Source organism: Teichococcus globiformis, from assembly GCF_042646265.1.
In the GTDB taxonomy this organism is placed as follows: Bacteria; Pseudomonadota; Alphaproteobacteria; order Acetobacterales; family Acetobacteraceae; genus Pseudoroseomonas; species Pseudoroseomonas globiformis.
Map to the genome: position 1 here is coordinate 302444 of NZ_JBHRTN010000018.1, position 109633 is coordinate 412076.

The following is a 109633-nucleotide window of genomic DNA, read 5'->3' on the forward strand; positions in this document are numbered from 1 at the left end:
GAAGATGGCGCTGCCATTGCCGAATTCATGATCGTTGATCAGCTTCAGCGCGCTGTCGAAATCGGGTGCGCGGGCGATGCCGAGGACAGGACCGAAGATCTCCTCGTCATAGCATTTCATGCCCGGCTTGACCCGGTCGAGCACCGTGCCGCCGAGGAAGAACCCATCCTCGTAGCCCTGCAGCGTCAGGCCGCGGCCGTCGACCAGCAGCTCGGCGCCCTCGGCCACGCCGCCCTCGATGTATCCCACCACCTTGTCGCGATGCGCGGCGGTGACCAGAGGGCCCATTTCCGCCTCGGGATCCGTCCCGGGACCGACCTTCAGCGCGCGCACCTTGGGCAGCAGCCGCTCAATCAGCGCGCCCGCCGCGGCCTCGCCCACCGGCACGGCGACCGACACGGCCATGCAGCGCTCGCCGGCCGAGCCGAAGGCCGCGCCCATCAACGCATCCACCGCCTGATCCATGTCGGCATCGGGCATGACGATCATGTGGTTCTTGGCGCCGCCCAGCGCCTGCACGCGCTTGCCGTTCTCCGTGCCGCGACGGTGCACATACTCGGCGATCGGCGTGGAGCCGACGAAGCTCACCGCATCCACATCCGGATGATCGAGCAAAGCGTCGACGGCCGGCTTGCCGCCATGCACCACGCCGAAGACGCCATCGGGAAGCCCGGCTTCCTTGAGCAGCAGCGCGATCTCGTTGCCGAGGCTGGGGTCACGCTCCGACGGCTTCAGGATGAAGGCATTGCCGCAGGCCAGCGCCACCGGGAACATCCACATCGGCACCATGGCCGGAAAGTTGAACGGGGTGATGCCGGCGACCACGCCCAGTGGCTGCCGCATCGCCACGGAATCGATGCCGCGGCCAACACCTTCACTGAACTCGCCTTTCAGCATCTGGGGGATGCCGCAGGCAAACTCCACCACTTCCAACCCACGCTGCAACTCGCCCTTGGCATCGGACAAGACCTTGCCGTGCTCGGCGGTGATAATGGCGGCCAGGCGGTCGGTGTGGCGCTCCAGCAAGTCCCGCAGCCGGAACATCAGCCGCGCGCGGGCATGGGCCGGCGTCGCGGCCCAGGCCGGCCAGGCGCGGCGCGCGGCGCTGACGGCCAGATCGACCTCGGCCGCATCGGCCAGGCCAAGCTGCGCGGAGACCGCACCTGTCGCGGGATTGTAGACCGGCGAAAACCGGCCGGTGCGGCTCGGCACCTCGGCGCCGCCGATCATGTGGGGAATGGTCTTCATCGTGCTTGTCCTCCCTCGGCCCAGACCTGGCGGTACAGGGCGGTGATGGCCTCCGCGTCGGGCACCATCGGGTTGTTGGCAGGGGAGCCGGAAGCCAGCGCCTGCTCGGCCATCAGGGGCAGCAGCCCGTTCCATTTCGCTTCGTCGATGCCATAGGCGCGCGGACCCGGCACGGCGAGATCGCTGTTCAGAGCCCGCAACTCGTCGAGCAGCGCGGCCGTCGCGGAGGCATCGTCACGGCCTTCCTGAATCAGTCCCATGGCACGCGCGCATTCAGCATAGCGGCGCTCGGCGGCCGGCACCGAATAGGCGGTGACGACGGGCAGCAGCATGGCGTTGGACAGGCCGTGCGGCACATGGAAGTGCGCGCCGATCGGGCGACTCATGCCGTGCACCAGTGCCACGGAAGCGTTGCTGAAGGCGATGCCGGCTTCCGTCGCCCCCAGCATCATCGCTTCCCTTGCCTCCCGGTCTGCGCCATCCCGGTAAGCTCGGCGCAGATTGGCGGCGATGCGTCGCACGGCATTCAGCGCGAAGCCGTCCGAGAATGGATTGGCGCGCCGCGATACATAGGCCTCGATGGCGTGGGTCAGCGCATCGACGCCGGTATCGGCGGTCAGCCGCGCGGGACAGGTCAGCGTCAGCTCGTAATCGACAATGGCCGCGACCGGCAGGAAGGAGGCGCCGATGCAGAGCATCTTCTCATGCGTTTCGCTATCGGTGACGATGGTGAAGCGCGTTGCCTCGGACCCCGTGCCCGCCGTGGTCGGGATGGCGATCACTGGCAAGGCCGGGCCATTGTTCAGCGCCGGCGCCTTGTGGTCGCGCATCCGCCCACCCTGCTTCGCCAGCACGGCGACGGCCTTGGCGGTGTCAATGGGCGAGCCGCCGCCGAGTGCCACGATGCAGTCGCAATCCTCGCCCCGCACCGCGGCGCGGGCACGGTCCACAGCGTCGCTGTCGGGCTCGGGCACGGTATCGGAAAAGATCGCGGCGCTGCCGAGCATCCCCTGCAGGCGCTCGGCCAGGCCGATTTTCACCATCATCGGATCGGTGACGATCAGCGGCCGCGAAAGGCCGAGGCTGTCGAGCACCCCCTTGGTCTCGGCGAGTGCTCCGCCGCCGATCCGCATGATGCGGGGCAGCGCGATGGCTGCGATCATCCTGGCGTCCTCCTTCTTGTTCTGGCGCCGAGGCTAGGCGCGCACCCCCTTGCGGAAAAGGGGAAATGGCGCCGAGAACCTGTGCGGAAATGCCGAAGGATCACCATGCCCCGTCGCTTCGACTGGAACGATCTGCGCTACCTCCTGGCCGTTTCCCGCGCCGGAACCGTCTCGGAAGCCGCACGGCGTCTGGGCGCCGACCACGCCACAGTGATCCGCCGCATCGACGCCCTCGAACAGGCGCTGGACGCCAAGCTGGTGGAGCGCAACCCGCGCGGCTACCATCTGACCCAGCGCGGCGAGGCTCTGCTCGCCTCCGCCCGCCGCATCGAGGAAGAGGCCGAGCAGGCCCAACGCGCCCTGGCCGGCGGGGAAGCGCCGCTCTCAGGCCTGGTTCGCATTTCCTCCCTGGAGGGTTTCGGCAATTTCTTTCTGGCCGGGCGCCTGCCGCGGTTCGCCGCGCGCAACCCGGATGTCGCGGTGGAACTGTTGACCATCCAGCAGATCCTGGCCCTGTCTCGCCGCGAGGCCGATCTCGCCATCACCCTGGCCCCGCCCGAAAGCGAGCGCTTCCTGCGCGAGAAGCTCACCGACTATGTGCTCATGGTTTACGGCACGGAGGAGTATCTCGGCCGCGCACCGCCGCTGCGCCGGCCCGAGGAGCTCGGCGCCCACCCCTTCATCAGCTACATCGACGATCTCGTCTTCATGCGCGGGCTGGACTACCTGGACGAGATCCGCCGGGGCCTTCGCGCCCGGCTGCAAAGCTCCAGCCTTCATGCGCAGATGGAGGCGGCCTGCGCCGGGCACGGCCTCTGCGTGCTGCCCGCCTTCATGGCCCGCACCCGGCCGGAACTCCGCGCCGTGCTGCCCCGGGAGGTACGGCTGGTGCGCAGCTACTGGATGGTGTCGGACGCCGACCTGGCGGGAACCCAGCGCCTTCGCGCCATGCGGAATTTTATCCGGGAAGAAGTCGCAGAAGCCCGGGCCATGTTTCAAGGTGAGGCGGCTTGAGAGAGGGCTTCCCTTTCACGCCTGCAAGGCGGTGCCTCACGGCCATCGCAAGCCTTGGTCCCTTCGGAACACCCTTTGCAGAAGGATCCGCCTATCGCCTGAAATGCGGCGGAACCCGATGGTACGCACCCGCTGCCCGTCCAGGACCGGCACCGGGCTCCATGGAGGCACCGAAAAGCTTGATGTGGCGGAACAACTCACCCCGGGTGGGGCACCGTCGCCCCGATCAGATCCGACTCCCGCAGCAGGGCAGCCAGCCGCCCCTCGTCCCAGCCTTCCGTGCCGACGGGGCGGCGGGGCAACACCATCCAGCGGAAATCCGCTGTGGAATCGACGACCCGCACTTTCGTGGCGTCGGGGATTGCCGTGCCCCATTCCTCGCGCAGCAGCCCGCGCGGGTCGCGCACGGCGCGGGCGCGGAAGGCAGCTGATTTGTACCAGTGCGGCGGGTAGCCCAGCAGGGCCCGGGGATAACAACTGCACAGGGTGCAGACGATCAGGTGGTGCAGCCCCTCCTCGTTCGACAAGACCCCCAGTGGCGGCGCGCCTGGCAGGAAGATGCCCATTTCCTCCACTGCCCGCGTGCCGTTCTCCAGCAGCCGTGCGCGGAATGCATCATCTAGCCAGGCTCGCGCGACCACGGCGGCACCGCGCGCCGGGCTGGCCTCGGCCATCACGTCCGTGCTGTGGCGCATGGCCTCCTCGGTGACCACGCCCTTCTCCAGCAGCAATTGCCGGAACCCCGCCAGCAGGCGGTCAGGGGCGATTTGGACCAGGTTCATGCCGCCGCCTCCAGCCAATGCTCGTAGATCTCGACGAGAAACTCGTCGCCGGGCCTGTTCTCGGACCAGATGCCGTCCTGCGCGAAGCGCACATGGTAGAGCGGCACCTTCTCGGCCGGCCGCGCGAAGGCCAGGTCCTCCGGGTTGGGAAACGCCCCCAGCAGGCGCAACACCACTCCTTCCCGCCCCCGCAGGTAATGCGGCGTGCGGATATGCACGCGGCCGCGCGCTTCCGGCCAGTCATCGCGCACGCGCACAGGGTCCCCGGCGTCGAAGCGGCTCATGCGGCCAGCCTCGCGCTCAGCTCATCCTCGGTGATGACACCCTTCTCCAGCATCACCGTGACCATGGAGTAAAGCCAGCGCTGGTAGTAGGAGGAGCGGTCATAGGTTTCGGCACCCAGCCCCTCGATGCCACGCCGCATTTCATCGACGGTGAACAGCCCGGTTGCGCCCAGCACCTGGCGCAGCGCATCCACCTGTCTGTCGAAATCGGTCAGCTCATGATGCGTCTTGTCCAGCTTCTCGCAGGCAAAGCGGGACACGCCGCCCATGTCGTGATGCGCGCGGGCGGGCGCTTCTTCCGGCAACATCATCCTCTCCCCCTTGGGTCGGGATGAGCCTCGCTCCGCCCGGCCCGCCGCGTCAACCGCCATGCCACGCCTCGCGCCGCAGCCGGTAAAGCACCTGCCGGCGCAGCACGTGCCCTTCGGGCAGACGCGGGTGGTCGAACTCGCCTGCGCGGCACATTCCCAGCCGCTCCATCAACCCCCAGGAGGCCGCATTGCCGGGAGCGGTGAAGGCGACGATCTCACCAAGCCCGAGCGTGCCGAAGCCGTGACTCAGCGACAGCTCCGCTGCCTCGCGAGCCAGGCCCTTTCCGTGGAATGGCGTGGCGAGACGCCAGCCAATTTCCACCGGGGGATCGTTCGGCGCTTCCCACGGAATATTCGCCCATGGCAGGCACGCCAGCCCGCACAGCCCGATGGCACCCGGCCTGTTCCGGAGTTCCACCGCCCAGAAGCCATAGCCATGCGCCGCGAAGTGCCCGCCGATCCGATCCATGAAGCCGTCCGACTCCGCTGCGGTCAGGGGTGCGGGAAAGTGCCGCATCACGGCGGGATCGGCGTTCAGCGTGGCGAACGCGCTGCGGTCGTCCGCGCGCCAAGGCCGCAGCATCACGCGGGCACCGTGCAGGGTGGTCATCCTGTCTCTCCTTCCGGCGCAGCCGGTCCTGCCCAGGCCATCCTGAACAGGAGAAAACAAAACGGCCCGGCGCGGAATGCCTTACCCGAAGTTTTGGCCATCCCGCCCCCACGGTCTATGCTTGCCTCAACGGAGGAACCCTGAATGATCCCAGAGGCTGTTGAGGCGCTTGCCGCCCGCATCCCGGACGGCGCCCGCATTGCCCTGCCGCCGGACAACTCCCTTCCCTCCCTGGCTCTGGCCAAGGCCCTGATCCGCCGCGGCGCGCGGGGGCTGCGGCTGATCGGCGTGCCGGTTTCCGGCTTCGCTACCGACCTGCTGATCGGCGCCGGCTGCGCGGTGGAGGTCGAGACCAGCGCCGTCAGCCTCGGCGAGGCCGGCTTCGCGCCGCGCTTCTCGGCGGCGTTGAAGGAAGGCCGCCTGACCGTGCGGGACGCCACCTGCCCCGCCATGCATTCCATGCTGCAGGCCGCCGAGAAGGGTGTGCCCTTCATGCCGCTGCGGGGCCTGATCGGCAGCGACATCCTGGCCAACCGGCCCGACTGGCGCGTTGTCGATAATCCCCTGGCCGATGGCGGCGACCCGATCGTCCTGCTGCCCGCCCTGTCGCCCGATTTCGCCCTGTTCCACGCCGTGCTGGCCGACCGCGAAGGCAATGTCTGGGTTGGCCGGCGCCGCGAATGCGCGACGCTGTCCCACGCCGCAAAGCAGGCCCTGGTCACGGTGGAGCGGCTGCATCCCGGCAATCTGCTGGAGGATGAGCGCCTGGCCCCCGGCACCATCAGCGCCACCTACATCTCCGGCGTCGCCGTGGCGGAGCGCGGCGCACATCCCGTGGCGCTGCTCGACGAATACGGCGCCGACGCAGATTACGTGGCCGCCTATGCCCGCTCCGCCAAAACCGAGGCCGGCTTTCGCGACTGGCTGGAGCAGCACGTGCTGGCGCTGGAGCCGGCCCAATGATCAAGGCGGAGGAACGTCTCGCCGCCAGCCTTGCACGGCTGATCCTGGACCCGGGCGCGCCGCCCGCCCGCCATATCGCTGTCGGCGCGGCCTCGCCCATTCCCGCCGCAGCCTGCTGGCTGGTGCGGAAATCCGGGCATGACGTGCGGCTGTCCCTGCTGCACAAGCGCAGCGGCAATCCGTTTACCGAGGGGTCGCGCGAGTTGTTCGACCTCACCGGTCAGGGGCGGATAGACCTGTTCTTTCTGGGCGGCGGGCAGATCGACGGGCAGGCCAACATCAACCTGATCGGCACCGGCGACTGGCCGGGAACGGGAGTGCGCTTTCCCGGCTCCTTCGGCAGCGCCTTCATGTACATGATGACGCCGCGCACCATCCTGTTCCGCGAGGAACATTCGCCCCGCGTGCTGGTGCCGCATGTCGAACATGTTTCAGCGCCCGGCGTCTCTGCCCCCGGGGTGTTCCGGCGCGGCACGGCCCAGGCGCTCGTGACCGGCAAGGGCGTGTTCCGCTTCGACGCCGCGCGCGCCCGCTTCACCCTGGAAAGCGCCGCCCCCGGCGAGGATGCCCACAGCCTCCGCGCCGCCACCGGCTTCGATTATGACGAGCCGGCCAACCTGCCACAAACCCCGGACCCGACGCCAAAGGAACTCGCCCTGCTGCGCGGCCCGGTCTGCGACGAGATGCTGGAAACCTATCCCGATTTCTGCGCCCGCGTGTTCGAAAGGAAACAAGCCGCATGACCGACGCCATTCCTACCCTTGAAGGCGCCGGGCTGGCGCAATCCGCGGGCGCGCTGGCGGGCCTCAAGGTTATCGACCTGACGCGCGTGCTGGGCGGCCCCTACTGCACCATGATCCTGTCCGACCACGGCGCCGAGGTCATCAAGATCGAGCCGCCCCAGGGCGACGAGGTGCGCGAATGGGGCCCGCCCTTCGGCCCGGAGGAAGCCGGCGCCGCCGCCAGCTACTTCATCGGCGTGAACCGCAACAAGCAAAGCATCGCGCTCGACCTCGGCAAGCCAGAGGGGCGCGAGGTGCTGCTGCGCCTGCTGGAAGACGCCGACGTCCTGATCGAGAATTTCAAGCCAGGATCGATGGAGAAGTGGGGCCTGGGCTACACTGACGTGCTGAGCCAGCGTTTCCCGCAGCTGGTGCATTGCCGTGTGTCCGGCTTTGGCGCCACGGGTCCGCGTGGCGGGCTGCCGGGCTACGATGCCATTGTGCAGGCCATGGTCGGGCTGATGTCGATCAACGGCACCGCCGATAGCGGCCCCGTCCGCATGGCCACGCCGGTGGTGGATTTGGCGACCGGTCTTTACTCCGCCATCGGTATCCTGATGGCGCTGCAGGAGCGGGCCCGCTCCGGCCAAGGGCAATATGTGGACATGACGCTGCATGACTGCGGCATGGCGCTGCTGCACCCTCACGCCGCCAACTACCTGCTGAACGGCAAGCGGCCGAAGCCGACCGGCAACCCGCACCCGAACATCTCGCCCTATTCGGCCTTCCGCACCGCGACCTGTCAGATCTTTGTCGCCTGCGGCAACGACCCGGCCTTCCGCAAGTTCTGCACCTTTCTCGGGCTCGAAGGACTGCCGGACGATCCGCGCTTTCGCAGCAATGGCGATCGCGTGACCAACCGGGAAGCGCTGACCGCCATTCTGGAGGAACGGCTCGGTGCCGAGGACGGGCACTCGCTCTGTGACCGCATGCTGGCCGCCGGGCTGCCCGCCGGACCGGTGCTGAACGTGGACGAGGCGCTGGCCGAACCGCACACGGCGCATCGCGGGATGGTCACCGAACTCGGGGCCTTCCGCGCGCTGGGCACGCCGATCAAGCTGTCGCGCACGCCGGGCGGCACCCGCGCCGCGCCGCCGCGCTTCGGCCAGCACGGCGATGCGGTTCTCGCGCGCCATGGCTATTCGGAAGAGGAGATCGCGGCGCTGAAGCAACAGGGCATCCTGTTCGAGAAGCGGCGCTAGACCAGGGGGCACGCGCCCGGGCACCCGGCGCGGCGCAGCACCGAAAGCCATGGGCGCAGGGAGCATGCTTCCTGACCCTTGGCGTGGAGGCGGTGCCTCCCTCGCCGTGCGATTGGCGAACAAGAGACGGAGCGCTTTCCAGCCTGACAGGGGCTATGGCAGCGAGGCACGTCGAAGGACCGCCCCATGCCGAACACCTCCTTCGGGAATGGCCATCCGTGACCGCTCGCCTATGGGGCCTGATGCTGCTGCTGTCCCTGGCCTGGGGCTGCAGCTTCCTGTTCATGCACCTGTCGCTGGAGGCCTGGCCGCCGCTGACGGTGGTGCTGTCGCGGGTCGTGCTCGCCTCGTTGCTTCTGTGGCTGCTGGTGGCCGCCGAACGCAGGCGCCTGCCCCTGACGCGGCCGGTGCTGGTGGCCTGCCTCGGCATGGGGCTGCTCAACAACGTCATCCCCTTCACCCTGCTGATGTGGGGCCAGACCATGATCCCGAGCGGCCTTGCCTCGGTGGTCAATGCCGTGACGCCGGTGTTCACGGCGGTGGTGGCCCATCTGGCCACGGCGGATGAGAAGCTGACCGGCCCGCGCCTGGCCGGGGTGCTGACCGGGCTGCTCGGCGTGGGTGTGCTGGCCGGACCGGCCGCCTTCTCCGGGGGAGTTGAATTCCATGGCATCCTGCTCGGCCTCGGTGCCTGCGCCAGCTATGCGTTGGCGGCTGTATGGGGCCGGCGCTTCCGCCGCCTGAGCGTGGCGCCCGTGGCCGCGGCGGCCGGCCAGACCTCCGCCAGCACCCTGATGGTGCTGCCCCTGGTGCTGGTGTTCGACGCGACCTCCATGCTGCCGTGGCCGGCGCCCCAGGCCTTGGTCGCGATCCTCGGCCTGGGCCTGGTATCCACGGGCATTGCCTATGCGCTGTTCTTCCGGATCCTGGATGCCGGCGGCGCCACGGCATCGGCCTTGGTGACGCAGATCGCGCCTGTGTCGGCCATTCTGCTCGGCGCTGCCATCCTGGGGGAAGCCCTGTTGCCGCGGCATTTCCTGGGCATGGCGCTGATTGCCTCGGGGTTCGCCCTGCTCGACGAGCGGGTGCTCCGCAGCCTGCGCCGCCCCTGAAGACACTCGGCGGTCAGACTTCCTTTACCGCATGCCCCGATTTTTAGGTCTCCATCGCGGCAGGACGCCCGGAACGACGATCCGTGAGAGGATTGCCGCGTGGCGCTACTGGTCTCGGGCGACGTGCCCAACTCTATTCTGGAGAACAACCGTCCCGGAGACTGGGTTGCCACTCTTGCCCTGATCGGCCCGATGGTTGCCCAGGAAGCGCGTGTGACCGGTGCGGCCACGAAGTTGTTCGAAGCCTCGGTGGATCATTTCAGCGGCAAGATCACCATCCTGCCCCTCTTGTCCTTTGACCGCGAGGCTTATCCCTCCGGCGCCGACCCGGTCTTCGTTCTCGGCTTGGAGGTGATGGTTGAAGGCATCTGGCAGAAGGTAAGCCAGACTTGGTCGGTGACCCTGCAAGGGGTGGATGACTCGCCCCCGCGCGACGTGTTCTTCGCTACCGGCGGCTATGTGCTGGAGAACGATGTCGGCGGGATCATCGGCCGCATCCAGGGGCGTGATGCCGACACCCCGACCAGCAAGCTCACCTATGCCATGGCGGGCCAGTCCGACTGGTTCTTCGAGATCGTGGACGGCAACATCCTGAAGCTGCGGGATGGCGTCGACCTTCTGGGCAAGGGCGGCCAGGTCATCGAGGTGCAGGTCGAAGTGTCGGATGGCTATCGGGAAGCTAGCTTCATGCTGGCCATCCAGGTCTTCAATGTCGAGGATGCCGACGATCTTCCTGCCCCCCCACCGGTGGAGGTTCCGGTTGAGCCCCCTGGCGGGCAAGACCCCGATCCGACCGATCCGGGACCGGGCGATCCTGGCACGTCGAATCCTGGCACGTCCGACCCTGGCACGTCCGACCCTGGCACGTCCAACCCTGGCACGTCCGGCCCCGGCACGTCCGGCCCTGGCACACCGAACCCCGGCAGCGGTGACCCCGAGCCCTCCGATCCCGGCCCGGTCGCTCCCGGCCCAGGCTTACCCGGAGATGGTGGCCCGGTTCCGCCAGCACCTGAGGCAGCATCGGCTGTCTCGCTCAGGGTGGAGGCGCGGGCCAGCCTGGACACCGCCAGCGGGTTGACCATCCGCTGGCAGGCGGAACAGAAGACGCTCTGGAGCGATGGCCATAGCGAGATCCGTGTTCTGGCCGGCGAAGCGCTGTGGCGGCCACCCGACATGGTGCTGCGTGATCTCGCCGCCGGTTGGTCGGGCGCCGAGTCGCAGCCTGTTCGTACCGAATGGACCGAGCTTCTACCCCTGGCTTCCGTGCTGGGCGCTTCCGGCATCTGGACGGCGCAGGACAGCGGCGTGATCCCGTTGACCACGGTGCTGCGGGATGCTCTGGCACATGACGACCCCAGCGTCCTCGCGCTGACGGATGGGCAGCTCATGGCCATGCTGACTAGTCCGGCACAGGACAGAAGCATTGTGGCCGACAACCTGCTGTTCCACATGACGCTGGGCAGCGCCGTGCCTCCGTCGTCCCCGGCAACGGCCCGCTCCGACCTTCCACTGAGCGCCGATGCCCTGGTTTCCACCATGTACCAGGCCTTGCTGGGCCGCGCTCCGGATGGCGGGGAGCTCGCCTTTGGCCGCATGCTGCTCGGCCAGGACAGCGATGGCAGTAGCCTGGTGCAGCGCCTGTCCCAAAGTGGTGAAGCGTTTGCCCTGCAGCAAGCGCAGGATGATTCCAGCTTTGCCGCCTCGCTGCACGCGCTGTTCAGCGATGCGCCGCCGGATGCCGGCGGTCTGGCGCACTGGACCGGCCTGCTGGGCAGCGGAGCACTGAGCCGAGGAGAGCTGGCGCTGTCGGTGTTGGGACACTACGATGTCTTCGGCTTCTGAAGCATCCATTGCAAACTTGCGATTGAGAAGCAGTTTCGGCACTCTGGCCTGAGCGGCAACAGAACGAGCCCCTGCCATGGCAACTCATGGCCTGCCCAGCTGGCCCTACACCGAACTGGACGCCGAGGACCTGCCCCGCCCCGAAGGGCTGCTGCTGGAAGGCATGCGGCGATGGAATGCGGCAGCCGGCATCGGACGCCCGGCCCTGTCCAGCCTTGCGCTGCCCTTCATTGCCGAGAATGCCGTGGAGGCCGCGCTGCCTCTGGACCGGCTGATCCGCTGCGGCCAAGGCCGGTTCCGGCTGGCGCCGGTCACCGCCACGCAGACCACGTCGGATGAGGCCGCGCTGCTGCTGGCCCTGGCGCTCGCCCAGCGTGCGCCCCGGCGGGAAGCCCTGGCGGCGCTGCTGCGGATTGTGTCCGCTGCCGAGGCCCAGTCTGGCCTCGGCCACGCTTTACGCATCGGCGGCGTTTTGCGCCGCGCCGGGCTGCTGATGCGCAACCCGCTGCGCTGAAAACGCGGCCTTGGCGCCTCGCCGCGTTTCCCAGGCACTGCCCCATGGCCTGGGGTGCTATCCCCAGGTGATCCGCCCTGGTGTGCCGCAGCCGTCGCAAACTGGCTCCCACTGCCTGTGCACCTTGCCGCAATGCGCGCAGCGCCAGGAAGGTTCCGGCCGCGCCGCAGCGGCGGCACGCAGCCACTTCGCCTCGGCCTCGCGAAACACCGGCCCTTCACCATGCTCGGCCTGTTCCAGCTCAACCAGCAGCAGGTAGGCGCGGCGATCGGCACCTGCCTCGGCCAGCGCCTCCAGCTCTGCGCGCGCACGGCCGGTCAGTCCGGCGGCAAGCGCCACCCGGGCCAGCAGCAGCCGGCTTTCGGGGTGGGTGCGGTTCTCGGCCACCAGCGCTTCGGCCAGCTTCACACGACCCAACGGGTCCTGCTCGTCGGAGAGATAAGCCTCCGCGATGTCGGGATGCGGTGCCGCACGCCAGCCCTGTTCCAGCACGGTTCGCGCCTTGCGAGCCGATCCCGCAGCCCGCAGCCGGGCGGAGTGCGCCACCGCCGCCGGAGCAAAGGCCGGATCGGCCTGAAAGGCCTGCTTCTCGAAATCGGCGGCGCGGGCCGCCTCGGGTTCCTGCCCGGCGGCGGCCATCGCCAGCGGCGCGCGCGGTGTATCAGGGGCGGCCAGGGTCAGCGCCTCGCGCCAGTCCTGGGTGCGCAGTGCCAGCACGGCCCGCTCCTCGCGTAGCCAGGCGGTGCCGGGCCGTGCGGCCTCGGCCTCACGTGCCAGCTTCTGTGCCTCCGGCCAGTCCTGCCGCTGGATCGCCTGACGCAAAAGGCCGCGCAGGCCAATGAAGCGCGAATCCTCGCGCTTGGCCAGGGCCTGGAACGCCTCCGCAGCGGCGCCTTCCTGCCCGGCCATGCGCTCTGCCTCGGCGGTCAGCAGCAGAAGGTGCGGACTGTCCCCCATCAGCTTTCGGGCCCGCAGCACCTCGCCCCGCGCCGCATCCGACGCGCCGGCGGCCAGCGACACCAGCGCACGGGTCAGCGCCGCCTCGCCCTTTTCGCGGTTGCGGGCCTCGCGCCGTGCACGGGCACGGGCCGGCCAGTTTACCAGCGCGCGAAAGCCCACGATCAGCAGGTGGAGCACAAGAAAGCCAACCGCCGCCAGGATCAGCAGCACGGGTAGGGACAGGGAGATGAAGAACTCGCCAACCCTGAACTCGACAATGCCACCCAGCCGCATCAGCCCCCAGGCGATGCCGACAACAAGAAGGCAAAGAAGAAGAAGCTTGATGGCGCGGCGCATCAGCCCTGGTCTCCGTTGCGCAATGCCTCGATCGCCTCGCGCGCCGCGACCAGCCCCTTGGCCTGGTCCAACCATTCCTCCATGGGACCACGGGTTGGCTGCGGCAGGGCCTCCACCCGTCGCACAGCGCCGCGCAGATCACCGGCCTCGAGAGCCCGGCGGGCGGACTCCACCTCGCCACTGACGGCGTCGCCCCACACGACTTCGTCGCCGCGCCGCACCGTCACCAGGTTTCCAAGGCGCTGAGCCGCCGATTCCCAGACACCCTGCCCCGGGGCGGAGGGTTGCGTCTGTGCCAGCGCCGCCCGGGCCGCATCCTCAAAGGACAGGCGCAGCGACGCATCGGTCGGCGGCCGCAGCGCGGCGTAGCGGCGCAAGGCCGCGGGCGGCTCGCCCGGCAGAGAGGACAGGGCGCGGCCAAGCTCGCGGCCGGCTTGCAATGCGCCTTCGGTGGCTGTGGTGGCGATCAACAGCGACAACCGCCGCTCGGCGCTGGTCAGGCGGGTTTCACGCTGCTGGAGGTTCTCGAAGCGCGCATCCAGTTCCCGGTCACGCGCTGCCAGCCGGTCCCGCGCGGCGGCCTCGGATTCGGCGATGCGCTGCCGCATGGCGCTTTCCACCTCGACAAAGCGCGGGCCAAATGCCGCCTCCGCCGCGGCAATGCGCTGCGCAAGCTGCGCCTCGGCGGCGCTGATGCGCTGCGCCAGGCTGCGCTCGGCCTCGGCGATCCGGGTATCGGCGGCGCGCTGAACAGCTTCGCGGTCATTCGCCTGGGCGGCCACTTGCGCCGCCAGGGACTGGATCTGCTGGTTCTGCGTGGCGGTGCCGTCGCGCAGGGTGCCTTCCAGCGCGGCCAGCCGTTCGGCCGACTGGCTCACGGGTCCCTGCAGCGCCTGAAGCTGTCCGGGCAAGGGCTGCAAGGCCTGCTGACGCTGCTCCAGCGCCTCGATCCGGGAAACCTCCACACGGCCGCGATCGGCCAGCGCAAGCCCCAGCGCAGCCAGGGCGACAATGCCGCTGACCACTGCGATGGGCAGCGCCAGACGATCATGACGCTCCGGCTGCCGGGCCGGCGGCGGAGTGGGACGAGATGGCGTGGCACCGCCTTCAGGACGCGGCCTGGGCGGGATGGGCGGGGCGCCACCGCCCGAACCAGTGCCCGAAGCCGGTGCCGCAGCGGGAGTGGCCTGTGACGTGCCCGTGGATGAGCCGCCTGGCGGCGAAGCCGGAGCTTGCAACGAATTCTCCGTTCCCTGAACTGTGTTCTGGGGCTGAACGGGCGGCGGCGGGGGTGTGACAGCGGCCGGACCATCGGCTTTAGTGAGCGGCTCGGCACCGGAAGCGGAGGGCATCTGGGCTTCTGGCCGGTTCCTGCCCGCCTTTCGGCCGTTGCGACCAGGATCAGACTTCGGGCCATCTTTCGGTGTGTCGCTCATCTTCTACTCCTGCCCCTCGCTGTCCGGTCCCGGCGCCGGGCCCAACAGGGCCAGCAACGCCGCGAAGTCGGGCTTCGCCGTAGCACGGATCTCACGCCAAGGCATGCCCGCCAGCACCTTCACGATCCGGCTGGACAAGGCCAACGCCCGGATATCGCGCAAGTTTTCGGCAAGTCCCGCGTCTCGCAGCTGGCGCTGCGCCAGGCTGGCGGAACGGGGCGACAGAAACAAGGCTGCCACCACCTCGCCGCGGCGCAGCGCCTCCTGCGCCGATTCGGGAATGCCACCTGCGGCAACCGCTTCGTAGACCACGCGGCGCCGTACCCGGAAGCCGTGAGTGCGCAGCGCCGTCGCCAACTCGGCGCTGTATCCGCGCCCCACCGCCAGCAGCAACGGCCCGGCCCCAGGGTCCAACCGCAGCGCCGCCAGCACAGCCAGAGAGCTAGCGTCGCCGGCGGCCTCTGTGACATCGGAGAAGCCGGAGCGGCGGGCTTCGGCGGCCGTACCAGGGCCCACGGCCAGCACTTTCATATCCGGCGCCGCCTGCCCCGCCAGGGCGCGGGCCGCGGCGCGGCTGGGCAGGATCATCGCCTGCACCCCGCTCACCGGCTGGGAAAAACAGGACCGCAGCAACAGCGCGGGCGCCAGCACGGGCCGCCAGCCCAGCGCCGCCACAGCGGCAGCGGTTTCCGAGCAGCCAGGCTCCGGCCGGGTGATCAGCACGCCCGGCATCCCATCCCGGCGAGGGCTCAGCCGAAAATATCGGCCGGGCTGTCGGCGCGCAGGCTGTCGCCCAGCTCCATCCCCAACCGCTCCGCATCGGCGGTGTCGCCATGCAGGCTGCGCTTCAGCAGGAAGCTTCCATCGGGCCGCGCCACCAGCCCCGTCAGATGCAGCCTTCCGTCCGGCAGCAGGCGCGCATGGCCACCGATCGGCGTACGGCAGGAGCCGTCCAGCGCCGCCAGCAGCGCCCGCTCTGCGCGGGACACGGCACGCGCTTCACGGTCCTCGATGCCGCCCAGAAGCTCACGCAGCTCACCATCCGCTTCACGTACGGTGATACCGACGATGCCCTGCCCGGCAGCCGGCACCATGGTGTCGGCGTCCAGCACCACGGAGGCATGGTGCTCTAGCCCCAGGCGGCGCAGACCCGCCAAGGCCAGCAGCGTACCGTGGAAGGCGCCGCTCTCCAGCTTGCCGAGGCGCGAGCCGACATTGCCGCGGATCATCTCCACCCGCAGATCCGGGCGGGCATGCAGCAGCTGGGCTTGCCGCCTGAGGCTCGCCGTGCCGATCAGTGCCCCGGCCGGAACGGTGCCATAGGGATCACCTTCCACCAGCTCACCGGCCCCCGGGCCGAGCACCAGCGCATCCCGCGCATCCTCGCGCTTCATGGCGCAGGCCAGCACGATGCCGGGCGGCATCTCGGTTTCCAGATCCTTCAGGCTATGCACGGCGAAATCGATCCGGCCATCCAGCAAGGCCTCGTGGATCTCCTTGGCGAACAGCCCCTTGCCGCCGATATCCGCGAGGCGCTTATCCTGGATGCGGTCGCCCGAGGTGGCGATGACGTGCTCCTCGAAGGCCCGGGCGTTGCGCAGCACCGGGCAGAAATGCAGCACGCGCTCCAGAAAGGTGCGGGTCTGCCAGAGCGCGAGCGGCGAGCCGCGCGTACCGACGCGCAGCGGCAGCGTGCGATGGGCGTGGGCGCGGACCGGCTGAGCCGTGGCGGAGCCGGAGGACATCAGAAGCGGACCGTCGCGGCATTTCCCACCGGGGCAAGCGGCGGGACGGGGTGGGCAAGGGACATGGCGGCGTCATAGAACCACGCCTCGGATACGGAAAGACTGGAACGGATGCAGAGGGCGTTGATCAGGGGACCGGTGCTGGGCCTGGAGGCAAGCTGCGACGAGACCGCGACGGCCCTGCTGGCGCCTGACGGCACGATCCTGGCCGAAGCAGTGCGGAGCCAGCTCGCCGAGCACACGCCCTATGGCGGGGTGGTACCGGAAATCGCGGCACGGGCTCACCTTGCGCATCTTCCGGCCCTGGCGGATCAGGTGATGCGGGAAGCAGGCATCGGCCCTGCAGATCTTGGCGGCATCGCCGCGACAGCCGGACCGGGGCTGATCGGCGGGCTGATCGTCGGTGCCACCTTTGGCAAGGGCATGGCCATCGCGCATAACCTGCCCTTTGTGGCGGTGAACCACCTGGAAGGGCACGCATTGACAGCGCGGCTGCCCGGGCTGGTGGAAGGTGGGGTGGATTTCCCCTATCTGCTGCTGCTGCTGTCCGGCGGGCACTGCCAGTGCGTCGCGGTGGAAGGGCTTGGCCGCTACCGCCGCCTCGGCTCCACCCTGGATGACGCGGTGGGCGAGGCGTTCGACAAATCCGCCAAGCTGATGGGCCTTCCCTGGCCTGGCGGTCCGGCCCTGGAAAAGCTCGCGGCGTCTGGCGATCCTACCCGTTTTCACCTGCCCCGTCCCATGCTGGGCCGACCGGGCTGCGATTTCTCCTTCAGCGGGCTCAAGACCGCCGTGGCGCAGTCCATCCCGAAGCTGGCGACCGACCAGGACCGCGCCGACCTCGCCGCTGCTTTTCAGCGCGTGGTCGCCGCGGTCCTGGCCGACCGGGCACGCAATGCCCTGGGCATGTTACCGGGAGCCACCGCAATGGTGGTGGCCGGCGGCGTCGCGGCCAACCAGTCGGTGCGTGCGGCACTGGCCGCCGAGGCGTCACGGGCGGGGCTGCCGCTGATCGCACCCCCTATCCGCCTCTGCACCGACAATGCGGTGATGATCGCCTGGGCCGGCATCGAGCGGCTGCGCGCCGGCTGGACCGACCCGCTCGACCACGCGCCCCGCCCGCGCTGGCCCCTGGCCGAACTGGCGGCACCCTCCGCGGAACCGGAGCGGGCGGCATGAACTACCGCCACGCCTTTCATGCGGGAAACTTCGCCGATTGCATGAAGCACGCGCTGGTGGTGGCGCTGATCGGACGGCTGGCGGTGAAGAGCACGCCTTTCCGGGTCCTCGACACCCATGCCGGCATCGGCGCCTACGACCTCGATGGCGCCGAAGCGGAGCGCACCGGCGAATGGAAGCGTGGGGTCGGCCGGCTGCTGGACATCACAGATGGCCCCCTGGCGCCCTGGCTCGACCTGGTGCGCCGCGCCGGCTTTCCGCCCCGCTACCCAGGGAGCCCGGCGCTGATCCGCATGATGCTGCGCGCACGGGACCGGCTGATGTTGTGCGAGCTGCATGAGGAGGACAGCGCCACCCTCCGCACCCTGTTCCGCGGTGACCCGCAAACGGCGGTGCACAAGCGGGATGCCTGGGAAGCACTGTCCGCCCTTACCCCCTTCGCCGAGAAACGCGGGTTGGTGCTGGTGGACCCGCCCTTCGAGGTGGAGGGCGAGTTCGAGCGCCTGGCGGAGGCGGTGGCGCTGGTGGCGCATCGCTTCCGTGCCGGCGTGCAGGCTCACTGGTACCCGGTGAAGCACCGCGCGCCCGTGCGTGCCTTCCACACCGCCCTGGCCGGGAGCGGCGTGCGCGACATCCTGGCCTGCGAGCTGTGGCTGCGCGAGCCCACCGATCCGCAGCGGCTGAACGGCTGCGGGCTGGTGGTGGTCAACCCGCCCTGGAAATTCGAGGAGGAGGCACGTGCCATTCTGGCCACCCTGCTGGAGCACCTGGGTGAAGGCGCGCCTGGGCAGGGCTTCGCCATCACGCGTCTGGCCGAGGAATAGAACAATGAACAAGGTCGCGGTGATCGGCGCCGGTGCCTGGGGCACGGCGCTTGCCATCCAGGCCGCGCGGGCGGGGGCCGGACCAGTGGCGCTATGGGCGCGGGACGCCGACCGGGCCGCGGCGATGCAGCAGTCGCGGGAAAACGCCGCGCACCTCCCGGGCCGTTCTTTGCCTGAGGAGATCGAGGTCACCGCCGATGCCGAGCGTGCGCTCGACGGCGCGGGCCTCGCCCTGCTGGTGGTGCCGGCGCAGCACATGGCGGCGGTGCTGGCAGGCTTCCCGTCCCTGCCGCCCACCCTGGTGGCGGCCAAGGGCGTGACGCGGGACGGGCTGCGCCTGCCGCTGGAAACACTGGCCCTGCGACGGCCCGGCCTGCGTTCCGGCATCCTGTCGGGCCCCAACTTCGCCGTCGAGGTCGCCGACGGCCTGCCTGCCGCCGCCGTGATCGCCAGCACCGATGCTGCGCTGCGTGAAGATGCGGCAGCGCGCCTGGCCACCCCGGGGTTCCGGCTCTACGGACAGGACGACCCGGTAGGGGCGCAGGTGGGCGGCGCTGCCAAGAACGTCATCGCCATTGCCGCCGGGGCGGTGATCGGCGCCGGTCTGGGCGAGAATGCCCGCGCGGCGCTGGTGACACGCGGCTTGTCGGAAATGGCTCGGCTTGCGCAGGCGCTGGGGGGGCGGGCCGAGACGGTGAGTGGACTGTCGGGCCTGGGTGACCTGCTGCTGACCTGCACCGGCGCAGGTAGCCGCAACTTCTCGCTGGGCCTGGCGCTGGGTCGCGGGGAGGCGCTGGCCGCCATCCTGGCCGGGCGCAACAGCGTGACGGAAGGCGTCGCTACCGCTCCCGCCCTGCTGGCCCGCGCCGATGCCGCCGGGGTGGACATGCCGATCGCCGCGGCCGTCAGCGCCGTGCTGTCGGGGCAGGCGGACATGGCCGGCGCTATGGGCAACCTGCTGTCGCGGCCGCGCCGCCATGAAGGGATCTAGCGCGTTCCGCATAGGCGACCGGAGCGGAGCAGGCTATGCAGGTCCGGGCGCGGGATGATTGCCGCGTCCGTCACCGACTCCGGAAAGGCCTGGATGGACGGATCGTTCCAACGCCACCGCTGCACGGTGGTCACCCTGTTGTTCCTGTTTGGGATGGTGGTGACGCTGGCCCTTTGGGCGCTGGAAGCGAGGCTGGGCCTGTTGTCGGGCCTCGACCAGATTGCCTATCCCGCGATGGTCGCCTTGTGCGCAACAGGGCCGCTGCTGCTGCACTGGCTGCCTCACCGCCGCGCGGCGATCGAATTGGCGACCTATGGTATTCTGGGCATCTACTTCCTGAGCAAGCTGGCAGCCTCTCTCCTCGCGCCGGGGAATTTCGGCCTCTACCACGCCGCCTCACTGCTGATCTGGCTGCCCTTTCTGTATGTGGTGGCCTTTGTGCTGTTTGAGAGGCGTGTGGCGCTGATTGCGGCGGGCACGCTGTTCGGATCCTCGCTGTTGCCGCCACTGGTGGTCTGGCCGGGTGCCACCCTGCCCCCCGGCGCGGCCATGCTGCTGTTTCATGCCTATGCGGCGCACGGCCTCATTCTTGGCGCCTTGTCGCTGATCACGTTGATCAATGCCCGCTACGAACGCGCCGCGGAGATCGCCCGTGACATGGAGAGTGCGGCCCTGACCGACACCCTGACCGGCCTGCCCAACCGCCGCGGGCTGGAGCGGCTGCTGCGCAGCCTGGCGGGGCGGGGCGGACGCCGGGTCGGGCTGGCGCTGCTCGACCTGGATCACTTCAAGGCGGTGAACGACCGCTTCGGCCATCTGGTGGGCGACGACCTGTTGGCCCTGCTGGCCCGCCGCATGCGACAGGCCCTGCCGGACGGCGCCCGGCTTGGCCGCTGGGGTGGCGAGGAGTTCCTGCTGGTTGTGCTCGACGACGCCACCGGCACCGCTTCCCTCGCCGAAAGCCTGCGTCAGGCTGTGGCCGGGGAGCCGCATCCGGTGGCAGGCTGCGCCACGCTCAGCGCCGGCATCGCCATCTGGTCCACGGGCCGCCCGATCGCGGCCGCGTTGCGGCGGGCCGATGCGGCGTTGTACCGCGCCAAGGCGCAGGGACGCGACCGCGTGGTGACCGATGGCAGTCGAGCCAGCCCACGTGAAGCCGCCTGAAGCCCGGCCCTAGTCGCCCCTGAGCGCGGCACCCGCGGCCAGCGGCGCCAGCGGCAGGGCCGCCACCACCAGCGCGGCCAGCAACAACAGGAACGGCCGCGGCGAAACGGCACCGGCCGCCGCCTCAATGGCTGCCGCGCCGAAGATCACCGCCGGAATGGCCAGTGGCAACACCAGCAGCGGCAGCAGCACCCCGCCCCGCCGCGCGCCCAGTGTCAGCGCCGCCCCTGCCGTGCCCAGCAATGACAGAAACATTGTCGCCAGGCCGAGGGCCAGCATTGCCACCGGCCAGGCTTCGGTTGGCAGGTTCAGCATGGCGCCGGCCACCGGCGTGGCCAGCAGAAGTGGCCCCCCCGTGCAAAGCCAATGCGCCAACGCCTTGGCGCCAGCGATCTCCGTCCGCGACAGGCCCGACAACAGAAGCTGGTCGAGCGACCCGTCCTCGGCCTCGGCGGCGAAGAGCCGCTCCAGGGGCAGCAGCGCCGCCAGCAGGGCGGAAGCCGTCAGGGCGCCCGGCGCCAGCCGTGCCAGCATGTCGGGCGCCGGGCCGACACCAAAAGGAAACAGCGCCGTCACCAGAAGAAAGAACAGCACGGCGGCCAGCGTGTCGGCCGGATGGCGGGCGGCCAGCAGCATCTCCCGGCGCAGCAGGGCCATCATGCGCCATAGCCTTCCAGCCGCAGCTCCCGCACCGCATCGAGCGGCAGCGGCACGTGGGTCGCGGCGACCACCATGCCGCCCTGCGCCCGATGCCGCCGCAGCAGGCCGCCTAGCCGATCAACCGATGCGGCGTCCAGCCCGACCGAGGGCTCGTCCAGCAGCCAGAGGGGACAGGGGGCGAGCACCAGCCGCGCCAGGGCGAGCCGCCGCCGCTGTCCGGCCGAGAGCATGCGCGCGGGTAGCTCGGCGAGCGGTTCCAGACCCAGGGCCTCCAGAGCCTCGCGCGGCGCACCACCCCAGATCCGTGCCCAGAAGGCCAGATTCTCCGCGACGGTCAGCCCTGCTTTCAGCGCATCGGCATGGGCAAGGTAGCGCAGCCGGGCAGCATGGGCAGCGGGGTCGTCGGCAACGTTTTCGCCTTGCCAGAGGATGTCCCCGGCAGCCGGTGTCAGCAATCCTGCAAGCGTGCGCAGCAAAGTCGATTTTCCCGCGCCATTGGTACCAATCAGCACCACCGCCTCGCCCGGCGCGACGCGCAGGCCGAGCCCTGCGAAAACCATCCTTTCGCCGCGCAACACTGCAATATCTCTGGCTTCCAGCAAGGCACACGAACCCCTTCGGCCCGATAGACCGGGCTTGCAGAGCGTGTAATAAGCCTCCCCGTTCGCAGCAAATATTCGAGGGGACCCCGGACCATGCGGATGATCGGGCAGGATAGCCTGAAGGCGCGTCGCTCCCTGGCGGTTGACGGCAAGACCTACCACTACTTCAGCATCCCCGAGGCGGCGAAGAGCATCGGCGATGTGAGCCGCCTGCCCTTCAGCCTGAAGGTTCTGTTGGAGAACGTCCTCCGTCACGAGGACGGCCGCGCCTATTCGGTGAAGGACGCGGAAGCGATCGCCGAATGGGTGAAGGAAGGCAAGAGCGAGAAGGAAGTGCCCTTCCGCCCCGCCCGCATCCTGATGCAGGATTTCACCGGCGTCCCTGCCGTGGTGGACTTGGCCGCGATGCGCGACGGCATCACCAAGCTGGGCGGCGACCCGCGCCGCGTGAACCCGCTGGTGCCCGTCGACCTCGTCATCGACCATTCTGTCATGGTCGATGTCTCGGCGACGGCGAGCGCTTTGCAGACCAACGTCGACATCGAGTTCGAGCGCAACGGCGAGCGCTACGAGTTCCTGCGCTGGGGCCAGGAGGCGTTCAACAACTTCCGCGTCGTCCCCCCCGGCACCGGCATCTGCCACCAGGTGAACCTGGAATACCTGGCGCAGGGCGTCTGGACCGCCACCGACGCCGGCGAAACCTTCGCCTACCCTGACAGCTGCTACGGCACCGACAGCCACACCACCATGGTGAACGGCCTCGGCGTGCTGGGCTGGGGCGTGGGCGGCATCGAGGCGGAGGCGGCCATGCTCGGCCAGCCGATCGCCATGCTGATCCCCGACGTCATCGGCTTCAAGCTGCATGGCCGCCTGCGCGAGGGCGTCACCGCCACCGATCTGGTGCTGACGGTGACCCAGATGCTCCGCAAGAAGGGTGTGGTGGGCAAGTTCGTCGAGTTCTACGGCCCCGGCCTCGCCGACATGGCACTGGCCGACCGCGCGACCATCGGCAACATGGCCCCCGAGTACGGAGCGACCTGCGGCATCTTCCCGGTCGATGAGGTGACGCTGGACTACCTGCGCCTGTCCGGCCGCGACGAGCACCGCATCAACCTGGTGCGCGAATACTACAAGGCCCAGGGCATGTTCCGCGAGGAAGGCCAGCCCGACCCTGTGTTCACCGACACGCTGGAGCTGGACATGGCGACGGTGGTGCCGTCCATGGCCGGCCCGAAGCGCCCGCAGGACCGCGTCTCGCTCGACAATGCCGCCCCCGCCTTCGCCAAGGAGCTGGCTTCCGGCAACCTCGGCGTGCCCGGCGACAAGGCCGATCTGCGCGTGCCCGTGACCGGCTCGAACTTCGATCTGGGCCATGGCGACGTGGTGATCGCTGCCATCACCTCCTGCACCAACACCTCGAACCCCTACGTGCTGGTGGCCGCGGGCCTGGTGGCGAAGAAGGCCAACGCGCTGGGCCTGAAGCCGAAGCCCTGGGTCAAGACCTCCCTGGCGCCCGGTTCCCAGGTGGTGACCGACTACCTGAACAAGGCGGACCTGACGCAGCACCTCGACGCGCTGGGCTTCCAGACGGTCGGCTATGGCTGCACCACCTGCATCGGCAATTCCGGCCCGCTGCCCGACCCGATCGTCGACGCGATCGAGGACAACAAGCTGGTTGCCGTCTCGGTGCTGTCGGGCAACCGCAACTTCGAGGGCCGCGTGCACCAGAACGTGCGCGCCAACTACCTGGCCTCCCCGCCGCTGGTGGTGCTCTACGCCCTGGCCGGGTCGATCAACCTCGACGTCACCAAGGAAGCCATCGGCACCGGCTCGAACGGCCAGCCGGTCTACCTGAAGGACATCTGGCCGACCCAGAAGGAGGTCAACGACACCGTGGCCGCCGTGGTCACGCGCGAGATGTTCCAGAGCCGCTACTCCGACGTCTTCAAGGGCCCGGAGCAGTGGCAGGCGATCCGCGTCGATGCCGGGTCCGACACCTATCGTTGGAACTCGGGCTCCACCTACGTCCAGAACCCGCCCTATTTCGAGGGCATGGACGCCGAGCCGCGGCCCATCGCCTCGGTCCAGGGCGCCCGTGTGCTGGCCAAGCTCGGTGACTCGATCACCACCGACCACATCTCTCCGGCCGGCAACATCAAGAAGGTTTCCCCGGCCGGCGAGTACCTGGGCGAGCATCAGGTGCGGCAGGCGGACTTCAACAGCTACGGCGCCCGCCGCGGCAACCACCAGGTCATGATGCGCGGCACCTTCGCCAACATCCGCATCAAGAACGAGATGGTGCCAGGCATCGAGGGCGGCATCACCAAGCATCAGCCTTCGGGCGACGTGATGCCGATCTACGACGCGGCCATGCGCTACAAGGCCGAGGGCACCCCGCTGGTGATCTTCGGCGGCAAGGAGTACGGCACCGGCTCGTCCCGTGACTGGGCGGCCAAGGGCACCTTCCTGCTGGGCGTGAAGGCGGTCATCACCGAGAGCTTCGAGCGCATCCACCGCTCGAACCTGGTGGGCATGGGCGTGCTGCCGCTGGTGTTCAAGCCGGGCGAGAACCGCGAGACCCTGCAGCTGACGGGCGAGGAAACCATCGACATCCTCGGCCTCGAGGAACTGAAGCCGCGGATGATCCTGAAGCTCGTCATCCATCGCCCGGATGGCAGCACCACGGAAACCGAGGTGCAGTGCCGCGTCGATACGGCCGACGAGGTCGAGTACTACAAGAACGGCGGCATCCTGCACTACGTGCTGCGCAACATGGCGAAGGCCGCCTGATCCTTCAGGGCCGGGGAAGCTTTCCCCGGCCGTCGGGCATCAATCAGCCTCAGCAGCAAAAAGGCCGGCGCTTCCGCCGGCCTTTTTCATTGCAGGATCGTCTCGACGCGGTCGGACCCTCCTACCCATGCGAAGGCACAGGCGAGGCTCCCGGGCCGCTGCCGGCCAGCTCAATCGTTGGGGCGCTTCAGACGGATCGGCCCGAACAGGGGCGCGTTCCAAGGCAGTTCCAGAAGGCCACGGAGCAGGTTGCGGGGATTGATGGGCTGCGGATGCATGTTCCAGGACATGACACCGGTCTCCTTTCATCGTTGATGGACATAGGATCCGCTCCATCGATGAAGAAGTCCTGAACGCCAGCAAAATAATGTGTCACGCGCAGCACGACACCAGCGGGAACCTTTGCTCTGGCGGCCCGAACGCCTTCCTGGGTCGTAGCCGCACCCTGACCGAGGCCGGCCCTTCTCCCGCAGCTTGACGGTTCGACGCGCCGCATCCATCCGCCTCGACCGGGCGTTGCTGCTCCTGGACCCACGTTGAAAGGATGGACCGCGCGCATGATCCCGTCCCGCCGTATCGACCACATCTCCGACCTGCATTACGGGCGCGTGGACGAGGCCGCGGCGACAGCGTTGCTGGCCACCCTGAACGAGGATCCTGCCGATGTGGTGGTGGTCAGCGGCGACCTGACCATGCGGGCGCGGGCCCGCGAGTATCGTGCTGCGCGGCGATTTCTGGATGCGCTGAAGGCTCCCGTCGTGGTGGTGCCGGGCAATCACGACATCACCAACTACTGGCCATGGGAGCGCTTCCTTGATCCCTTCGGCCGCTGGCGGCGCTTCATCGGCGGCAAGACCGAGCCGGTGTGGCGGGACGGGCACCTGGCAGTGATCGGCCTGAACACCGTGGTCCGCGGCGGCTGGCACTTCTCCTGGGAAGAAGGCCGGGTCAAGAAGGGCCGGCTCAAGCGGCTGCTCGAACGGCTGGAGGATCTTCCGCCAGGGTTGTTCCGCATCGTCGTCGCGCACCATCCGTTTCTGGCGCCGGAGGACGAGCCGGACACTCCGCTGGCCGCCCGTGCCGCCCCGGCGCTGGAACTGCTGCAGAAGGCAGGGGTGCGGCTGATCCTGTCCGGGCACCTGCACCGCGGCTATGTGCGGCTGCATCGTGGCGCGCCGGCCTCCGGCGGGCACCCGGACGAGTTGCTGGTGGTGCAGGCGGGCTCCGCCATTTCCACCCGGCTCCGGGGGGAGCCCAACGCCTACAACCGCATCTGTGTGCACGGCCACGATGTGCGGATCGAGCCCCGTCGCTGGGATGGCGAGCGATGGCGTGATGCCGGCACGCCGTCCTGGCCGCTCGCCGGCGCCATTCCTGTCGGGCCTGCCCCGCAGGAGCTGGCGCGGAGCGAGGCCGCCCAGGCCTGATCACCGCCCACGCGGCTCCGCGCGGCGCAGGGTGGCCGCCAAGGGCAACGCCAGGGCACAAGGCACGGCCATGGCGGTGAAGACGCCGCTGCCCCATGCGGCATAGAGCGGCCCCGACAGCCAGGTCATCGCCCCCATCAGCAGTCCTACCCCCAGCGCGGCGTGCAGGCTCTGCGCCGTACCGGCCAGATGGGGCGGCACCAGGCGCTGGATCAGGTGCATGGCCGCAAGGTGCTGCGCGCCGAAGCTCAGCGCATGCAGGGTCTGCAGCAGCACCAAGGCAGGCAGCCAGTCGGTGAAGCCCATGCCCAGCCAGCGCACGATCCCAGCTGAGGCCGCCAATCCGGCCATGCCGGCCGGGCCCAGACGGCGGATCACGGGTTGCCCGAACAGGAACAGCGCGATCTCCCCTACCACTCCGAGGCCCCAGAGCAGGCCGATCGTGGCCGGAGCATGGCCCACCGCGCCCCAATGGATGCTGCTGAAGGCGTAATAGGCGGCGTGGCTGCTCTGGATCAGCCCGGACAGCAGCAGCAGCCGGGCAAAGCCGGGAAGGCGCAGCGCCGCGAGCACGCCGCCCCGTACGCCACGCCGCGCCGCCCTGTCCGGAGCCCTGGGCAGCACAAGAATCGAGAGCAGCGCCGCACCCAGTGCCACCGCCACCAGCCAGGGCAGGATGCCGAGGCCGAAGCGGCCTGCCAGCCAGCCGGTTACCACGGCCATGGCCATGTAGAGGATGGACCCGGCCGCGCGAACCGGTCCGTAATCGAAGCCGCCACGCCGGGCAGCTGCCAGGGACAGCGCGTCGGCCAGGGGCGTAAGCGGCGCCATGGCGATGTTCAGAGCCATTTGCGCCACCACGAAGCCCGCCAGGCCCGCCGCCCATCCGAACCCCAGCGCCGCCAGCACCGCCGTCCCCGCCAGCAACGCCATCAGCAGCCGTGGATCGCCGAGCGCATCGGCCAGCCGCCCGCCCGCCGGCCCGGCCAGCAATCGAACTGCCGCCCCCAGGGCCAGCACCAGCGACACCTGCTCGGCATTCAGGCCCCGCAGCGCCAGGTAAGCTGGCAGAAAGGGCTGCACCACGCCGATGGCGGCAAACACCGCGCCGATCAGCGCCATGTGGCGCAGGCGCTGAAAGGGTGGGGCGGCGGAGTCGGGGGGCATGATCTCGGGGCAGATTGCACCGGGCGTAGCGCCGCCGCCAGGGCCGGGCACGGCCCTGGACACAGAGGAGAAATGGCCGCACCCGTTGCATGTGCGGCCGCGAAGCGCCACACAAGGCAGGCGATGCGCGATACCGCCCTGTCTGCCGACGCCGGTTCCCTGTCTTCCTCCGCGATGTTTCCGGCCAGGGTGAAAGCCGTCCTCGGCCCGACCAACACCGGCAAGACCCACCTGGCGATCACCCGGATGCTGGCCCATGCCTCCGGCATCATCGGTTTTCCCCTGCGGCTGCTGGCGCGGGAGAATTACGACCGCATGGTGGCGGTAAAGGGGGAGCGCCATGTCGCGCTAATCACGGGGGAGGAAAAGATCGTCCCGCCGGGCGCCAAGTGGTTCGCCTGCACGGTGGAGGCGATGCCGCTGGACCGCAGGGTGGAGTTCGTGGCGGTGGACGAGATCCAGCTCTGCGCCGACCCGGATCGCGGCCATGTCTTCACCGACCGGCTGCTGAACGCCCGGGGTCTGGTGGAAACGATGTTTCTCGGCGCCGAGACCATCCGCCCGCTGCTGCAGCGGCTGATCCCGCAGGCCGAGGTCGAAACGCGGCCGCGCCTGTCGCAGCTTTCCTATGCTGGCCCCGCCAAGCTCACCCGGCTGCCGCCACGCTCGGCCGTGGTCGCTTTCTCGGCCGGAGAGGTTTACGCCATCGCAGAGGCCATCCGCCGCCGACGTGGCGGCTGCGCGGTGGTGATGGGCCGCCTGTCGCCCCGCACACGCAATGCCCAGGTGGCGTTGTACCAGAACCGCGAGGTGGATTTCCTGGTGGCGACCGACGCTATCGGCATGGGGCTGAACATGGATGTGGACCATGTGGCCTTTGCCTCCTTGCAGAAATTCGACGGCCACCGCCCCCGCCCGCTGGCGGCGCAGGAGGCGGCCCAGATCGCCGGGCGGGCTGGCCGCGGCATGCGGGATGGCACCTTCGGCTCCACCGCCGAATGCCCTCCCTTGCCGGCCGAGATGGTGGACAAGATCGAAGGCCACCAGTTCGAGACCCTGACGACCCTGGCCTGGCGTAACTCCCACCTGGATTTCACTGGTCCCGACGCGCTGCTCGACAGCCTGGCCGCGCCGCCGCCAGTGCCCGGACTGGCGCGAGGGCACGACGCGACGGACCACATCACCCTCTCCCACCTGGCGCGGGAGCAGGAGGTGCGGAAGCTGGCCAACAGCCGATCCCGTACCCGCCTGCTGTGGGAAACCTGCCAGGTGCCGGATTTCCGCAAGCTGGCCGATGACAGCCACACCCGCCTTTGCGGTCGCATCTTCACTCACCTGATCAAGGACGGGCATCTGCCCGGCGACTGGGTCGGCCAGCAGATCGGCCTGTGCGCCCGGATCGAGGGCGACATCGACACGCTGATGACGCGGCTCTCGGCCATCCGTGTCTGGGCCTTCATCGCTGCCCGCGCTGACTGGCTGCGCGATGCCGCCCGCTACCAGAACGAAGCCCGCGCCGCCGAGGACATGGTGAGCGATGCGCTGCACGAGCGGCTGACCGCCCGCTTCGTGGACCGGCGCGCCGCCCACCTGATCCGCCGGCTCGATGACAGTGCCGAGGAACTGCTTTCCGCCGTGACCCGGCAGGGAGAGGTCGTGGTGGAAGGCCATGGAGTTGGCCATGTCACCGGTTTCATGTTTGAACCCGATGCCGCTGCGGGTAATGAGGAAGAGCGCAAACTCGTCCTGCGTGCTGCCCGCCGTGCCTTGCAAAGTGAGATGCCAAAGCGCGTGACTGATCTGGAAACGGCGTCCGACGACGCCTTCGCCCTGACGCCCAACCACCGCATCACCTGGAATGGTGACGAGGTCGCACGACTGCGACCCGGCCCCACCCCGGACAAGCCGCTGATCGAGGTGCTGCAATCCGAGTTCCTCGACGGGGCGCAGCGTGAGCGCATCCGGGAGAAGCTGGCCACTTGGCTCGAGGCCATGGTGAAGCGCGACTTGGCCGCGCTCGACGCCGTGGAGGCCAAGGCCGCCGAGGACAACACGCTGCGCGGCCCTGCTTTCCGCCTGCGCGAGTATCTGGGGCTGATGCCCGGCGGGACCGAGGCGGAGGTCAATCCCGAGCTGCGGCAGAAGCTCAAGGGCATCGGTATCCGCGCCGGCCGCTTCGCGCTCTACCTGCCGGAGATGCTGAAGCCCAAGCCGATGGTGCTGCGTGCGCAGCTCTGGGCGCTCAAGGCCGAATGCGATGTGCCGGTGGTCCCAGGCGGCGGACTGGTTTCCGTGCCGCCGCCGGAAGGCTGGCCGGAGGGCTTTGCCGAAACCATGGGCTGGGTGCCTGCGGGTCCGGTGCTGCTGCGCCTCGATGTCGCCGAGCGGGTGGCCGGGGAGCTGGGCCACCTCACCCGCCGCGCCCCCGCCATGCTGCCGCCGGACGTAGCCAGCCGCCTCGGCGTCAAGGCCGATATCCTGCCGGAAGTGTTGCAGAGCCTGGGCTTCCGCCTGATGCCGGCCGAGCCACTGGCCGAGGACGCCTTTGGGCCGCCTGGACCGGCCATGGTGTCGGCCCGGCGGGAAGATCGCGGCGCTCGCTTCCGCCGCGGGGGCCGTCCCGACCAACGCCAAGGCGCCCGGCCCGGATCCGCGGAGCGCGGCCCGCGCCAGGGTCGCCAGGATCGTGGGCCGAACCGCGACGCTTCCCCTGTGGAGGGCCAGGAGGCACAGGGCGACGCCGCCGCCATCCCCCAGCCGGAAGGTGCCGAGGCCCCGCGTCAGGATCGCGGACGACCACGCTTCCAGGGCAAGGGTGGGCCGCGCCCTCCCCGTGGTGAGGGCGAAGGGGGCCCCCGGTTCCAGAACAAGGGCGGGCCCCGTCCACCGCGGGGCGACCGCCGCCCGCCGCGCGAGGACCGTTCCGAGCCTCGCTCCTACAGCTTCACCGGGTCGAAGGACAAAGGACCGGACCCCGACAGCCCCTTCGCGGTGCTGGCGCGCCTCAAGCTCGACAAGGGCTGATGCGCGCACACCGCGCCTGACCCATGGTTGAAGCCGAAGACCGGGACTGGCAGCGACTGGACAAGTGGCTCTGGTGCGCGCGGGTGGCCAAGACCCGCGCCGAGTGCAGCAGGCTGGTGGAGCGTGGTGCTCTGCGGCTGAACCGCCAGCCGGTGGACAAGCCGCATGCCAAGCTGCGGGTAGGCGATGTGATCACTTTGGCGCTTGGCGGGTCGGAGCGGGGGATCGTCAAGGTCTGGCGCGTTCAAGCCTTGGCCGAGCGGCGGGGCCCTGCCCCGGAAGCGCGGACCCTCTACGAGGACCTGACCCCGCAAGGGTCGTGAATCGCTCCGTGGTGCCATGCCCCCGCGGCGCACAATCGCGGTTGCGTCATGCCGCCGCACAGTCCATCTCTGCCCCGCGCTCCGCCTTCGGCGCGTTCTGTGGATCTGCCTGAGGAACCCGGCCGTGACCTATGTCGTCACCGAGAACTGCATTCGCTGCAAGTACATGGATTGCGTCGAGGTGTGCCCTGTCGACTGCTTCTATGTCGGCGAGAACTTCCTGGTCATCCACCCCGACGAGTGCATCGATTGCGGCGTTTGCGAACCGGAATGCCCGGCCGAGGCCATTCTGCCTGACAGCGATGACCGTGCCGCAGACTGGGCCGAGGTTAACCGCGAATATTCTCAGGTCTGGCCCAACATCACCCGCAAAGGCGAGGCTCCCGCCGATGCCGAGGAATGGAACGGCAAGCCGGACAAGCGCGCGCTGCTGAGCACCAATCCCGGCAAACCCTGAGGCACCCGGCCGGCTTGTCCGGCAAGGTGACGCTGCCGCCTTTTCGTGATAGGTTCCGCCTTGGTGACGGTTGCGGGCCAGCGGGCTCGCACCATTTCCCATGGTCATACGCTGCCGCGTTCGGCCCGGGGGCGGAAGGCGGACAATGATCCGCAGCACGCCCGGCACCGGCGCGGCCTCTGTGACAGACTTTCGCAGGAGTTGAAAGCGGAATGAAGCCACCCGCCGGCGCGAAATCCTCCCCTCCGGCCGCCGCCCGGCGCGGCATGGCGGAAAGCCAGGAACCCTCGCCGACCGAAAGCGTCGCCGCAGGCCCCGCCCGTCCTGCCCCGCCGCCCAAGCCACTCGGCAACCGTGGCGAGGAGTTCAAGGCCGGCGACCATGTGGTCTACCCCACCCATGGCGTCGGGCAGGTGCAAGGCATCGAGAGCATGGCGGTGGCCGGCACCGAGCTCAAGGTGATCATCGTCACCTTCGAGGAGAACCGCATGACCTTGCGGGTGCCGCTGAACAAGGCGGCCTCCGCCGGCCTCCGCAAACTCGCTGGCACCAACATGATGGGCGAGGCGCTTGAAACGCTGAGGGGCCGCGCTCGCATCAAGCGCACCATGTGGTCCCGTCGGGCCCAGGAATACGAGCAGAAGATCAACAGCGGAGACCCGGTGCAGATCGCCGAGGTGGTGCGGGACCTGCACCGCAATGCCGGCCAGCCTGACCAGTCATTCTCCGAGCGGCAGATCTATGAGCTGGCGATGGACCGCCTGGCGGCCGAGGTCGCGGCCATCGACGGGACCGACAAGAACGGCGCCATGAACAAGCTGCTGGAGCATCTCAAGGGCTGATCCGCCCTGGCAAGCGCGCATGAAAAAGCCCCGAGAGGCCGTGCCTCCCGGGGCTTCGTCGTTCCGGGGCGCCGGATCGAACCGGCGCCTCGTCACCGCTCTGGCCGCATCAATCCTGCTGGCGGACGCCCATGAACTGCAGCAGCAGCTGGAACAGGTTGATGAAGTTCAGGTACAGGCTGAGCGCGTCGAACACGCTGCGCTTGGCGGCGATGTCCGTGCCCTCAGCATAGGCATACTCGACGTAATCCGCCTTGATCCGCTGGGTGTCGTAGGCAGTGAGGCCCACGAACACAACGACGCCGATCACGCTGATGGCGAACTGCAGAGCCGAGGAGCCCACGAACATGTTCACCAGGCTCGCCAGAATGATGCCGATCAGGCCCATCATCATGAACGTGCCGAGCTTGGTCAGGTCCGCCTTGGTCGTGTAGCCGTAGAGGCTGACGGCGGCGAACATGCCCGCGGTGATCACAAAGGTCGTGGCGATGGAGGTGCCCACATACACGGCGAAGATGTTCGCCATGGACGCGCCCATCGTGGCGCAGAACAGCCAGAATAGCCCCTGCACCGCGCCCTTGCTCATCCGGTTGATGCCGAACGACAGGGCCAGCACGAAGCCGAGCGGTGCCAGCATGGCGACAAAGCCCAGAATGGTGGGCGAGGTCGCGGCGCCGCGCGGTGTCATGACGCGGGTGTAGAACAGGTCGGCCGCGCCGGTGTTCGCGATCAGGTAGGCGACAATGGCGGTCAGCAGCAGACCGGACGCCATCCAATTGTAAACACGGAGCATGTAGCTCCGCAGGCCTGCGTCGATGGCAGCCGCATCGGCGGTTGCCGTGCGGCCCCACCCCGTCATGCCGGTCGGGTAGCGGTAGTCAGGACCAGATGCCATAGGGTTGAGAACTCCTGACGGCGCGGAGGATCCGCGCAGATCACGGCTTAATATGGACTATTCGTAATCTGTTTCAATGGGATTCCCGCATCGGTCGCGTCCAGTATTCGCGATGTGCCGCCGAAGCCTCGTCTTCCAGGCACGGGCCGATGATCCCGGGCGGGTGGTCAGCTGATTGCAACACGGCACGGCAGCTGAGGGAAAGGCCTTTTTCCCCTTGTTCGCGGCGCAGCCGCAAGACGGCATTGAGCGAAAAGCCATAAACCACGCGTCCGATGCCACTCTCGAAGATGGCGCCGGCGCACATGGGACAGGGCTCAGCCGAGCAGTAAATGGTGGCACTCGCCAGGACCGACCGCCCAGTGCCAGCCGCCTCCAGCGCTCGGAGAGTGTTGATTTCCGAGTGCTCCAGCACCCGGGTGGAACTGCCACCGGAACCGCCTTCCGCCAGAATACGTCCGCCGGCGCTGGCCACCACGGTGCCGAAGGGGCGGTGACCCTGCTCCCGCGCCTGCTGCGCCAATTTGAAGGCGCGACGCAGCAGGTTTTCGTCGATCTCGGTTAGGCTATCGGTCATGTCAACTTAGCGTGATTTTCCCACGCCCGGTGATACAACCTCAGACTGAATAATGAAACCTCAGCACAACCATTTCTTGCCGCTCATTCATTCCGCAGCAATGGCGCGGCCCTCGCTCGCAGGGCCAGTGCCGTGCCGGCATAGCCCAAGGCCAGCGTCAGCAAGGTGCAGCCGATCACGGTGATCCCCAGGGTGAACGGAAGAAACACCCAGTCCGTCCGCATAACGTAGCGTGCTACCGCCCAGCTGGCCAAGGTGCCGCACAGGGCGGCGATGCATCCGGCCGTCACGCCGAGCAGCCCAAACTCCACCAACCAGGCCCGGCGGATCTGCGCCCGTGTGGCACCGACTACCTTCAACACCACCGCATCGCGCACGCGTCCCCGCTGCCCGGCCGCCATCGCACCCGCCAGAACAAGGGCACCGGCCGCCAGCGTCACGGACGCCACCGCCGAGATCGCCGTACCCATCCGCTGCAGCAGACCCGCCACAGCTTCCAGGGCATCCCGGACCCGGATGCCGGACACGTTGGGAAAGGCATCCGTTACAGCGCGCAAGGTAGCAGAATCCCGTGCCGCATCGCCGCGCAGCGTTGCGATGTGGGTATGCGGCGCCGCCGACAGCAGCCCAGGCGACGCGATCAGGGTGAAGTTCAGCCCCAGCCCCTGCCATTCGATCTGACGGGTCGAGGCTAGCTTCAGCGGCACCTCGCGGCCCAGAACATCGACGGTGATCTCGTCGCCCAACGCCAGTCCCCAGCCCGCGGCCAGCCTCTCGTCCAGCGACAGCAATGGCGAACCGTTATAATCCGGCGCCCACCATTCGCCGCGCGACAGGCGGGTGCCTTCAGGCGGGCTGGCGGCATAGGTCAGGCCGCGATCGCCCTGAAGGGCCCAGCGCGTTTCCTCGCTGACCACCGCCTGGCCCACCGGCACCCCTTTGATCGACACAATGCGGGCCCGGAGCGACGGCACGCGCCGGACCTCGGTAACGCCGGGCTGCGCCCTCGCCACAGCGTCGAAGCGTTCCGCCTGATCGCTCTGGATATCAATGAAGTAGAAATTCGGCGCCTGGTCCGGCATCTGCCCCTGGATCTGCTGGCGCAGATTGCCTTCGATCATGGCGATGGCCGACAAGGTCGTCAGCCCGATGCCAAGGCTGACCAGCATCAGCGCGGTGGGCGCACCGGGCCGGTGGAGATTGGCCAGCCCCAGCCGCAGCGAAGGCCGGCGCACGCCGCGTAGCCGCCGCGCAAAGGCGGCCAGTCCCCAGGCACCGAGCCGGAACAGCAGCAACGTGCCAATCGCGGCGCCGCAGAAGCCGAGCGCGAAGCCACGCTGCTCGGCTGTGCCGACCACCAGCGCCACCAGGGCCAGTACGGCGGCACCATTGGCGAGCAGCAGCGACAGGCGCGGCCATCCCGCACTGCGCTGCACCGCGTCGCGGAACAGGGCGGCACCGGGGATCTCGCGCGCCCGGCCCAGCGGCCAGAGGGCAAAAACCAGCGCCGTCAGCATGCCATACAGCGCCGCCTGCGCCAGCGGCAGGGGGTAGATCCCCAGCCGCGGTGGCACCGGCAGCACGGATGACAAGGCATGGGCACCCAGCACGGTAAGACCCTGCCCGGCGACCAGCCCGATCAGGATGCCGAGCGCCGACAGCACCATGACCTGAATCAGGTAAGTGACGAAGATCAGTCGGGCGGGTGCGCCGAGGCAGCGTAACGTGGCGATGGTGCGCGCCCGCTGGTCGAGCCATGAACGCACTCCGGTGGCCACGCCGATGCCGCCCACCAGCAACGCCGTCAGTCCGGCCAACGTCAGAAAGGATGCCGCACGGTCCAGGAAGCGGTTCACCCCTGGCGAAGCCTCGGCCGCCGAGCGGATGCGCCAGCCGCCGTCGCCCCGCTCGCGCAGGCCGCGCGCGAAATCCGCCTCCGAGGCACCGGGCGGCAGGGCGATGTTGTACTGGAACTGCACCAGCGATCCGGGCTGGATCAGCTGCGTGGCCGCCAGGTCGCCCAACTTGATCATGGCGCGCGGGCCAAGGATGGCGGGGCTCGCCACCTTGTCGGGCTCCTGCGCTACGGTGCCGGCATAGCGCAGCCGAGCCTCGCCCAGCCGCACCGTGTCGCCATGCGCGAGACCGAGACGCTCGGCCACCAGCGGATCGAGCGCCACGGCGCCCTTCGGCAGCGCCCCTGCCGGCTCCAGTGCCAGTTCGCCGTAGAGCGGGTAGCTGCCGTCCACCGCCTTCAGCTCCACCAAGGTCCGTTCGCCGGAATCGGCCACGGCCATGGCCCGCATCTCGACGATCTCGGCAAGGCGTGCGCCTTGCCCGGTGATCCAGTCCCGCACCGGCTGGGGCATCGGCCGGTAGGACATGGCCACCTGAAGGTCACCGCCCAGGATGCGGCTTCCGTCAGCGGCGAGGCCCGCCTGCGTCGCCGCGCGTAGCGTGCCCACGGCGGTGATGGCAGCAACACCCAGCGCCAGGCAGGCCAGCACGATGCGCAGCCCCTTGATGCCGCCGCGCAGCTCGCGCCGCGCGAAGCGGAAGCCGAGGGCCAGTGTCTGCATCATGCGCTGAGTTGTCCGTCGGACATGCGGATCTGCCGGCCGCAACGCCCCGCCACCGCCGGGTCATGGGTGATCAGCACCAGCGTCATTCCAAGTTGCTCGCGCAGGCCGAACAGCAGGTCCATGACCTTCTGCCCCGTGGCGCCGTCGAGGTTGCCGGTGGGTTCGTCCGCCAGCAGCAGGCGGGGCTCGGCCACCACCGCGCGGGCCAGAGCGGTGCGCTGCTGTTCGCCCCCTGAAAGCTGGCCGGGATAATGATCCAGCCGGTGGCCAAGACCGACCCGCTCCAGCGCCGAGCGCGCACGGTCGAAGGCGTCGCGACGTCCGGCGAACTCCAGCGGCACGGCAACGTTCTCCAGCGCCGTCATGGTCGGCACCAGGTGGAAGGACTGGAACACGATGCCGAGGGTGTCGCGGCGGAACCGCGCCAGCGCGTCTTCGTCCAGCCGGGCCAAATCCTCCCCCGCGACGTGCAGCGTGCCGCCTGAGGGTCGCTCCAAGCCCGCCAGCAGCATGAGCAGGCTGGTCTTGCCGGAGCCGGACGGGCCGACCAGCCCCACCGCCTCGCCTTGTTGCACCGCAAGATCGACTCCGCGGAGGATGTTGACCTCACCCCCCGCCGCCGCCACCTTGAAGGTGAGACCGCGGGCCTCGATGAGGGTCGTGTCGCGATGCCTCCCCTTGGGGGGGCCTGCAGCGGGGGATCGGATGGCATTCGGCGCGTCGAACATGCAGGGCAGATATGGCCGAAGGGACGTGCTGCTAAGGTCTGCGCTCGGTATCGGGATAATTCTTTCGTTGACGCCGTCCGCTTCGGGCCAGACCGGGGCGGCGGGCGGACCTCCGCGGATCATGATGCTGGGGGATTCCATCACCGCCGGATATGGGCTGCCGCGCGAGCAATCCCTGCCCGTTCGCCTGCAAGCGGCGCTGGAGACTGCCGGAACACCGGCCCAGATCGTCGCGGCCGGCGTTTCGGGGGACACCACCGCCGGCGGTCGTTCGCGTCTGGACTGGGCCCTGGCCGACAATCCCCGGGCGGTGATCGTGGCACTGGGCGGCAATGACGGGCTGCGTGCGGTGCCTCCTGCGGACACTTATGCCAACCTGAACGACATCATGACCAGGCTGAAGCAGCGCGGCATGCCCGTGCTGCTGGCAGGCATGCTGGCGCCACCGAATCTGGGGGCGGATTACGGCCGAGAATTCCGGGGCACCTTTGAGCGGCTGCACCGGGAACACCCCGAAGCGGTGTTCTATCCCTTCCTGCTGGACGGTGTGGCGGGCGAGGAATCGCTCAACCAGCCGGACCGCATCCATCCCAATCCGCGCGGGGTCGAGGAGGTGGCACGTCGCATGCTCCCCTCCGTGCAGGAGCTTCTGTCCAAGGTGCAGGGAGGTTGACCCGCCATGCCACGATTGTTCGTTGCCCTGCCCATACCGGAGCAACTGCGGGAAGAGCTGGCCGGCCTTGCCGGCGGCATCCAGGGCGCCCGCTGGGTGCCGCCCGAGAACTACCACCTGACGCTGCGCTTCATCGGCGAGATCGAAGGTTGGCAGGCCGATGAAGTGGATGAGGCTTTGGCCTCCATCCGCGCCCGCCCCTTCGAGGTGCAGCTCGCCGGGTTGGATCTGTTCGAGAAGGCGGGGCGCCTGACCTCGCTGCATGTGAAGGTGGAACGGGGCGAAAGGCTGCTGCACCTTCAGTCCAAGGTCGAGCAGGCGTTGCAGCGCGCCGGGCTGCCGCCGGAGCGTCGCCGCTTCGCGCCCCACATCACCCTGGCCCGGACCGACAAGGCAGCCCCCGACAAGCTGATCGGCTTCGTCCAGGCGCACAATCTGTTCCGCCCGAATCCCATGCAGGTAGAGCATTTCCGCCTGTACTCCTCGCTGCTTGGCAAGGAGCAGGCGCATTACGAGCCCGAGGTGGATTACCCGCTGGAAGAGCCAGGCGCTTCTCCGGCGCCGCTGCCGCGCCAGGCGAGGTTCTGAGGCAAGCGGGCCCGGCGGCCGGACCCGCTTCCGGCCGAGCCTGTCCCGCCAAGCTCTGCCCATCAAGGGCTTCGCGCAGGCTGAAGCCCGCGACGGGTGCAGCCCGGTTGGTCTGGATCATGAACAAAGGTCGAGGGTTTGACGGCCTGCCGGCCGTGCACCACCCTGGACCACATGGCTAATCCTCCGCTCATCATCCTCACCGGCGCCGGTATTTCCGCCGAATCCGGCCTGGCGACCTTTCGGGGTCATGGCGGGCTCTGGGCCGGGCACAAGGTGGAAGATGTGGCGACGCCGCAGGCCTTCGCACGCGATCCCGAGATGGTGCATGGCTTCTACAATGCCCGCCGTGCCCAGCTACGCGACCCGGCCGTGCAGCCCAACCCGGCCCACCATGCCCTCGCCCGGCTGGTCGCCGCCTGGCCAGCCCCGGCGCTTCTGGTGACGCAGAACGTGGACGACCTGCATCACCGCGCCATGCCCGACCAACTTGACAGGCTGCTGCCGATGCATGGCTCCCTCCGCCGCATCCGCTGCACGCGGTGCAGCCAGGTTGCCGACTGGGAGGATGATCTCGCTACCGACACCCCCTGCCCCGGCTGCGGGAACACGGGGGGTCTGCGGCCCGATATCGTCTGGTTCGGCGAGATGCCGATGGGCATGGACCGGATCGAGGCTGCGCTGGAGCAATGCCGCCTTTTCCTCTCGATCGGCACTTCCGGCCTGGTGTATCCAGCGGCCGGATTTGTGGCGGCCCTTTCAGGCGTGGCACGGACGGTGGAACTGAACCTGGAACCCAGCGCCGGCAGCCACCTGTTCGATGAAGCGCATCACGGACCAGCCACCGAGGTAGTGCCGCGCTTTGTCGATGCCTTGCTGGCCTCATTGCGATGATGCCGGCGGAGTTGCCGGAAGCAGGAGCGGAGGACCGGCTTCGGAATTCCGCCGCGGCGGCCCGGGCCTGCACCCTTTGCGCCGCGCATCTGCCGCTGGGACCGAACCCGATCTTCCGGACCAGCACGGAAGCCCGGCTGCTGATTGTCAGTCAGGCCCCGGGAACCCGCGCGCATGAAAGCGGCATTCCGTGGGAAGATGCCTCGGGCGACAGGCTGCGCGACTGGCTGGGGCTGGACAAGCTCCGGTTCCATGACCCGGCGTTGGTCGCCATTCTTCCCACCGGCTTCTGCTATCCCGGGCGCCTGCCGCGCGGCGGCGATGCCCCGCCGCGTCCCGAATGCGCCCCGTTGTGGCACAGGCGGTTGCTGGAGCCCATGCGCGCCATCCGGCTGACCCTGCTGATCGGCCGGCATGCCGTTGGCGGATGGCTCGGCACCGCGGCGGCCGGGCGGCTGGAACACACCGTGCGGAACTTCGCCACCCATCTGGAGAACGGACTGTTCCCACTGCCGCATCCCTCCTGGCGCACGCGCGTCTGGGCGGAGAAGCGCCCCTGGTTCGCGGCGGAAGTGTTGCCGGCCTTGCGCCTAGCGGTGGCCACGGCGCTGGCGAAGCCCAGCACCCTGGAGGATATGGCCGAGAACAGGGGGGGCGTCAGCCCTCGTCTTCCAGCCTCGTGATCTCTTCGTCGGAAAAGCCAAAATGGTGGCCGATCTCGTGCACCAGCACATTGCGCACGAGGCGAAACAGGTCCTCGCCAGTTTCGATCCACTCCACCAGGATGGGCTCGCGGAACAGGAAGATCATGTCCGGCTCAGCGGGCACGGCCAGATGTGTCTTTTCGGTCAGGGGAACGCCGCGATAAAGGCCGGTCAATTCCCAGGGATGCTGAAGCTCCATGGCTTCCAGCGTTTCCTCGTCGGGAACTTCCTCGACCAGGATGGCGGCGCCGCGCACCGCCTCGCGCAGTTCCTCCGGCAGCGCCGAGAAGGCAGCTTCGGCCATGGATTGCAGATCTTCAAGAGTGGGCGGGTGATTGAACTGCATGGCGGCATTCTACGCCGGTTGCCGGCCGGGCCAAAGCCCGGCGGGACCCGACAGGGCGGGTAGCGGCCCGGAGGCCGCTACCCGGCGTCTCAAGGGGTCGCGCGGGGCGCGGGATCGGTCGGGCTCGGGGTCGTTCCGGTGGCGCCGGGTGCCGGAGCCGTGGTGCCGGCCGGGCGCGGATTGCTCGGCGTGCCACCCTGCTCCATCACCATGCCGCCGCCCATGTAGGCGCCGTCATTGTTGGCGCGCCGCGCATTGCCGCGGCCGGAGCGCCGGTTCTCATCCACGGGGGTGCGCACCTCTGGATTGTTCCAGACCGGGCGACCGAGGTTCACGTCATCGGCTGAAGTGGTCGCACCGGTGACCGCGCCCGCACCACCGCCGATCAACGCACCGGCAGCCGCGCCCACCGGACCGCCGAAGGCACCGACACCGGCGCCCGTTGCCGCACCAGCAGCCGCTCCGCCCTGCACGCGGTCGCGCTCATTCGTTCCGCAGCCAACCAGCGTCACAGCCAGCGCAGCCACTCCGAGCATCCTGAGTTTCATGGGCCCTATCTCCCTCGTTGCGGTAGCCGGGGAACGCTTTGAGAAGGCCAAAGGTTGTGCTGCCGGTTGGATTGCCGACTGCATTTTTTACCGATCGTTAACCTGCGGTCGCCACATAAACACGCAGGTCGTCCGCCTCCTGCTCCGCCTCGGCAATACGCGCCTTCACCAAATCGCCGATCGAGACCATGCCACCCAAGGCACCATCCGGCATCAGGACAGGCAGATGCCGCACGCGCCGCCCCGTGACCATGGCCAATGCTTCCGTTACCCGGGTTTCCGGCGTCACGGTGTGCAACACCCGGGTCATCAGCTCGGTCGCCTTCAGCCGCACGGTTTCGGCGCCACGCTCAGCCATGGCCCGCACCAGGTCCCGCTCGCTGACGATGCCTAGCACGGTGCCCGCCTCATCACGCACCAGCACGGCGCCGATACGGTGCTGAGCCAGGGTCTGCACAACGCTCATCGCGTCATCGTCCGGCGCGACGGACACCACCTCCGTTCCCTTGTTGCGCAGGATACGGTCTATGCTTGTCATGGCAGCTTCCTTTCCCAGGCCCGCGGGCTCGCGCGGCGGTCGCCGGTTCCAGGCAGCAGGACCTGCGGCCGGAGCGTCGCCTTGCCCGTCATGATTGCAGCCAAGTCACGATGTGGCCGGGGCGAGGCCAAAGTCCAGGCTTTTCGGGTGGTTGGAAGGCCGCCTCAGCCATATGCCAGCAAGCGTTCCGCTTCCGCTGCCGCACGGTGGATAGCCAGCACGAAGACCTGCCGATCACCGCGTGCCAGCCCGTCAAGGTCAGCACCCAGGAGAAAGGCCAGAGCGCCGGCGGCGCCGGGCTGCGGCAGCGCCGTCGTCAGCCCCATCAGCCGTCCGTCGCCATCGACCACCGGTCCGCCGGAATAGCCCATCAAGGCCCCCATGCGCGCCGTAAAGCCCCGGCCGAAGCCAGGCATTTCGGCATCCGGCGCCTCCACCCGGCCCTCGGCAACCGCATGGCCAAGACCCGGCGCACCAGCCGCCCAGACAGCCTCTCCCGCCCGGGGTGGCGCGGTGGCGGCTTCCGGCGCGGCCAGGAAGCCGCTGGGCACACGAAGCAGCGCCAGGTCCATGCGGCGGCTACGCCCGGCGAGGCTTGCCTCCACCACTCTGCCATCGGCCCGGCGCAAGGTGGCGCCGTCGCTATCCAGCAGGTGGGCACACGTCATGACGTGTTCGGCATCAAAGCCCACAGCCGCGCCCCGCACCGTTCCGCCACGGCTCAGGGCCGCGAAGCCAGTGGCCGTGATGGCTTCGGCAGGGGTGCCGAGAGCGGCGCGGGAAGCAGACGCGGCGCAGCCGGATAAGAGGGCGGGGACGCCGATGGCGCAGGCCAGCAGCCTGCCGGCTCCCCGTCGCATCACGTCCCGTCGGCCCACGACCCTGCCCATCGCACGCACTCCCGGCCCCAACCTCGTTACATCAACTCAAGATTGAGGATCGGGGCCCAACGCCTTCAATACATGGATTGAATTGGCTGTGAAGCCATTTCGGCTCAGGATGCGGCTGGAATCCTCAACGAGGCGTAAAACGGGTGTCTTCCGCGCCCGAGGTTTCTTCGCCAAGGGTTTCTTCGGCAGGAGACGACTCGACCAGTTCGTCGGCTTCCCGTTTCAGGCGCAGGTAGGAGCGGAAGGAAAAGGGCAGCATGCCGCAGTAGATCAGCCCGGCCGCCGCCAGCGCCGCCCAAGGCTCGCTGACCAGCAGTGCCGCATAGGCACCGATCGACAACAGCAGCGGCAGCACATATTCACGCCGCACCTTGAAGTTCTTGAAGCTCCAGGTTGGCAGGGTGCTGACCAGGGCCAGAGCCACCGCGATCAGCAGCAGGCCGACAAAGGCGGGGTGCCGCACCGCCTCGGCCATGCCGTCCCAACCCCAACCCTGAAACGCCAACGAGGCGAAAACCGGGAACATGGCGAGCACCGCGCCGGCCGGAGCCGGCACACCGGTGAAGAAGCTCTGCGCGAAGGCTGGCTTGGGCGGCGGCCCCGGCAAGGGCACTGGCCCGGCATCCAGCGCGGCGTTGAAGCGTGCCAAGCGGAGTGACATGCAAACAGCGAACATCACACAGGGCACGAAGCCCAGCCCGCGATAATCGTGCATGGTCCAGAGATACAGGATCATGCACGGCGCCACGCCAAACGACAGGAAGTCGGCGAGGCTGTCGAATTCCGCCCCAAATCGGCTGGTGGCCTTCAGCAAACGGGCCAGCCGCCCGTCCAGCCCGTCGATCGCACCGGCCAGGATGATGAGGCCAGCCGCCGGCTCCCATCGCTCGTCCAGCGCGAAGCGCATCGCCATGAGCCCGGCGCACAGCCCCAGCAAGGTGAGGATGTTGGGGATCAGCCGATTGAAGGACTGACCCTGAATCCGTGCCCGCCTGCGGGGCATGAGGCGCAGGCGCCGCCGGGTGGACGGGATGCGGGACGGAATGTTCATCAGAGGGCGGAACCCATGGCCCCGCCGGGGGTTGCGTGCACCACCGCAGGCGGTGGCAGTTCGGCAATCACCGTTTCGCCGCCGATCATCAGCTGGTGCTCCGCCACCAGGGGCTGCAGCCCGACCGGCAGATAGAGGTCGGTGCGGCTACCGAAGCGGATGATGCCGAAGCGCTCTCCGGTGCCGATCTGGTCGCCTTCCCGCACGTCGCAGATGATGCGGCGCGCAATCAGTCCGGCAATCTGCACCACGCCCAGATCCTGGCCATTGGTCAGGCGCATCGCCAGGGCGTTGCGCTCATTGTCCTCACTGGCCTTGTCCAGGCTGGCATTAAGGAACTTGCCCGGTCGGTAGGCGATGCGGGTGACCGTGCCGGCGGCTGGTGCGCGGTTCACATGCACATCCGCCACCGACAGGAAGATCGCGACACGCCAGCGGGCCTCGGGTCCAAGGCCCAGCTCAGCCGGCGGCACCATCGGCTTCACGCTGACCACGCGCCCATCGGCAGGTGCCACGATGACCGACCTGACCGGCGTGACCCGGTCCGGATCGCGGAAGAAGTAGAAACAGAATGCTGTAAAGGCGGCACTGAGCCAGAACAGCCAGGAACCGAGGAGGAGCCCCCCGATCACGGCCACGGCGGCACCGCCGATGATGAAGGGCTTGCCGGCCGGATGCGGGGGGGCAAGGACCAGTTTAAGGCTTTGGATTAGGGCCATGATACCACCGGTTATGGTCCGTCGCGGCAAAGCAAACAACCCGCCTCAGCCGGGCGGGAGGGTCAGGATCTGTCCCGGATAGATCCGGCCGGGGTCACGGATCTGGCTGCGATTGGCGCGGTAGATCACCGTGTAGCGGGTTCCGCGGCCGTAGCTGGACCGGGCGATACGCCAAAGGCTGTTGCCGGGCTGCACCACTAGCTGATCAGCTCCGGCTCCCTGCGCTTCCCGGTGGAACGGCCACTCGCGCCGGGCGGCCACACGGCCGCCCTGGCCCAGCTGGTCAACCCGCAAGCGGTGCTGCCCGGTGGCGACAGGTGCTTCCGGCCGAAGGTCCCAGCGCCCTGCCACATCGGCCTGGGCATCCCCGGCATGGCGGTCATCGATATAGACGCGAACACGGCTGCCGGGCGGCGCTGTCCCGGAAAAGCGCAGCGTCCCCGCCTCGTCATAATCCACCATGCCAAGCCCCAGCCGGGCCGAGGCACCGCTTCCGTCGCCGCCCTGAAGCAGACGCGGCGTCGCCTCACGCTGCGGCAGCACCACTGCCAGTGGCGGTTCGGAAGCAGTGGTTCCGTCCGGTGCGGGACGCCGTTCCGGCACGACGACAACAAGGACTTCACCGTTGCGCTCAGCTGCCTCCGGGGACAGGCGGCCGCTGAGCGAAAGAGCATGGCTGCCGGGCGGAAGCGGCGCTTCGGGCTGCATAACCCATTCGCCGCGCCCGTCGGCACGTGCCCGGGCCAGTTCCCGGTCGCCGGCCCGCAACGTCACTTCCGCGCCCGGCTCGGAACGGCCGGCCAGCACGGCGGCGCCCTGTGCTCCAATGCGCGCAACATCGACAGTCGGACCGATGACTGCAGCCCGGGCAGGCTGCGCCGGCGGCGGCACGCTGGACAGGGCCTGTTCGGCACCGGATCGCACTCCCGGCGCGGAGGTCGGCGGGGTGGCGCGGAACCCCCAGACCACAAGGCCGCCCAGCAGGGCCAGCGACAGCAGGCCCAGCCCTAGCAGCCAAGTGCGGCGATTCGATTCCATCATGAAACTTCACTACGTCCGGCTGGCCCGCGGCCGCAAGCGTGCACCATCCCTCCCGTGCTGCTCCTTGAAGCCCTCATGCCACCCCGCCGACCGGTGAAAGCCGTGCCCGGGGCGCGTTCCACCCCTTGCCGAGCCCACAAGGGACGGCTATACGCCCGCCGCACCCGAGACGCGCCGGCCCATCAGCCGACGCCTTGGCCTGACCCGACGGAGCGTAGCTCAGCCTGGTAGAGCACTGTGTTCGGGACGCAGGGGCCGGAGGTTCGAATCCTCTCGCTCCGACCAATTGGTCAGGCCGAAGCCCGCCCTCATCCAGCATGGGGGCGGGTTTTTCTTTGCGCATGGTCTCGCCTGCATCCCGCCTCCAGCCTCCAAGGCGGTTGAGGCTGACCGGAACAACTTTTTTGCAGCGGGCCGCAACAAGCTCCAGCGTAGCATGCATTTTGCATACGGAACGGTCGCCACCCTCGGCATGATGCCACGCGGGTGGGGGGATCAACAGTCCATGACCATCCTGCCACGCCTCGCAGCCACCTTCTGCCTGGGCCTCGCCGTCCTCAGCGCCCCGGGCACCGGGCGCCCGGCCACGGCGCTTGAGCTGGGCGATAGCGGCCTGACGCTCACTGCCACGCCTGCCATAGCCTCCGACTACCTGTTCCGGGGCATTTCACAGACGCGCGGTCGCCCCGCCATGCAGCTGACCCTCGATCTGCAACATGAGAGCGGCTTATACATCGGCGCCTTCGGCACCAACGTCGCTTTCTACGGCAGCAATGCCCGGCAGGAGGTGGACCTGCTCGCCGGCTACCGCTTCGCGGTCGGCGACGCATCGCTCGACCTGGGCGGCATCTTCTACACCTATCCCGGCTACGATGCGCCGCAGGGTGGCTACGACTACAACTACTTCGAGCTGGTGGCGAAAGGCAGCTACACGCTCGATCCAGTGAAGTTCCTGGGCACCGCGGCATGGTCGCCCGAATTCTACTACGAAAGCGGTGGCGCGGTGTATTTGGAAGCGGGCGCGGATGTGACGCTGCCGCTGGACTTCACGCTGAGTGGCCGCTGGGGCTACCAGTTCATTGACCGCAATCCGCGGTACGGAGCGCCGGACTACGCAAACTGGTCCGTGGCGGTTTCGCGGGAGGTGTTCGCCGGGTTCATGTTGAGCGTCGGCTACTACGATACCAGCCTGTCGAAGAATGACTGCTTCGCCGGCACCAAGCTTTGCGATGCCCGGGCTCTGGTGATGCTCAGCCGGCCTTTCTGATCGAGCATCGTGCAGCGGTTCGCCGGATCAGCGGCGCACCGCCCAGACCATCAGCCGACGGATGGGAAACACCCACACGAAGCCGGCCAGCACGAAAAAGGGAAGCTGCAGGGCCCAGTGCCAGCCCTGCACGTGGTCGCCGGCCCAGAGCACCATGGCCAGATAAACGAGCAGCCCGGCCATCCCGGCCAGGCACGCCAGCAAAACCCGCATCCATCCTCCGTGTCCGCACCATACACTGTGGCATTTCGGTTGCAGCGCCGCGTCCGTTTGCAGCGGCGCCATGCTGCGCCTAGTGTGCCCGCGCCCCGCGCCCGCGCCAATCCCGGGCGGCCAGCGCGAGGCAAGAATTCCCGAGGGACCGCTCCCGCCGGGCCGGGCCCTCCGTGCCATTCCGCTGCCTCCGGTCCCCGCCGGGCTGCGGGCCGTTGGGCCATGTCCCGCCCTGCCGCTTGTTTCGCCTGACTGATAAAGGACGCCGATGCCCGATCAAGGCCAGCCCCCCGCCGACCATGCTGCCTTCGACCTGAAGGCACATATCCGGGCCATCCCCGATTTTCCGAAGCCCGGCATCCTGTTCTACGACATCTCGACCCTGCTGCGGCACGGTCCCGCCTGGAAGGCCGCCATGGCTGAGATGGCAGCCCGCGTGATGCCCTACCGCCCGACCCTGCTGGCCGGCATCGAGAGCCGCGGCTTCCTGCTGGCCGCGCCCCTGGCACTGGAGCTGGGCCTCGGCTTCATCATGCTGCGCAAGCCGCGCAAGCTGCCGGGTCCGGTGATCGGCTTTGACTACGCCTTGGAATACGGTAGCGACCGGCTGGAAATGCAGGCCGACGCGGTGAAGCCGGGTGACCGCGTGGTGGTGCTGGATGACCTGCTGGCCACCGGCGGCACGTTGGCGGCCAGTGTGGAGCTGCTGCGCAAGGGCGGTGCCGAGGTGCCATTGGTGGCGACCATGGTGGAGCTGACCTTCCTGAACGGCCGCAGCCGGCTGGACGTTCCGGTGGAAACGCTGGCCGCTTACGATGCCTGAAACGCATTTCTGCCCCTGCGGCAACCGGCCGTGATGGAGACGGCGCGGCGCCACTGGCTTCGCGGGGCCGGGGCCGGGCTGGCCACCGCCTTGCTCGGCCGGGCTGCCCAGGCGCAAGCACCTGTGGCCGTTCGTCCGGAGGCGCAGCCCGAGAGTGCCGTCCTGCTGATGCCGGGACCGGAAGGGGGTGCCGCCATGCGCTGGGCCGAGGGGGTCGCGGCCGGGCTGGTGCGCGGGATGCCGCATCTGATGGTGATGCGACCGCAGGTTCTGGGGGGGCCTGATGGCGTGACCGCCGCCAACCGCTTCGCCACGCTGGGAGCGGGCAATGGCCGCACCTTGCTGGTGCTGCCGGGCCAGGCCGCGCATCTGCGGCTGGTAGGGGAAAGCCGCGCCCAGTTCAGTCCCGAGGCATGGTTGCCCCTTTGCGTCTCCTGGCAGGGTGCGGTGCTGGGCGGACGGGGTGCGTGGCCACCGACCTCGCCGCTGCGCCTGGCCCTGCCCTCGCCGGACGCACCCGAAGCCTCGGCCCTGTTGGCGCTGGACCTGATGGGCGTGCCAGCAACCCCTGTGTTCACCCGCAACCAGCCCCCGGAGGACAGTCTGGCCCGAGGCCAAGCAGATGCCATGGTGCTCAGCGGGCCGGCTCCACTCCGCCTTGCCCGCCAAGCCGGGCTGACGCCTTGGCTGGAGCTGGAAACGCCAGGGCGGCGCGAGCACCCGCAATTGCCCTCCACCGCCGCCACATCCGGCCCTGCGGCGGCGCTGGAAGCGATGCAGGCCGGCTTCGCGGCGCTGCATCTGCGCGCCGCGCTGATGCTGCCCGAGCTCACCGCGGCCGATACGGTGGCAAGTTGGCGACGCGCCGCCCTGCGCTGGCAGGAGGAAGAATCGCGCCAACCCGCCGAAGCCGGCGTGCCCGCGCTGGTGGGTGCGGAGGCACGCGCCGTCATGGCCTCCCTGTTTCCCGCTCCGCCGGCCATGTTGGCCTATCGCGAATGGCTCCTGCGGCGCCTGTCATGGCAGGCTGGCTGAGCGAGGCCGGCAGCACGCCTCAATGATAGGTCGCCAGCCCGGCCAGGATCTCTCCGTTTACCAGGATCAGGAAGTCGAGATCAGGCTTGGGCCTGCCGACCTCCTCCAGCACGCTGCGGGCGAGGCTGGCAAGCCCTTCGCGCAGCTCGGCGGGAAGAAGGGAGTTCGGGCCGGCCGCCGAGGCCAGCACGGCATCCCAGAGCAGTCCCGTCACCATCACCGCTTCCGCACGGGCCATGGGGCGGCCATCCGCGCGGGCCATTTCCAGCAGGGTGAGCGCCCGGCGGAAGGCACCGGCCTCCGCTGCCCGCAGACCCTGGACAGTGGCCTGCAAGGCCGGATGGGTGGTCATGGCAGAGCCTGCATCGCTGGGGCGGCATCGAGCACCGCCTCTTCGTGCTGCATCAGGCGGCGTGCCAGCTTCAGCGCCTGGTAGCACTCGTCCCGCTCGGCGGCGATGATGGCGCCGTCCAGCAGGTCCTGCACCTCGGGGGAAGTGGTGACGCCGCGGAATTCATTGGCCAGGTCGCGGGCCAGCTCCAATCCGGTCTCACGCTCCTGGTCGTTGCCGATATAGGCGGTCTGCAACGCGAAATAGAGGCGCCTTGCCGGGGTGGTGGCGGAGGCCGCCTCCATGATCTGCTTGCCGAACAGGAAGCGGGCGCGACTGGTCAGCTCGATCCGGGCACGGTTGCGGAAGCGGAGGGGGGCGCCATTGACAACCAGCAGGTCGCCCTGACGCAGTTCAAGAACAAGCGTGGACATGGTCAGGCGTTTCCGCTCGGCGCGGCAGGGGCCGCGCGTCATGAAAGGGTGAACGAACAGGAGGGAAGAAGGGCGGCTGGCGTCACGCACCGCTTGGGGTGCGCTGCCGGCATTCGCATCGCGTCAGGTCAGGCCATGGCCTTTACTCGCTCCTCGACGCAGCCTGCGGTGACCGGCGCAGCCTCCCCCCGACAGGGAAGCGGTACGCCGGCGCCACAAGCTGGCGGTCCAGGCAATCTGCGGCCGAAGTCCTAACGATTGATAAAGTTGGTGTGCCCTAAGCCATTCCGAGAAGCAGAAGCTGCCCGGCAACGTTGGCGCCGCGCTCGCGGCGCAACACTGCCTCTTCCCGCGCCAGCAGCTTCAGACCCAGCCCGCCGCCTGAGGCGAGCACAGCATCCGGGTCGTGGCGATAGCGCAGCCCAGGGCCCAGCGCATAGGCGCCCCCCGTGCCGCTTTCGATGCTGAAGGCCAGGACGCCGCCCGGGCGCAGCGCCGCCGCCATGCCGGCCAGAGCCGGCCGCAACTCCCCCAGGTAGTTCAGCACGTCCGCCGCCGCCACCAGGTCGAATCGGCCGGCACAGCGCGGCAGGGCCTCCAGCAGATCCGCTTCCCGCAGCTGATCGTAGAGGCCGGTACGGTGCGCCTCAGCCAGCATGCGGGGTGACAGATCCATCCCTTCCAGGCGGCGGGCGAACGGCTTCAGCGCCCGGCCCGAAAGGCCGGTGCCGCATCCCAGGTCCAGCACGTCCAGCTGTCCCGCCGGTGCCACGCCAGACCGCTCCAGAAGCGCTGCCAGCAGAGCGGGCGTGCGATATCCGAGCCGCTCTTGCAGATCGGTGTCGAAGCGCGGGGCGTACTGATCGAAAAGCTCCCGTACATAGGCCGCCGGGGCGCGGTGAGGTGCCGCGGCCTCTCCCAGTGCAGCCAGCAGGAAACGGGCCTGCTCCGCCAGCTCAGGCGTCAGCTCCGGCAACGCCAAGGCCATCCGCGACGCGTTCACCGCCTCTTCCGCCTGCCCGGCCTCCCGCGCCGCGTGAGCCAGGGCCAGATGCGGCTCGGCCTGACCGGGAGCCAGCGCAACGGCCTGCCGCAGCGGCGCCAGCGCCTCACCCGGTCGGCCCAACCCGCACAGCACCTGGCCCAGGTTGCGCAGCGCCGTGGCATCTTCCGGCCGGCGCTCCAGGGCCGCGCGCAGCGCCCGCGCCGCCGCTTCCAGCTGCCCCGCCTCCGCCAGCGTGCCCCCCAGCGACGCCAGAAATACGGGCGCTTCCGGTGCCAGGCCGACGGCGCGACGGATCAGCCGAAGTGCGTCCGGCAGATCGCCGCTTTGCCGCGCCACAGTTCCGAGGAGGTTCAGCGCATTGGCATCCCGCGGCCGCAGCGACAACACCTGCCGGTAAAGCGCCGCAGCCTCCGCAAGCCGGCCGTGCTGATGCAGGGCCATGCCCTGACGCAGCCAGGCTTCGGCGGTCTCGGGATTGTGCTGGACCGGCATGCATCTCCCTCAGGGCATCGGCAGCGGCAGGATAGCGGGAGAACCGCCGTGCCGCAGCCGTCGCGTCGCGCGAGCTTTTTTCACATTCCCGAAAAGTGCTTTCATAATGATGACTCCCGTGTATCGTAAATTACCGCCGGATGATGGAGTGCCTCATGGATAGCGGACGTGTCGATCTTTGCGGCAGACCCGCCACGCCTCGCACGGCAATAGTCCCGATGCCTGCTCACCGATGTTCGCGGCTGAACCATGCCCGTCGCCTGATCCACACCATCTGAACGGAGAATCCGGCATGTCCGCCTCCACTGGCCTTGTCACGCCAGCCCCCTCCCATGGTCTCCGCCTGAGCGGACCCACCGCACCACGCCGGCCTTTTCTGCAAATCCGCCGCTTCCTGGTGCCGCTGTTGCTGGTGCTGGCCTGGCAGGCCGCTGCACAGGCCGGGCTGATCTCTGCCCGCCTGATGGCGCCGCCTGCCGATATTCTGCGTGCCGCCTGGACCCTGATCCTGTCCGGCGAGTTGCCCTACCATCTGCTGGTTTCACTGCAGCGCGTTGCGATCGGCTTGGCCATCGCCATCGCCGCCGGCGTGTCGCTCGGGTTGACCGCCGGGCTATCCCGGCTGGGCGAGGATGCGGTGGATGCCACCATGCAGATGCTGCGCGCCCTGCCCTTCCTGGCCCTCGTGCCACTGTTCATCCTGTGGTTCGGCATTGGCGAAACCACCAAGATCGCCCTGGTCGCGCTGGGCGCCACCTTTCCGATCTACCTGACTTTGTTTGGCGGCATCCGCGGCGTCGATCCCAAGCTGCTGGAGGCCGGACGCATCCTGGGCCTGGGACGGGCCGAGCAGATCCGTCATATCATCCTGCCGGGTGCCTTGCCGCAGGCACTTGTCGGGTTGCGCTACGGGCTTGGCACTGCCTGGCTCAGCCTTGTGGTCGGCGAGCAGATCAACGCCACCGCCGGCATCGGCTTCCTGGTGATGGATGCGCGCGAATTCCTGCGCACGGACATCATCCTGGTGGGACTGCTGGTGTACGCCCTTCTGGGCCTGGGGGCCGACCAGCTGGTGCGCCTGCTGGAACGCCGCGCCCTGGCCTGGCGTCCTTCGCTGATCCGGGAGGCCTGATCATGACCAGCCCCGTTGTTTCGCTGCGCGGCCTTTCCCGCCGCTTTGGCGGCCCCGACGAGCCGCCGGTGCTGAACGGCATCGACCTCGACATCGCGCCCGGCGAGTTCACCGCCCTGCTCGGCCGCAGCGGCTCGGGCAAGACCACGCTGCTGCGCACCTTGGCAGGACTTGATCCCGTAACGGAGGGCGAGGCCCGGCTGCCTGAACGCCGCGCCGTGGTGTTCCAGGAGCCGCGCCTCCTGCCCTGGAAAAGCGTTTGGCAGAACGTGGCCCTGGGCCTGCGCGGCGAGACCGCCGCGAATCGCCGCAAGGCGCAGGCCGCCCTGCGCGAGGTAGAGCTGTCGCACCGCGAGGACGCCTGGCCCCTCACCTTGTCGGGTGGCGAGGCGCAGCGGACTGGCCTCGCCCGGGCCCTGGTGCGGGAGCCGGAACTTCTGCTGCTGGATGAGCCCTTCGCCTCGCTGGACGCGCTGACCCGGCTGCGGATGCAGACGCTGGTGGCGGAGCTGTGGCAGGCCCACCGCCCCGCCGTGCTGCTGGTGACGCATGATGTGGAGGAAGCGCTGCTGCTGGCCGACCGGGTGCTGGTGCTGGATGGTGGCCGCCTTTCCGCGGACCTTCCGGTCGATCTGCCCCGCCCGCGCCGCCGCGCCCTGCCCGGCTTCAATGCCCTGCGGGTGAAGCTGCTGGCCAGCCTGGGCGTGGATGAGGATGGGCATGATGCCGCGTCCCGCGCCGCCTGACCCGATGAACCCCGTTTCCGGAACACCGACCATGCGATTCCATGCCACACGCCGAAGCCTGCTGCTGGGCGCCGCCGCCGTCCTCGCCGCGCCGGCCATTTCCCGCGCGCAGACGCCCGTGCTGCGCATCGGCAACCAGAAGGGCGGGTTGCGCTCGCTGATCGAAGCATCGGGCCAGGGAAAGGATCTGCCTTACCGCATCGAATGGAGCGAGTTTCCGGCCGCAGCGCCGCTGCTGGAGGCCCTGAACGCCGGCGCGATCGACCTTGGCACCCAGGGGGATCTTGCCTTCCTCAGCGTCTTCGCCAATGGCGCGCCGATCCGGGCGATCGGTGCAACGCGCGCCGATGCAGCCTCCCAGGCCATCCTGGTGCCGGGTCAGTCGACAGCCAGAACCATCGCCGACCTGCGCGGGCGAAAGGTGGCGGCCAACCGGGGCGGCTGGGGCCAGTACCTGCTGCGTGCGGCGCTGAAGCGCGAGGGCATCCCGCATGGCGAGGTGACCCAGGTACCGCTCGGCCCGGCCGATGCCTCCCTGGCTTTCCGCTCCGGGGCCGTCGATGCCTGGGTGATCTGGGAGCCCTACAACTCCATCGAGATCGAAGGTTTCGGCGCGCGCATCCTGGCTGACGGCACCGGGCTGACACCTACCGTCAGCCTGCTTTCGGTGAACGAGGCGGCGCTGCGCGACAAGCGACCGTTGCTGACCGACTTTGTTCGCCGCAATGAGCGCGGCTGGGCCTGGGCGCAGGAGAACATCCCCGCCTTCGCCCGCAGCACCTCTGAGTTGACGCGCATCCCGGAGGCCATGCTCCGCCGTGCCTATACCGTGCAGAAGACTCGCGCCGTGCCGCTCGACGCTGCGCTGGCCGCCGAACTGCAGGTGGCTGCGGACCAGTCGGTGGAGTTCGGCGTCATGGCGCGCACCATCCGGGTGGCGGATGCGGTGGATACGGGGTTCACCCTCGCCTCGGCGCGGTAGTGCTTCATGACGGTACGCTGCTCCTCGCATCGCAAGGAGCAGGAATCTGCCCACCCGCCACGGAATGGGGCGGGCGGGCGCTGGCCATGGACCCGGTGGTTATGTCGCTGGATCGATGATCGTCTCCCAGTGGCGGTAAAGGGCCACGATGTCCCCACTGGTCAGGATCGGCATGGCCTGCTGTAGCTGATCGTCGCTCCAGCTCCACCAACGAAGTTCGACCAGCCTGGCAATGTCGGCATCGCCGAAGCGCTTCCGGATGGTTTTGGCAGGATTGCCGCCCACAATGGCGTAAGGCTCGACATCCTTCGTCACCAGGGACCGGGTACCGATGACCGCGCCGTCACCGATTGTGACGCCGGGCATGATGATGGCCTCGGATCCGATCCACACATCGTTGCCGATCACCGTGTCGCCAGCCGGCTGGAACCCGTTTTCCGCTCCGGCAAAGAACGGGATCTCTGGCATCCAGAAGAAGGGAAAGGTGCTGATCCAATCGCTCCGGTGTCCCTGATTTCCGGCCATGATGAAGGCGGCGCCCGAGCCGATCGAGCAGAACGAGCCGATGACGAGCTTGTCGGCGCCCGCGTCCGGCAGGAGGTAACGGGCGCAATCGTCGAAGCCGTGTCCGTGGTAGTAGCCGGAATAGTAACTGTATCGCCCGACCTGGATGTTGGGATGAGTGACTAGGCGATCGAGGGTTATGCCTTTGAAGGGGCTTGCGAAGACATTTTCCATGGTGAGTACCGTCTGCTTGCGGCCGCACATGCGGCAACGATCCGCCCGCCTGGCGCGGACGAACGCCCGCAGGCGACGGCAAGGCCGCCTGCGTTCCGCTCCTCACGTCATTGACGCGGAAGCGCGATGCTGATGGTACTCGGAGCGGCCTTCATGCAGGCATGATGGATCAACAGGCACCCGGAACCAAGCGCGATCACGGCAGCCCCGGCTGATAGCTCATGGCGCGCGGCCGGGCGCCCAAGCGCCTCGGCACCGCGGCAGCAAGAGCCCCGGAGAGGCGGCGCGCCGTCCGGGCGTCGCGTCGCCCTAGAACAGTCCGTTGATCCGCCCTTCCGCGTCCAGCCCGATGCCTTCAGCCGCGGGGCGCCGCGGCAGGCCGGGCATTGTCATGATGTCGCCCGCGATTGCCACCACGAAGCTGGCGCCCGCTGAAAGACGCACCTCGCGCAGCGGCAACACATGGCCTTCCGGCGCGCCCAGGAGCGTCGGGTCGGCCGAGAAGGAATACTGCGTCTTGGCGATGCAGACCGGCACATGGCCGAAGCCCTGCTCCTCGAAGCGCTTCAGCTTCGCGGCCACCGGCGGCGGGATGCTGACGCGCTCGGCGTGGTAGATCTCGCGCGCCACCGTCTCGATCTTGCCGGCCAACGACAGATGGTCGGAGTAGAGCGGTTCGAAACGCGCCGACTTCCCGGCGATCAGCGCCTGCACGGCGCGCGCCAGATCGGCCGCGCCCGCGGCACCGTCGGACCAGTGCGTGCACAGAATGGCCTCAACACCGAGCCGGCCCATCGCGGTCTGCACGGCGCCGATCTCGGCCTCCGTGTCCGAGGTGAAGCGGTTCAGCGCCACCACCACCGGCAGGCCGAACTTCTGCATGTTCTGCACATGCCGCGCGAGGTTGGGGAGGCCGCGCGTGACCGCCCCCACATCCTCGGTTCCGAGCGCCGATTTCGCCACGCCGCCATTCAGCTTCAGCGCCCTTACGGTGGCGACGACAACGCAGGCGGAGGGCGCGAGCCCGGCCTGGCGGCACTTGATGTCGAGGAATTTCTCGGCACCCAGATCGGCGCCGAAGCCAGCCTCTGTCACCACCACATCGGCCAGCTTCAAGGCCAGCCGTGTCGCGATGACGCTGTTGCAGCCATGCGCGATGTTGGCGAAAGGCCCGCCATGCACCAGGGCGGGCGAGCCTTCCAGCGTCTGCACCAGGTTGGGCGCCAGCGCGTCGCGCAGCAGCGCGGCCATGGCGCCATCGGCCTTCAGGTCGTGCGCGGTGACGTTTCGCCCGTCCCGCGTCTGGCCGACGATGATGCGGCCGAGCCGGACACGCAGATCGTCGAGGTCACGCGCCAGGCAGAACACCGCCATCACCTCGGAGGCGACGGTGATGTCGAAGCCGTCCTCGCGCGGGAAGCCGTTCGGCACGCCACCCAACGAGACGTTGGTGGAGCGCAGTGCCCGGTCGTTCATGTCGATGGCGCGGCGCCAGGAGATGCGGCGCGCATCGAGACCGAGTTCGTTGCCCCAGTAGAGGTGGTTGTCCACCATGGCCGCCAGCAGGTTGTTGGCGGCGGTGATGGCGTGGAAGTCGCCGGTGAAATGGAGGTTGATCTCCTCCATCGGCACCACCTGGGCATAGCCGCCGCCCGTGGCGCCGCCCTTCACTCCGAAGCATGGGCCGAGCGAGGGCTCGCGCAGGGCGATCATGGTTCGCGTACCGAGGCTGTTGAGCGCGTCGCCCAGCCCGACCGTGGTGGTGGTCTTGCCCTCGCCCGCCGCTGTCGGATTGATGCCGGTGACCAGCACCAGCGCACCGTCCGGCTTGTCCTTCTGCGCGGCCACGAAATCCAGGCCAAGCTTCGCCTTGTATCGGCCATAGGGCTCGAGGGCCGCGTCGGGGATGCCCGCGCGGGCGGCAATCTCGCCGATCGGCAGCAGCGTCGCGGCACGCGCGATGTCGAGGTCGGTCGGCATGGGTCCACCCTGCGGATGTGAAAATGTCACGCCCGGGATAGACGCGGGAACAGGCATCCGGCAAGGCGCGGCCGGCGGTTGCGGCCGCGGCGGCAGCGTCCGGCGAGGCACTGACACTTCCGTTATGGCGGGCCGCAGCGATCCCGTGTCACATTACACGACAACAACAATCCGACCGGGAGATGTCGTCCGAAATGGATCGCCGCAGCCTGCTTGCGGGGCTCGCCGCCCTGCCCGTCCTTGCCGCTCCCCGCATCCTGCACGCCCAGGGAGGCGCCGGCGGCAAATGGCCATCGCGCCCCATCACCGTGCTGGTGCCCTTTGTCGCGGGTGGGCCGAGCGACATTGTCGCCCGTGCCATCGCCAACCGGATGAGCCAGGTGATCGGGCAGCCGGTGGTGGCGGAGAACCGGGCTGGTGCCAATGGCGAGGTCGCTGGCCGTGCCTTGGCCCGGTCCGAGCCGGATGGCCACACCGTGATGGTAGGATCTATCGGGGTCTTCGCCATCAACACAGCGCTGCGACCGGATCTGGGCTATGATCCGGTGAAGGAATTCTCGCCTGTCACCCTGGCCGTCACCACGCCCAACGTACTGGTCGTCAACCCCGACCGGGTCAAAGCCAGCAACGTCGCCGAGCTGGTGCAGTGGCTGAAGGCGAACCAGGGCAAGGCATCCTATTCCACCAGCGGAGTCGGCTCCTCGGACCAGATGACGACGGAGCTGTTCAAGCAGCGCACCGGCACCGATGTTGCGCATGTGCCCTATCGTGGCGGCGCGGCGGCGGCGACCGACCTGATCGCCGGCAATGTGCAGATGTCGTTCCAGAACCTGCCTACCGTGTCGGGCCACATCGAATCGGGACGGCTACGCGCGCTGATGGTGACCGACAGCAAGCGCCACCGCACCCTGCCCAACGTGCCGACCGCCGCCGAAGCCGGGATGGAAGATTTCATTGTCACGTCCTGGCAGGCAGTGATGGCCCCGGCGGGGCTGCCACCGGCGGTGGCGAAGCAACTGCATGGCGCCGTCACCGAGGCTCTGCTGCATCCGGATGTGAAACCGCGCATGGAGCAGATCGGCTTCGACGTGGTGGCCAACACGCCGGAAGAGTTCGGCCGCTTCCAGCAGGCCGAGATCGGGCGCTGGCGCGAGGTGATCCAGCGCGCCGGCATCAAGCCGGAATAGGCGGTTCCAGCGGTCAGGTGCCTGGCTGGCCGAGGCCATGCACCTGCCAGGCACCGTCCTGCCATGCCAGTTCCAAGTGCACCGCCAGTGGGACGCCGGGCGACGGCCCGGCGGTCCCGGCTGGAAAGGCGATGCGCAGCGTGGCCCGCCCCCATCCGGTGAAGCCGATATTCTCCAACACCGCCGGGCGCAAAGCACCATCGCGAAGCAGGGGCGGGCTTCGCCGGAGTTCCAGCACCCGGCGCAGCGCCGACGCGTCCGTCTGGCCCTGGCGCAAGGCCGTGCCCATCAGAGCGCTATAGCTCGCACCAGGAGCCAGCATCACCGGGGTCGGGCGCCAGGATGGGCGCGGCAGCAGCGCATCACCCGGCCAGCGAAGTTGTGCCAGCAGCGCTTCGGGCTCAGGCCCGGCACCCAGCCGCACCATGGCCAGCAGCGGATCCGCATGGCCCGAAGCAGTCATGGCCGCGCCGATCACCAGCAGGACCAGAGCAGCACGTGGCAGCATGCGGCGGCGCGGCTTAGGCGGCTCCGGAACAGCAGGCAGTACCACCGGCTCATCATGCTCCGCCCAGATTTCATCCCAAGGATCAGCCTGACGGCTAAGCGACATACGCCGCCGCCCGCGGGGGAGCGCCCCGTCTCTGCAATCTCACAACCATGAGATTTCATCCCAACTTTCTCTTTTTCGAGATTATCGGGATAAAGCTTGCCGATGAGTTAAGGCGTGTGTCAGCCGATGGGACGCAGATGGATGCTTCAGCCGTAGCGTGAGAGCCGCTGCTCCAGCGCTGCCAGCGCATCCGCCAGCGCGGCATTCATGCCTTGTGCCAGTGCTTCGGCCGGCAGTTCGCCCTGCGGCGCCAGGGGCGCGCTACCTTGCAGGCTCCACTGGCGCACCAGCTGCGTTTGTCCGCCTTGCTGCCGCAGCAACACCGCCGAAAGCCCGGCCCGGGCCTGCCGCGTGCCCAGATCAGCCACAAGCGAAGTGAGTTCGCTTTCCAGCACAAGATCGGGAGCGATGCGGCTGCCGGTGGCGATCACCGCCGAAAAGCGACCTGATTCGGCCAACCAGCGGCGTAGCACTTCCTCCGCCGCCTCGGCTGGCGGGGCGGTCCATTCGGCGTAGAAGTCCAGCGCCTCGGTGCCATCAGGGCGCAGGCTGCGCAGGCCGCGGCTTTCCATGCCCGGCGCCGCGCGCATCAGCCGCACCAGCAACACACGTCGCGCCGGCCCCGTTGCCGCCTGGCCCTGCCGCTGCGGTGCCAGCGGAAAGCGCCGGGGCTCAACATAATCGTAGGAAGGCAGGACCGAACAGGCGGCCAGAGCCGGCATGGCAAGCAGCGCCAGGCGGCGGCGCATCGGGGGTTCCATCGTGTCGCGCATCCTATCGCGGCGGGGGTGGCGGCGCGCCGAACAGCACCTGTCCCGGCGCGCGGCGCAAGGTCTCGGTGGTGTCGCGCAGATTGGTCACGGTGGCGCGGAGGTCGCGCAGCAGCGGGCCCAGATCGGCATTCGTGTCCTGCGCGGTGACGCGGGCGGTGCGCGCCGTCTGCTCCAGCGCGGTGATCACGGCCGGCAGGCGCTGCATGGAACGGCGCAGCTCTTCCGAAGCGGCCGCTGCGTTGTTCAGCGCCGCCTTTGCTTCCGGCCCACCGACCAGCGCGTGCAGGTCCGAACTGACGCCGCGCAGCTCGGTGACAAGCCCGGGCAGGTCGGATTGCGACAGGATCAGCCGCAGATCGGCCAACGTGCCGGCGCCTTCCGACAAGGCGCGTGCGAAGTCGCCATTCTCCAGCTGCCCGCGAACCAACGCGACCACCTCGGTGATGCCGGTCAGCAGCTCCTCCAGTGGCACCTGCTGGATGCGGTTCAGCACCTGCTCCGCCGCGTTCTGCACCTGAGCCACCGTGGAAGGCACGGAGGGCACCACCGGATAGCTGGGGCTCCAGGGATACTCGCCTTCCGGGAAGCGTTGCGGATTGACGAAGTCGAGCTCGATATAGGCCAGGCCGGTGATGCCCTGGCTGGCGAGGCGGGCGCGGAGGCCACGCTGCACCGCCGCTTCGGCGGTGGCGGCGTCGGGCACGGTGGCACGCTGGGGATCGATCGCCAGCCGGACGAAAACAAGCTGGAACGCCTCCAGCGCGCTTTTCCGGTTGTCCGGCGGGTATTCCGCATTGACCAGACCGATTTCGCTGATCTGCCCGATCTGCACGCCCCGGTAGCGCACCGGGGCGCCGACCTCGAGACCGGTCACGCTTTCCGAAAGGTAGGTCTCGAAGGTCAGCGCGGATCGGCCGAAGCCGCCGCCGGTCAGAAACACCACGAAGCCAAGGGCCAGGGACAGCCCGGCCAGGATCAGCGCGCCAACGCGCAGGTAAAGGCTGCGATAGCTTGCCATGGATCAGGCCGCCTCCCGGCGGAAAAAGGCGCGCACGGTGGGGTGCGTCGCGTGATCGCGCAGTTCGCGGGGGTCGCCCTCGGCGATCATGCCCTGGGCCTGCTTGTCCAGCATGATGCAGCGGTCGCCAATGGCCAGAATGCTCTGCAGCTCATGCGTCACCACGATGAAGGTGGTGCCGAGGTCGCGAGCCAGGTCTTGGATCAGCTGGTCGAGCCCGGCCGATGTGATGGGATCGAGCCCGGCGGAAGGCTCGTCCAGGAACAGCAGCGGCGGGTCCAGCGCCATGGCGCGGGCGATGCCGGCGCGCTTGGCCATGCCGCCGGAGATCTCGGCCGGCAGCCGGTCGGCGGCCTCCGAAAGTCCGACCAGGCCGAGCTTCACCCGCGCCACCTCCTCGCGCGCCGCCGGGGGCAGGCTGGTATGCTCCTCCAGCGGCAGCATGATGTTCTCCAGCAGTGTCATCGAGCCGAACAGCGCGCCCGACTGCCACATCACGCCGAGCCTCGACAGCAGGTCGCGCCGCTGCCGCCCGCCAATGGCTGTCAGGTCCTCGCCCAGGATGCGGATCTCGCCCTGGGTAGGCGGGTACAGCCCGATCAGCAGCTTCAGCAGCGTCGACTTGCCGCAGCCCGAGCCGCCCAGGATCACGAAAACCTCACCCTGCCCGACTTCGAACGACACGTCGCGGAACAGCGTGTTGGTGCCGAAAGCCATGGCCAGGTCGCACACCTCGACCACCGGCCGCTCCACCGCGGTGCCGCGGATATCGGGGCAATCCTCGCGCCGCACCATCAGTAAGACAGCCGGAAGAAGAGCACGGCGAAGAGCCCGTCCAGAACCACGGTGGACACAATGCCGCCGACCACCGCCGCCGTTGCCGCGTCGCCCACGGCGCGCGGCCCCCGTCCTGCCAGAAGGCCGGCACGGCAGCCGATGGCGGCGATCACCAAGCCGAACACAGCGGCCTTGGCCAGCCCGCCGAACAGGCTGCCCAGCGTCAGCCACTGCACCAGCTGGCTGACCACCAGCGCAACGGGAAAGCCCAGGGTGTACATCACCGCCGTCATGCCGATCAGGCCGGACACGTTCATCAGCAGCGCCAGCACCGGCATCACCAGCATGGCCGCCAGCAGGCGCGGCAGCACCAGCATCGCCACCGGCTCGACGCCCATGATGCGCAGAGCGTCCACCTCCTCGTTCACCGTCATAGTGCCGAGCTCGGCGGCATAGGCCGAGCCCGTGCGGCCAGACAGGATCACGGCGGCGATCAGCGGCCCCAGTTCTCGGATCAGCGAGATGCCGACCAGAGGCGGGATGTAGATCTCGGCGCCGAACATGCGCATCGGGATGGACGATTGGAACGCCAGGATCACCCCGATCAGCGTGCCCAGAAGGATGGTCAGCGGAAAGGCACGCAGGCCGGACTCATCGATATGCCGCAGCAGGTCGCCGAAGCGCATGCGCCGGGGATGGCCAAGCACGGCGGCGGCCATGGTGGCGGCTTCACCCAGAAAAGCGGTGCCGGCGCGCAGACTGCGCACCCCTTCCACACCCCATTGACCGACGCGGCCCACCAGCGGTAGCGGCGGCGGGCCGGGCCTGGGGCGCGGCGCCGCGCGGGCATCCCGCACGCGCTGCATCACGGCCCCGACCGGGTCGCTCGCGCCTTCCACCGGGGCGTCGCCGGCGAGTCCGGCGGCGTTCAGCACCAGGGCAGCCCCGGTGGTGTCCAGGGTGGAAACAGCCGAAAGGTCGATGCGCCGGGCCCCTCGGGCCGCCTTCAGCGCGCCGTCCCAGATGCGCGGCACCTGCCGGGTGACCAGCGCGCCATGCAGCCGCAGCGTATCCTGTTCACGCGCGAAGCCGGCGGCCTCATCCTCGGTCACGTCGCTCAAGCCGCTCCCTCCCCTGCGCCGGAAGGGCAACGACGCCATCGCGCGACCCGTGTCAAGCCCTGCCCCCTTGCGCGCAAAAGGCGAGCGCGGCGGCTGCGGCCTGCAGCCCGCTGGCCCAGGCTCCACCCACCGTGGCGGCAAGCCTCGGATGGCAGGCCTCGCCGGCAAAGGCGAGGCGCCCTTCTGCCAGGGGCCGCCCCAGGATGCGGCGCGCCTCGGCCCGCCCGGGACGCGCGTGGGAATAGCTGCCGCGCGAGAACGGATCGTTGCCCCAGTCGCTGGCCAGGGCCGGCTCGCGCCTCAGTGCAGCGGCGGCCCGGGCACCGTAGGCGCACGAAAGCTCCGAGAAGGCATGGTCCAGCAGCGCCGCCGGCCCTTGCCGCGATAAGTCCCAGGCCGCCGTGCCACCCAGGAAGCCCATCATGTGGTCGCGGCCGAAGGGCCAGGCGACAAAGGTCATCGCGGCCTCGTCCTCGGCCTCTACACGGCGCTCGAGCCCACCGAAGGGCGGAAGGTCCAGCCGGTCCTCCCCGGCCGCGCGCAGCCCCACTTTGTTCAGGAGGCCAAGTGGCAGGTCGTGGATCGCCTGTTCCGTGTTACCAGGCAGCCCGGGGAGGAAGCGGATCGCACCCGCCGCCAGCACCGCTGTGGGCGCGGTGACGATGGCGGCACGCGCGGCGATCCGGCCGAAGCCGCCTTCCAGCAAAACACCGGGGCCGGACCAGTCGATCCGCTCGACGGCCATTCCATAGGTCACCGGCAAGGCACCGGCGAGCTTCGCCAGCAATCCGCCCACGCCTCCGCGCAGCAACAGGTTGGGCCCGCCAAGCTGGGTGTCGAGAAAATCGCGCAGGTCCATGGCGGAAAGCGGTGCCGCGCAGATCACCGGTCCTTCCCAGTGCGCCACGGTTGCGTCCCAGAACCCGCCGCGCGGGGCGTGGACTGCGGCACTGTCCCCCGGCGCCGCGCCATCGCGCGCCGCAGCCAGCACGGGGTGGAACCGGCCATAGGCGGCGTCGTACTCCGCCATTTCGTCCCTGGTTGCGGGGCGGCCATCCACCAGGCAGCCATGGCTGCGCACCGTGTCATGGTCAAATGCGCCTTCAGCGAGTTGGGTCAGCCCGTTCTCGCCCGCCTGATGGAGCCAGGTGGCGCCCAGGTCGAAGGGCGCGCCCAGTGTGCGAACATCCGTCCAGGCGCGCCCACCGGGACGGGTCCGTGCTTCCAGCACCTGCACCGTGACCCCGGCGGCCTGGATGGCGCGCGCGGCGGCGATGCCCGCGGCGCCAGCCCCGACCACAACGATGTCGGGCATGGCCATGGTTCAGTGGCGCATCCGCGCCCACGCATCCCGGCCACGCCCCACCTCCGCCGCGTCAGCGACGTCGTTCGGCACCACCCGCTTGCCCACGGGAAACAGCGAGGCGGCGGCCAGCTTCAGGTGTGCCCAGGCGAAAGGCAGGCCGATAATGGTGACGGCACATCCCGCAGCCGCCACCAGATGGGTGATGCACAGCCAGATGCCCGCCAGGACAAACCACAATGCGTTGGCGATGAAGCCGAGCGGGCCCGTGCCAAGGGAAGGCACGCCTGTCAGGTCCTGACGCGACACCAGGCGTTGGCCGAAAGGCAGAAAGGAATAGCCGGCCATCATCAGGCAGGCCCGCGCCCAGGGCAGGCCGATCACCGTGACGGCCATGATGGCGGCGGCCAGCAGCCACATCAGCGCGGGGATGAAGCCCAACCCGGGCACGTTCCACAGGATGTTCAGCAGCAGCGCCAAGGTGAGATGTCTCCTTATGACCGCCCACTGCCCAAAGCGGGCCTTCCGAGCGGAAACCGGGTGGTTTCGCGTTTCAAGTGACCATGCCCGGCAGGAGTTGCAACCCGTCCCCCGTGACAGTTCGGCCGATCCGCCGCATGCTGCAACTTTGTTGCAGCGGCGGGGGTTGCGGATGTCGGACGTGAAGGAACCAGGCCGGGCCGATGATGGCACGATGCGGCCGCATTCGTCCCACTGGGGTGCATTCCGCGCCGGATGGCGCAACGGCACGCTGGTGGTGGAGCCGCATCCTGCCGACCCTGACCCCTCTCCCATCCTGCAGAACTTCCCCCAGGCGCTGCGTCACCGCGCCCGCATCGCCACCCCCATGGTACGGCGCGGCTGGCTGGAGCGCGGGCCAGGCCCCGACCGGATGCGCGGGCGCGACGAGTTCGTGTCGGTCCCCTGGGACAAGGCGCTGGACCTGCTGGCAGGAGAGCTGGGGCGGGTGCGGGACGCGCACGGCCCCGCGGCGATCTTCGGCGGCTCCTATGGTTGGTCCAGCGCGGGCCGTTTCCACCACGCGCAGAGCCAGGTGCACCGGTTCCTGAATACGGTGCTGGGCGGCTATGTGCGCTCGGTCAATTCCTACAGCGCCGGTGCTTCCGCGGTGATCCTGCCGCATGTGATCGGGCCGATGGACCCGGTGGCCAAGCGCAACGTCACCTGGGAACAGATCGTTGAGCACACCGGCCTGTGCCTGTCCTTCGGCGGCATGGCGGTGAAGAACAGCGCCGTGGCCTCCGGCGGCGTGTCTAAGCATATCGAGCGCCCCTCGATGAAGGCGGCCGCCGAGCGAGGCTGCCGCTTCGTGCTGATTGGCCCGCTGAAGGACGATCTGCCGGAAGAGGCCCGCGCCGAGTGGTTGCAGATCCAGCCCGGCACCGACACGGCACTGATGCTCGGCATGGCGCACACGCTGGTGACGGAAAGGCTGCACGACACAGCCTTCCTCGCGCAGTTCTGCGTCGGCTATGAAAAATTCGAGCCCTATGTGCTCGGCCAGACCGACGGCCAGCCCAAGGACGCGGCCTGGGCATCCGCGGTCTGCGGCGTGCCGGCGAACATCATCGCGCAGCTTGCGCGGGATGCGGCAGGAACGCGCACCCTGATCTCCATGGCGCACTCGCTGCAGCGCTCGGAGCATGGCGAGCAGCCGGTGTGGATGGCGGTGGTGCTCGCCGCAATGCTGGGCCAGCACGGCCTGCCCGGCGGCGGCTTCAACTACGCGCTCGGCTCCATCGCGCATTACGGCAAGCGCAATGCCGCGGTGCCGATCGGCTCCCTGCCGCAGGGGCGCAACACGGTGCCCGATTTCATCCCCGTGGCGCGCATCTCCGACCTGCTGCTGAAGCCCGGGCAGCCTTTCGACTACAATGGGCAGGAACGGCGCTACGCCGACATCAAGCTGGTGTACTGGGCAGGCGGCAATCCGTTCCACCACCACCAGGATCTGGCCCGCCTGCGCCGCGCTTTCCAGGCGGTGGACACGCTGGTGGTGCACGAGACGGCGTGGACCGCCACCGCCCGCCACGCCGACATCGTGCTCCCCTGCACCATGACGCTGGAGCGCGAGGATATCGGCGGCTCCTCCCAGGATGACCTGCTGGTCGCCATGCACCGGCTGGCGGAGCCGTATGGCCTGGCGCGCGACGATTTCGCCATCTTCGCCGATCTCGCGGCGCGGCTTGGCAAGGAGGAAGCCTTCACCGAAGGTCGGGACGCGCAGGGCTGGTTGCGCCACCTCTACGAGAAGACCCGCGCCGCCATGGAAGCGCGCGGCGACAAGACCCTGAGCTTCGAGGAGTTCTGGGAAGCAGGCGAGCTGAAGCTGCCGATGGACGAGGATGATGGCGGCATCATCCGCGCCTTCCGCAACGACCCGGAGAATGAGCCGCTACCCACCCCTTCGGGAAAGATCGAGGTGTTTTCCGAGACCATCGACGGCTTCGGCTACGCCGATTGTCCCGGCCATCCGACCTTTATTCCCTATGGCGACGTGCCGAACGGGGAGAAGCCGCTCTGGCTTGTGGCCAATCAGCCCGCGACGCGGCTGCACAGCCAGCTTGATTTCGGCGGCACCAGCGAGAACTCCAAGCGGCGCGGCCGCGAGGTGATGCGCCTGCACCCGGCCGATGCTGCGGCACGCGGCATTGCGGAAGGCGACATCGTCCGGATGTTCAACGAGCGCGGCGCCTGCCTGGCCGCCGCCTCGCTGTCGGAGGCGCTGATGCCCGGCGTGGTGCAGCTGGCCACTGGCGCGTGGTACGACCCGGCCGATCCGGCGGAGGACAACCCGCTCTGCGTCCACGGAAACCCCAACGTGCTGACGCGGGATGTCGGCACGTCGCGGCTGGCGCAAGGCTGCACCGGTCAATTGACCACGCTGCAGGTGGAGAAGTTCACCGGCAACCTGCCGCCGATCCGCGCCTGGGACCCACCGGCAGGCTGACCAGGAAAATACCCCGAGGTTTATTTTTTCCCGATCATCTCCGCCCCAGGAACTTTGCGCGGCGGACCGGCGGCATTCCGTCATCCGCCCCACGGCTCGGGGCGGACGCGGCGCGGCATCGAGCGAAAAGGAATCCTTCCGGAAGGGCGCCAGCCTGCTCAGCCTGCTCAGCCTGCTGCTGATGAGCGCCTGCTCCGCCGGGCGCAGCCGCAGGCGGCGGCGCTTCGCTGCTCGGCCCGGATGGCACCAGCGTCAACGGTCAGCCGGTGCGGCTGAACGTCAATACCCCCTCGCCCTGACCAGCCTGCAACACGACCTTGCCAAGAGCCACAGCAGCGAGGGCCGAGCCAGCCGCTCGCCCGGGTCCCGGCTCGGCACGGTGGGGCCCGGCGGGGAAGGCCTGTCCGGCGTGGCCGCCTCGGAGGCCGGACCGGAGCAGCGAGATGGGATGGTGCTGGGCGCAACTGGCTGGAACGGAGGCCAGTCTGGATTTCCTTTGCGACCCGGCGGATCTTTCTCGGGCCGTCGGCACCGCAGCCAGGCTTGGACGCGCCCGGCTGGCGATCGCCCCCGGGCCGGGGCATTGTCAGGCCCGCTGGCTGAGGAGAGGCTGCCGCCGTGACCGAGACGCTGATCCTGATGTGCCACCCGGATTACGCGCGGTCCCGCGCCAACCTCGCCCTGGCGGGGGCGGCGCGCGATGTGCGGGGGGTGGAGGTCGTGCACCTCGATGCACTCTACCCGGAGGGCCGCATCGATGCGGCGGCGGAGGCGGCCCGGCTGATCGCCGCGCGCCGCATCGTGCTGCAGTTCCCGGTGCAGTGGTATTCCACGCCGCGCTGCTGAAGGCTTCGCAGGATGTCGTGCTGACGCGGATGTTCTACATCAACGCCGCGACCGAGGGCGCCCGTCTGGCCGGCCGCCCGCTTCTGGTGGCGGCGACGGCCGGCAACCGCCCTTCGGCCTATTCGCCTGAAGGGGGTCAACCTGTTCCCGCTGACCGAGTTGCTGCGCCCGCTGCAGGCCACTGCCAGCCGCTGCGCGCTGGCCTGGCAGGAGCCGTTCCTGCTGTTCGAATCCCGCCACGCCGAGGCGGCCACGTTGGAGGCCTCCGCGCGGCGCTATGCCGAGCGGCTGGCTGGCCTGCCGGGCTAGCCTCCGGCCTGGCGACGGCCTGTCGGTTATGCCTCAGCCCTCGTGCACGTCATGCACCTGTATGCCGCTGCCTTCCGGCGGCATGGCCAACCACTGGCCCCGGCGCAGCGTCTCGCGCGTATCCTCCAGCCCGCTGGCCCAGTGCTGCCGCATGGCGGTGGCGGAGAATTCGTAGTCCTTGGCCTGCCCCTCGAAGGCCTGCTGCTGGTAGATCATCTGCAGGATGACCACTTCCGGCAGCCGCTCCAGCCGCTGCTTCTCCGCCCGTTGCGTGGCATCGAGCTGCGCCTCTGGGATCTGCTCCAGCGCCCGCCTCAGCGCCATCTCCAGTCCGCGGATGCGGCGGTAGAAATCCGTCACGGCACGGGTACGGCTGCTGTAGCGGATATCCTTCTCACGCGACATCACGCCGGGCATGGAACGAGGCACCCGACCCCGGGCGCTGAACAGGTCCACCTGGAAGGCGAGGGTGTTGCGGCCTTCTAGGTTCTCCAGCAGGTGCTGCAGCGGCGTATTGGAAACCAGCCCGCCATCCCAGAAATACTCGGTGCCGATCCTCACCATGGGCAGGGCCGGCGGCAGCGCGCCGGAGGCCACGATGTGATCGAGGGTGATGCGCATGCGGGCACTGTCGAAAAAGGCAAAATTGCCCGTGGCCACGTTCACCGCCCCTACCGAGAAGCGGATGGTCCCGTCGTTCAACCGGTCGAAATCCACCAATTCCCGCAACGTTTCGCGCAGTGGCTCGCTATTGTAGAAGGCGGTGGCGGTTTTCGCGCCGGGCAGGGAGAACCATGGGCTGGGCTGGTTGGGAGTGAAAAAGCCTGGCTGGCCTTCCATCATTGTGGCCAGGGCCGAAGCTTCGTGCCGCCATTGCCGCACGAGGTCGCTGTCCGGCCAGGGATCCCAGCCCCGGTCGCGGGTGATGCGTTCCCAGAAGGCACGCAGCGCTGCAACCCGCTGTCCCGGGGGATTGCCGGCGATCAGTGCCCCGTTGATGGCACCGATCGACACGCCGGCGATCCAGTCGAGTCCGATCCCAGCCTCCACCAGCGCCTCATGCACGCCTGCCTGATATGCGCCGAGCGCGCCACCGCCTTGCAGAACCAGCGCAACCCGACGGCATCCTTCCGGACGCCAAGCCGCGCTGTCGGGCAGTCCTGAGTGCGGGGCCTGATGGTCCATACGGCATTCTCCTGCTCGGCAGGCCCGCTCTGTCTCCGCCTGCTGCGCCACGCCAACCCCTACCCCACACGGCCTCCGCGATCCAGGACGCCGGCACCATCCTCTTTTTTCTTGCATGGCCGCCGCGCGGAGCCGATTGATCCCCCGTGAGACACGAGAATGACGACGCTGCCGCCCGCCCGACCCCGAGCCGCCTTTCCATGAACCAGTCCGCCGGGGCGCGCAGCAACGGCCTGCGCTGGCATCTCCGCGAGGCCACAGCCGGCCTGCACGATCAAGCCGATGCGCTTGGCGGCGCTTACGACCTCCGTTCTCGCGCCGGGTATGCCGCGTTTCTTTCCGCACATGCCCGCGCGCTGCCCGGGCTGGAAGCCGCGGTGGCCGAGGCCCTGCCCCCCGGCGCCATGCCCGACTGGCCCCGGCGGCGGCGCGCGGCATCTCTGCTGACCGATCTGGCCCGGTTGGAACTTCCGGTGCCGCACGCCTTGCCGGTGGCGCCGTTGGGGTCGGCTGCCGCGGCCTGGGGCATGGCATACGTGCTGGAGGGGTCACGGCTGGGCAACGCCATGCTGTTGAAGGCGGTGCGGACCAGCCCAACCCTGGCGGAAGCTGGGGCGGATGCCTATCTGTCTCACCGGCCGGACAGCGAAGGCTGGCCCGGTTTCGTGGCACGGCTGGAACAGGCCCTGCCCGACCCGGCGTTCTGGCCGCAGGCCGGCCAGGGTGCCCGTGCTGCCTTTCACGTCTTTCTCGACGCACTGCGCTCAGGAAGGGCGCCCATTTCGGATCGAGCCGAGTACGCGACGCATGAATGATCAGTTCGGCCACGTGACCCTGCCTCCCGGCGTCGACCTGACCAATTGCGACCGCGAGCCGATCCATCTTCTGGGTGGCATCCAGCCCATCGGCTTCCTTTTGGCGGTGACATCCGACTGGGTGGTGCGGCGCGCCTCCGCCAATGTGGCCGAGCATCTTGGCCAGGGCGTGGACGACCTGCTGGGCGAGCCGCTGGACGAGTTGCTGCAGCACGAGGCGATGCATCAGATCGGCGGTCGGCTGCACCTGCTGCGAGGCCCCAACGCGGTGGAGCGGCTGTTCGGCGTGGTTCTGCGCGAAGGCGGCGTCGCCTACGATCTGGCGGTGCATCTTTCTGGCGACCTGATCGTGCTGGAAGGAGAACCATCCGACCTGGAGGACGCGCTGGAGGCCGGCACCACGGTGCGTGGCATGATCGCGCGGCTGCACCAGGCCGAGGGGTTCGAAGGCATCTGCCGCGAGGCGGTGCGGCAGATCCGCGGCCTCACCGGCTTCAATCGCGTGATGCTGTACCGCTTCGACCATGACGGCGCGGGCGAGGTGATCGCCGAATCAGCGGCCAGCTTCCTGCCCTCCTTCATGGGGCTGCACTTTCCCGCCTCCGACATCCCGCGCCAGGCGCGGCTGCTCTACGAGCGCAACTGCCTGCGGCTGATCGGCGACACCGAAGCGCAGCCCGTGCCGGTGCTGCCGTTGCTGGACGGCAGGAGCCAGCCGCTCGACTTGTCGCTGTCCGTGCTGCGATCCGTGTCGCCCATCCACATCGAGTATCTGCGCAACATGGGCGTGCGATCCTCCATGTCCGTGTCGGTGCTGCGCAAAGGCCGGCTGTGGGGCCTGATCGCCTGTCATCACAACGAGGCGCTGAACGTCCCCTTTGAGCGCCGCACGGCAGCGGAGCTGTTCGGCCAGATCTTCTCGCTGGTGCTGGAATCGCGCGAGCGAGAGGAGGAGCAGAAGCGCGACGCCGAAGCCAACCGGGTGCACCAGCGGCTGATGGCCTCGCTCGGCGCCATGCGGCCTGGCAGCCGCTCCCTCACCGAGTTCCTGGAGCTCTTGTCAGAGGTACTGCCCTGCGACGGCATCGGCCTTTGGAGCAAGGGCGGCACTTCGCTGCGCGGCCACGCTCCTACGGCCGAGGAATTTGCAGGCATTGTGCGCTTCCTGCACCGTGCGGCCTCGGGCACCGTCTACGCGACACACCGGCTCGGCGAGATGCATCCGCCGGCGGCCGACTTCGCCGACCGCGCGGCCGGCCTGCTGGCCATTCCGCTGTCACGCTCGCCACGCGACTACCTGGTGTTCTTCCGCCGCGCCGTGACCCATTCCGTCACCTGGGCGGGCGACCCGCACAAGCCGGTGACCTTTGGCCCCAACGGCGCCCGCCTGACCCCCCGCAAGAGCTTCGAGGCCTGGCACCAGACGGTGGAAGGGCAGAGCCGCCCCTGGACCGAGAGCGACATGCTGATGGCGGAGCGGCTGCGTGTGACGCTGCTGGAGGTGGTTCTGCAGCTCACGGACATGGCCGAGCGCGAGCGGCGCGTGGCGCAGGAGCGGCAGGAGATCCTGATCGCCGAGCTGAACCACCGCGTGCGCAACATCCTCGGCCTGATCCGCGGCCTGGTGACGCAGAGCCGCAGCCATGCCCGCACGGTGGACGAGTTCGCGGAGATGGTGGGCGGGCGCATCCAGGCGCTGGCCCGGGCGCACGACCAGATCAACACCGATCGCTGGCAGGCGGCGCCGCTGCACGAACTGGTCTCGGCCGAGGCCGAGGCCTACCTCAACGACAAGCAGGACCGGATCCTGCTTTCCGGACCCCCGGTTCTGCTGGAACCGAGCGCCTACACCACCATGGCCCTGGTGATGCACGAGCTGGTGACCAATGCCGCCAAGTACGGCGCGCTGTGCGATCGGGCCGGGCAAGTGCGGCTGCGCTGGGACTTCACCGCCGCCGAGGATCTGGAACTGTTCTGGACCGAGGAAGGCGGGCCGCCGGTGAAGCCGCCCCAGCGGCAGGGCTTCGGCACCACCATCGTCGAGCGTGCTCTGCCGCACGACCTGAAGGGCGAGGCGGAGCTGCGTTATGCCATCACCGGCGTGGAGGCGCGCTTCGTGATCCCGGCGTCACATGTGCGGCGCGGCACCGGCCAGGTGCCCGCATCGGCGGCCGCGCTGGTGGCCGCCGCACCGCTCCCCGTGGCCGAGTTCTCGCTGGCCGGCCGGGTGATGCTGGTGGAAGACAACCTGCTGATCGCCATGGATGCCGAGGACCAGCTCCGCCGCATGGGCGCCGAGGCGGTGGATGTCGCCAGCTCGGTGCAGGCAGCGCTGCGGCTGCTGGAGCACGCACCGCCGCAGATCGCGCTGCTGGACGTGAATCTGGGGCGGGAAAACAGCTTCCCCGTGGCCGACGCCCTGCTGGCGAAAGGTGTGCCCTTCGTGTTCGCCACCGGCTACGGCGAAACCAACGCCTTTCCCGAGCGCTTCCGAACGGCGGCGGTGATCAGCAAGCCCTACACCGCGGCCGAAATGCGGCGTGCCCTGCAGGCCAGGCTGGGGGGCTGATCCCCCCTCTTGCCCTCAGCGCCTGAGCGGGCAGCTCAAAGTGCCCGCCAACCGATGTCGCGGCGGCAGAACCCTTCGGGCCAGCGCACCGCATCGACGGCCCGGTAGGCCGCATCCCGCGCCGCCTGCAGCGTGGCGCCACTGCCGGCGATGCCGAGGACCCGCCCGCCCGTCGCAACCAGGGAGCCGTCCTCCGACCGGTTCGTGCCGGCATGGAAGACCTGCGCGCCGGGCACCTGGGCCGCATCCTCCAACCCCTCGATGAGGCTGCCCTTGCCGTAGGCGCCGGGATAGCCCTGCGCCGCCATCACCACCACCATCGCCGCTTCCTTCGACCAGCGCAGGGTGAAGCGATCCAGCTCGCCATCGCAGGCGGCCAGCAGCGCGGCCAGCAGGTCGGATTGCAGGCGCATCATCAGCACCTGGCATTCCGGGTCGCCAAAGCGGACATTGAACTCGATCAGCCGCGGCCCCGTTTCCGTCAGCATCAGCCCGGCAAACAGCACGCCGCGGAACGGTGTGCCGCGGCGCGCCATCTCGTTCAGCGTCGGCTGGACGATGCGGGCCATGACCTCGGCCTCCAGCTCCGGCGTGAAGGCAGGCGGCGGCGAATAGGCGCCCATGCCGCCGGTGTTGGGGCCGGTGTCGCCCTCCCCCACCCGCTTGTGGTCCTGTGCGGCCGCCATGGGCAGGGCCGTGCGCCCGTCGCACAGGGCGAAGAAGGAGACTTCCTGCCCCAAAAGGCGTTCCTCGATCAGCACGGTGCCGCCGGCCGCACCATGAACACGGTCCTCCATGATCTCGGTGATGGCGGCCTCGGCCTGCTCCAGCGTCTCGGCCACCACCACGCCCTTGCCGGCGGCGAGCCCATCCGCCTTGACCACGATCGGTGCGCCCTTATCCCGCAGATAGGCCCGCGCGGCGGCAGGGTCGGTGAACTGCGCCCATTCGGCGCCGGGAACCCCGGCTGCGGTGGCGACTTCCCGGGTGAAGGCCTTGCTGCCTTCCAGCTTCGCCGCCGCCGCGCTGGGGCCGAAGCAGCGCAGACCGGCGGCCTCACAGGCATCGGCCAGGCCAAGCGTCAGCGGCGCCTCTGGCCCCGCCACCACCAGATCCACCGCATGCTCCCGGGCAAAGGAAACCAGCGCCGGAACTTCCTCGGCGCCGATGGCCACGCATTCCGCGATTTCGGCGATGCCGGCATTGCCGGGCGCGCACCAAAGCTTCGTCAGCAGGCCGGAACCGGACAGAGCCCAGGCGAGGGCATGTTCGCGGCCGCCGCCGCCCACCAGAAGCACCTTCATGACCCGCTCGCCCTTTTGCCTGGGAAGATCCTGGACGGGCGGGTAGCATGCTCGCGGCACCGGGCCAAATGGCGTCCGGGTAGCCTATGCACGCCACAGCGGAAGGCTGCGGCCCTACCCGAACACGGAAAGCGGTTATGGCGCGGGAACTTGTTTTCTACACCAACCCCATGTCGCGCGGCCGCATCGTCCGATGGATGCTGGAGGAAACCGGGGAAGCTTACCGGACGGAACTGCTGGACTATGGCGGATCCATGAAATCGCCGGATTTCCTGGCCATCAACCCGATGGGCAAGGTGCCCACCATCCGTCACGGCGGCACCGTCGTGACCGAGGCGGCAGCGATCTGCGCCTATCTGGCCGATGCATTTCCCGCCGCGAAGCTGGCGCCGCCGCCGGAAAGCCCCGAGCGCGGACCGTATTACCGGTGGCTGTTCTTCGGCGCCGGAGTGGTGGAGCCGGCGGCCAGCAACGCCGCGCTGGGCTTCGAGGTGCCGCCCGATCAGCGGGCCCTGATGGGCTATGGCTGCCTGGAGGATGTGCTGAACACGCTGGAGCAGGCCGTGTCCGGCGGCGGCTGGCTCGCGGGGAGCAACTTCAGCGCGGCGGATCTTTATCTGGGGGCGCAGATCGGCTGGGGCATGCAGTTCGGCACCCTTCCGAAGCGCCCGGCTTTTGAGCGGTTCTGGGAGCGGTGCTCCACACGCCCGGCGGCGATCCGCGCCCGGTCGTTGGACGAGGCGCTGATGCCCGCTGCGCCCGGGAAACCGAGCGCCAGTTGAGCGCAAGCCGGCCGGGAGGCGACAAAGCATGACCCTTTGGCACTGCAACCTGGCGGTTTCGCTGGACGGCAAGATCGCTCGTCCCGACGGCGGGGTGGATGACTGGCTGGCGCGCGACTATCCGCTGGACGAGACGGAATTCGGCGCCTTCCTGAACAGCGTGGACGCCATCCTGATGGGGCGTGGCACCTTTGATGTGGTGCAGGGCATGGGGGCGTGGCCCTATCCCGGCAAGCCCACTGTGGTCATGACCAGCCGCCTGTTGCCGGAGGCGCCGCCGGAGGTGGAGGCGCGAACAGGCGATCTCGGCGACGTGGTGGCGGAGTTGGAGGCGGCGGGCCATGCCCGGATCTGGATCGCCGGCGGCGGCCAGTTGCTGCGCGGCATGATGGCGCTGGGCAAGCTCGACATCCTGGAGATGATGGTGATTCCGGTGGTGCTGGGCGACGGCATCCCGCTTTTCCCGCCCGGCACGCCGGAGATGAAGCTGCGGCTCGAATCCGGCCGTCCCTGGATCAAGGGCGCGATGCACCTGCTCTACCGCTGCGGCTCCTGACGCCGCTCCGCCCATCAGGCCATCCTGCGGAGGGCCGATCGGCATGAAAGCTTTGTTTTCAACGATCTGCCCCATAGGTTTGACTTCATGGGAGCCCCCACCACGGGGACCAGCGGGACACTAGGCCGGGACCCCGCCCTCCCCTAGACTGGGTCGCGCATGGATATCGACACGCCAGACGCCCCGCCCCGCAGCAACGCCCCTGAATTCACCGTCTCGGAAATCAGCGGCGCCATCAAGCGCACGCTGGAGGGCACTTTCGGCCGGGTGCGGATCCGCGGTGAGATCACCGAGCTGAAGGCCTATCCGTCCGGTCACATCTACCTGGCGCTGAAGGATGAGGGGGCGAAGATCCGCGCCATCATCTGGCGCTTCGCCGTGCCGCGCCTTTCGCTGCGGCCCGAGAACGGCATGGAGGTGATCGCCACCGGCAAGGTGTCTTCCTACGGAGAACGCTCCGACTACCAGCTCATCATCGACCGAATCGAGTTTGCCGGCGAAGGCGCGCTGCTGGCGCGGATCGAGGCGCTGCGCAAGAAGCTCGGCGCCGAGGGCTTGTTCGACGAGGGGCGCAAGAAGCCGCTGCCGCTGCTGCCGCGCGTGGTGGGCGTGGTGTCCTCCGAGAAGGGCGCGGTGATCCAGGACATCCGCACCACCATCGCCCGTCGATTCCCGCGGCATGTGATGCTGTGGCCGGTGCCGGTGCAGGGCCAGGGCGCGGCCGAACGCATCGCCGCCGCCATCGAGGGGTTTTCCCGCCTGCCGCGGGGCATCCCGAGGCCGGACGTGCTGATCGTCGCGCGTGGCGGTGGAAGCCTGGAAGACCTGATGGCCTTCAACGAGGAGATCGTGATCCGCGCCGCCGCCGGATGTCCCATCCCGCTGATCTCGGCGGTAGGACACGAGACGGATACGACGCTGATCGACTTCGCCTCCGACCGGCGCGCGCCGACGCCCACCGCCGCGGCCGAGCTGGCTGTCCCCTCGCGCACCGACCTCATGGCCGCCATCGCGCAGACGGCGGCCCGGCTGGTGCAATGCGGGCGCGCGGCAGTGGACCGCGCCCGGCTGCGCCTGTCCCGCGCCGAGGCCCGCATGCCGGACCTGCCCGGGCTGGTCGGTGCCGCACGGCAACGGCTCGATGACCGGGCGGAGCGGCTGTCCCTCGCCCCCTCGGCCCTGATCGAGCGCAAGCGTGGCCAGCTTTCCGCCATCGCCCACCGCCTGCCGCATCCGCGCGAAACACTGGCCGGCCACCGCCACAGTGTCGGCCTGTTGGAGCATCGCGCGATGGCGGGGCTGCAAAGGCTGCTGGACCGGCGGCAGAACGCGCTGCACCGCCTGCCCGACCCAGCGCCGAGCATTGCCGCCAGACTGCGCGAATCCCGGCTACGGCTGGAAGGTTCGACGGGCCGGCTGGAGGGCGCCTCCTACCAGGGAGTGCTGGCGCGCGGCTTCGCCCTGCTGCGCGACGAGGCCGGAGAGCCGCTGACCAGCGCCGCGGCCATTGTGCCGGGCGCGCGGCTCACGGCTACTTTGCATGACGGCACACGCTCCCTGCTGGCGGAGGTGGAGGATGGCTCGGCGCCCGACACCGGCCCGGCGCCATCTCCCGCACCACGGCCGCGCCGCCGCACCGGCCTGGAAGGCAAGCCCGATCTGCCTGAACAGGGCTCGCTGCTGTGATCCACCCTTCGAGCGGAGATTGTTTCGCATGAACGCGACCGCTACCCGACGCGCCCTGCTCGGCCTGACCAGCACCTTGCTGGCCGCCTGCGCCACCGAGCAGCAAGGCGGCGCCGCCACGCTGGAAGGCGGACCGCTGCTGCGGATCGAGCCGGCGGCGCCTGCCGCCGGAGGCCGCTTCGCGCAGGGGGGGCTGGCGCTTGGACGGGTTCCCGCGGGCAGCAAGGTGACACTGGATGGCAAGCCGGTGCGGGTCGGTCCCGATGGCCGCTTCGCCCTGGGCTTCGGGCGCGATGCGGAGGCCGATGCAAGGCTCGGCGTCACGGCGCCCAACGGACGCACGGAGGTGCGGGCGCTGTCGGTGCTGAAGCGCGAATGGGATGTCCAGCGGATCAGTGGCCTGCCGCAATCGATGGTCAGCCCGAATGCCCAGCAGATGGCCCGGATCCAGCGCGAACGCACCCGCATCGCCGCCATCCGCCGCATCGACAGCGACCTGCCGCATTTTTCCGAGGGCTTCGTCTGGCCTGCCCAGGGCCGCATCAGCGGCGTGTTCGGCAGCCAACGCATCCTGAACGGGGAAGCCCGGGCGCCGCATCTCGGCCTCGACATCGCCGCGCCCACCGGGGCCCCGGTACGGGCCATGGGCGCGGGCCAGGTGCTGCTGGCGGAGGATCTCTACTTCACCGGCAACACTGTGCTGGTGGATCATGGGCGTGGCGTCGTCAGCCTTTATGCCCACCTGTCACGCATGGATGTGCGGGAAGGCGAGGTGCTGCAGCAGGGGCAGGCGCTGGGCGCCATTGGCGCCACCGGCCGCGCCACAGGGCCGCATCTGCACCTCGGGTTGCACTGGCTGAGCACCGCACTGGATCCGCAGCCACTGCTGCCGCCGCTCTGACGCATTGCGCTGTCCATGCGACCGGCGCGGGGCTGCCCGGCGTCGGATCGCGCCAAACTGGAACAGCTTTCGTGAAAGTGACGCAGGCCGTTCACGAATTGGTAAGGCGCATGGGGCATTAGCGCCGCCATGCCCACCACCGCGCCCCGTCCTGCTCCCGCTACCGAACCCCTGCCTGCGCTGGGCAGCTTCGACACACCCATCGTTGCCCTGTTCGACACCGCTGCCAGCGCCAGCGTCGCCCTGCAGCGCGCCGGCGTCACCCTTTGGCGCGAAGCTTCCCCAGGGGTGGTCGCCATGGCGCCGCATCCCGGACTTCGGGAGCAGCTCTACGCCGCCGGCGCGATGCTGGTGGTTGGCTGAACGTTCAGCGCTTGTAGGCTTCCCGCGGAAAGCGCCTGTGCAGCCACAACCACTCCTGCGGCCGGGCCCGAACCCAGAGTTCCACTCGTGCATTCATTGCTGCCGTCAATGACCGGGTGTCGGCTTGCCGATCGCCACTCTCGGGCAGAACCAGCGGCTTCTCCACCACCAGCCTGAAGCGGCAGGGGCCGATGCGCTCCGCGTGGACAGGGATCACCGGGCAGCGGAAGCGCAATGCCAGTTCCGCGGGGGCCGTGGCTGTCCTGGCCGGGTGGCCCAGGAAGTCGGCCTCCACTCCCTCATTCATCTTCTGATCCACCAGGACGCCCAGCGGCTGCCCGTCCATCAGATGCCGCAGCGCCTGACGCGCACCCTTCGAGCCTTTGGGGAAAAGCGGGATCTCGGCGTCGCCCAGGCGCAGCCGGCGCAGTTCCGCATCCACGAGCGGGTTGTCCGGTGCGCGGTAGAAGCCGCCGAGGCGCAAACCCTCCGTCAGGGTGGCTCGGGTGAGCACTTCCCAGTTTGCCAAGTGGGCGGAAAATAGCACGGCGGGATGATTGGGCGGTGGCAGGTTCTCCTGCCCGGCGATTTCCCAGCCAGGCCCCTCGACGGTCGGGCCCATCCTGGTCAGATGCGGCAGCTCCATCATGGTGCGGCCCAGATTGTTCCAGGCTCCGCGCAGCACCGCCTCGCGCCAGCCTGCGTCGCTGTCGGGGAAGGCCATTTCCAGGTTGCGGCGGCCCACACGTGACACGGGCAGCCACGGGCCGATCCCGCCGGCCACGGCACCTCCCAGTGCCGACGCCCGCACCGCCCCGAGCCGGCGCGACAATCCCAGCAGCACCCGCACCAGCCCGGCTTCGGCCCGCCATCGCCATTGCCCCTTCGATCGTGCCAAGCGACGGCCCCTTCTGCGCGTGGAGGCGCCGTTCTGCGGCATTGGCGCAGCTTTGGCCACCGCATCCCCTTGATGGCCGATATCGGCACCCCATGGATTACGGGACGGTAATCCCTATATGGTAGAACCGATGAACGATCTCTGGAGGAGTCGCCCCATGCGTCGCAAGGCCAGCATCCTGGCAGCTTTCGCCGCTTTCGCCCTGGTGCTCGGCCCGGCCCTGGCGGAAGCCCGCCCAGGCGGCCGCAGCAGCATGGGCAGTCGCGGCAACCGCACCTTCACCCCGCCGCCGGTGACGCGCACCGCGCCCGACGCGGCACGTCCCATGGACCGCAGCTTCCAGCAGCCTGCCCGGCCCGGTGCGGCAACCCCTGGGGCAGCGCCCGCCCAGACGCGCGGCGGCATGTTCGGTGGCGGCTTCGGCGGCGCGTTGATGGGCGGCCTGATCGGCATGGGCATTGGCGGCCTGCTCTTCGGTAATGGCCTGTTCAGCGGCTTCAGCGGCTTCGGCAGCATCCTGGGCCTGCTGTTGCAGCTGGCGCTGGTGTTCTTCCTGGTGCGCTGGGCGCTGCGGTTCTTCCGCAGCCGGCAGCAGCCGGCCATGGCCGGCGGCCCCGCCGCGGGCGGCATGCGGCGCGAGATGCAGGGCGGGGCGGTTCCCCCGCAGGGTGCAGGGCGCCCGATGGGCGGCGCTGCGCCGGCGGCCGCTCCGGTGCAGCTGAACCAGTCCGACTTCACCGCCTTCGAGGCCCTGCTGCGCGATGTGAACGCCGCTTGGTCGCGGCGTGATCACGCAACCCTCGGCAACATCGCCACCCAGGAAATGAACACCTACTTCGCGCAGGACATGCGCGATCTGGATGCGCGCGGCTGGCGCAATGAGACACGCGACGTGAAGCTGGAGTCCGGCGACCTGTCCGAGGCCTGGCGCGAGGGCAACGTGGACTATGCCACCGTTGCCATGCGCTTCAGCCTGGTCGACGTCACCTACGACCAGCAGGGGCAAGTGGTGGAAGGCGATCCGCAGCGGCGCGACACCGCGACCGAGCTCTGGACCTTCTGCCGCCAGCCTTCCGGCCCCTGGAAGCTCTCCGCGATCCAACAGGGCGGCTGATAAGGACTCCGGTTCGTTTCGTTGATGAGGCGCGTCCTTCGGGCGCGCCTCTTTTTTTTGGCCGTGCCCCACTGTCAACCCGGCACTCCGATGGCAGGGGGCCGGCCCCGAGTGCCAGAAGGCCCGCGCAGCGCCAAGCGCTCGGAGCAGCCGCGGGAGCAAGCGGCTACAACGGTGATCAACTGGCCGTGCCGGTCACCGCCGATGCACCCACCGCCGAGGCGCAGGGTCATGTCACCGCCGACATGCCGGGGCGCATCGACATGAACGGGGATGGGCAGGCGCTCGCCCGGAGACACACCGGGTGCCCGACCGCTTCTTCCTGGGCTGCGCAGCGCCCCGCGCAACGGTGCAGGTATCCGGGCCGTCCCCTTCACCCTCCTTTGGAATATGAAGAAGCCTGAACGAAGCGGGGACGAAGCGCGGGAATCTTCTGCCCCGGCGGCCCGCGACTTGCTAACCCTCCGCCGATCGATCAATCCGATCTGGAGTATCCCTCATGACCCTTCCCCGTCGCGGCTTGGTGCTTGGCACGGCCGCAGCCGGCGGCCTGCTGGCCACCCCCTTTCTGGCGCGCGGCCAGGCGGCACTGACGCCGGTGCGCTTCTGCCTCGATTGGGCCTTCCAGGGGCCACAAGCGCCCTTCGTGCTGGCCGCCGACAACGGCTACTTCCGCGACGAAGGGCTGAACGTCACCATCGACCGCGGTTTCGGCTCGGGCGATACGCCGGTGAAGGTCGCCACTAGTGCCTATGATATCGGCATCGCTGATCTTTCCCCGGTTATCCGGCTGCGCCTGACGACGCCGACCAGCGACCTGATTGCTCCCTTCGTGATCCAGCAGGGCAGCCCGCTTTCGGTGATGACGCTGAAGAAGACCGGCATCACCACGCCGAAGCAGCTGGAAGGCAAGCGGCTCGCGGCGCCGGAGACGGATTCTGGTCGGCAGCTCTTTCCAGCCTTCGCCAAGGCCGCCGGTATCGATGCCTCCAGCATCAACTGGATGACTGTGACACCCCAGCTGCGCGAGCCGATGCTGGTGCGGGGAGAGGCGGACGCCATCACCGGCTTCGAGGTGTCTGGCGCCTTCAGCCTGCAGTCGCTGCGCGTCGCCCCGGCCGACATCGTGTCCATGCGCTATTCGGATGCGGGGGTCGCCCTTTTGTCCACCGCGCTGATCCTGCGCCGTCCCTATGCCGAGGCGAATGCCCGCGTGGTGACCGGCATGATCCGCGCCATTGTTCGCGGCCATGAGGCTGCCTGGAAGGAGCCGGATGCCGCCATCGCGGCGCTGGTGAAGCGGGACGCCACCGCCCCGCGCGACGTGGAGAAGGCGCGGATGATGTCCAACTTCACCTTTATCCGGACGCCCGAGGTGCTTTCAGGCGGCCTCGGCAATCTGCCGATCGAGCGGGTGCAGGCGGCCATCGACACGGTTCGCTCCGCCTTCAACATCGGCACCGAGCTGCCTGCGGCCAGCCTGTACACCCCGGCCTTCCTGCCCGACGCGGCAGCACTGAAGCTGTCGGCGTAGGTCGGAAGGAGCGGCACCCCCCCTTGATCCAAGGCAGGGGGCCGCCTTCCCCGGTGGTGGCCGGTCAGCCGGCGCGGCTGGCGCTCCATTGCCCACCGCCCTCGATCTGTCCGCTCATCCGGTTGCCGTCGGCCTCGCCCGTGTAGCGACGCCCACCGGCAGTGAAGGAAATCTGCCGCCCGTTCATCCGGGCCGCGGTGATCGGCTGCGCCTTGCCATCCACCGTCAGCGTGCCCGACAGCATCTGGTAGTTCTGGGTCAACTCCAGCCGCCCCTCGCCGACCTGCCAGTTTCCGCCGACCTTGGCCGGAATGATCCACTTGTAGGCGCGGCAGAAGCTGGAGCAGCTGGGCGTGCCCTCGAATTGCTGGTCGGGCTCCCAGTTGCCCATGGTGAAGGTGTTGGACACCACCCTGGTTCCCGGCTCCATGTCCAGCAGGATGGGTCGCAGCCGCTCGTTCAGGGTCTGCAGCAGGAACAGGGTCACCACGGTGGCTCGGGAGAAATCCGACTGGAAGATGTCGGCCTCGTCAAAGGTCGCGCGGCTGCTCAGTCCGGCGGCGGCCGCGTTGCGACGGGACAGCTCCACCAGCTCGGGATTGAATTCCAGCCCGTGCGCGCGGACCCCGCGACGGGCCGCCGCGATCACCGTGCGCCCGTCGCCGGAACCCAGGTCGATCAGGTAGTCCTGCGGCGTCACCTGCGCCATATCGAGCATCTGCTGCACCAGCGCATCATGCGTCGGCACCCAGACCACATCCTTGCCGGCCTGGCCGACGGAGGGCGTATAGGGGGCCGGCTGCTGCTGAGCCTGCGGCTGCTGTGCCAGCGCACCCGCAACCAGAACAGGGGCGAGGGTGACGGACAGGGCACAGGCGGCCAGGATGGGAAAACGCCTCATGGCGCGTCTCTCCGTTCAGGGTGTCATGGGGAAAGTGGCGTTTCCGCCGGCTCGCGCCGGCGGAACAGCAGCAGCGGCGTGCCGGCCGCCAGCACCGCCAGCCCGATCAGGGCGCCGGCACCGGTATGGGCCAGCGAGGCATGCAGCATGTAGCCGCAGCTCAGGCAGAACAGGGCAGGCGTCAGCGGGTAGAGCGGCACGCGCCAGGGCAGCACGCGATCCGGCTCGCGCCGCCGCAGCACGAAAAGCGCAAAGCCGGTCAGGAGCATGAAGCCCCAGAACACCGGGGCGGCATAATCCACCATGGCGCGAAAGCCATCCTGGGTCACGGCGCCGAAGCCCACCAGCGCCAGCGAAATCGCCGCCTGCAGCACCAGCCCGCGCGCGGGCGTGCGGCGCCGGGCGTTCCACTGGCCGGCGGCCGCCAGCCAGCTGATGTCATGCGCCAGCGCCGCGGCGGAACGTGCGCCGGTGAAGATGGTGGCGTTCAGCGTGGAAATGGCGGCGACCAGGATCGCGGCGCTCACCAGGCCCGCCCCGGCATCGCCGGCGACGCTGCGCATCATGTCGGCGGCCACGGCATCCGAGGCGCGCAGACCGTCCAGGCCCAGCGTGGCCAGCAACGCGGCATTGACCGCGAGGTAGATCGCCACCAGCACCACCGTGCCGACAATGAAGACCCGTGCGATGTTGCGCGGTGCATCGCGCACCTCGCCGGTCAGGTAGGCGGCCTCGTTCCAGCCGCCATAGGTCAGCAGCACGAAAATCAGCGCCAGGCCCAGCGCGGCCCCATCCGGCGGGGTGGCAGGGGACGTGGCGGGCACCGCGCCGTTCACCGCGGTGCCCAGAAGTCCGAAAGCCACAATGGCCAGGATGGCGCCGATCTCGATCAGCGTGACCACGATCTGCAGGTTCTTGCTCTGGTAGGTGCCGGCGATGTTGATGGCGGTCAGCGCCAGGATCGACAGGGCGGCATAGATGGCAGGCCCCTGCGGGCCCAGCGGCCACAGTGTGGCGGCGTAGTCGCCCAGCACGAAGCCGATGCCGGCGATCGCGCCCGTCTGGATCACCGTGCCGCGCGCCCAGCCGAACAGCATGGCCACCGGACGGCCGTAGGCACGAGACAGGAAATGATATTCCCCGCCGCTTTGCGGATGGGCGGCGGAAAGTTCCGCGTAGCACAGCGCGCCGATCAGCGTGATCAGCCCGCCCAGCAGCCAGATGCCCAGAAAGGCGGCCTCGCTCCCCACATTGGCCGCCACCAGCGAGGGTGTGCGGAAAATGCCGATGCCGACAACAATGCCAACCAGGATGACGATGGCATCGAAGGGAGAAAGGCTGCCTGGCTGGATGGTGGGCTGGGTGGCGGCCTTGGCAGCATTCTGGCGTTGCGACATCGAGCCTCCGGAGAGCGGGCCGGCGGCATCCGTCTGGCCCGACTGCCGCAGAAAGCTTTCGGGGAACTTAAAACCGCTTCATGCGGAGGCTAGGCGCCACGGTCGCCCGCGGCCAGATGCTTTCGCGCCGAAACACCAATCTTTACTTTTCAGGGTTGAAGCCGGCTCCGCGCCCACGGCTCCATCATTCGGTGCCCCCTCAGATGCCGGGATAAGCCGTCGGCCGGAACGATGCTCCCCGGACCAGGCCATGTTGACGGCACCATGTCTCAAAATCAGCCTGCGCTCAGCCCCCCCTCGGCCCGGGCTTCGTGCCTGTTGTGGAAGCAATTATCTTGGTAGAGGGCCACTCATCGCCACGATGTTCGGGCAGCTCGCCCTGAAGACACGTCATCCATGGGAGATGCCGCCGATGCTTCCGCTTTCCCCCGGGTGCAGCAGGCGAGCCCCGCGATGCCCATGAACGCGCCTCGCCTGGAATGGACCGAGGATGCCGGCAGCCGCAGCGCCGCCTGGCTGTCCGGTTCGGGCACCCTTCCTCCCCGCCGGGTCCAGGCCGTCGATGATGCGATCCGCGCCGACGATGCCTTTCGGATGGCGTGCGAAGGCGTCGGCCTGCTGTGGCGCGGTGATTTCCAGAATGCGCGGCAGTTGCTCCAGGCGCTGACGCGCCGCTTCGACAAGCGCGCGGCGCGCAGCCGTCTGCCTGAGTGCACCCCTATGCGTGACCGGTTCCATCGATACCGGCAGGGCCAGGCCCTTCGTGCGCGCATCCTCGGCATGGTGCTCATCCCGTTGGATGCGGCCTGGACGATTCCCCTGCCGCGCGCACCAGACGTGCAGGCGGCCCTCTGTCATGCGCTGGACATGCCTGGGGACGAGGCCGTGTTATCGCTGCGCGAGCTGCAAGGCATGGTCGGCGCGTATGAATGGCACCGCAAAGGCGTGCCCGTCGGCGCCCTGGACGGCGCGATGATCCACCCGGATTTCGGCGTGTTCTCGCCGATCCGGGGCGAGTACCTCGACCTGGTCGCGCAGGCGCCGTTGCCGGCGGGCGAGACGGCCTTCGACATCGGCACGGGCACAGGCGTGCTGGCGGCCGTGCTGGCACGGCGCGGCGTGCCGGCCATCCTGGCCACCGATTTGTCTCCCCGTGCCCTGGCCTGCGCCCGCGCCAATGTTGAGCGACTGGGTCTGACCGGCCAGGTCACGGTGCAGGAGGCGGACCTGTTCCCGCCAGGGCGCGCTGCCCTGGCGGTCTGCAACCCGCCATGGCTGCCAGGCAAAGCCTCCTCCTCTCTTGAGCAGGCGGTATACGACCCGGACAGCCGCATGCTGCGGGGCTTCCTGGATGGGCTGGCGGCGCATCTGGTGCCCGGCGGAGAAGGCTGGCTGATCCTGTCCGACCTGGCGGAACACCTTGGCCTGCGCAGCCGCGAAGAGTTGTTGAACATGATCAAAGAGGCCAGTCTGACGGTTGCCGGACGGCTTGATGTCCGCCCGACCCATGGCAAGGCCGTTGATGCCATGGACCCGCTGCACGCCGCCCGGCGCCTGGAAACGACCTCACTCTGGCGCCTCCGCGTGGCGCCCTCCTGAAGGCAGCGCTGCGTCCCGGACAGGCGCACCGGCGCCTTTCCTGATCCTGCCTCCCCCTGGGCAAAGTCCACCACCGGCGCTATCCCCCTTCGGCGAAACTTCAGCCGCCGGAGAACGAGCCATGCCGCATCCCAAGCCCGTCATGCTGGTGATCATGGATGGCTGGGGTTGGCGTGAGGATGGTGCCGACAATGCGGTGCGGCAAGCTCGGACACCGACGTTCGACCGACTCTGGGCCGGGGCGCCGCACAACTTCCTGCACACCAGCGGCGAGGATGTGGGCCTGCCCCATGGCCAGATGGGCAATTCCGAGGTCGGGCACCTCAATCTCGGTGCGGGCCGCGTAGTGATGCAGGAATTGCCGCGCATCACCCAGGCGGCGCGCGACGGCTCCATCGCAGGGCTGCCGGCCGTGACCGGTCTGATCAGCAGGCTGAGGCAGAGCGGCGGCACGCTGCACCTGATGGGGCTGCTTTCGCCCGGCGGGGTGCACAGCCACCAGGATCATGGTCTTGCCCTGGCGCGCGCCTTCGCCGAAGCCGGGATCAAGGTCGCGCTGCATCTGTGGACCGATGGGCGCGACACGCCACCGGAGGCAAGCCCCGGCTTTTTGGCGCAGTTCGAGCCGCAGCTACCCGCCGGCGCGCGCATCGCCACCCTCACCGGCCGCTACTTCGCCATGGACCGGGATCAGCGCTGGGAGCGTGTGCGCCAGGCCTATGACGTCATGGTCGAGGGCCGCGGCCAAGCTTCTGCCCCCAGCGCCGCCGCCGCGATCGAGGCCGCGCACAGGGTAGGCACGACCGACGAGTTCATCCCGGCCACCGTCATCGGCGACTATTCCGGCATGAAGGATGGCGACGGGCTGCTCTGCTTCAACTTCCGCGCCGACCGGGTCCGGCAGATCATGACCGCGTTGCTCGACCCCGCCTTCAACGGCTTCCAGCCGCCGCGCCGGCCGCTCTTCGCCGGCACCGCCGGGATGACCGAGTATTCCGAGGCACTGAACCCATTCCTGGCCACGTTGTTCGGTCCCCAGACGCTGAAGGACATTCTGGGCGAGGTGGTGTCCCGGGCCGGCCTGAAGCAGCTCCGCATGGCCGAAACGGAGAAGTATCCGCACGTCACCTATTTCCTGAATGGCGGCGAAGAAACGCCTTTTCCGGGCGAGGAGCGGATCATGGTCCCTTCCCCCAAGGTCGCGACCTACGACCTGCAGCCGGAAATGTCCGCACCGGAGCTGACGCGAAAGGCGGTGGAGGCGATTGGCACCGGCCGCTTCGATCTGGTGGTGCTGAACTTCGCCAACGCCGACATGGTTGGCCACACCGGCAGCCTCCAGGCCGCCATCCACGCCTGCGAGGCGGTGGATGAGGGCGTCGGCCGCATCGTGGAGGCGGTGCGGGCGCAAGGCGGCGCCGTGATGATCACAGCCGACCATGGCAATGCCGAGCTGATGAGGGACCCGGCGACCGGTGGCCCGCACACGGCCCACACCACCAACCTGGTGCCTGTGATGCTGGTCGGTGCGCCGGAGGGTACGACGCTGGTCGAGGGGAGGCTGGCGGATGTGGCACCGACCCTGCTGGACCTGATGGGGCTGGAGCAGCCCGCCGCCATGACCGGCCGCAGCCTGATGCGCCGGCCTGGCTGATGCGGCGGCGCTGAGATCCGGGATGGCCGCCATGGCCCGCCTGCCGTGCGCCAGCCGCCAAGCCTTGAGACGCCGCCTGCCCTTGCCGGTTCCGGCCATCCTGGTTCCGGGGCTGATGCTTGCTGCCCTGTCAGCCGGAACCGGCATGGGGTGGGAAAGCTGGGGACATCGCCAGAACAAGCTGTTGTCCGGCCTGATGTCCGCCGCCAGGGCCGCCGAGCCCACCCCCCGCTCCGTACGGGAAGCGGAGGCCGCGGCCCGCACCGCGCAAGAGGCGGCGGAGACGGCTGCGCTGGCCGCGCGTGAGGCTGCCGAGGCGGAAGGCAAGCTGGCCGAGCAGCGCGCCGCCGCAGGTCGCCGCGCCGTGGCCGCCGACGAGGCCGCCGCCGCCGCCGGTGAAGCGGCGCGCGAGGCCGCGGAGGTGCGCGACGCAGCGCTGGTGGATCTGGGGCGACGAGCGCAGGCCATGGCGCCGCTGCTGCCGCTGCTGCGCCGGCTGTCTTCCTGGCCATCGGAAACGCTGCTGGCGGTGCCCGGCGACCCGGAAACAGCGCTGCGCGGCACGCTGGTGCTGCGCAGCCTGACCCGCCACCTTTCCGCCGAGGCGGAGGCGCTGCGCCAGGCCCAGGCCGTGGCCGCGGAGGCCACCCGCAAGGCCGAGGCCGAGGCGACGCAGTTGGCCGAGGCGCGGGCCGAGGTACGCGCCGCCGCCGCGGCGGTCGAGGCCGCGCTGGCCGACGCCCGTGCCCGGCGCGGTGCCGCCGAGCGCGAGCAACGGGAAGCCGCCGCCGAAGCCGCTACCAGCGCTGCCCGCGCCACCGACCTGCGGGACGTGCTGGAACGGCTTGAGGCTGCGCGGCAAAAGGCGGAACGCGACGCCGCCGCGCGGGCGGCACGGGAACAGGCTGCTGCGGAACAGGCACAGCGCCGCCGGGCCGAAGCGGAGGCCGAGGCGCTGGCGACCCGCCGCCGTGCCGCCCAAGACGCCGAGGAGCGGGCGCGGCTGGCGCGGGAAGAAGCCGTGTTGCAGCGGCAGGAGCAGGCGCGGCAGAGGCGGGCCGAACAGGAAAGCCGCCAGGCCAGCCGCGCCCCCGCCGTGAGTGTGCCGCGCGGCGGCCGCACGGTGCCGGTGGCAGGGCGTGTGTCGCGCGACTTTGGCGATGCGGGCGCGGGCGGCGCGGCACAGGGCATCACCTATTCGGCACCGGCGGGAGCGCGGGTGGTCAGCCCCTGCGGCGGCCGCATCGCCTTTGCCGCGCCTTTCCGCTCCTACGGCCGCATGGTCATCATCGATTGCGGGGGCGGTCATCATGCCGTGCTGGCAGGCATGGAATCGCTGGATGCAGACGCCGGATCGCGCGTGCTGGCCGGCGAGCCGGTGGGCCGGCTCGGCGGGGATGGCGACGCGACCCTGTATATCGAGCTGCGCCGGAATGGCACACCGGTCGACCCCAAGCCCTGGCTTCGCGCGCGGGGTTAACAGCGTCCGGCCGGACCGGGGCTTTCCCATTGTCGTAAAAGGTTTCAATTTGACCGCAGGCCCCCAAAGCGCTCTAGGGTATCGGGGCAGTGTCCGGGAAGATGGCCGGCGGGAATAAAGGGTCGTGGTATGAAGCGTGGATTGCGGACCGCTGGCGTGGTGGGTGCGGCCTTTCTGGCCGGAACCGTGCTCGGCCCGGTCGTGTTGCCGCCCGTGGTGTCTGCAATCGCCCAGGAAAGCGGCAGCCGCGCCGAGACCTACCGCCTTCTCAATTTGTTCGGCGACGTGTTCGAGCGGGTGCGCGCCGAGTATGTGGAACCGGTCAATGACCGGGACGTGATCGAGAGCGCCATCAACGGCATGCTCCAGGGCCTCGACCCGCATTCCTCCTACATGAATGCCCGCTCCTTCCGCGACATGCAGGTGCAGACCCGCGGCGAGTTCGGCGGCCTCGGCATCGAGGTCAGCCAAGAAGGCGGGTATGTGAAGGTGATCAGCCCGATCGACGACACGCCGGCGGCCAAGGCCGGCGTCAAGCCCGGCGACCTCATCACTCACCTGAATGGCGAATCCGTCCAGGGCCTGTCCTTGCAGGAGGCGGTGGAACGCATGCGCGGCGAGCGCGGTTCGGCCATCAAGCTGACCATCCGCCGCCCTGGCGCCGAAACGCCCATCGAGCTGTCCCTGGTGCGAGACGTAATCCGCCCGCAGGTGGCGCGCTTCCGCATGGAGGGCAACGACGTCGCCTATGTGCGCCTGTCCTCCTTCAACGAGCAGACCGACCTCGCCCTTCGCAACGCCATCTCCACCATGCGCAAGCAAGCCGGCAACAACCTCAAGGGCGTGATCCTCGATCTGCGCAACAATCCGGGCGGGTTGCTGGACCAGGCCGTGCAGGTCTCGGACGACTTCCTGGAGCAGGGCGAAATCGTTTCCACCCGCGCCCGCCGCGCCGACGACGCCCAACGCTGGAACGCCAAGCCGGGCGACATCACCGACGGGCTCCGGGTGGTGGTGCTGGTCAATGGCGGCTCGGCTTCGGCCAGTGAGATCGTGGCCGGCGCCCTGCAGGACCATCGCCGCGCCGTGGTGCTGGGTACCAAATCCTTTGGCAAGGGCAGCGTGCAGACCGTGATGCCGATTCCCGGCAACGGTGCCATTCGGCTGACCACTGCCCGCTACTACACGCCCTCGGGCCGCTCCATCCAAGCGCTGGGCATCTCGCCCGATATCGAGGTGCTGGCGACGCGGGAAGAGGCCAATGCCCCGTTGCGCGACCGCGAGGCCGATCTCCGCAAGGCGCTGCGCAACGACAATGGAACGCATGAGAGCGCGCCCGTTCCGCCGGTGAACCTGCCCGCCGGGGTGCAGGACAAGGTGTCCCGCCTGCCGCCCGAAGGCGCGCCGGCCTTCGACCCGACCAAGCCCGAGACCGATTTCCAGTTGCAGCAGGCGGTGACGCTGCTGCGTGCTTGGTCGGCCGCCGAGCCGCAGCGCCGCGCGGCGCGCTGAAGCGGGCAAGGCCACAGGGAGGGAGGAGCCTGCCGCATGTCCGGCTCCCGCCTCGCCTGGCGCGCGCTCGGCCTGTTCTGGCTTCTGGTGCTGGGTGGCGCGTGCGGTGGCGTGGCGCTGCTGCACAGCTGGGGCCCGCCGCCTGAGGCGGTTCCCGGAGCCCCTGCCACCCTTCCATCGCCTTTGCCCAACATTCACAGCCACGCTCCCCCGCCCATGGCGGCGGAGGAACCTTTGGCCGCTCCGGAGCTCGGCGGTGATCCACAGACCGGCGGAACCGTGCAGGATTTCGCCGCCACACCACTGCCACCCGCCGCCCCGGCCGAGCCCTGGCGCGCGCCGCCCGAGGCACCGCCTCCACCGCCCCTGGCGCAACGGGCCGGTCCGACCACCGGCGGTGCCATCGCCCCGCCGCAAGCAGCACTGCTGGAACCCTCGGCGCACGGTCCGCTGCCGCGCATCGGCGCCGATGGTCGCCAGCCCCGCGAGGCTTATGCCGCTGCCTTCCGGGACGAGGGGCTGCCCCGCATCGCCCTGGTGATCGGCGGCTTCGCCGAATCGCCTCTGCGCGCGGAAGAGGCCATCCGACGCCTGCCGGCAGGGGTGACCCTCGCCTTCTCCCCTCTTGCGCCACAGCCGGACGCGTTGCTGGAGCAGGCCCGGCAGCGTGGGTTGGAGGTGGTGATGGCGTTGCCGCTCGACTCTTCCGGCACCGCGCCAGGGGCGCATGTGCTGCGCGCCTCGCTGGGCTGGACCGAAAACCAGGAGCGCCTGGAACGAGCCCTTGGCCGCTTCGCGGGCTATGCCGGAACCATTGGCGCGGTGGGGGGACAGCGCGGGGAGCGCTTCACGGCGAACGAGGCCCAGCGAGCAGCGCTGGAAGCTGCGCTGCAGCGTCGCGGCCTATTCTTCATCGATGCACGTCCCGGCGTGGGCGATGCTGCCTCCGTGGACCAGATCCTGGACGAGCCCCTCACCGGGGGCGAGGTACAGTACCGGCTCCAGGCACTGGAAGCTGTGGCGCGGCAGCGTGGCCATGCCATCGGTCTCGCCGCCGAGCCCGCGCCGCTGCTGGTGGAGCGGATCGTCGCCTGGGCAGCAGGCCTCGGCGCGCGCGGGCTGGCGCTGGCGCCGGCCAGCGCCGTGGTGCAGCCTCCAGCCATCGAATCGACCCGCTGACGGATCCGCCATGACTGAGCTTCCCTACCGACGCAATGTCGGCGCCGTGCTGTTCAATGCCGAAGGGCTGGTGCTGATCGCCCGGCGCAATGACGTGGCCACCGAAGCCTGGCAGCTGCCTCAGGGCGGGCTGGATGAGGGCGAGGACCCGCGTGTCGCCGTGCTGCGCGAGCTGGCGGAGGAGATCGGCACGGGACGGGCCGAAATCATCGGCGAGGTGGAGGATTGGTTGAACTACGACCTTCCGGCCGAGTTGTTGGGCAAGGCCCTGCGCGGCCGGTTCCGCGGGCAGACGCAGAAATGGTTCGCCCTGCGCTTCACCGGCCGTGACGAGGACATCCGGCTGGACCTCGACCCGCATCCGGAGTTCGATGCCTGGCGCTGGGCGCGGCTGGAGGAGCTGCCGGAGATCGTTGTCGCTTTCCGCCGGCCGGTTTATGCGCGGCTGGCACAGGAATTCGCCCGGTTTGCCGCGCGCTGAGCCGGCCCGGGCGCAAGGGGAGAAGCCATCATGGCCTTCATCGTGATTGCGCATGACGGGCGCGACGCCGAAGCCTTGCAGCGCCGCCTCGATGCGCGGCCGGAGCACCTGCGGCGGGTGGAGCCGCTGGCGGCGACCGGAGAGCTGGTGATCGGCGGAGCAATCCTGGATGCACCGGAGGGGCGCATGGTGGGGTCCGCCCTGGTGGTCGACCTGCCGGACGAGACAGCGGTGCGGCACTGGCTGGCAGAGGATCCCTACATGAAGCAGGGCGTCTGGCGCGATCTCACCATCCTGCCCTTCCGGGTGGCACCGCTGCCTTACCGTGCCCTCCCATCAGGCGGCAATTGACATGGGCGGGCAGGAGGAACTGCGCATCCGGCCTGCCACGGAACGCGACCGTGCCGCCATCCTGGCCATCATCATGCCGGTGATCCGCGCCGGCGAAACCTACACCCTGCCGCGCTCGATGGCCGAGGACGACGCGGTTGCCTACTGGACTGGCCCAGATCGGAAAAGCTTTGTGGCAGAGGATGGGACTGGCCGCATTCTCGGCACCTATTATCTTCGCGCCAACCAAGCGGGGGGCGGCGCGCATGTGTGCAATTGCGGCTACATGACCGCTGCCGAGGCAGGCGGCCGGGGCGTGGCACGGGCCATGTGTGCCGATTCCCTATCCCGCGCGCGGGAAGCCGGCTTCCATGCCATGCAGTTCAACTTCGTCGTCAGCACCAATCTTCGGGCCGTCCGGCTGTGGGAAGGAATGGGCTTCGACATCCTGGGCCGCCTGCCGCGCGCCTTCCGCCACCCTGCGCACGGCTATGTGGACGCACTGGTGATGTTCAAGACGCTGTAGGCCAGCGCCGAGCGCCATCGGTTGCCTGGCAATCACCGAGCTTTCTCTCACGAAGGCGCGAGGCCGCGCGAACTATCCGGCGCCGGCCGCGTTGCACCCCCCAAGACGTCTCGGGGGAAGCTTCCATGCACGACGTAAACACGGTCGTGGCCAGCCAGGCCACGGCCCTCCTGGCGCGTTTCCGTGCTGTCCGCGCTGCCACCGAGGCCCTGTCCGCCCGCCTCGGGCCCGAGGAGCAGGTGGTGCAGTCGATGCCGGATGCCAGCCCGGTGAAGTGGCACCGGGCCCACACCACTTGGTTTTTCGAAACGTTCGTGCTGCGCCGATATGCCAGTGGCTACGGCATCTTCGACGAGCGCTTCCCCTTTCTCTTCAACTCCTATTACGAGGCGGCCGGACCGCGGAACGCCCGCTTCAAGCGTGGCCTGACCACGCGCCCGAGCGTGGCGGAGGTGGGCGCATACCGGGCACACGTTGATGCGGCCATGACCGGCTTCCTCGGCACGGCGGAACTCGGGCCTGAGGTCGCCGAGCTGGTGGAGTTGGGCCTGCAGCATGAGCAGCAGCATCAGGAGCTGCTGGTCACCGACATGCTGCACGCGCTGTGGGAGAACCCGCTACTGCCCGCCTGGGACATCGAGTGGCACGAGCCGGTCAGCGCCACCGGGCCTGCCCGCTTCCTGGATGGACCCGAGGGGGTGGTGGAGATCGGTCATTCCGGCCCCGGCTTCGCCTTCGACAGCGAAACTCCCCGGCACAAAGCCTTTCTGGCACCGTTCCGCATCGCCGACCGGCTTGTCACCAATGGCGAGTGGCTCGACTTCATGGAGGATGGCGGCTACCGCACCGCCACGCTGTGGATGAGCGATGGCTGGGCCACCGCTTCGGCCGCCGGTTGGGAGGCGCCGCTGTACTGGTCGCGCCATCAGGATGGCTGGAAGCAGTTCACCCCGGCCGGCGAGCATGCGGTGAACCCGGCGCTGCCGGTGCGGCACATCAGCTGGTACGAGGCCGATGCCTTTGCCCGCTGGTCCGGACGCCGATTGCCGACCGAGCAGGAATTCGAGGCCGCAGCCGCCCTTCCCGGCTTCCACGATGCCACCGGCGTCGCCTGGCAATGGACCGGCAGCGCCTACCGTCCCTATCCAGGATTCCGCGCCTGGCCGGGCGCCGTTGGCGAGTACAACGGCAAGTTCATGGTCGGGCAGATGATCCTGCGAGGCGGCTCGCTGGCCACCCCGGAAGGGCATGCCCGCGCGACCTACCGGAATTTCTTCGCACCCGACAAACGTTGGCAGTTCACCGGCCTCAGGCTGGCGGAGGACAAATGAACAGCATCACCAAGCCGGGCCCGGCCGAGACGAATGGCAGCGGTTCCGGGGACGACCACCGGCCGGAAATGCTGGCGGATGCGTTGGCCGGGCTGAAGGCGCCCCGCAAGACATTGCCCTGCAAGTGGCTGTACGACGTGGAGGGCGCGGCGCTGTTCGGCGAAATCACCCGCCTCCCCGAATACTACCCCACGCGCACCGAGATCGGCATCCTGCGCGGCCATGCCGCGGAGATTGCCGCCCATGTGCCGGCCCATGCCGCGGTGGTGGAGTTCGGCTCCGGCGATGGCGAGAAGGTGGATGTGCTGCTGGACGCGCTGGAGGCGCCTTCGGCGTATGTTCCGGTAGACATCGCGCCGGAATGGGTGGCCGAGGCCGCGTCCAAGGTCGCGGTCAGCCATCCGGATCTGGAGGTGCTGCCGATTGCCGCCGACTTCACCCGCGAATTCGGCCTGCCTGACCAGGTAGAAGCCGCACCGAGGCTGGGATTCTTCCCTGGCTCGACGATCGGCAACTTCACGCCGGAGGAAGCTGTTCGGTTTCTGGCCCGCGCCCGCGGCACGCTGGGCGAGGACGCCATGTTCGTGATGGGCGCCGATCTGGTGAAGCCGCGCGAAACGCTGGTGGCGGCCTATGACGACGCGGCGGGGGTCACGGCACGCTTCAACCTCAACCTGCTGCGCCGGCTGAACCGCGAATGCGGCGCCGATTTCGACCTTGACGGCTTCGAGCACGTTGCGGAATGGAACCCGGAGCTGAAGCGGATGGAGATGCATCTGCGTGCTCGCCGCCCGCAATCGGTCGCTCTGGGAGGCGAGCGCATCGACTTCGCGGAGGGCGAAACCATCCATACGGAGAACAGCCACAAGTACACGGAGGAGGACCTGCACCGCCTGGCCGGCCGCGCCGGCTGGCAGGTACAAGGGATCTGGACCGATCCGGCGCGGCTCTTCTCCGTATCGCTGCTCGGCCAGGGTTAGGACACCGCCCCACCGACCCCGCGCCCCGGCTCAGCCTTCGAGGCTGACACCGGCCGCCTTCGCCACCGCGCCCCATTTCCGGATCTCGCCGGCCACAAAGGCGTTCGCTTCGTCGAGCGTCTGCGGCGCGGCGGTGCCGCCCAGTTGCAGCATCCGGGCAGCGACGCGCGGATCGCGGAGAAGCGCGGTGACATCGGCATTGACGCGCAGGGCGACCTCGGCCGGCGCCGCCTTGGGCAGGCACAGCCCGCCCCAGCCGATCGCCTCGTAGCCGGTCAGAAACTCACCGATCGAGGGAACATCGGGAAGCTGCGGGGCACGACTGGCCGAGGTGACGGCAATGGCCTTGATGCGGCCATCCCGCACATGCGGCAGCGCACTGGCGACGCTGTCGAACATCAGGGGAATGTTGCCGGCGATCAGGTCGGCCATGGCCGGGCCCGAGCCGCGATAGGGCACATGCGCCAGCTTGATGCCGGCGCCCGACGCGAACATCTCGGCCGACAGGTGCTGCGAGGTGCCAGGGCCGCCGCTGCCGTAGTGGATGCCACCTGGCTGGGCGCGTGCCGCCTCCAGCAGTTCCGGCACGGTGCCGGGGCCAAAACCGGGATGAGCCACGATCATCAACGGCACGGTGAACACCGTGGTGATGTAATTGAAGTCGCGCAGCGCATCGTAGGGCAGGTTCGGGATGATGCTCGGGTTGATGCCGTTGGTGCCGCTGGTGGAGGCGACCAGGGTGTACCCATCGGCAGGAGAGCGCGCGCCGGCTTCCATGCCGACCACGCCCGCCCCCCCGGCGCGGTTCTCAACCACGATACGCTGCGGCCATTGCCGCCCCAGTTCATCCGCCAGATAGCGCAGGATGGTGTCGGTGGCCTGGCCGGGCGGAAACGGGATCAGCAATCGCACAGGACGATTGGGCCAGTTCTCGGCGGCCCGTCCGGCCCTGGGGAAAAGGGCCGACCCGGCTAGGGCCAAACCGGCGCCCAAAAGGTGGCGGCGGGCCGGGTGATGAGGCATCAGAAGTCTCCGGAAAGCAATCCGGCGGTGTATGCGGTGGTGCCCGCCTGAGGATCAAGTCAGGCGGGCTGTCCTATCGACGGCGTACCCTCAGGGCGAGCGTCGCCGCAGCAACGTCACCGCCAGAAGCAGCAGGGCCGACAACAGCACCAGCACCATGGCCGCCGCCATGATGGTGAGGCTGATGGAATCGTTCAGCCCGGAAAACATCTGGCGCGGCAAGGTCCGCTGCGCCGGCCCGGAGATGAACAGAGCAACCGCGACCTCGTCCAGCGAGGTGGCGAAGGCGAACACCGCGCCCGCCGCAACGCCGGGCAGGATCTGCGGCAGGCAGACGCGCAAGAACGCCCGCACCGGGGATGCGCCGCAGGACGCGGCTGCGCGCAGTTGCGTGGCATCGAATTGCTGCAGCGCGGCCAGAACGGTGACCACCACAAAAGGCGCGCCCAGCGCGGCATGGCCCAGGATCAACCCTGTGAAGCTGTTGGTCAGACCAAGCGGCCCGAACACCAGCAGCAGCGCCACGGCGACGATGATGGCGGGCACCACCATGGGTGCCAGCAGCACGGCCATGACCAGCGACTTGCCCGGGAAGTCGGATCGCCACAGCCCGAAGGCCGCCAACGTGCCCAGGCTGCCCGCCACAAGCGCGGCGCCCGATCCCACCTTGAGGCTGTTCCACAGCGCCGGCAGCCAGAAATCCGACTGCCAGAAATCCGCGTACCAGCGGAGCGACAGCCCCGGCAGCGGATAGAACAGAAAGGAGCCGGAAGAGAAGGAGAGCGGCAGCACCGCCAGCACCGGTGCCATCAGGAACAGGATGGCAAGGATGCCGAAACACCAGAGGATCGTGCGCGAAGGGGAGAGATGAAGTGCCTTCATGCCGTCCGCACCTTGCCGAAGCCGACCAGCCGTCCGTAGAGCGCCACCACAATGGCCACAGCCGCCAGCAGCATCACCGACAGCGCCGCGGCCAGCCCCCAGTTCACCGTGCGGGAAGCATAGAAGGCCACGAAATAGGGCACCATCTGGTCGTTCGCGCCACCCAGAAGGGCCGGCGTCACATAGAATCCCAGTGCCTGGATGAACACCAGCAGACACCCTGCCCCCACTCCCGGAAGGGACAGCGGCAGTGATACCCGCAAAAATGTCCGCAGCGGCGAGGCGCCGAGCGACAGCGCCGCGCGCGGCAGCCGCCAGTCGAGAGCGCGCAGGCTGCCGTAGATGGGCAGCACCATGAAGGGCAGCAGGATGTGCACCATGGCCAGCAGCACGGCGCCGCGGTTGAACAGCAACGGCAATGGTTCTGCGATGATGTGCGCGCCCTGGAGGGTGGCGTTGACGATACCCTCGCGCTGCAGCAGCACCATCCACGCGGCGGTGCGCACGATCAGGCTGGTCCAGAAAGGAAGCATCACCCCGGCCAGCAGCCATGGAACCAGGCGCGGGGGTGCAGTTGCGATCAGCCACGCCAGCGGGTAGCCGATGGCGAGGCAGATCACTGTCGCCAGCGCACCGATCCACAAGGTGCGCCAGAGCACGGCACGGAAGATCGCCTCATCCGCCTGCGCAGCGGCGATGCTGCCGGCAGCGTCGCGCTTCAGGTCCAGTACGGCCAGCAGGTTGAAATCCGAGATCGGCCCGCCGGCGCGGCGGATCGCACCCCAGGGCGCAGCTGTGGCCCAGTCCTCGGAGATGCCTGTCAGCGCCTGGCGCGGTGGCCCTTCGGCGGCTCCGATGCGCCGAGCGGTCATCGGCAGAAGGGAGCGGAAGCCCGGCCAATCGGCGTTCAATCGCGCCGCGGCGCGGGCAAGGGCGCCGCCGCCCGCCTGCTGGTCGCGCGCACGGGCCTCGCGCAGATCGGCGGCCAGGGCGGCGAAGGCGGCATCGTCCGGCACCGCGCGCCCGTCCCACTCGGCCAGCGCCGCGACGGTGCGCGGCAGCACCGGCGCTACCTCGCCCTCCTGCACCGCACGCAGCAGAAAGGCGCCGATCGGCAGAACAAAGACCAGCAAGAGAAACAGCAGCAGCGGCGCCACCAGCGCCGCCGCTTTCCAGCGCGGGCTCAACGGCGCTTACCGGGAAACCCAGGTGTTGAAGCGCTGGTTCAACCGATCGAGATTGTCGAGCCAGAACTGGTCGCTGATCTGCAGCGCCCCCTCGGCGTTCGCCGGGGCCGTGGGCAGGTTGGCCAGCACGGCCTGCGGCAGACGGTCCTGCGCACCCTTGGCCGTCGGGCCATAGGGGATGCGCGACGGCAACTCGGCCTGGCGGGCCGGCTGGGTAACGAAATTGATGAACTGCAGCCCCTTCTCCTTGTTGGGGGAACCCTTCATCACCACCCAGCTATCCAGGGTGAACAGGTTGTTGGCCCAGGCAATGCCGAAATTGCGGTTGTCCCCCTGGTTGGCGGCGGTGATGCGGCCGTTGTAGCCCACAGTCAGGGCCAGCTCACCGCTGGCCAGGAGCTGCGCGGGCTGGCTGCCGCGTTCCCACCAGACGATGTCGGACTTGATGCTGTCCAGCTTGCGGAAGGCGCGGTCTACCCCGGCGCTGGTGCCCAGCAGCTTGTACACCTCGGAAGCCTGCACGCCGTCGGCCAGCAGCGCGATCTCCAGCGTGGTCTTCGGACCCCGGCGGAAGCCGCGCTTGCCGGGAAATTTCGCGGTGTCGAACATATCCGCCCAGTTCTTCGGCCCCTCGGCAATGCGGTTCCGGTCATAGGCGAGGATGAAGGAGTAGAGGATGTTGCCCACGCCGCATTCGTGCACGGCCTCGGGGATGAAGCGGTCCTGGCCGCCTAGCGCGGACCAGTCCATCTTTTCGAACAGTCCTTCCTCGCAGCCGATCAGCAATTCCTCGCTCTCGACCTGCACCACATCCCAGTTGTTGGCGCCGGACTGGATCTTGGCGCGCAGCACGCCAACGCCGCCATCCCAGGTTTCCTCCAGCAGGCGCGCCTTGGTGTCCTGCTGGAACGGGCGGAAAAAGATGTCGCGCTGGGCATCCTGATAGGCGCCCCCCCAGGACACCACTGTCAGGTCTCGTCCCTGCGCCTTCGCATCCGCCACCGGCAACATCGCCGCCAGCATGGCAGGCGCCAGAACACCGAACGCCAGCACGGCGCCGAAACCTTTCCGCAGCATGATCCGCTCTCCCCTCGCCGGGCGCCGCGGGCGCGGCGCGCCTCCGAAAGCCTAGGGCGGCCCGGCGCGGGTGAAAAGCGTTCTGCTCAGCTTGGATGAGCATCCTGCGGCAGCACGGTGTCGAGCAGCCGCAGACCAGCCCGCTCCAGCGAGTCCGCAGCCTCCAGATGACCAAGATAGGGGGCAGAGGCGAAGGCGCCCTCGATCATCAACACCAACGTATCCCCTGTCACCTCCGGATCGGCGGCGCCGGCCGCGCTCAGCATCTGCCGGATGGCATCGCGGACCTTCAGCTTGTAGGCATCGGCAACCTTGCGGGCCGGGTGGCAGGGATCGGGGAATTCAACGATCGCCATGCCCAGCGGGCAACCGCGATAGCCATGCAGCCGCATGGCCTCGGCCGCTGCCCGGACATAGGCCCGGGGCTGTTCCGCCGGGGTGATGCCCGCACTCTGCGCCTTCTCGAACCAGCAGGCCTCATCAGCGCAATCCTCACGCAGCACCGAGGCGATCAGCTCGTCCTTCGATGGGTAGGCGCGGTACAGGCTGATCTTGGTCGTGCCGGCGACACGGCAAAGTTCTTCCACGCCCGTTGCGCGGATGCCCTGCTTGTAGAAGAGCTCCTTCGCCACATCCTTTAAGCGCTCAGCGGCAGGGCGGGGGTTGCGCTTCGTGGATCTCGGCATCTCGGACACGGTTGCGGCTCTCGCTCCTCAAGGTTTTCCCCGAGCTTTCAGGGGCTCCGGCGGAAAAAAGCATCAACACGAAAAAGCACGGTCAGCAGGGGGGTTGCAATGTTACCGACCGGTTCGTATCAATATCGAACGAACCGGTCGGTATCATCCGGCTCAGGAGATAGTCAATGGCCCACTCCTTCCGCAAGACCCTTCTGGCATTTCCCTTGCTTGGCTTGGCATTCGCCACGCCCACCTTGGCGCAGCAGGCCCCTGCCCCCCCCACTGTGACGGTGGAGCAGCCGCAGCGCCGCTCGCTGACCGAGTGGGAGGATCATATCGCCCGGCTGGAGCCTTCCGCCCGGGTAGAACTGCGCCCGCGGGTTTCCGGCCTGATCGAGCAGGTGCATTTCCGCGATGGCCAGGTCGTTCGCGCAGGCGACCTGCTTTTCACCATCGACAAACGCCCCTTCGAGATCGCCGTGCAAAGCGCCGAGGCGGCGAGGGACGGTGCCCGCGCCCGGCTTGAACTGGCACGGCAGGATATTCGCCGCACCGAGCCACTGGTGGCCGGGCGTATCGCGCCCCAGGCGCAGCTGGATGCCCGCCGCGCCGCAGAGCGGGGAGCCGAGGCCGAACTGGCCGATGCCGAGGCGCGGCTGCGCCAGGCCCAGCTGGAGCTGAGCTGGACCTCGGTGCGCGCGCCGCAGGGCGGCCGCGCTTCCGACCGGCGGGTGGATGCCGGCAATCTGGTCCAGGCCAGCCAAACGCCGCTGACCACCATTCTGACGCTGGACCCCATCTATGCCAGCTTCGACATGAGCGAGTCGGATTACCTGCGTTTGGCCCGCACCGGCGGCGCCCGCCCTGGCGCCGCACCGCGCGAGGTGCGGCTGCGCCTGGCCGATGAGGCCGAGTTCAGCCACGGCGGGCAGCTTGACTTCCTTGACACCGAGTTGCGGCCACGTTCCGGCACCATCCGTGCCCGCGCCCTGCTGCAGAACCCGGACATGTTCCTGACGCCCGGCGCCTTTGCGCGGCTCCGCCTGCCCGCCGGCCAGGGCGAGCGGCTGCTGGTGCCGGATGCCGCCATTGCGGCGGACCAAGCGACCCGTGTGGTGATGACCGTGGCGGCCGACGGTACGGTGGTGGCCAAGCCGGTGGAGCTTGGGCCCCTGGTCGATGGGCTGCGCGTCATCCAGGCGGGTCTCACGCCCGCCGACCGCGTCATCACTGCGGGCCTGCACCTGGCACGCCCCGGCTCGCGCGTGACGGCAGAGGTGAAGTCGGCCGACGGCCGCCTCGCCGCCGCCCGCTGAAGGAAGCACGCGCCATGCGCTTCGCCCAGTTCTTCATCGCGCGGCCGGTTTTCGCCGCCGTCATCTCCATCGCCATCGTGATCATCGGTGGCATCGCCGGCTCCCGCCTGCCGATCGGCGAGTACCCCGAGATCGCCCCGCCCACCGTGACCATCACGGCGCAGTATCCGGGTGCTTCGGCCGCGGTGATCGCCGAAACGGTGGCCTCGCCGATCGAGCAGGAGATCAACGGCGTGGAGCGGATGCTCTACGTTTCCTCGCAATCCACCGGCGACGGCCGCCTGACCGTCAACGTGGTGTTCGAGCAGGGCACCGACATCGACCAGGCGCAGGTCCTGGTGCAGAATCGCGTGGCCATCGCCGAGCCGCGCCTGCCGACCGAAGTCCGCACCCTGGGGCTGATCGTGAAGAAGGCGTCGCCCGACATCATGATGGTGATCCATCTGGTTTCGCCCGACCATTCGCGATCGGACCAGTATCTTGCCAACTACGCCACGCTGAACATCAAGGACCGGATCGCGCGGCTTGACGGCGTGGGCGACGTGCAGCTTTTCGGCGGTGGCGGCGACTACGCCATGCGCGTCTGGCTGGATCCGGCGAAGATCGCGGCACGTGGCCTGACGCCGGGCGAGGTGGTCGCCGCGCTGCGCCGCGCCAACGTGCAGGTGGCGGCGGGCGGGCTGAACCATGCACCCACTGCGAACACGAGCGGCGAGGCCTTCCAGCTCAACATCTCGGCGCTCGGTCGGCTGCGCTCGGTCGAGGAATTCGGGCAGATCGTCATCGCCGCCGGCGAGGGCGGCGCGCCGCTACGCCTGGAGGATGTGGCCCGGGTCGAGCTGGGCAGCCAGGACTACACGCTGCGCGCCTACCTGACCGGGGAAAGTGCGGTCGCCATGCCGGTGTTCCAGCGTCCGGGTTCCAATGCCCTGGCGACGGCTACTGCCTTGCACCAGACGCTGCAGCAGGCGAAGCAGAGCTTCCCGCCCGGTGTCGACTACCGCATCGTCTACGACACCACGCAATTCATCGAGCAGTCGATGGAAGCGGTGATCCATACGTTCATCGAGGCGATCATCCTCGTGGTGCTGGTAGTGATCCTGTTCCTGCAGTCCTGGCGCGCCTCGATCATTCCGCTGGTGGCCATTCCCGTCTCCATCATCGGCACCTTCGCCTTCATGGGCGCGCTGGGCATCTCGTTGAACTCCCTGTCCATGTTCGGCCTGATCCTCGCCATCGGCATCGTGGTCGATGACGCCATCGTCGTGGTCGAGAATGTGGAGCGCCACCTGGCCGAGGGAATGGACCCCGTTGCTGCCACGCGCCGCACCATGGACGAAGTGGGCATGGCACTGATCGCCATCGCTCTGGTGCTCTGCGCCGTGTTCGTGCCGACGGCCTTCATCGAAGGGCTCGCAGGAGCCTTCTACCAGCAATTCGCCGTCACCATCGCCGTCGCCACGCTGCTCTCGGCTCTGGTGTCGCTGACCCTTTCCCCCGCCTTGGCGGCGCTGCTGCTGCGGCCGCACAGCCACGAGAAGCTCACCGGCTGGCGGGCGGCGGTGGCCGCGCCCTTCGGTTTGTTCTTCCGCGGCTTCAACTGGCTGTTCGACTCGCTGTCCATCGGCTATGGCGCAGTGACGCGGCGGCTGGTGCGTATGTCCGCCATCGTCATGCTGGTTTTCGGCGGGTTGCTGCTGCTGACTGGCCAGACGGTGCGCACCACCCCCACCGGGCTTATACCGCCGCTCGACCGGGGCTATCTGATCGCTGCCTTCCAGCTGCCGCCGGGTGCCACGCTGGGCCGGACCGACGCCGTGATGCGCGCGGCCTCGGAGGAAGTGATGAAGGTGCCGGGCGTCGGCAACACGGTGATGTTCACCGGCTTCGACGGCGCCACCTTCACCAACGCGCCGAATACCGGCGTGATCTTCGTCACCCTGGACAGCTTCGAGAAGCGCCAGGCGGAAGGCATTTCCTATCCTGGGCTGATCGGCGCCGTGCAGGCTGCCGTCGCCACGCAGCGTGAAGCAATGGGGTTGGTCATCCCGCCCCCATCCGTCTCCGGCATCGGCACGGGCGGCGGCTTCAAGCTCTACATCCAGGACCGTGGGGATCGCGGCGCCCGCGAGCTGGAGGCCGTGACCAACCGCGTCGTCGCCGCCGCCTTCGAGCGGCCCGAGATCGCCATGGCCTTCACCCTGTTCAACACCGCCACGCCGACGCTGCGCGCCGAGGTGGACCGCTCCAAGGCCGAGATGCTGGGTGTACCGCTGGACCGCGTATCCGAGGCGCTGTCGGTTTATCTGGGCTCGGCCTATGTGAACGACTTCAACATTCTGGGCCGCACCTACCGCGTCACCGCGCAGGCCGAGGAATCCCAGCGCCGGAACCCGCGCGACGTGTCGCTGCTGCGCACGCGCAACGATGCCGGCGAGATGGTGCCTTTGGGCTCGTTGGCCACGCTGGAGCCGGATACCGGGCCGTATCGCGTGCCGCGCTATAACCTGTTCCCGGCGGCCGAGGTCCAGGGTGCGGCGGCACCGGGCGTCTCCACCGGCCAGGCCATCGCGGCCATGCAGGAGGTCCTGGCGGCGGAGTTGCCGCCTGGCTACACCTTTGAGTGGACGGAGCTGGCCCTGCAGGAGACAACCCAGGGCAACACCGCGCCCATTGCATTCGGCCTTGCGGTGGTGTTCGTCTTCCTGCTGCTGGCAGCTCTGTACGAGAGCTGGCTGCTGCCGCTGGCCGTGGTGCTGATCGCCCCGATGTCGATCCTGGCGGCCCTCTCGGGCGTGATGTGGCGCGGGATGGACAACAACGTGCTGGTTCAGATCGGCCTGGTGGTGCTGATCGGCCTGGCCGCCAAGAACGCCATCCTGATCGTGGAGTTTGCACGCCAGGCGGAGCAGGAGGGCATGTCGCGCTGGCAGGCCGCCGAGGCCGCGGCCCGCACCCGGCTCCGCCCGATCCTGATGACCTCGCTCGCCTTCATCCTCGGCGTGCTGCCGCTGGCCATTGCTACCGGCGCCGGCGCCGAGATGCGGCAGAGCCTCGGCACGGCGGTGTTCGCCGGCATGCTGGGGGTGACGGTGTTCGGCCTGGTGTTTACACCCGTCTTCTACGTCGTCGCCCGCGCCATGGCGCGCAGCGAACGGCGCCGGACGGCGGCCGTGCAGCCGGCCGAATGATCGAAGGAGAATTGCGCATGGATGATGCCCCCGCCCCGCCCCCGCTTCGCACCATTTCGCGGGAGACCCTGCGCGACGGTTCGCTGATGGCGGCGGTGCGTGCGACCCCGGGCCTCATCCTGCGCAGCGAAGCCGAGATGCAGGCCACCCTGGATGACGCCCTGGCCGCGCGCCCTTCCAGCGCGCCGGTCTGGGTGTTCGGCTACGGCTCGCTGATGTGGAACCCGAGCTTCCATTTCGCCGAGCGGCGCCGTGCCACTTTGCATGGCTGGCAGCGGCGCTTCTGCCTGTGGCTGCGTGCCGGGCGCGGCACGGTGGAACAGCCCGGGCTGATGCTGGCGCTGGATCGCGGCGGCAGCACGCATGGCGTCGCCTTCCGGCTGGAGGAAGGCACCGAACGCGAGGAGCTGGGCCTCGTCTGGATGCGCGAGATGGTGGTGGTTGGCTATCTCGCCACCTGGGTGACGCTGGAAACGGAGGAAGGTCCGATGGCCGCCATCACCTTTACCGCCGATCATGCCCAGGCTGCCTATGCCGCCGAGCTGTCCGACGAGGAAAGCGCCGCCTGCATCGCTGCGGCGCATGGCCCGATTGGGAGCAATGCTGAGTATCTGGCGCAGACGGCGGGGCAGCTCGACGAGATGGGCTTGCACGATGAGGGGCTGGAACGCATCCGTCGCCTGGTGGCCGAGCGCAGCGCCGCCTGACCTCGCCCCACCATCACCTCGGGGGCGCCTCACGACGCCTGTTCGCACCGGATGACGCTCCGCCGCGTGGCTGGATCGGCGGCGAAAACCGGACGGTTCGATTCCGGCCTGCCATGCAGCAGCGCCGCCAGACGGAACAGGCCGGATCAGCCCCCGGCAGGAAGGCGCCGTTACGACGCTTTGGCATCCTCGGCACAGCGCCACACGCCATCAGGCGGAGAACGCCAAAGCCTGGTTGGCGTCCCAGGCAACGGCCGCGATGGCACCGATCTCGGGAACCGGCCCGCCGCCCACTGTGCGCTTGGCCAGCAATTCTCCCCCCTCGCCCAGGGAAAGCCGCAGCCGCAGGTGGTCGCCCTGAAAGATCGCCTCGGTCAGCCGGGCAGCCAGGGCACCCTCTCCCAGATCGTCGGCGCGCACCGGGGCAACGGCCACCCGTTCGGGTCGGATGGCGACGAAGCAGCGGCTGCCGGCACCGCCCGTATCGACGATTCGCGCCTCCACCACCGGGCCGCAATCCAGCGCCACCCGCACCATGGGGCCGTCGGATTCAATGACGCGGCCCGGCAGCCGGTTGTTCTCGCCCACGAAGCCGGCGACGAAGCCATTGGCCGGCGCCTCGTAGATGCGGCGGGGCGTGGCGAGCTGCCGCACCAGCCCGCCCTCGAACACGGCGATGCGGTCGGACAGCGTCAGCGCCTCGGCCTGGTCATGCGTCACATACATCATGGTCAGGCCGAGACGCTGGTGCAGGGCGCGGATTTCGTATTGCATCTCCTCCCGCAGGGACTTGTCGAGCGCGCCCAGCGGCTCGTCCAGCAGCACGATGGGCGGCTCGAACACCATGGCGCGGGCCAGCGCCACGCGCTGCTGCTGCCCGCCCGAAAGTTGGGACGGGCGGCGCTCGCCAAAGCCTTCCAGCCGCACCATCGACAGCGCACGCGCCACACGGGCGGCGCGGTCGGCCTTCGGGATCCCCCGCACCTCCAGCGGAAAGGCGACATTCTCGGCCACCGACATGTGTGGAAACAGCGCATAGGACTGGAACACCACGCCGATGCCGCGCTTATGCGGCGGCAGCCGGGCGATGTCGCGATCTTCCAACAGGATTCGGCCCTCGCTGGGCTGCTCGAACCCCGCCAGCATCATCAAGGTGGTGGTCTTGCCCGAGCCGGAAGGGCCCAGGAGGGTCAACAACTCGCCGCGCTGCACGGCCAGATCGAGCTGCTTCACCGCATAGCCCGCGCCCTTGGGCCCATAGGCTTTGCGCACCCCCTCGAACCGCACCAGCGCCTCGGCCATGCCCCGCTCATCCCTTGCTTCTGCGCCTGCATCGGGGCTGGCGGGGCGCCTTGTCAACCGAGCGTCCTGCCGCGACGCTGAGCGGGAGAGAACAAGCGGAGCCCCGAATGCCAGACCAAGACGCCAGCCTGATCGCCACCCGTCACGGCCCGGTGGGCCACCTGCTGATGAACCGCCCGCGGACGTTGAACGCGCTGGACCTCAGCATGATCGAGGGTTTCACCGCCGCCCTCGCCGACTGGCAGACGGACCCGCATCTGCGGCTGGTGCTGCTGGAAGGAGCCGGCGGCCGGGCCTTCTGCGCCGGTGGCGATGTGCGGCGGGTGCGGGAGCTGGTGCTGGCCGGTGACCGTGCGGGGGTCGAGGCCTTTTTTGCCGCCGAATACGCGGTGAATGGCGCCATCGCCGCCTTTCCCCTTGCCTGGGTCAGCCTGATCGACGGCGTGTGCATGGGCGGCGGCCTCGGCGTTTCGGTCCATGGCAGCCACCGGATCGTGACCGAGAAGGCGATGCTCGCCATGCCGGAAACAGCCATTGCCCTGTTCCCCGATGTCGGCACCAGCCATGTGTTGCCACGCCTCGACAGCAGCGGTGCCATGGGGCGCTGGCTGGCGGTAACGGGCGCCCGCCTGTCCGGCGCCGAGGCGGTCGAGGCAGGTCTGGCCACCCATTTCGTGCCGTCGGAGCGGCTGGAGCCGCTGCGCGCCGCCCTGTTCGCCGAGGGCGACGCGGCCCAGGTGAAGAATTTCGCCCGCCCCGTGCCGCCAGGACGCATCGCCGCCCTGCGCCCGGCCATTGAGCGTTGCTTCGGGTCGGAACACCGCGCCGGCATCGAGGCGGCGCTGGAGGCCGAAGAGGAGGAGGCCGGTTGGGCCGCCGAGCAGCTGGCCATCCTGCGCCGCGTTTCGCCCACCAGCGTCGCCGTGACGCTGGAACTGCTGCGCCGCGCTGCGACCCTGGACCTGCCGCATTGCCTGGAACTGGAGCTGGCCCTCACCCGCAACGTCACCGCGCACCCGGACTTCGCCGAGGGCGTGCGCGCGCTGCTGGTGGACAAGGACAACGCGCCGCGCTGGCAGCCCGCCCCCGATGCCAGGGCCCTCGCCGCGCTGTTCGAGTAAGGCAGCCCTTCCGCAGGGGAGCGTTCTCCCCTGCCCCGCGGGTGGCCGGCGGCCTCAGCCCACCGACACATCCACCGGCACCGTCCATTCCACTGCCTCGTCCAACGGGAAGATCGGGCGCGGCAGGTTGCGGAACGGCACGCGGGACAGCATCGGCGTCACCAGCCCTGGCCCGTCGACCTCCAGGATCTGCTCGTCGGCGAACAGATCGTCGAAGCCGGCGCGGAAATGGCCGCGCGACTTCACCACGATGCCGCGCAGCGCACGCGGATCGAGCCCCAGATGCTCCATGGTCGCGGTGTCCGCGCATTGGTGGCGGATGGAAACGAACACCACGTCGATCCGCCCCTCAAGCCGCAGCCAGGCGGTAAGGCCTAGCGCCTGACGCCGGTTGCCGATGATGCCGCGCCGCCCGACGATGTTGCCGTCCGACAGCGCCATCACCTCCGCCTCGGCCTCCAGCCGGTCGCTGCCGGGCGTGGTCTCGCTGCGGTTCAGCACGGCGCGAAAGCGGGCGCCTTGCCCCTTGCTGTGCGCCTCCAGCGCCAGCTCGGGGTCGAAATGGATGGCGAAGGCGGTGCGGTCGATTCCCGCTTCCAGAAAGGCGCGCAGGATGGCCGTGGTGTTGCCGCGCGCGCCGCCGCCGGGATTGTCGGCCACATCGGCGAAAAGCAGCGGCGGCAGGGCGGGGTTGTCGCACGCCTCCTTCAGCCGCCGCGCCGCTTCCTCCACCGGTGTCAGCGTCGCGATGAACTCCTCGCGCCGCGCCCAGAGCATGCCGGCGAGCTCGCGCGCCACGGCCTCGGCCGCCGCCTGGTCTCCACGACTGGTGACGATCACGCTCATGCCGTTCTTTGCGCAATCGCCCAGGCTGAAATTGCCCAGCACCGAGACGTTCAGGATCGGCCCGGTGCAAAGCTCCTGGCCGCGCGCGATGGCGGCGCCGTAGGGACCCCGATCGGAAAGCAGCGTGACGGAAGCGGGCAGGATGGGCAGGCGGACAAAGGCCTTGCTCGTCCGCACGCCCCCGAGCAGTTCGCGCATGGCCCGCCCTGCCTCCTCCCCGCGCACGAACATATCCACATGCGGATTGGTGAGGTAGGCGATCAGCAGGTCGGTGCGCTCCACCATGGCTCGGCTCACATTGGCATGCAGGTCCAGGGTCGAGACCACCGGAACATCCAGCCCAACCACCTCGCGCACCATCGCGTAGAGGGTGCCTTCCGGGTCCGGCTCCACCGTGGCGGTGGCGGCGCCATGGGCCTCGATGTAGACGCCGTCCAGCGGCAGGGCGGCGCGCAGCTTTTCCGCCAGGGCGACGAGGTAGCGGTCGAAGAAGCCCTGCTCCACCGGCCCGCTGGCGCCGGCCGAGGTGATGGCGAGGGGCACCGGCCGCCAAGGCCCCGCGCGATCCATCTCAGCCACGAAGCCCTTGATGCCACCCGGATCGCGTGACGTCTCGGCGCGCGCATCCTCCAGCAGAGCATCGCCCTCCAGGAACAGCTTCTGGCGGAACTCGGCCTCCTCCGCAGGGGCCGAGAAGCCATTGCTTTCCAGCATGAAGCCCAGCAGGGCGATCCTGGGATTGGCGGTCATGCGGCTCATCCTTGCGGGTTGCAGGCCCGCAGACTGCAAGTCCCAACGCCTGCCTGTCCAGCCGCCGCCGGCGCTCAGCCGCGCGGCATGGCCAAGGCCAGCAGCACGGCCAGAATGGAAAAGCCGAGCCCCGTGCCGAACACCGCCTCGTGGCTTTCGGCCGTCACGCGGAACAGCGCGGCGAGGCCGAAGCCGCAGAGGGCCTGCGCGGCGGCAAAGATCGCCGTGGCTCGCACCCAGAGGATACCCACCGAAGCCCCCGCCAGCATGCGCGAAGCGGTGAGCGCCACCGCCGAAACACCCACCCCCGAAAAGCCCGAGAGCAATGCCGCCAGCAGCACCGTCCATGCGCCCGGCAGCAGCGCGACGCCCAGCGCGGCGACCTGCACCAGCATCCAGATCAGCATGGCGCGGCGCCCTCCCAGCTGGGCCGTCCATCGCCCGCCGCCGAGCGTTCCCGCCACGCCGCCCAGCCCGAACAGCACCCACAGCAGCGACACGGCCAGACCCTCCAGCCCATGCCCGCGCACCGCCAGATCCGCCAGGTAAACCATGGGCGCCGCCATGCCGGCGCCGGAAAGACCATAGGCGGCCAGCAGCGCCCCGGCACGGGGCGGCGGCGGTGTGCTGCGGGGCAGCTGCGTGGCCTCGGCGGCCGGGGCGGGCCAGGCTCGCCGAATCACCAGCCAGAGCAGCGCGGCGGCGGCGGCGAGGCCCAACCAGGCTGCAACCACCCCCGCCTCCAGCAGGGCCGGCACCAGCACGGCGCCCAGGACGATGCCGACAGCCACGCCCGAGATCACGATGCCACCGGCTGCCGCGCGCCGCTCGGCCGGCACGGCCGCCTGCACCGCGGGACCGGCCAGGGCCATCATCACGCCTCCCGCCAGCCCTGCAAGGGCGCGCCATAGCGCCAGCCAGAACAGGCCCAGCGGCATGGCGCAGAACAGAAAGGACATCACCACCAACGCCATGCCCAGGTCGAGCGAGATGGGGATGCCAAGCCGCCGCCCCACATGCCGCCCCAACAGGGCACCGGCCAGGTAGCCGGTGAAATTGCAGGCGCCCAACAGGCCGGCGCCGGCGCCATCCACCCACCCTGCCGCCACCAGGGCTGGGAACAGCGGCACATAGGCGAAGCGGGCAAGGCCAATCCCCGCTGAAAGGCTGCCTGCCGCCGACACCGCGACGTGCATCACCTGCCGTGGTCCACGAACGGACAAGGCCATTCCCGCCAGCCGGGAATCAGGCCGGTCGCCAGCTGCGTTGCTCATCTCCAGCACCGCCGCGCTGGCTCAACGCGCGGCCAGGGTTCCATCGACCAGGGCCGGCGGCAGGTCGGCGGCAGAGGGTGCCCGGTTCCCGGATGGTTGCTGTGCCGCACGCAGGGCCCGCCGGAGCCGGGCGAGACCGGCGCGAACATGGCCGGCCTGGCACAGTCTTTCCCCTTCGCGCGCCAGATCGCGCAGCGTGTCCTGCCGGCTGCGCGGCTCGCGCGCCAGGCGCGCCGCCAGATCGGCGCAGTCCGCGCGCGTTGGCGACAGCACGCGCAGTTCCGCCGCCTCGGCCATCGGCGCAACGAGGAGAAGCAGCAGCAAGCTGTACGAAGACAGGCCCATGGGCTCCACAATGACCCCCGGCGCCCTGCGCCGCGATGATCGCGGCATGAAGCCTCGGTCATGGAGGGCCGGTCACGGCACGTCGCGGCTTGCCGGGGCGGCGGCGGCGGGAGCCTTGCCCGCGCTGCAGGCCGAAGATGGCGACCCCTCGCCCTGCGCCTCGCCCGGCAGCGGCAGGCGGAAGAGCACCAGCAGGCCGGGCCGTTCCGGCGTCCCCGCCGCGTCCTCGAACC

General features: G+C 69.1%; 106 protein-coding genes and 1 tRNA gene (2 of these 107 cut by a window edge). 55 read left to right on the forward strand and 52 right to left on the reverse strand.

Features of this window, described 5'->3' with window-relative positions:
• Together ACFOD4_RS15665 and ACFOD4_RS15670 are read right to left on the reverse strand one after the other, a co-directional pair.
• Positions 1–1248, reverse strand: partial view of a CoA-acylating methylmalonate-semialdehyde dehydrogenase gene (locus ACFOD4_RS15665; RefSeq protein ID WP_379597871.1) — the 5' portion only. The gene continues 249 nt to the left of window position 1, outside the view; 1248 of the gene's 1497 nt are visible here — the first part of the coding sequence; it begins with the start codon at positions 1246–1248; its stop codon lies off the left edge, out of view.
• Complete coding sequence (locus ACFOD4_RS15670) at positions 1245–2411, reverse strand: iron-containing alcohol dehydrogenase (protein WP_379597873.1); 1167 nt, start codon at positions 2409–2411, stop codon at positions 1245–1247. The genes ACFOD4_RS15665 and ACFOD4_RS15670 overlap by 4 nt, the downstream gene beginning before the upstream one ends.
• Before the next feature lie 105 nt (positions 2412–2516).
• Between ACFOD4_RS15670 and ACFOD4_RS15675 the strand changes: the two genes are divergently transcribed.
• Positions 2517–3425: a LysR family transcriptional regulator gene (locus ACFOD4_RS15675; protein ID WP_379597875.1), complete on the forward strand. Its 909-nt coding sequence runs from the start codon at positions 2517–2519 to the stop codon at positions 3423–3425.
• Between the two features lie 197 nt (positions 3426–3622).
• On the opposite strand, the gene ACFOD4_RS15680 is transcribed toward ACFOD4_RS15675, so the two are convergent.
• Genes ACFOD4_RS15680 through ACFOD4_RS15695 form a run of 4 tightly spaced genes read right to left on the reverse strand, consistent with a single transcriptional unit; the run spans position 3623 to position 5412 of the window.
• Positions 3623–4207 carry a nitrile hydratase subunit alpha gene (locus tag ACFOD4_RS15680; protein ID WP_379597877.1) on the reverse strand — a complete coding sequence of 195 codons (585 nt, stop codon included), beginning with the start codon at positions 4205–4207 and terminating at the stop codon, positions 3623–3625.
• The gene (locus tag ACFOD4_RS15685; protein WP_379597879.1) at positions 4204–4491 is read right to left on the reverse strand and encodes an SH3-like domain-containing protein; all 288 of its coding nucleotides are present in this window, start codon (positions 4489–4491) and stop codon (positions 4204–4206) included. Before ACFOD4_RS15685 ends, ACFOD4_RS15680 begins: the two co-directional genes overlap by 4 nt.
• Entirely contained in the window at positions 4488–4799 is a 312-nt protein-coding gene (locus ACFOD4_RS15690; protein ID WP_379597881.1) for a nitrile hydratase, read from the reverse strand. Before ACFOD4_RS15690 ends, ACFOD4_RS15685 begins: the two co-directional genes overlap by 4 nt.
• A 52-nt stretch (positions 4800–4851) precedes the next feature.
• On the reverse strand, positions 4852–5412 hold the full coding sequence (locus ACFOD4_RS15695) for a GNAT family N-acetyltransferase (RefSeq protein WP_379597883.1): 561 nt from the start codon (positions 5410–5412) through the stop codon (positions 4852–4854).
• Positions 5413–5556: 144 nt separating this feature from the next.
• Here ACFOD4_RS15695 and ACFOD4_RS15700 point away from each other — a divergent pair, with 144 nt between their 5' ends.
• The 6 genes from ACFOD4_RS15700 to ACFOD4_RS15725 all read left to right on the forward strand — a co-directional run bounded on the left by ACFOD4_RS15700 (position 5557) and on the right by ACFOD4_RS15725 (position 11827).
• The gene (locus tag ACFOD4_RS15700; RefSeq protein ID WP_379597885.1) at positions 5557–6375 is read left to right on the forward strand and encodes a CoA transferase subunit A; all 819 of its coding nucleotides are present in this window, start codon (positions 5557–5559) and stop codon (positions 6373–6375) included.
• The gene (locus ACFOD4_RS15705) at positions 6372–7118 is read left to right on the forward strand and encodes a CoA synthetase (protein ID WP_379597887.1); all 747 of its coding nucleotides are present in this window, start codon (positions 6372–6374) and stop codon (positions 7116–7118) included. The genes ACFOD4_RS15700 and ACFOD4_RS15705 overlap by 4 nt, the downstream gene beginning before the upstream one ends.
• Positions 7115–8359 (forward strand): CaiB/BaiF CoA transferase family protein, encoded by a 1245-nt coding sequence (locus ACFOD4_RS15710; protein ID WP_379597888.1) that lies wholly within the window; start codon positions 7115–7117, stop codon positions 8357–8359. Before ACFOD4_RS15705 ends, ACFOD4_RS15710 begins: the two co-directional genes overlap by 4 nt.
• A gap of 218 nt (positions 8360–8577) precedes the next feature.
• Positions 8578–9471 (forward strand): DMT family transporter, encoded by an 894-nt coding sequence (locus tag ACFOD4_RS15715; RefSeq protein WP_379597890.1) that lies wholly within the window; start codon positions 8578–8580, stop codon positions 9469–9471.
• A gap of 99 nt (positions 9472–9570) precedes the next feature.
• Complete coding sequence (locus ACFOD4_RS15720) at positions 9571–11313, forward strand: DUF4214 domain-containing protein (RefSeq protein ID WP_379597892.1); 1743 nt, start codon at positions 9571–9573, stop codon at positions 11311–11313.
• A 76-nt stretch (positions 11314–11389) separates the two neighbouring features.
• Complete coding sequence (locus ACFOD4_RS15725) at positions 11390–11827, forward strand: hypothetical protein (RefSeq protein ID WP_379597894.1); 438 nt, start codon at positions 11390–11392, stop codon at positions 11825–11827.
• 57 nt (positions 11828–11884) lie between these two features.
• On the opposite strand, the gene ACFOD4_RS15730 is transcribed toward ACFOD4_RS15725, so the two are convergent.
• The 4 genes from ACFOD4_RS15730 to hemC all read right to left on the reverse strand — a co-directional run bounded on the left by ACFOD4_RS15730 (position 11885) and on the right by hemC (position 16304).
• Complete coding sequence (locus ACFOD4_RS15730) at positions 11885–13123, reverse strand: heme biosynthesis HemY N-terminal domain-containing protein (RefSeq protein ID WP_379597895.1); 1239 nt, start codon at positions 13121–13123, stop codon at positions 11885–11887.
• A complete protein-coding gene (locus ACFOD4_RS15735; RefSeq protein WP_379597896.1) occupies positions 13123–14361 on the reverse strand; it encodes a COG4223 family protein in 1239 nt (412 codons plus the stop codon). Before ACFOD4_RS15735 ends, ACFOD4_RS15730 begins: the two co-directional genes overlap by 1 nt.
• A 201-nt stretch (positions 14362–14562) precedes the next feature.
• Positions 14563–15282, reverse strand: a complete 720-nt coding sequence (locus ACFOD4_RS15740; protein ID WP_379597898.1) for a uroporphyrinogen-III synthase — start codon at positions 15280–15282, stop codon at positions 14563–14565.
• Positions 15283–15308: 26 nt separating this feature from the next.
• On the reverse strand, positions 15309–16304 hold the full coding sequence (hemC, locus tag ACFOD4_RS15745) for a hydroxymethylbilane synthase (RefSeq protein WP_379597899.1): 996 nt from the start codon (positions 16302–16304) through the stop codon (positions 15309–15311).
• A 111-nt stretch (positions 16305–16415) separates the two neighbouring features.
• Between hemC and tsaD the strand changes: the two genes are divergently transcribed.
• The 4 genes from tsaD to ACFOD4_RS15765 all read left to right on the forward strand — a co-directional run bounded on the left by tsaD (position 16416) and on the right by ACFOD4_RS15765 (position 20462).
• Positions 16416–17483 carry a tRNA (adenosine(37)-N6)-threonylcarbamoyltransferase complex transferase subunit TsaD gene (tsaD, locus tag ACFOD4_RS15750; protein WP_379597900.1) on the forward strand — a complete coding sequence of 356 codons (1068 nt, stop codon included), beginning with the start codon at positions 16416–16418 and terminating at the stop codon, positions 17481–17483.
• A complete protein-coding gene (locus ACFOD4_RS15755) occupies positions 17480–18307 on the forward strand; it encodes a 23S rRNA (adenine(2030)-N(6))-methyltransferase RlmJ (protein WP_379597902.1) in 828 nt (275 codons plus the stop codon). The genes tsaD and ACFOD4_RS15755 overlap by 4 nt, the downstream gene beginning before the upstream one ends.
• 4 nt (positions 18308–18311) lie before the next feature.
• Positions 18312–19298 (forward strand): NAD(P)H-dependent glycerol-3-phosphate dehydrogenase, encoded by a 987-nt coding sequence (locus tag ACFOD4_RS15760; RefSeq protein ID WP_379597903.1) that lies wholly within the window; start codon positions 18312–18314, stop codon positions 19296–19298.
• Positions 19299–19391: 93 nt separating this feature from the next.
• The gene (locus tag ACFOD4_RS15765) at positions 19392–20462 is read left to right on the forward strand and encodes a GGDEF domain-containing protein (protein WP_379597905.1); all 1071 of its coding nucleotides are present in this window, start codon (positions 19392–19394) and stop codon (positions 20460–20462) included.
• A gap of 9 nt (positions 20463–20471) precedes the next feature.
• Here the strand turns inward: ACFOD4_RS15765 and ccmB are convergent, their stop codons facing one another.
• Both ccmB and ccmA read right to left on the reverse strand, forming a co-directional pair.
• Positions 20472–21122, reverse strand: coding sequence for a heme exporter protein CcmB (ccmB, locus tag ACFOD4_RS15770; protein WP_379597907.1), 651 nt, complete (start codon positions 21120–21122; stop codon positions 20472–20474).
• Positions 21119–21724 carry a heme ABC exporter ATP-binding protein CcmA gene (ccmA, locus tag ACFOD4_RS15775; protein ID WP_379597908.1) on the reverse strand — a complete coding sequence of 202 codons (606 nt, stop codon included), beginning with the start codon at positions 21722–21724 and terminating at the stop codon, positions 21119–21121. Before ccmA ends, ccmB begins: the two co-directional genes overlap by 4 nt.
• Positions 21725–21817: 93 nt before the next feature.
• On the opposite strand from ccmA, the gene acnA reads away from it, so the two are divergent.
• Positions 21818–24514 carry an aconitate hydratase AcnA gene (acnA, locus tag ACFOD4_RS15780; protein WP_379597910.1) on the forward strand — a complete coding sequence of 899 codons (2697 nt, stop codon included), beginning with the start codon at positions 21818–21820 and terminating at the stop codon, positions 24512–24514.
• 557 nt (positions 24515–25071) lie between these two features.
• Complete coding sequence (locus ACFOD4_RS15785; protein ID WP_379597911.1) at positions 25072–25941, forward strand: metallophosphoesterase family protein; 870 nt, start codon at positions 25072–25074, stop codon at positions 25939–25941.
• Here ACFOD4_RS15785 and ACFOD4_RS15790 read toward each other — a convergent pair whose 3' ends face one another.
• The gene (locus ACFOD4_RS15790) at positions 25942–27108 is read right to left on the reverse strand and encodes an MFS transporter (protein WP_379597913.1); all 1167 of its coding nucleotides are present in this window, start codon (positions 27106–27108) and stop codon (positions 25942–25944) included.
• Positions 27109–27282: 174 nt separating this feature from the next.
• On the opposite strand from ACFOD4_RS15790, the gene ACFOD4_RS15795 reads away from it, so the two are divergent.
• From ACFOD4_RS15795 to ACFOD4_RS15810, 4 genes are all read left to right on the forward strand, one after another.
• Positions 27283–30132 carry a helicase-related protein gene (locus tag ACFOD4_RS15795; protein ID WP_456316907.1) on the forward strand — a complete coding sequence of 950 codons (2850 nt, stop codon included), beginning with the start codon at positions 27283–27285 and terminating at the stop codon, positions 30130–30132.
• 23 nt (positions 30133–30155) lie between these two features.
• Positions 30156–30455 carry an RNA-binding S4 domain-containing protein gene (locus ACFOD4_RS15800; RefSeq protein ID WP_379597916.1) on the forward strand — a complete coding sequence of 100 codons (300 nt, stop codon included), beginning with the start codon at positions 30156–30158 and terminating at the stop codon, positions 30453–30455.
• A 124-nt stretch (positions 30456–30579) separates the two neighbouring features.
• The gene (gene fdxA / locus ACFOD4_RS15805) at positions 30580–30912 is read left to right on the forward strand and encodes a ferredoxin FdxA (RefSeq protein WP_379597918.1); all 333 of its coding nucleotides are present in this window, start codon (positions 30580–30582) and stop codon (positions 30910–30912) included.
• Positions 30913–31124: 212 nt separating this feature from the next.
• Positions 31125–31754 carry a CarD family transcriptional regulator gene (locus tag ACFOD4_RS15810; protein WP_379597919.1) on the forward strand — a complete coding sequence of 210 codons (630 nt, stop codon included), beginning with the start codon at positions 31125–31127 and terminating at the stop codon, positions 31752–31754.
• 109 nt (positions 31755–31863) lie between these two features.
• Here ACFOD4_RS15810 and ACFOD4_RS15815 read toward each other — a convergent pair whose 3' ends face one another.
• The 4 genes from ACFOD4_RS15815 to ACFOD4_RS15830 form a co-directional block, all read right to left on the reverse strand.
• The gene (locus ACFOD4_RS15815) at positions 31864–32649 is read right to left on the reverse strand and encodes a Bax inhibitor-1/YccA family protein (RefSeq protein ID WP_379597920.1); all 786 of its coding nucleotides are present in this window, start codon (positions 32647–32649) and stop codon (positions 31864–31866) included.
• A 73-nt stretch (positions 32650–32722) separates the two neighbouring features.
• Positions 32723–33226 carry a nucleoside deaminase gene (locus tag ACFOD4_RS15820; protein ID WP_379597922.1) on the reverse strand — a complete coding sequence of 168 codons (504 nt, stop codon included), beginning with the start codon at positions 33224–33226 and terminating at the stop codon, positions 32723–32725.
• A gap of 83 nt (positions 33227–33309) precedes the next feature.
• Positions 33310–35808 carry an ABC transporter permease gene (locus ACFOD4_RS15825; RefSeq protein ID WP_379597924.1) on the reverse strand — a complete coding sequence of 833 codons (2499 nt, stop codon included), beginning with the start codon at positions 35806–35808 and terminating at the stop codon, positions 33310–33312.
• Positions 35805–36536, reverse strand: a complete 732-nt coding sequence (locus tag ACFOD4_RS15830) for an ABC transporter ATP-binding protein (RefSeq protein ID WP_379597926.1) — start codon at positions 36534–36536, stop codon at positions 35805–35807. The genes ACFOD4_RS15825 and ACFOD4_RS15830 overlap by 4 nt, the downstream gene beginning before the upstream one ends.
• A 67-nt stretch (positions 36537–36603) precedes the next feature.
• On the opposite strand from ACFOD4_RS15830, the gene ACFOD4_RS15835 reads away from it, so the two are divergent.
• The 4 genes from ACFOD4_RS15835 (at position 36604) to ACFOD4_RS15850 (ending at position 39374) form a co-directional block, all read left to right on the forward strand.
• On the forward strand, positions 36604–37209 hold the full coding sequence (locus ACFOD4_RS15835; RefSeq protein ID WP_379597928.1) for an arylesterase: 606 nt from the start codon (positions 36604–36606) through the stop codon (positions 37207–37209).
• Positions 37210–37215: 6 nt separating this feature from the next.
• Positions 37216–37797, forward strand: coding sequence for an RNA 2',3'-cyclic phosphodiesterase (gene thpR / locus ACFOD4_RS15840; protein ID WP_379597930.1), 582 nt, complete (start codon positions 37216–37218; stop codon positions 37795–37797).
• A 174-nt stretch (positions 37798–37971) separates the two neighbouring features.
• Positions 37972–38691: an NAD-dependent deacylase gene (locus ACFOD4_RS15845; RefSeq protein ID WP_379597931.1), complete on the forward strand. Its 720-nt coding sequence runs from the start codon at positions 37972–37974 to the stop codon at positions 38689–38691.
• Positions 38692–38702: 11 nt separating this feature from the next.
• Positions 38703–39374, forward strand: coding sequence for a uracil-DNA glycosylase family protein (locus ACFOD4_RS15850; RefSeq protein WP_456316900.1), 672 nt, complete (start codon positions 38703–38705; stop codon positions 39372–39374).
• Here ACFOD4_RS15850 and ACFOD4_RS15855 read toward each other — a convergent pair.
• The 7 genes from ACFOD4_RS15855 to ACFOD4_RS15885 all read right to left on the reverse strand — a co-directional run bounded on the left by ACFOD4_RS15855 (position 39349) and on the right by ACFOD4_RS15885 (position 44528).
• Positions 39349–39741 carry a metallopeptidase family protein gene (locus ACFOD4_RS15855; protein WP_379597933.1) on the reverse strand — a complete coding sequence of 131 codons (393 nt, stop codon included), beginning with the start codon at positions 39739–39741 and terminating at the stop codon, positions 39349–39351. The genes ACFOD4_RS15850 and ACFOD4_RS15855 overlap by 26 nt on opposite strands.
• Before the next feature lie 89 nt (positions 39742–39830).
• Positions 39831–40289, reverse strand: a complete 459-nt coding sequence (locus tag ACFOD4_RS15860) for a hypothetical protein (RefSeq protein WP_379597935.1) — start codon at positions 40287–40289, stop codon at positions 39831–39833.
• A 97-nt stretch (positions 40290–40386) separates the two neighbouring features.
• Entirely contained in the window at positions 40387–40827 is a 441-nt protein-coding gene (locus tag ACFOD4_RS15865) for a CBS domain-containing protein (RefSeq protein ID WP_379597936.1), read from the reverse strand.
• A 164-nt stretch (positions 40828–40991) separates the two neighbouring features.
• Positions 40992–41717, reverse strand: coding sequence for a trypsin-like peptidase domain-containing protein (locus ACFOD4_RS15870; RefSeq protein WP_379597938.1), 726 nt, complete (start codon positions 41715–41717; stop codon positions 40992–40994).
• 124 nt (positions 41718–41841) lie between these two features.
• Positions 41842–42768 carry a CDP-alcohol phosphatidyltransferase family protein gene (locus tag ACFOD4_RS15875; RefSeq protein ID WP_379597939.1) on the reverse strand — a complete coding sequence of 309 codons (927 nt, stop codon included), beginning with the start codon at positions 42766–42768 and terminating at the stop codon, positions 41842–41844.
• Positions 42768–43487 carry a phosphatidylserine decarboxylase gene (locus tag ACFOD4_RS15880; protein ID WP_379597941.1) on the reverse strand — a complete coding sequence of 240 codons (720 nt, stop codon included), beginning with the start codon at positions 43485–43487 and terminating at the stop codon, positions 42768–42770. The genes ACFOD4_RS15875 and ACFOD4_RS15880 overlap by 1 nt, the downstream gene beginning before the upstream one ends.
• A 45-nt stretch (positions 43488–43532) precedes the next feature.
• Complete coding sequence (locus ACFOD4_RS15885) at positions 43533–44528, reverse strand: LysM peptidoglycan-binding domain-containing protein (protein ID WP_379597943.1); 996 nt, start codon at positions 44526–44528, stop codon at positions 43533–43535.
• Positions 44529–44736: 208 nt separating this feature from the next.
• On the opposite strand from ACFOD4_RS15885, the gene ACFOD4_RS15890 reads away from it, so the two are divergent.
• Positions 44737–44813, forward strand: a tRNA-Pro gene (locus ACFOD4_RS15890).
• A gap of 220 nt (positions 44814–45033) precedes the next feature.
• Positions 45034–45795 carry a TorF family putative porin gene (locus tag ACFOD4_RS15895; RefSeq protein WP_379597944.1) on the forward strand — a complete coding sequence of 254 codons (762 nt, stop codon included), beginning with the start codon at positions 45034–45036 and terminating at the stop codon, positions 45793–45795.
• Between the two features lie 27 nt (positions 45796–45822).
• On the opposite strand, the gene ACFOD4_RS15900 is transcribed toward ACFOD4_RS15895, so the two are convergent.
• On the reverse strand, positions 45823–46008 hold the full coding sequence (locus tag ACFOD4_RS15900; RefSeq protein ID WP_379597946.1) for a DUF2842 domain-containing protein: 186 nt from the start codon (positions 46006–46008) through the stop codon (positions 45823–45825).
• A gap of 268 nt (positions 46009–46276) precedes the next feature.
• Here ACFOD4_RS15900 and ACFOD4_RS15905 point away from each other — a divergent pair, with 268 nt between their 5' ends.
• On the forward strand, positions 46277–46831 hold the full coding sequence (locus tag ACFOD4_RS15905; protein WP_379597947.1) for an adenine phosphoribosyltransferase: 555 nt from the start codon (positions 46277–46279) through the stop codon (positions 46829–46831).
• A 30-nt stretch (positions 46832–46861) separates the two neighbouring features.
• Positions 46862–47866, forward strand: coding sequence for a hypothetical protein (locus tag ACFOD4_RS15910; RefSeq protein WP_379597948.1), 1005 nt, complete (start codon positions 46862–46864; stop codon positions 47864–47866).
• Positions 47867–47885: 19 nt separating this feature from the next.
• Here ACFOD4_RS15910 and ACFOD4_RS15915 read toward each other — a convergent pair whose 3' ends face one another.
• The 3 genes from ACFOD4_RS15915 to ACFOD4_RS15925 form a co-directional block, all read right to left on the reverse strand.
• A complete protein-coding gene (locus ACFOD4_RS15915; RefSeq protein ID WP_379597949.1) occupies positions 47886–48218 on the reverse strand; it encodes a flagellar biosynthesis regulator FlaF in 333 nt (110 codons plus the stop codon).
• A complete protein-coding gene (locus ACFOD4_RS15920) occupies positions 48215–48631 on the reverse strand; it encodes a flagellar biosynthesis repressor FlbT (RefSeq protein ID WP_379597951.1) in 417 nt (138 codons plus the stop codon). Before ACFOD4_RS15920 ends, ACFOD4_RS15915 begins: the two co-directional genes overlap by 4 nt.
• Positions 48632–48908: 277 nt before the next feature.
• Positions 48909–50129, reverse strand: coding sequence for a tetratricopeptide repeat protein (locus ACFOD4_RS15925; RefSeq protein WP_379597953.1), 1221 nt, complete (start codon positions 50127–50129; stop codon positions 48909–48911).
• 292 nt (positions 50130–50421) lie between these two features.
• On the opposite strand from ACFOD4_RS15925, the gene ACFOD4_RS15930 reads away from it, so the two are divergent.
• The 3 genes from ACFOD4_RS15930 to ACFOD4_RS15940 are packed head-to-tail and all read left to right on the forward strand — an operon-like array spanning position 50422 to position 52989.
• On the forward strand, positions 50422–51261 hold the full coding sequence (locus ACFOD4_RS15930) for an ABC transporter permease (RefSeq protein WP_379597955.1): 840 nt from the start codon (positions 50422–50424) through the stop codon (positions 51259–51261).
• Between the two features lie 2 nt (positions 51262–51263).
• Positions 51264–52007, forward strand: coding sequence for an ABC transporter ATP-binding protein (locus tag ACFOD4_RS15935; protein ID WP_379597957.1), 744 nt, complete (start codon positions 51264–51266; stop codon positions 52005–52007).
• Positions 51982–52989 (forward strand): ABC transporter substrate-binding protein, encoded by a 1008-nt coding sequence (locus ACFOD4_RS15940; protein ID WP_379597959.1) that lies wholly within the window; start codon positions 51982–51984, stop codon positions 52987–52989. Before ACFOD4_RS15935 ends, ACFOD4_RS15940 begins: the two co-directional genes overlap by 26 nt.
• Positions 52990–53088: 99 nt before the next feature.
• Here ACFOD4_RS15940 and catB read toward each other — a convergent pair whose 3' ends face one another.
• Complete coding sequence (catB, locus tag ACFOD4_RS15945) at positions 53089–53727, reverse strand: type B chloramphenicol O-acetyltransferase (protein ID WP_379598879.1); 639 nt, start codon at positions 53725–53727, stop codon at positions 53089–53091.
• Positions 53728–54036: 309 nt separating this feature from the next.
• The gene (locus ACFOD4_RS15950) at positions 54037–55707 is read right to left on the reverse strand and encodes a formate--tetrahydrofolate ligase (RefSeq protein ID WP_379597961.1); all 1671 of its coding nucleotides are present in this window, start codon (positions 55705–55707) and stop codon (positions 54037–54039) included.
• A 194-nt stretch (positions 55708–55901) separates the two neighbouring features.
• Here ACFOD4_RS15950 and ACFOD4_RS15955 point away from each other — a divergent pair, with 194 nt between their 5' ends.
• On the forward strand, positions 55902–56894 hold the full coding sequence (locus tag ACFOD4_RS15955; protein WP_379597963.1) for a Bug family tripartite tricarboxylate transporter substrate binding protein: 993 nt from the start codon (positions 55902–55904) through the stop codon (positions 56892–56894).
• A gap of 13 nt (positions 56895–56907) precedes the next feature.
• Here the strand turns inward: ACFOD4_RS15955 and ACFOD4_RS15960 are convergent, their stop codons facing one another.
• From ACFOD4_RS15960 to ACFOD4_RS15990, 7 genes are all read right to left on the reverse strand, one after another.
• Positions 56908–57507, reverse strand: a complete 600-nt coding sequence (locus ACFOD4_RS15960) for a hypothetical protein (protein WP_379597965.1) — start codon at positions 57505–57507, stop codon at positions 56908–56910.
• Positions 57508–57653: 146 nt separating this feature from the next.
• Positions 57654–58268 (reverse strand): hypothetical protein, encoded by a 615-nt coding sequence (locus tag ACFOD4_RS15965; protein ID WP_379597967.1) that lies wholly within the window; start codon positions 58266–58268, stop codon positions 57654–57656.
• A gap of 13 nt (positions 58269–58281) precedes the next feature.
• On the reverse strand, positions 58282–59298 hold the full coding sequence (locus ACFOD4_RS15970) for an MlaD family protein (RefSeq protein WP_379597969.1): 1017 nt from the start codon (positions 59296–59298) through the stop codon (positions 58282–58284).
• A 3-nt stretch (positions 59299–59301) separates the two neighbouring features.
• Positions 59302–60093: an ABC transporter ATP-binding protein gene (locus tag ACFOD4_RS15975; protein WP_379597971.1), complete on the reverse strand. Its 792-nt coding sequence runs from the start codon at positions 60091–60093 to the stop codon at positions 59302–59304.
• Positions 60093–61187 carry an ABC transporter permease gene (locus ACFOD4_RS15980; protein WP_379598881.1) on the reverse strand — a complete coding sequence of 365 codons (1095 nt, stop codon included), beginning with the start codon at positions 61185–61187 and terminating at the stop codon, positions 60093–60095. Before ACFOD4_RS15980 ends, ACFOD4_RS15975 begins: the two co-directional genes overlap by 1 nt.
• Positions 61188–61248: 61 nt before the next feature.
• On the reverse strand, positions 61249–62511 hold the full coding sequence (locus tag ACFOD4_RS15985) for a flavin monoamine oxidase family protein (RefSeq protein ID WP_379597973.1): 1263 nt from the start codon (positions 62509–62511) through the stop codon (positions 61249–61251).
• Between the two features lie 9 nt (positions 62512–62520).
• On the reverse strand, positions 62521–62979 hold the full coding sequence (locus tag ACFOD4_RS15990; RefSeq protein WP_379597975.1) for a YccF domain-containing protein: 459 nt from the start codon (positions 62977–62979) through the stop codon (positions 62521–62523).
• Positions 62980–63151: 172 nt separating this feature from the next.
• Between ACFOD4_RS15990 and ACFOD4_RS15995 the strand changes: the two genes are divergently transcribed.
• The 3 genes from ACFOD4_RS15995 to ACFOD4_RS16005 all read left to right on the forward strand — a co-directional run bounded on the left by ACFOD4_RS15995 (position 63152) and on the right by ACFOD4_RS16005 (position 66625).
• Positions 63152–65470, forward strand: a complete 2319-nt coding sequence (locus ACFOD4_RS15995; RefSeq protein ID WP_379597976.1) for a molybdopterin guanine dinucleotide-containing S/N-oxide reductase — start codon at positions 63152–63154, stop codon at positions 65468–65470.
• A 618-nt stretch (positions 65471–66088) separates the two neighbouring features.
• Positions 66089–66316 (forward strand): NAD(P)H-dependent oxidoreductase, encoded by a 228-nt coding sequence (locus ACFOD4_RS16000; protein WP_379597977.1) that lies wholly within the window; start codon positions 66089–66091, stop codon positions 66314–66316.
• 159 nt (positions 66317–66475) lie between these two features.
• The gene (locus ACFOD4_RS16005; protein WP_379597979.1) at positions 66476–66625 is read left to right on the forward strand and encodes an NADPH-dependent FMN reductase family protein; all 150 of its coding nucleotides are present in this window, start codon (positions 66476–66478) and stop codon (positions 66623–66625) included.
• A gap of 33 nt (positions 66626–66658) precedes the next feature.
• On the opposite strand, the gene ACFOD4_RS16010 is transcribed toward ACFOD4_RS16005, so the two are convergent.
• Positions 66659–67810, reverse strand: coding sequence for a patatin-like phospholipase family protein (locus ACFOD4_RS16010; RefSeq protein ID WP_379597980.1), 1152 nt, complete (start codon positions 67808–67810; stop codon positions 66659–66661).
• A gap of 146 nt (positions 67811–67956) precedes the next feature.
• Between ACFOD4_RS16010 and ACFOD4_RS16015 the strand changes: the two genes are divergently transcribed.
• Positions 67957–68625 (forward strand): biliverdin-producing heme oxygenase, encoded by a 669-nt coding sequence (locus ACFOD4_RS16015; RefSeq protein WP_379597982.1) that lies wholly within the window; start codon positions 67957–67959, stop codon positions 68623–68625.
• A complete protein-coding gene (locus tag ACFOD4_RS16020) occupies positions 68618–71194 on the forward strand; it encodes an HWE histidine kinase domain-containing protein (RefSeq protein ID WP_379597984.1) in 2577 nt (858 codons plus the stop codon). Before ACFOD4_RS16015 ends, ACFOD4_RS16020 begins: the two co-directional genes overlap by 8 nt.
• Positions 71195–71229: 35 nt before the next feature.
• Here the strand turns inward: ACFOD4_RS16020 and purD are convergent, their stop codons facing one another.
• Positions 71230–72498, reverse strand: a complete 1269-nt coding sequence (gene purD / locus ACFOD4_RS16025; RefSeq protein ID WP_379597986.1) for a phosphoribosylamine--glycine ligase — start codon at positions 72496–72498, stop codon at positions 71230–71232.
• A gap of 137 nt (positions 72499–72635) precedes the next feature.
• On the opposite strand from purD, the gene ACFOD4_RS16030 reads away from it, so the two are divergent.
• From ACFOD4_RS16030 to ACFOD4_RS16050, 5 genes are all read left to right on the forward strand, one after another.
• Entirely contained in the window at positions 72636–73280 is a 645-nt protein-coding gene (locus tag ACFOD4_RS16030) for a glutathione S-transferase family protein (RefSeq protein ID WP_379597988.1), read from the forward strand.
• Positions 73281–73308: 28 nt separating this feature from the next.
• Entirely contained in the window at positions 73309–73836 is a 528-nt protein-coding gene (locus ACFOD4_RS16035) for a dihydrofolate reductase family protein (RefSeq protein WP_379597990.1), read from the forward strand.
• A gap of 159 nt (positions 73837–73995) precedes the next feature.
• On the forward strand, positions 73996–75522 hold the full coding sequence (xseA, locus tag ACFOD4_RS16040) for an exodeoxyribonuclease VII large subunit (RefSeq protein ID WP_379597992.1): 1527 nt from the start codon (positions 73996–73998) through the stop codon (positions 75520–75522).
• A 28-nt stretch (positions 75523–75550) separates the two neighbouring features.
• A complete protein-coding gene (locus ACFOD4_RS16045; RefSeq protein WP_379597994.1) occupies positions 75551–76423 on the forward strand; it encodes a M23 family metallopeptidase in 873 nt (290 codons plus the stop codon).
• A gap of 129 nt (positions 76424–76552) precedes the next feature.
• Positions 76553–76786: a hypothetical protein gene (locus ACFOD4_RS16050; RefSeq protein WP_379597995.1), complete on the forward strand. Its 234-nt coding sequence runs from the start codon at positions 76553–76555 to the stop codon at positions 76784–76786.
• A gap of 4 nt (positions 76787–76790) precedes the next feature.
• Here the strand turns inward: ACFOD4_RS16050 and ACFOD4_RS16055 are convergent, their stop codons facing one another.
• Entirely contained in the window at positions 76791–77684 is an 894-nt protein-coding gene (locus ACFOD4_RS16055; RefSeq protein ID WP_379597996.1) for a lysophospholipid acyltransferase family protein, read from the reverse strand.
• 157 nt (positions 77685–77841) lie between these two features.
• Between ACFOD4_RS16055 and ACFOD4_RS16060 the strand changes: the two genes are divergently transcribed.
• Positions 77842–78798: a TIM44-like domain-containing protein gene (locus ACFOD4_RS16060; protein ID WP_379597998.1), complete on the forward strand. Its 957-nt coding sequence runs from the start codon at positions 77842–77844 to the stop codon at positions 78796–78798.
• A 499-nt stretch (positions 78799–79297) separates the two neighbouring features.
• The gene (locus tag ACFOD4_RS16065) at positions 79298–80332 is read left to right on the forward strand and encodes an ABC transporter substrate-binding protein (RefSeq protein ID WP_379598000.1); all 1035 of its coding nucleotides are present in this window, start codon (positions 79298–79300) and stop codon (positions 80330–80332) included.
• 64 nt (positions 80333–80396) lie between these two features.
• Here ACFOD4_RS16065 and ACFOD4_RS16070 read toward each other — a convergent pair whose 3' ends face one another.
• Positions 80397–81233, reverse strand: coding sequence for an SAM-dependent methyltransferase (locus ACFOD4_RS16070; protein ID WP_379598002.1), 837 nt, complete (start codon positions 81231–81233; stop codon positions 80397–80399).
• A 23-nt stretch (positions 81234–81256) separates the two neighbouring features.
• Positions 81257–82630 carry an APC family permease gene (locus ACFOD4_RS16075; RefSeq protein ID WP_379598004.1) on the reverse strand — a complete coding sequence of 458 codons (1374 nt, stop codon included), beginning with the start codon at positions 82628–82630 and terminating at the stop codon, positions 81257–81259.
• Between the two features lie 459 nt (positions 82631–83089).
• Here ACFOD4_RS16075 and ACFOD4_RS16080 point away from each other — a divergent pair, with 459 nt between their 5' ends.
• The 10 genes from ACFOD4_RS16080 to egtD all read left to right on the forward strand — a co-directional run bounded on the left by ACFOD4_RS16080 (position 83090) and on the right by egtD (position 93702).
• Positions 83090–84229 carry a methyltransferase gene (locus ACFOD4_RS16080; protein WP_379598006.1) on the forward strand — a complete coding sequence of 380 codons (1140 nt, stop codon included), beginning with the start codon at positions 83090–83092 and terminating at the stop codon, positions 84227–84229.
• Between the two features lie 121 nt (positions 84230–84350).
• On the forward strand, positions 84351–85883 hold the full coding sequence (gene gpmI / locus ACFOD4_RS16085; protein ID WP_379598008.1) for a 2,3-bisphosphoglycerate-independent phosphoglycerate mutase: 1533 nt from the start codon (positions 84351–84353) through the stop codon (positions 85881–85883).
• A gap of 31 nt (positions 85884–85914) precedes the next feature.
• The gene (locus ACFOD4_RS16090) at positions 85915–87363 is read left to right on the forward strand and encodes a murein hydrolase activator EnvC family protein (protein WP_379598010.1); all 1449 of its coding nucleotides are present in this window, start codon (positions 85915–85917) and stop codon (positions 87361–87363) included.
• A gap of 129 nt (positions 87364–87492) precedes the next feature.
• A complete protein-coding gene (locus ACFOD4_RS16095) occupies positions 87493–88875 on the forward strand; it encodes a S41 family peptidase (RefSeq protein ID WP_379598012.1) in 1383 nt (460 codons plus the stop codon).
• 36 nt (positions 88876–88911) lie between these two features.
• Positions 88912–90054: a divergent polysaccharide deacetylase family protein gene (locus tag ACFOD4_RS16100; RefSeq protein ID WP_379598013.1), complete on the forward strand. Its 1143-nt coding sequence runs from the start codon at positions 88912–88914 to the stop codon at positions 90052–90054.
• A gap of 10 nt (positions 90055–90064) precedes the next feature.
• Positions 90065–90535 (forward strand): RNA pyrophosphohydrolase, encoded by a 471-nt coding sequence (locus ACFOD4_RS16105; RefSeq protein ID WP_379598015.1) that lies wholly within the window; start codon positions 90065–90067, stop codon positions 90533–90535.
• A 30-nt stretch (positions 90536–90565) separates the two neighbouring features.
• Positions 90566–90886 carry a YciI family protein gene (locus tag ACFOD4_RS16110; protein ID WP_379598017.1) on the forward strand — a complete coding sequence of 107 codons (321 nt, stop codon included), beginning with the start codon at positions 90566–90568 and terminating at the stop codon, positions 90884–90886.
• A 1-nt stretch (position 90887) separates the two neighbouring features.
• Complete coding sequence (locus tag ACFOD4_RS16115) at positions 90888–91391, forward strand: GNAT family N-acetyltransferase (protein WP_379598018.1); 504 nt, start codon at positions 90888–90890, stop codon at positions 91389–91391.
• A gap of 125 nt (positions 91392–91516) precedes the next feature.
• Positions 91517–92722, forward strand: a complete 1206-nt coding sequence (egtB, locus tag ACFOD4_RS16120; protein ID WP_379598020.1) for an ergothioneine biosynthesis protein EgtB — start codon at positions 91517–91519, stop codon at positions 92720–92722.
• Complete coding sequence (gene egtD / locus ACFOD4_RS16125) at positions 92719–93702, forward strand: L-histidine N(alpha)-methyltransferase (protein ID WP_379598021.1); 984 nt, start codon at positions 92719–92721, stop codon at positions 93700–93702. Before egtB ends, egtD begins: the two co-directional genes overlap by 4 nt.
• A gap of 30 nt (positions 93703–93732) precedes the next feature.
• On the opposite strand, the gene ACFOD4_RS16130 is transcribed toward egtD, so the two are convergent.
• The 5 genes from ACFOD4_RS16130 to ACFOD4_RS16150 form a co-directional block, all read right to left on the reverse strand.
• On the reverse strand, positions 93733–94725 hold the full coding sequence (locus ACFOD4_RS16130; RefSeq protein WP_379598023.1) for a Bug family tripartite tricarboxylate transporter substrate binding protein: 993 nt from the start codon (positions 94723–94725) through the stop codon (positions 93733–93735).
• 90 nt (positions 94726–94815) lie between these two features.
• The gene (locus ACFOD4_RS16135; protein ID WP_379598024.1) at positions 94816–95607 is read right to left on the reverse strand and encodes an ABC transporter permease; all 792 of its coding nucleotides are present in this window, start codon (positions 95605–95607) and stop codon (positions 94816–94818) included.
• The gene (locus ACFOD4_RS16140) at positions 95604–96794 is read right to left on the reverse strand and encodes an ABC transporter permease (protein WP_379598026.1); all 1191 of its coding nucleotides are present in this window, start codon (positions 96792–96794) and stop codon (positions 95604–95606) included. Before ACFOD4_RS16140 ends, ACFOD4_RS16135 begins: the two co-directional genes overlap by 4 nt.
• A 6-nt stretch (positions 96795–96800) precedes the next feature.
• Entirely contained in the window at positions 96801–97871 is a 1071-nt protein-coding gene (locus ACFOD4_RS16145) for an ABC transporter substrate-binding protein (protein ID WP_379598027.1), read from the reverse strand.
• A gap of 86 nt (positions 97872–97957) precedes the next feature.
• Complete coding sequence (locus tag ACFOD4_RS16150; protein WP_379598029.1) at positions 97958–98503, reverse strand: TetR/AcrR family transcriptional regulator; 546 nt, start codon at positions 98501–98503, stop codon at positions 97958–97960.
• Positions 98504–98733: 230 nt separating this feature from the next.
• Between ACFOD4_RS16150 and ACFOD4_RS16155 the strand changes: the two genes are divergently transcribed.
• The 3 genes from ACFOD4_RS16155 to ACFOD4_RS16165 are packed head-to-tail and all read left to right on the forward strand — an operon-like array spanning position 98734 to position 103762.
• A complete protein-coding gene (locus ACFOD4_RS16155) occupies positions 98734–99864 on the forward strand; it encodes an efflux RND transporter periplasmic adaptor subunit (RefSeq protein WP_379598031.1) in 1131 nt (376 codons plus the stop codon).
• A 14-nt stretch (positions 99865–99878) separates the two neighbouring features.
• On the forward strand, positions 99879–103055 hold the full coding sequence (locus tag ACFOD4_RS16160; RefSeq protein WP_379598032.1) for an efflux RND transporter permease subunit: 3177 nt from the start codon (positions 99879–99881) through the stop codon (positions 103053–103055).
• Between the two features lie 17 nt (positions 103056–103072).
• Positions 103073–103762 carry a gamma-glutamylcyclotransferase gene (locus ACFOD4_RS16165; RefSeq protein ID WP_379598034.1) on the forward strand — a complete coding sequence of 230 codons (690 nt, stop codon included), beginning with the start codon at positions 103073–103075 and terminating at the stop codon, positions 103760–103762.
• 210 nt (positions 103763–103972) lie between these two features.
• On the opposite strand, the gene ACFOD4_RS16170 is transcribed toward ACFOD4_RS16165, so the two are convergent.
• Positions 103973–105121 carry an ABC transporter ATP-binding protein gene (locus ACFOD4_RS16170; RefSeq protein WP_456316901.1) on the reverse strand — a complete coding sequence of 383 codons (1149 nt, stop codon included), beginning with the start codon at positions 105119–105121 and terminating at the stop codon, positions 103973–103975.
• 50 nt (positions 105122–105171) lie between these two features.
• On the opposite strand from ACFOD4_RS16170, the gene ACFOD4_RS16175 reads away from it, so the two are divergent.
• Positions 105172–106185 carry an enoyl-CoA hydratase/isomerase family protein gene (locus ACFOD4_RS16175; RefSeq protein WP_379598036.1) on the forward strand — a complete coding sequence of 338 codons (1014 nt, stop codon included), beginning with the start codon at positions 105172–105174 and terminating at the stop codon, positions 106183–106185.
• Between the two features lie 54 nt (positions 106186–106239).
• On the opposite strand, the gene ACFOD4_RS16180 is transcribed toward ACFOD4_RS16175, so the two are convergent.
• The 4 genes from ACFOD4_RS16180 to ACFOD4_RS16195 all read right to left on the reverse strand — a co-directional run.
• Positions 106240–107781 carry a M81 family metallopeptidase gene (locus tag ACFOD4_RS16180; protein WP_379598037.1) on the reverse strand — a complete coding sequence of 514 codons (1542 nt, stop codon included), beginning with the start codon at positions 107779–107781 and terminating at the stop codon, positions 106240–106242.
• Positions 107782–107855: 74 nt separating this feature from the next.
• Positions 107856–109055, reverse strand: coding sequence for a YbfB/YjiJ family MFS transporter (locus ACFOD4_RS16185; RefSeq protein ID WP_379598038.1), 1200 nt, complete (start codon positions 109053–109055; stop codon positions 107856–107858).
• 21 nt (positions 109056–109076) lie between these two features.
• Positions 109077–109400 (reverse strand): hypothetical protein, encoded by a 324-nt coding sequence (locus ACFOD4_RS16190; protein WP_379598039.1) that lies wholly within the window; start codon positions 109398–109400, stop codon positions 109077–109079.
• 72 nt (positions 109401–109472) lie between these two features.
• Positions 109473–109633, reverse strand: partial view of a sensor histidine kinase gene (locus ACFOD4_RS16195; RefSeq protein ID WP_379598040.1) — the 3' portion only. It continues 1342 nt past the right edge of the window; 161 of the gene's 1503 nt are visible here — the last part of the coding sequence; its start codon lies off the right edge, out of view — the gene reads right to left on this strand; its stop codon occupies positions 109473–109475.

What these genes read in the sequence shown, in the direction of transcription:
- ACFOD4_RS15670 (WP_379597873.1), bottom strand. Translation starts at nt 2,411, where the DNA reads ATGATCGCAGCCATCGCGCTGCCCCGCATCATGCGGATCGGCGGCGGA.
- ACFOD4_RS15675 (WP_379597875.1), top strand. Translation starts at nt 2,517, where the DNA reads ATGCCCCGTCGCTTCGACTGGAACGATCTGCGCTACCTCCTGGCCGTT.
- ACFOD4_RS15680 (WP_379597877.1), bottom strand. Translation starts at nt 4,207, where the DNA reads ATGAACCTGGTCCAAATCGCCCCTGACCGCCTGCTGGCGGGGTTCCGG.
- ACFOD4_RS15685 (WP_379597879.1), bottom strand. Translation starts at nt 4,491, where the DNA reads ATGAGCCGCTTCGACGCCGGGGACCCTGTGCGCGTGCGCGATGACTGG.
- ACFOD4_RS15690 (WP_379597881.1), bottom strand. Translation starts at nt 4,799, where the DNA reads ATGTTGCCGGAAGAAGCGCCCGCCCGCGCGCATCACGACATGGGCGGC.
- ACFOD4_RS15695 (WP_379597883.1), bottom strand. Translation starts at nt 5,412, where the DNA reads ATGACCACCCTGCACGGTGCCCGCGTGATGCTGCGGCCTTGGCGCGCG.
- ACFOD4_RS15700 (WP_379597885.1), top strand. Translation starts at nt 5,557, where the DNA reads ATGATCCCAGAGGCTGTTGAGGCGCTTGCCGCCCGCATCCCGGACGGC.
- ACFOD4_RS15705 (WP_379597887.1), top strand. Translation starts at nt 6,372, where the DNA reads ATGATCAAGGCGGAGGAACGTCTCGCCGCCAGCCTTGCACGGCTGATC.
- ACFOD4_RS15710 (WP_379597888.1), top strand. Translation starts at nt 7,115, where the DNA reads ATGACCGACGCCATTCCTACCCTTGAAGGCGCCGGGCTGGCGCAATCC.
- ACFOD4_RS15725 (WP_379597894.1), top strand. Translation starts at nt 11,390, where the DNA reads ATGGCAACTCATGGCCTGCCCAGCTGGCCCTACACCGAACTGGACGCC.
- ACFOD4_RS15730 (WP_379597895.1), bottom strand. Translation starts at nt 13,123, where the DNA reads ATGCGCCGCGCCATCAAGCTTCTTCTTCTTTGCCTTCTTGTTGTCGGC.
- hemC (WP_379597899.1), bottom strand. Translation starts at nt 16,304, where the DNA reads ATGTCCTCCGGCTCCGCCACGGCTCAGCCGGTCCGCGCCCACGCCCAT.
- tsaD (WP_379597900.1), top strand. Translation starts at nt 16,416, where the DNA reads ATGCAGAGGGCGTTGATCAGGGGACCGGTGCTGGGCCTGGAGGCAAGC.
- ACFOD4_RS15755 (WP_379597902.1), top strand. Translation starts at nt 17,480, where the DNA reads ATGAACTACCGCCACGCCTTTCATGCGGGAAACTTCGCCGATTGCATG.
- ACFOD4_RS15760 (WP_379597903.1), top strand. Translation starts at nt 18,312, where the DNA reads ATGAACAAGGTCGCGGTGATCGGCGCCGGTGCCTGGGGCACGGCGCTT.
- ACFOD4_RS15765 (WP_379597905.1), top strand. Translation starts at nt 19,392, where the DNA reads ATGGACGGATCGTTCCAACGCCACCGCTGCACGGTGGTCACCCTGTTG.
- ccmB (WP_379597907.1), bottom strand. Translation starts at nt 21,122, where the DNA reads ATGATGGCCCTGCTGCGCCGGGAGATGCTGCTGGCCGCCCGCCATCCG.
- acnA (WP_379597910.1), top strand. Translation starts at nt 21,818, where the DNA reads ATGCGGATGATCGGGCAGGATAGCCTGAAGGCGCGTCGCTCCCTGGCG.
- ACFOD4_RS15785 (WP_379597911.1), top strand. Translation starts at nt 25,072, where the DNA reads ATGATCCCGTCCCGCCGTATCGACCACATCTCCGACCTGCATTACGGG.
- ACFOD4_RS15790 (WP_379597913.1), bottom strand. Translation starts at nt 27,108, where the DNA reads ATGCCCCCCGACTCCGCCGCCCCACCCTTTCAGCGCCTGCGCCACATG.
- ACFOD4_RS15795 (WP_456316907.1), top strand. Translation starts at nt 27,283, where the DNA reads ATGTTTCCGGCCAGGGTGAAAGCCGTCCTCGGCCCGACCAACACCGGC.
- ACFOD4_RS15800 (WP_379597916.1), top strand. Translation starts at nt 30,156, where the DNA reads ATGGTTGAAGCCGAAGACCGGGACTGGCAGCGACTGGACAAGTGGCTC.
- ACFOD4_RS15810 (WP_379597919.1), top strand. Translation starts at nt 31,125, where the DNA reads ATGAAGCCACCCGCCGGCGCGAAATCCTCCCCTCCGGCCGCCGCCCGG.
- ACFOD4_RS15815 (WP_379597920.1), bottom strand. Translation starts at nt 32,649, where the DNA reads ATGGCATCTGGTCCTGACTACCGCTACCCGACCGGCATGACGGGGTGG.
- ACFOD4_RS15820 (WP_379597922.1), bottom strand. Translation starts at nt 33,226, where the DNA reads ATGACCGATAGCCTAACCGAGATCGACGAAAACCTGCTGCGTCGCGCC.
- ACFOD4_RS15825 (WP_379597924.1), bottom strand. Translation starts at nt 35,808, where the DNA reads ATGATGCAGACACTGGCCCTCGGCTTCCGCTTCGCGCGGCGCGAGCTG.
- ACFOD4_RS15830 (WP_379597926.1), bottom strand. Translation starts at nt 36,536, where the DNA reads ATGTTCGACGCGCCGAATGCCATCCGATCCCCCGCTGCAGGCCCCCCC.
- thpR (WP_379597930.1), top strand. Translation starts at nt 37,216, where the DNA reads ATGCCACGATTGTTCGTTGCCCTGCCCATACCGGAGCAACTGCGGGAA.
- ACFOD4_RS15845 (WP_379597931.1), top strand. Translation starts at nt 37,972, where the DNA reads ATGGCTAATCCTCCGCTCATCATCCTCACCGGCGCCGGTATTTCCGCC.
- ACFOD4_RS15855 (WP_379597933.1), bottom strand. Translation starts at nt 39,741, where the DNA reads ATGCAGTTCAATCACCCGCCCACTCTTGAAGATCTGCAATCCATGGCC.
- ACFOD4_RS15860 (WP_379597935.1), bottom strand. Translation starts at nt 40,289, where the DNA reads ATGAAACTCAGGATGCTCGGAGTGGCTGCGCTGGCTGTGACGCTGGTT.
- ACFOD4_RS15865 (WP_379597936.1), bottom strand. Translation starts at nt 40,827, where the DNA reads ATGACAAGCATAGACCGTATCCTGCGCAACAAGGGAACGGAGGTGGTG.
- ACFOD4_RS15870 (WP_379597938.1), bottom strand. Translation starts at nt 41,717, where the DNA reads ATGGGCAGGGTCGTGGGCCGACGGGACGTGATGCGACGGGGAGCCGGC.
- ACFOD4_RS15875 (WP_379597939.1), bottom strand. Translation starts at nt 42,768, where the DNA reads ATGAACATTCCGTCCCGCATCCCGTCCACCCGGCGGCGCCTGCGCCTC.
- ACFOD4_RS15880 (WP_379597941.1), bottom strand. Translation starts at nt 43,487, where the DNA reads ATGGCCCTAATCCAAAGCCTTAAACTGGTCCTTGCCCCCCCGCATCCG.
- ACFOD4_RS15885 (WP_379597943.1), bottom strand. Translation starts at nt 44,528, where the DNA reads ATGATGGAATCGAATCGCCGCACTTGGCTGCTAGGGCTGGGCCTGCTG.
- ACFOD4_RS15895 (WP_379597944.1), top strand. Translation starts at nt 45,034, where the DNA reads ATGACCATCCTGCCACGCCTCGCAGCCACCTTCTGCCTGGGCCTCGCC.
- ACFOD4_RS15900 (WP_379597946.1), bottom strand. Translation starts at nt 46,008, where the DNA reads ATGCGGGTTTTGCTGGCGTGCCTGGCCGGGATGGCCGGGCTGCTCGTT.
- ACFOD4_RS15905 (WP_379597947.1), top strand. Translation starts at nt 46,277, where the DNA reads ATGCCCGATCAAGGCCAGCCCCCCGCCGACCATGCTGCCTTCGACCTG.
- ACFOD4_RS15915 (WP_379597949.1), bottom strand. Translation starts at nt 48,218, where the DNA reads ATGACCACCCATCCGGCCTTGCAGGCCACTGTCCAGGGTCTGCGGGCA.
- ACFOD4_RS15920 (WP_379597951.1), bottom strand. Translation starts at nt 48,631, where the DNA reads ATGTCCACGCTTGTTCTTGAACTGCGTCAGGGCGACCTGCTGGTTGTC.
- ACFOD4_RS15925 (WP_379597953.1), bottom strand. Translation starts at nt 50,129, where the DNA reads ATGCCGGTCCAGCACAATCCCGAGACCGCCGAAGCCTGGCTGCGTCAG.
- ACFOD4_RS15930 (WP_379597955.1), top strand. Translation starts at nt 50,422, where the DNA reads ATGTCCGCCTCCACTGGCCTTGTCACGCCAGCCCCCTCCCATGGTCTC.
- ACFOD4_RS15935 (WP_379597957.1), top strand. Translation starts at nt 51,264, where the DNA reads ATGACCAGCCCCGTTGTTTCGCTGCGCGGCCTTTCCCGCCGCTTTGGC.
- ACFOD4_RS15940 (WP_379597959.1), top strand. Translation starts at nt 51,982, where the DNA reads ATGATGCCGCGTCCCGCGCCGCCTGACCCGATGAACCCCGTTTCCGGA.
- catB (WP_379598879.1), bottom strand. Translation starts at nt 53,727, where the DNA reads ATGGAAAATGTCTTCGCAAGCCCCTTCAAAGGCATAACCCTCGATCGC.
- ACFOD4_RS15950 (WP_379597961.1), bottom strand. Translation starts at nt 55,707, where the DNA reads ATGCCGACCGACCTCGACATCGCGCGTGCCGCGACGCTGCTGCCGATC.
- ACFOD4_RS15955 (WP_379597963.1), top strand. Translation starts at nt 55,902, where the DNA reads ATGGATCGCCGCAGCCTGCTTGCGGGGCTCGCCGCCCTGCCCGTCCTT.
- ACFOD4_RS15960 (WP_379597965.1), bottom strand. Translation starts at nt 57,507, where the DNA reads ATGTCGCTTAGCCGTCAGGCTGATCCTTGGGATGAAATCTGGGCGGAG.
- ACFOD4_RS15965 (WP_379597967.1), bottom strand. Translation starts at nt 58,268, where the DNA reads ATGGAACCCCCGATGCGCCGCCGCCTGGCGCTGCTTGCCATGCCGGCT.
- ACFOD4_RS15970 (WP_379597969.1), bottom strand. Translation starts at nt 59,298, where the DNA reads ATGGCAAGCTATCGCAGCCTTTACCTGCGCGTTGGCGCGCTGATCCTG.
- ACFOD4_RS15975 (WP_379597971.1), bottom strand. Translation starts at nt 60,093, where the DNA reads ATGGTGCGGCGCGAGGATTGCCCCGATATCCGCGGCACCGCGGTGGAG.
- ACFOD4_RS15985 (WP_379597973.1), bottom strand. Translation starts at nt 62,511, where the DNA reads ATGCCCGACATCGTTGTGGTCGGGGCTGGCGCCGCGGGCATCGCCGCC.
- ACFOD4_RS15995 (WP_379597976.1), top strand. Translation starts at nt 63,152, where the DNA reads ATGTCGGACGTGAAGGAACCAGGCCGGGCCGATGATGGCACGATGCGG.
- ACFOD4_RS16010 (WP_379597980.1), bottom strand. Translation starts at nt 67,810, where the DNA reads ATGGACCATCAGGCCCCGCACTCAGGACTGCCCGACAGCGCGGCTTGG.
- ACFOD4_RS16020 (WP_379597984.1), top strand. Translation starts at nt 68,618, where the DNA reads ATGAATGATCAGTTCGGCCACGTGACCCTGCCTCCCGGCGTCGACCTG.
- purD (WP_379597986.1), bottom strand. Translation starts at nt 72,498, where the DNA reads ATGAAGGTGCTTCTGGTGGGCGGCGGCGGCCGCGAACATGCCCTCGCC.
- ACFOD4_RS16030 (WP_379597988.1), top strand. Translation starts at nt 72,636, where the DNA reads ATGGCGCGGGAACTTGTTTTCTACACCAACCCCATGTCGCGCGGCCGC.
- ACFOD4_RS16035 (WP_379597990.1), top strand. Translation starts at nt 73,309, where the DNA reads ATGACCCTTTGGCACTGCAACCTGGCGGTTTCGCTGGACGGCAAGATC.
- xseA (WP_379597992.1), top strand. Translation starts at nt 73,996, where the DNA reads ATGGATATCGACACGCCAGACGCCCCGCCCCGCAGCAACGCCCCTGAA.
- ACFOD4_RS16045 (WP_379597994.1), top strand. Translation starts at nt 75,551, where the DNA reads ATGAACGCGACCGCTACCCGACGCGCCCTGCTCGGCCTGACCAGCACC.
- ACFOD4_RS16050 (WP_379597995.1), top strand. Translation starts at nt 76,553, where the DNA reads ATGCCCACCACCGCGCCCCGTCCTGCTCCCGCTACCGAACCCCTGCCT.
- ACFOD4_RS16060 (WP_379597998.1), top strand. Translation starts at nt 77,842, where the DNA reads ATGCGTCGCAAGGCCAGCATCCTGGCAGCTTTCGCCGCTTTCGCCCTG.
- ACFOD4_RS16065 (WP_379598000.1), top strand. Translation starts at nt 79,298, where the DNA reads ATGACCCTTCCCCGTCGCGGCTTGGTGCTTGGCACGGCCGCAGCCGGC.
- ACFOD4_RS16070 (WP_379598002.1), bottom strand. Translation starts at nt 81,233, where the DNA reads ATGAGGCGTTTTCCCATCCTGGCCGCCTGTGCCCTGTCCGTCACCCTC.
- ACFOD4_RS16075 (WP_379598004.1), bottom strand. Translation starts at nt 82,630, where the DNA reads ATGTCGCAACGCCAGAATGCTGCCAAGGCCGCCACCCAGCCCACCATC.
- ACFOD4_RS16080 (WP_379598006.1), top strand. Translation starts at nt 83,090, where the DNA reads ATGAACGCGCCTCGCCTGGAATGGACCGAGGATGCCGGCAGCCGCAGC.
- gpmI (WP_379598008.1), top strand. Translation starts at nt 84,351, where the DNA reads ATGCCGCATCCCAAGCCCGTCATGCTGGTGATCATGGATGGCTGGGGT.
- ACFOD4_RS16090 (WP_379598010.1), top strand. Translation starts at nt 85,915, where the DNA reads ATGGCCCGCCTGCCGTGCGCCAGCCGCCAAGCCTTGAGACGCCGCCTG.
- ACFOD4_RS16095 (WP_379598012.1), top strand. Translation starts at nt 87,493, where the DNA reads ATGAAGCGTGGATTGCGGACCGCTGGCGTGGTGGGTGCGGCCTTTCTG.
- ACFOD4_RS16100 (WP_379598013.1), top strand. Translation starts at nt 88,912, where the DNA reads ATGTCCGGCTCCCGCCTCGCCTGGCGCGCGCTCGGCCTGTTCTGGCTT.
- ACFOD4_RS16105 (WP_379598015.1), top strand. Translation starts at nt 90,065, where the DNA reads ATGACTGAGCTTCCCTACCGACGCAATGTCGGCGCCGTGCTGTTCAAT.
- ACFOD4_RS16110 (WP_379598017.1), top strand. Translation starts at nt 90,566, where the DNA reads ATGGCCTTCATCGTGATTGCGCATGACGGGCGCGACGCCGAAGCCTTG.
- ACFOD4_RS16115 (WP_379598018.1), top strand. Translation starts at nt 90,888, where the DNA reads ATGGGCGGGCAGGAGGAACTGCGCATCCGGCCTGCCACGGAACGCGAC.
- egtB (WP_379598020.1), top strand. Translation starts at nt 91,517, where the DNA reads ATGCACGACGTAAACACGGTCGTGGCCAGCCAGGCCACGGCCCTCCTG.
- egtD (WP_379598021.1), top strand. Translation starts at nt 92,719, where the DNA reads ATGAACAGCATCACCAAGCCGGGCCCGGCCGAGACGAATGGCAGCGGT.
- ACFOD4_RS16130 (WP_379598023.1), bottom strand. Translation starts at nt 94,725, where the DNA reads ATGCCTCATCACCCGGCCCGCCGCCACCTTTTGGGCGCCGGTTTGGCC.
- ACFOD4_RS16135 (WP_379598024.1), bottom strand. Translation starts at nt 95,607, where the DNA reads ATGAAGGCACTTCATCTCTCCCCTTCGCGCACGATCCTCTGGTGTTTC.
- ACFOD4_RS16145 (WP_379598027.1), bottom strand. Translation starts at nt 97,871, where the DNA reads ATGCTGCGGAAAGGTTTCGGCGCCGTGCTGGCGTTCGGTGTTCTGGCG.
- ACFOD4_RS16155 (WP_379598031.1), top strand. Translation starts at nt 98,734, where the DNA reads ATGGCCCACTCCTTCCGCAAGACCCTTCTGGCATTTCCCTTGCTTGGC.
- ACFOD4_RS16160 (WP_379598032.1), top strand. Translation starts at nt 99,879, where the DNA reads ATGCGCTTCGCCCAGTTCTTCATCGCGCGGCCGGTTTTCGCCGCCGTC.
- ACFOD4_RS16165 (WP_379598034.1), top strand. Translation starts at nt 103,073, where the DNA reads ATGGATGATGCCCCCGCCCCGCCCCCGCTTCGCACCATTTCGCGGGAG.
- ACFOD4_RS16175 (WP_379598036.1), top strand. Translation starts at nt 105,172, where the DNA reads ATGCCAGACCAAGACGCCAGCCTGATCGCCACCCGTCACGGCCCGGTG.
- ACFOD4_RS16180 (WP_379598037.1), bottom strand. Translation starts at nt 107,781, where the DNA reads ATGACCGCCAATCCCAGGATCGCCCTGCTGGGCTTCATGCTGGAAAGC.
- ACFOD4_RS16185 (WP_379598038.1), bottom strand. Translation starts at nt 109,055, where the DNA reads ATGAGCAACGCAGCTGGCGACCGGCCTGATTCCCGGCTGGCGGGAATG.
- ACFOD4_RS16190 (WP_379598039.1), bottom strand. Translation starts at nt 109,400, where the DNA reads ATGGGCCTGTCTTCGTACAGCTTGCTGCTGCTTCTCCTCGTTGCGCCG.